Source organism: Novosphingobium aquae, assembly GCF_037572715.1.
Lineage (GTDB): Bacteria > Pseudomonadota > Alphaproteobacteria > Sphingomonadales > Sphingomonadaceae > Novosphingobium > Novosphingobium aquae.
In genome coordinates this window covers 227,894-341,922 of the sequence record NZ_JBBHJY010000003.1, presented here as the reverse complement: position 1 = coordinate 341,922, position 114,029 = coordinate 227,894, and the positions used below count along the sequence as shown (strand labels likewise).

The 114,029-nt window shown below is 62.9% G+C and carries 109 protein-coding genes (2 of these 109 running past the window's edge); 53 read left to right on the top strand and 56 right to left on the bottom strand.

The window, feature by feature from the left end:
• The 5 genes in view from WG900_RS09015 to WG900_RS08995 are tightly spaced (at most 47 nt apart) and all read left to right on the top strand, a layout consistent with a single transcriptional unit that may run on beyond the window.
• Window positions 1-412, top strand: the final stretch of a protein-coding gene (locus WG900_RS09015) for an aromatic ring-hydroxylating oxygenase subunit alpha (protein WP_339966482.1). The gene continues 998 nt to the left of window position 1, outside the view; 412 of the gene's 1,410 nt are visible here — the last part of the coding sequence; the start codon falls outside the window, past its left edge; the stop codon is at window positions 410-412.
• 13 nt (window positions 413-425) lie between these two features.
• A complete protein-coding gene (locus tag WG900_RS09010; protein ID WP_339966480.1) occupies window positions 426-1,178 on the top strand; it encodes an SDR family NAD(P)-dependent oxidoreductase in 753 nt (250 codons plus the stop codon).
• Complete coding sequence (locus WG900_RS09005; protein WP_339966478.1) at window positions 1,175-2,314, top strand: CaiB/BaiF CoA transferase family protein; 1,140 nt, start codon at window positions 1,175-1,177, stop codon at window positions 2,312-2,314. The genes WG900_RS09010 and WG900_RS09005 overlap by 4 nt, the downstream gene beginning before the upstream one ends.
• Entirely contained in the window at window positions 2,314-3,513 is a 1,200-nt protein-coding gene (locus WG900_RS09000) for a CaiB/BaiF CoA transferase family protein (RefSeq protein ID WP_339966476.1), read from the top strand. Before WG900_RS09005 ends, WG900_RS09000 begins: the two co-directional genes overlap by 1 nt.
• A 47-nt stretch (window positions 3,514-3,560) precedes the next feature.
• Window positions 3,561-4,481, top strand: coding sequence for a TIGR03619 family F420-dependent LLM class oxidoreductase (locus WG900_RS08995; protein ID WP_339966474.1), 921 nt, complete (start codon window positions 3,561-3,563; stop codon window positions 4,479-4,481).
• Window positions 4,482-4,615: 134 nt separating this feature from the next.
• Here WG900_RS08995 and WG900_RS08990 read toward each other — a convergent pair whose 3' ends face one another.
• On the bottom strand, window positions 4,616-5,533 hold the full coding sequence (locus WG900_RS08990; RefSeq protein WP_339966472.1) for an acyl-CoA dehydrogenase family protein: 918 nt from the start codon (window positions 5,531-5,533) through the stop codon (window positions 4,616-4,618).
• The gene (locus WG900_RS08985) at window positions 5,533-6,678 is read right to left on the bottom strand and encodes an acyl-CoA dehydrogenase family protein (RefSeq protein ID WP_339966470.1); all 1,146 of its coding nucleotides are present in this window, start codon (window positions 6,676-6,678) and stop codon (window positions 5,533-5,535) included. Before WG900_RS08985 ends, WG900_RS08990 begins: the two co-directional genes overlap by 1 nt.
• Window positions 6,679-6,801: 123 nt before the next feature.
• Between WG900_RS08985 and WG900_RS08980 the strand changes: the two genes are divergently transcribed.
• A complete protein-coding gene (locus WG900_RS08980; RefSeq protein ID WP_339966468.1) occupies window positions 6,802-7,590 on the top strand; it encodes an enoyl-CoA hydratase/isomerase family protein in 789 nt (262 codons plus the stop codon).
• Here the strand turns inward: WG900_RS08980 and WG900_RS08975 are convergent.
• The 5 genes from WG900_RS08975 to WG900_RS08955 form a co-directional block, all read right to left on the bottom strand.
• Entirely contained in the window at window positions 7,587-9,158 is a 1,572-nt protein-coding gene (locus WG900_RS08975) for an acyl-CoA synthetase (RefSeq protein ID WP_339966466.1), read from the bottom strand. The two genes, WG900_RS08980 and WG900_RS08975, sit on opposite strands and share 4 nt — an antisense overlap.
• An 85-nt stretch (window positions 9,159-9,243) precedes the next feature.
• Window positions 9,244-10,026, bottom strand: a complete 783-nt coding sequence (locus WG900_RS08970; RefSeq protein WP_339966464.1) for an acid phosphatase — start codon at window positions 10,024-10,026, stop codon at window positions 9,244-9,246.
• A gap of 2 nt (window positions 10,027-10,028) precedes the next feature.
• Window positions 10,029-10,322 carry a DUF1330 domain-containing protein gene (locus WG900_RS08965; protein WP_339966462.1) on the bottom strand — a complete coding sequence of 98 codons (294 nt, stop codon included), beginning with the start codon at window positions 10,320-10,322 and terminating at the stop codon, window positions 10,029-10,031.
• A 9-nt stretch (window positions 10,323-10,331) separates the two neighbouring features.
• Window positions 10,332-11,747 carry an acyl-CoA reductase gene (locus tag WG900_RS08960; protein WP_339966460.1) on the bottom strand — a complete coding sequence of 472 codons (1,416 nt, stop codon included), beginning with the start codon at window positions 11,745-11,747 and terminating at the stop codon, window positions 10,332-10,334.
• Complete coding sequence (locus WG900_RS08955) at window positions 11,744-13,108, bottom strand: hypothetical protein (protein ID WP_339966524.1); 1,365 nt, start codon at window positions 13,106-13,108, stop codon at window positions 11,744-11,746. Before WG900_RS08955 ends, WG900_RS08960 begins: the two co-directional genes overlap by 4 nt.
• Before the next feature lie 104 nt (window positions 13,109-13,212).
• On the opposite strand from WG900_RS08955, the gene WG900_RS08950 reads away from it, so the two are divergent.
• Genes WG900_RS08950 through WG900_RS08940 form a run of 3 tightly spaced genes read left to right on the top strand, consistent with a single transcriptional unit; the run spans window position 13,213 to window position 16,002 of the window.
• A complete protein-coding gene (locus tag WG900_RS08950) occupies window positions 13,213-13,860 on the top strand; it encodes a TetR/AcrR family transcriptional regulator (RefSeq protein WP_339966458.1) in 648 nt (215 codons plus the stop codon).
• Window positions 13,861-13,906: 46 nt separating this feature from the next.
• Entirely contained in the window at window positions 13,907-15,145 is a 1,239-nt protein-coding gene (locus WG900_RS08945; protein ID WP_339966456.1) for an MFS transporter, read from the top strand.
• Window positions 15,142-16,002: an SDR family NAD(P)-dependent oxidoreductase gene (locus WG900_RS08940; protein WP_339966454.1), complete on the top strand. Its 861-nt coding sequence runs from the start codon at window positions 15,142-15,144 to the stop codon at window positions 16,000-16,002. Before WG900_RS08945 ends, WG900_RS08940 begins: the two co-directional genes overlap by 4 nt.
• Here WG900_RS08940 and WG900_RS08935 read toward each other — a convergent pair.
• Both WG900_RS08935 and WG900_RS08930 read right to left on the bottom strand, forming a co-directional pair.
• Entirely contained in the window at window positions 15,999-16,940 is a 942-nt protein-coding gene (locus WG900_RS08935) for an SDR family NAD(P)-dependent oxidoreductase (protein WP_339966452.1), read from the bottom strand. The two genes, WG900_RS08940 and WG900_RS08935, sit on opposite strands and share 4 nt — an antisense overlap.
• Window positions 16,937-18,163: a cytochrome P450 gene (locus tag WG900_RS08930; protein WP_339966450.1), complete on the bottom strand. Its 1,227-nt coding sequence runs from the start codon at window positions 18,161-18,163 to the stop codon at window positions 16,937-16,939. Before WG900_RS08930 ends, WG900_RS08935 begins: the two co-directional genes overlap by 4 nt.
• 162 nt (window positions 18,164-18,325) lie before the next feature.
• On the opposite strand from WG900_RS08930, the gene WG900_RS08925 reads away from it, so the two are divergent.
• Window positions 18,326-19,198: an HpcH/HpaI aldolase/citrate lyase family protein gene (locus tag WG900_RS08925; RefSeq protein WP_339966448.1), complete on the top strand. Its 873-nt coding sequence runs from the start codon at window positions 18,326-18,328 to the stop codon at window positions 19,196-19,198.
• On the opposite strand, the gene WG900_RS08920 is transcribed toward WG900_RS08925, so the two are convergent.
• From WG900_RS08920 to WG900_RS08910, 3 genes are all read right to left on the bottom strand, one after another.
• Entirely contained in the window at window positions 19,191-20,258 is a 1,068-nt protein-coding gene (locus tag WG900_RS08920) for an NAD(P)H-dependent amine dehydrogenase family protein (RefSeq protein WP_339966446.1), read from the bottom strand. The two genes, WG900_RS08925 and WG900_RS08920, sit on opposite strands and share 8 nt — an antisense overlap.
• 71 nt (window positions 20,259-20,329) lie before the next feature.
• On the bottom strand, window positions 20,330-22,561 hold the full coding sequence (locus WG900_RS08915) for a TonB-dependent receptor (RefSeq protein WP_339966444.1): 2,232 nt from the start codon (window positions 22,559-22,561) through the stop codon (window positions 20,330-20,332).
• A 109-nt stretch (window positions 22,562-22,670) separates the two neighbouring features.
• A complete protein-coding gene (locus WG900_RS08910; protein WP_339966442.1) occupies window positions 22,671-24,347 on the bottom strand; it encodes an MFS transporter in 1,677 nt (558 codons plus the stop codon).
• Between the two features lie 183 nt (window positions 24,348-24,530).
• Between WG900_RS08910 and WG900_RS08905 the strand changes: the two genes are divergently transcribed.
• Together WG900_RS08905 and WG900_RS08900 are read left to right on the top strand one after the other, a co-directional pair.
• The gene (locus WG900_RS08905) at window positions 24,531-25,787 is read left to right on the top strand and encodes an acetyl-CoA C-acetyltransferase (RefSeq protein ID WP_339966440.1); all 1,257 of its coding nucleotides are present in this window, start codon (window positions 24,531-24,533) and stop codon (window positions 25,785-25,787) included.
• Window positions 25,736-26,302, top strand: a complete 567-nt coding sequence (locus tag WG900_RS08900) for a MarR family winged helix-turn-helix transcriptional regulator (RefSeq protein ID WP_339966438.1) — start codon at window positions 25,736-25,738, stop codon at window positions 26,300-26,302. The genes WG900_RS08905 and WG900_RS08900 overlap by 52 nt, the downstream gene beginning before the upstream one ends.
• 79 nt (window positions 26,303-26,381) lie before the next feature.
• Here WG900_RS08900 and WG900_RS08895 read toward each other — a convergent pair whose 3' ends face one another.
• On the bottom strand, window positions 26,382-26,666 hold the full coding sequence (locus WG900_RS08895) for a hypothetical protein (protein WP_339966436.1): 285 nt from the start codon (window positions 26,664-26,666) through the stop codon (window positions 26,382-26,384).
• Between the two features lie 303 nt (window positions 26,667-26,969).
• On the opposite strand from WG900_RS08895, the gene WG900_RS08890 reads away from it, so the two are divergent.
• From WG900_RS08890 to WG900_RS08870, 5 genes are all read left to right on the top strand, one after another.
• Window positions 26,970-28,190: a CaiB/BaiF CoA transferase family protein gene (locus tag WG900_RS08890; protein ID WP_339966434.1), complete on the top strand. Its 1,221-nt coding sequence runs from the start codon at window positions 26,970-26,972 to the stop codon at window positions 28,188-28,190.
• A 149-nt stretch (window positions 28,191-28,339) separates the two neighbouring features.
• The gene (locus WG900_RS08885; RefSeq protein ID WP_339966432.1) at window positions 28,340-28,630 is read left to right on the top strand and encodes a hypothetical protein; all 291 of its coding nucleotides are present in this window, start codon (window positions 28,340-28,342) and stop codon (window positions 28,628-28,630) included.
• Between the two features lie 15 nt (window positions 28,631-28,645).
• Window positions 28,646-30,157 (top strand): class I adenylate-forming enzyme family protein, encoded by a 1,512-nt coding sequence (locus tag WG900_RS08880; RefSeq protein WP_339966430.1) that lies wholly within the window; start codon window positions 28,646-28,648, stop codon window positions 30,155-30,157.
• The gene (locus WG900_RS08875; RefSeq protein ID WP_339966428.1) at window positions 30,147-31,355 is read left to right on the top strand and encodes a CoA transferase; all 1,209 of its coding nucleotides are present in this window, start codon (window positions 30,147-30,149) and stop codon (window positions 31,353-31,355) included. Before WG900_RS08880 ends, WG900_RS08875 begins: the two co-directional genes overlap by 11 nt.
• On the top strand, window positions 31,349-32,737 hold the full coding sequence (locus WG900_RS08870) for an amidohydrolase family protein (protein WP_339966426.1): 1,389 nt from the start codon (window positions 31,349-31,351) through the stop codon (window positions 32,735-32,737). Before WG900_RS08875 ends, WG900_RS08870 begins: the two co-directional genes overlap by 7 nt.
• On the opposite strand, the gene WG900_RS08865 is transcribed toward WG900_RS08870, so the two are convergent.
• Window positions 32,648-33,478, bottom strand: coding sequence for an enoyl-CoA hydratase/isomerase family protein (locus WG900_RS08865; protein ID WP_339966424.1), 831 nt, complete (start codon window positions 33,476-33,478; stop codon window positions 32,648-32,650). The genes WG900_RS08870 and WG900_RS08865 overlap by 90 nt on opposite strands.
• A gap of 304 nt (window positions 33,479-33,782) precedes the next feature.
• On the opposite strand from WG900_RS08865, the gene WG900_RS08860 reads away from it, so the two are divergent.
• Window positions 33,783-34,592, top strand: coding sequence for a helix-turn-helix domain-containing protein (locus tag WG900_RS08860; RefSeq protein ID WP_310531986.1), 810 nt, complete (start codon window positions 33,783-33,785; stop codon window positions 34,590-34,592).
• A gap of 18 nt (window positions 34,593-34,610) precedes the next feature.
• Here WG900_RS08860 and WG900_RS08855 read toward each other — a convergent pair whose 3' ends face one another.
• Window positions 34,611-35,312, bottom strand: a complete 702-nt coding sequence (locus WG900_RS08855) for a hypothetical protein (RefSeq protein ID WP_339966421.1) — start codon at window positions 35,310-35,312, stop codon at window positions 34,611-34,613.
• 130 nt (window positions 35,313-35,442) lie between these two features.
• Between WG900_RS08855 and WG900_RS08850 the strand changes: the two genes are divergently transcribed.
• Together WG900_RS08850 and WG900_RS08845 are read left to right on the top strand one after the other, a co-directional pair.
• A complete protein-coding gene (locus WG900_RS08850) occupies window positions 35,443-36,273 on the top strand; it encodes a coniferyl-alcohol dehydrogenase (RefSeq protein ID WP_339966419.1) in 831 nt (276 codons plus the stop codon).
• Window positions 36,274-36,550: 277 nt separating this feature from the next.
• Window positions 36,551-39,244, top strand: a complete 2,694-nt coding sequence (locus tag WG900_RS08845) for a TonB-dependent receptor (protein ID WP_339966417.1) — start codon at window positions 36,551-36,553, stop codon at window positions 39,242-39,244.
• 255 nt (window positions 39,245-39,499) lie between these two features.
• On the opposite strand, the gene WG900_RS08840 is transcribed toward WG900_RS08845, so the two are convergent.
• The 4 genes from WG900_RS08840 to WG900_RS08825 form a co-directional block, all read right to left on the bottom strand.
• Window positions 39,500-40,228: a TetR/AcrR family transcriptional regulator gene (locus WG900_RS08840; RefSeq protein ID WP_339966414.1), complete on the bottom strand. Its 729-nt coding sequence runs from the start codon at window positions 40,226-40,228 to the stop codon at window positions 39,500-39,502.
• A gap of 21 nt (window positions 40,229-40,249) precedes the next feature.
• Window positions 40,250-41,725 carry an aldehyde dehydrogenase family protein gene (locus WG900_RS08835; protein WP_339966412.1) on the bottom strand — a complete coding sequence of 492 codons (1,476 nt, stop codon included), beginning with the start codon at window positions 41,723-41,725 and terminating at the stop codon, window positions 40,250-40,252.
• Between the two features lie 27 nt (window positions 41,726-41,752).
• The gene (locus WG900_RS08830) at window positions 41,753-42,493 is read right to left on the bottom strand and encodes an SDR family oxidoreductase (protein ID WP_339966410.1); all 741 of its coding nucleotides are present in this window, start codon (window positions 42,491-42,493) and stop codon (window positions 41,753-41,755) included.
• Between the two features lie 137 nt (window positions 42,494-42,630).
• Window positions 42,631-43,089, bottom strand: a complete 459-nt coding sequence (locus WG900_RS08825) for a MarR family winged helix-turn-helix transcriptional regulator (protein ID WP_339966408.1) — start codon at window positions 43,087-43,089, stop codon at window positions 42,631-42,633.
• Between the two features lie 74 nt (window positions 43,090-43,163).
• Here WG900_RS08825 and WG900_RS08820 point away from each other — a divergent pair, with 74 nt between their 5' ends.
• Entirely contained in the window at window positions 43,164-43,700 is a 537-nt protein-coding gene (locus tag WG900_RS08820; protein WP_339966406.1) for a cupin domain-containing protein, read from the top strand.
• Here WG900_RS08820 and WG900_RS08815 read toward each other — a convergent pair.
• The 10 genes from WG900_RS08815 to cysD all read right to left on the bottom strand — a co-directional run bounded on the left by WG900_RS08815 (window position 43,697) and on the right by cysD (window position 58,242).
• Window positions 43,697-44,551 carry an alpha/beta fold hydrolase gene (locus WG900_RS08815; RefSeq protein WP_339966404.1) on the bottom strand — a complete coding sequence of 285 codons (855 nt, stop codon included), beginning with the start codon at window positions 44,549-44,551 and terminating at the stop codon, window positions 43,697-43,699. The genes WG900_RS08820 and WG900_RS08815 overlap by 4 nt on opposite strands.
• Before the next feature lie 20 nt (window positions 44,552-44,571).
• Entirely contained in the window at window positions 44,572-46,281 is a 1,710-nt protein-coding gene (locus WG900_RS08810) for a class I adenylate-forming enzyme family protein (RefSeq protein WP_339966402.1), read from the bottom strand.
• A 17-nt stretch (window positions 46,282-46,298) separates the two neighbouring features.
• On the bottom strand, window positions 46,299-47,285 hold the full coding sequence (gene acuI, locus WG900_RS08805) for an acrylyl-CoA reductase (NADPH) (protein ID WP_339966399.1): 987 nt from the start codon (window positions 47,283-47,285) through the stop codon (window positions 46,299-46,301).
• A gap of 105 nt (window positions 47,286-47,390) precedes the next feature.
• The gene (locus WG900_RS08800; RefSeq protein WP_339966398.1) at window positions 47,391-48,053 is read right to left on the bottom strand and encodes a TetR/AcrR family transcriptional regulator; all 663 of its coding nucleotides are present in this window, start codon (window positions 48,051-48,053) and stop codon (window positions 47,391-47,393) included.
• 181 nt (window positions 48,054-48,234) lie between these two features.
• The gene (locus WG900_RS08795; RefSeq protein ID WP_339966396.1) at window positions 48,235-50,979 is read right to left on the bottom strand and encodes a TonB-dependent receptor domain-containing protein; all 2,745 of its coding nucleotides are present in this window, start codon (window positions 50,977-50,979) and stop codon (window positions 48,235-48,237) included.
• Window positions 50,980-51,269: 290 nt separating this feature from the next.
• Window positions 51,270-53,684, bottom strand: coding sequence for a TonB-dependent receptor (locus WG900_RS08790; protein WP_339966394.1), 2,415 nt, complete (start codon window positions 53,682-53,684; stop codon window positions 51,270-51,272).
• 286 nt (window positions 53,685-53,970) lie between these two features.
• Entirely contained in the window at window positions 53,971-54,651 is a 681-nt protein-coding gene (locus WG900_RS08785) for an SDR family NAD(P)-dependent oxidoreductase (protein WP_339966392.1), read from the bottom strand.
• A gap of 12 nt (window positions 54,652-54,663) precedes the next feature.
• Window positions 54,664-55,404 carry a 3'(2'),5'-bisphosphate nucleotidase CysQ gene (locus WG900_RS08780; protein ID WP_339966390.1) on the bottom strand — a complete coding sequence of 247 codons (741 nt, stop codon included), beginning with the start codon at window positions 55,402-55,404 and terminating at the stop codon, window positions 54,664-54,666.
• A gap of 10 nt (window positions 55,405-55,414) precedes the next feature.
• Complete coding sequence (gene cysN, locus WG900_RS08775; protein WP_339966388.1) at window positions 55,415-57,334, bottom strand: sulfate adenylyltransferase subunit CysN; 1,920 nt, start codon at window positions 57,332-57,334, stop codon at window positions 55,415-55,417.
• Complete coding sequence (gene cysD, locus WG900_RS08770; protein WP_409035521.1) at window positions 57,334-58,242, bottom strand: sulfate adenylyltransferase subunit CysD; 909 nt, start codon at window positions 58,240-58,242, stop codon at window positions 57,334-57,336. Before cysD ends, cysN begins: the two co-directional genes overlap by 1 nt.
• Window positions 58,243-58,332: 90 nt before the next feature.
• On the opposite strand from cysD, the gene WG900_RS08765 reads away from it, so the two are divergent.
• Window positions 58,333-59,343 carry a helix-turn-helix transcriptional regulator gene (locus WG900_RS08765; RefSeq protein WP_339966386.1) on the top strand — a complete coding sequence of 337 codons (1,011 nt, stop codon included), beginning with the start codon at window positions 58,333-58,335 and terminating at the stop codon, window positions 59,341-59,343.
• On the opposite strand, the gene WG900_RS08760 is transcribed toward WG900_RS08765, so the two are convergent.
• Genes WG900_RS08760 through WG900_RS08750 form a run of 3 tightly spaced genes read right to left on the bottom strand, consistent with a single transcriptional unit; the run spans window position 59,335 to window position 62,381 of the window.
• Complete coding sequence (locus WG900_RS08760) at window positions 59,335-60,570, bottom strand: MBL fold metallo-hydrolase (RefSeq protein ID WP_339966384.1); 1,236 nt, start codon at window positions 60,568-60,570, stop codon at window positions 59,335-59,337. The genes WG900_RS08765 and WG900_RS08760 overlap by 9 nt on opposite strands.
• Window positions 60,567-61,562: a zinc-dependent alcohol dehydrogenase gene (locus tag WG900_RS08755; protein ID WP_339966382.1), complete on the bottom strand. Its 996-nt coding sequence runs from the start codon at window positions 61,560-61,562 to the stop codon at window positions 60,567-60,569. The genes WG900_RS08760 and WG900_RS08755 overlap by 4 nt, the downstream gene beginning before the upstream one ends.
• Window positions 61,563-61,586: 24 nt before the next feature.
• Entirely contained in the window at window positions 61,587-62,381 is a 795-nt protein-coding gene (locus WG900_RS08750) for an SDR family NAD(P)-dependent oxidoreductase (protein WP_339966380.1), read from the bottom strand.
• 144 nt (window positions 62,382-62,525) lie between these two features.
• On the opposite strand from WG900_RS08750, the gene WG900_RS08745 reads away from it, so the two are divergent.
• The 4 genes from WG900_RS08745 to WG900_RS08730 all read left to right on the top strand — a co-directional run bounded on the left by WG900_RS08745 (window position 62,526) and on the right by WG900_RS08730 (window position 66,430).
• Window positions 62,526-63,416, top strand: coding sequence for a helix-turn-helix transcriptional regulator (locus tag WG900_RS08745; RefSeq protein ID WP_339966378.1), 891 nt, complete (start codon window positions 62,526-62,528; stop codon window positions 63,414-63,416).
• Window positions 63,417-63,538: 122 nt separating this feature from the next.
• Window positions 63,539-64,699, top strand: coding sequence for a sulfotransferase family protein (locus tag WG900_RS08740; protein WP_339966376.1), 1,161 nt, complete (start codon window positions 63,539-63,541; stop codon window positions 64,697-64,699).
• A gap of 12 nt (window positions 64,700-64,711) precedes the next feature.
• Window positions 64,712-65,179 (top strand): VOC family protein, encoded by a 468-nt coding sequence (locus WG900_RS08735; protein WP_339966374.1) that lies wholly within the window; start codon window positions 64,712-64,714, stop codon window positions 65,177-65,179.
• A gap of 96 nt (window positions 65,180-65,275) precedes the next feature.
• A complete protein-coding gene (locus WG900_RS08730; RefSeq protein ID WP_339966372.1) occupies window positions 65,276-66,430 on the top strand; it encodes an NAD(P)-binding domain-containing protein in 1,155 nt (384 codons plus the stop codon).
• Between the two features lie 6 nt (window positions 66,431-66,436).
• Here WG900_RS08730 and cofH read toward each other — a convergent pair whose 3' ends face one another.
• Genes cofH through cofE form a run of 3 tightly spaced genes read right to left on the bottom strand, consistent with a single transcriptional unit; the run spans window position 66,437 to window position 70,441 of the window.
• A complete protein-coding gene (gene cofH, locus WG900_RS08725; RefSeq protein WP_339966370.1) occupies window positions 66,437-68,755 on the bottom strand; it encodes a 5-amino-6-(D-ribitylamino)uracil--L-tyrosine 4-hydroxyphenyl transferase CofH in 2,319 nt (772 codons plus the stop codon).
• A 1-nt stretch (window position 68,756) separates the two neighbouring features.
• Window positions 68,757-69,704 (bottom strand): 2-phospho-L-lactate transferase, encoded by a 948-nt coding sequence (cofD, locus tag WG900_RS08720; RefSeq protein ID WP_339966368.1) that lies wholly within the window; start codon window positions 69,702-69,704, stop codon window positions 68,757-68,759.
• Window positions 69,701-70,441, bottom strand: a complete 741-nt coding sequence (gene cofE / locus WG900_RS08715) for a coenzyme F420-0:L-glutamate ligase (RefSeq protein WP_339966366.1) — start codon at window positions 70,439-70,441, stop codon at window positions 69,701-69,703. The genes cofD and cofE overlap by 4 nt, the downstream gene beginning before the upstream one ends.
• A 125-nt stretch (window positions 70,442-70,566) precedes the next feature.
• On the opposite strand from cofE, the gene npdG reads away from it, so the two are divergent.
• The 19 genes from npdG (at window position 70,567) to WG900_RS08620 (ending at window position 87,348) form a co-directional block, all read left to right on the top strand.
• A complete protein-coding gene (gene npdG / locus WG900_RS08710) occupies window positions 70,567-71,217 on the top strand; it encodes an NADPH-dependent F420 reductase (RefSeq protein WP_339966364.1) in 651 nt (216 codons plus the stop codon).
• Window positions 71,214-71,810 carry a 2-phospho-L-lactate guanylyltransferase gene (gene cofC / locus WG900_RS08705; protein WP_339966362.1) on the top strand — a complete coding sequence of 199 codons (597 nt, stop codon included), beginning with the start codon at window positions 71,214-71,216 and terminating at the stop codon, window positions 71,808-71,810. The genes npdG and cofC overlap by 4 nt, the downstream gene beginning before the upstream one ends.
• Window positions 71,811-71,815: 5 nt before the next feature.
• Window positions 71,816-72,676, top strand: a complete 861-nt coding sequence (locus tag WG900_RS08700; protein WP_339966360.1) for an SDR family NAD(P)-dependent oxidoreductase — start codon at window positions 71,816-71,818, stop codon at window positions 72,674-72,676.
• A 24-nt stretch (window positions 72,677-72,700) separates the two neighbouring features.
• Window positions 72,701-73,618, top strand: coding sequence for a TIGR03619 family F420-dependent LLM class oxidoreductase (locus tag WG900_RS08695; protein ID WP_339966358.1), 918 nt, complete (start codon window positions 72,701-72,703; stop codon window positions 73,616-73,618).
• A 21-nt stretch (window positions 73,619-73,639) separates the two neighbouring features.
• Window positions 73,640-74,869 carry an MFS transporter gene (locus WG900_RS08690; protein ID WP_339966356.1) on the top strand — a complete coding sequence of 410 codons (1,230 nt, stop codon included), beginning with the start codon at window positions 73,640-73,642 and terminating at the stop codon, window positions 74,867-74,869.
• 56 nt (window positions 74,870-74,925) lie between these two features.
• The gene (locus tag WG900_RS08685) at window positions 74,926-75,834 is read left to right on the top strand and encodes a COG4315 family predicted lipoprotein (protein ID WP_339966354.1); all 909 of its coding nucleotides are present in this window, start codon (window positions 74,926-74,928) and stop codon (window positions 75,832-75,834) included.
• On the top strand, window positions 75,831-77,012 hold the full coding sequence (locus WG900_RS08680; RefSeq protein ID WP_339966352.1) for a hypothetical protein: 1,182 nt from the start codon (window positions 75,831-75,833) through the stop codon (window positions 77,010-77,012). Before WG900_RS08685 ends, WG900_RS08680 begins: the two co-directional genes overlap by 4 nt.
• A complete protein-coding gene (locus WG900_RS08675; RefSeq protein ID WP_339966350.1) occupies window positions 77,009-78,700 on the top strand; it encodes a DUF1588 domain-containing protein in 1,692 nt (563 codons plus the stop codon). The genes WG900_RS08680 and WG900_RS08675 overlap by 4 nt, the downstream gene beginning before the upstream one ends.
• Window positions 78,701-78,722: 22 nt before the next feature.
• Entirely contained in the window at window positions 78,723-80,063 is a 1,341-nt protein-coding gene (locus WG900_RS08670) for a DUF1552 domain-containing protein (protein WP_339966347.1), read from the top strand.
• The gene (locus WG900_RS08665; RefSeq protein ID WP_339966345.1) at window positions 80,060-80,548 is read left to right on the top strand and encodes a VOC family protein; all 489 of its coding nucleotides are present in this window, start codon (window positions 80,060-80,062) and stop codon (window positions 80,546-80,548) included. The genes WG900_RS08670 and WG900_RS08665 overlap by 4 nt, the downstream gene beginning before the upstream one ends.
• Window positions 80,548-80,847, top strand: coding sequence for a high-potential iron-sulfur protein (locus tag WG900_RS08660; protein ID WP_339966343.1), 300 nt, complete (start codon window positions 80,548-80,550; stop codon window positions 80,845-80,847). Before WG900_RS08665 ends, WG900_RS08660 begins: the two co-directional genes overlap by 1 nt.
• A 12-nt stretch (window positions 80,848-80,859) precedes the next feature.
• Window positions 80,860-81,378, top strand: a complete 519-nt coding sequence (locus WG900_RS08655) for a MarR family winged helix-turn-helix transcriptional regulator (RefSeq protein ID WP_339966340.1) — start codon at window positions 80,860-80,862, stop codon at window positions 81,376-81,378.
• Between the two features lie 4 nt (window positions 81,379-81,382).
• On the top strand, window positions 81,383-82,201 hold the full coding sequence (locus WG900_RS08650) for a sugar phosphate isomerase/epimerase family protein (protein ID WP_339966338.1): 819 nt from the start codon (window positions 81,383-81,385) through the stop codon (window positions 82,199-82,201).
• A 55-nt stretch (window positions 82,202-82,256) separates the two neighbouring features.
• Entirely contained in the window at window positions 82,257-83,447 is a 1,191-nt protein-coding gene (locus tag WG900_RS08645; RefSeq protein WP_339966336.1) for an aromatic ring-hydroxylating oxygenase subunit alpha, read from the top strand.
• Window positions 83,448-83,464: 17 nt separating this feature from the next.
• A complete protein-coding gene (locus WG900_RS08640; RefSeq protein WP_339966334.1) occupies window positions 83,465-84,280 on the top strand; it encodes an SDR family NAD(P)-dependent oxidoreductase in 816 nt (271 codons plus the stop codon).
• Complete coding sequence (locus WG900_RS08635; RefSeq protein WP_339966333.1) at window positions 84,277-85,452, top strand: sulfotransferase family protein; 1,176 nt, start codon at window positions 84,277-84,279, stop codon at window positions 85,450-85,452. Before WG900_RS08640 ends, WG900_RS08635 begins: the two co-directional genes overlap by 4 nt.
• Window positions 85,449-85,982 (top strand): nuclear transport factor 2 family protein, encoded by a 534-nt coding sequence (locus tag WG900_RS08630; protein WP_339966331.1) that lies wholly within the window; start codon window positions 85,449-85,451, stop codon window positions 85,980-85,982. Before WG900_RS08635 ends, WG900_RS08630 begins: the two co-directional genes overlap by 4 nt.
• A gap of 73 nt (window positions 85,983-86,055) precedes the next feature.
• On the top strand, window positions 86,056-86,604 hold the full coding sequence (locus WG900_RS08625; protein ID WP_339966329.1) for a superoxide dismutase family protein: 549 nt from the start codon (window positions 86,056-86,058) through the stop codon (window positions 86,602-86,604).
• A gap of 24 nt (window positions 86,605-86,628) precedes the next feature.
• A complete protein-coding gene (locus WG900_RS08620; RefSeq protein ID WP_339966327.1) occupies window positions 86,629-87,348 on the top strand; it encodes a dienelactone hydrolase family protein in 720 nt (239 codons plus the stop codon).
• Here WG900_RS08620 and WG900_RS08615 read toward each other — a convergent pair.
• From WG900_RS08615 to WG900_RS08605, 3 genes are read right to left on the bottom strand one after another with little or no spacing between them, the layout of a single operon-like run.
• The gene (locus WG900_RS08615) at window positions 87,345-87,881 is read right to left on the bottom strand and encodes a nuclear transport factor 2 family protein (RefSeq protein WP_339966325.1); all 537 of its coding nucleotides are present in this window, start codon (window positions 87,879-87,881) and stop codon (window positions 87,345-87,347) included. The two genes, WG900_RS08620 and WG900_RS08615, sit on opposite strands and share 4 nt — an antisense overlap.
• Before the next feature lie 5 nt (window positions 87,882-87,886).
• Entirely contained in the window at window positions 87,887-88,753 is an 867-nt protein-coding gene (locus tag WG900_RS08610; RefSeq protein WP_339966323.1) for an alpha/beta fold hydrolase, read from the bottom strand.
• Window positions 88,753-89,718 (bottom strand): TauD/TfdA dioxygenase family protein, encoded by a 966-nt coding sequence (locus tag WG900_RS08605; protein WP_339966321.1) that lies wholly within the window; start codon window positions 89,716-89,718, stop codon window positions 88,753-88,755. The genes WG900_RS08610 and WG900_RS08605 overlap by 1 nt, the downstream gene beginning before the upstream one ends.
• Before the next feature lie 209 nt (window positions 89,719-89,927).
• Here WG900_RS08605 and WG900_RS08600 point away from each other — a divergent pair, with 209 nt between their 5' ends.
• Together WG900_RS08600 and WG900_RS08595 are read left to right on the top strand one after the other, a co-directional pair.
• Window positions 89,928-91,196, top strand: coding sequence for an amidohydrolase family protein (locus WG900_RS08600; RefSeq protein WP_339966319.1), 1,269 nt, complete (start codon window positions 89,928-89,930; stop codon window positions 91,194-91,196).
• A gap of 68 nt (window positions 91,197-91,264) precedes the next feature.
• Window positions 91,265-91,456 (top strand): hypothetical protein, encoded by a 192-nt coding sequence (locus WG900_RS08595; RefSeq protein WP_339966317.1) that lies wholly within the window; start codon window positions 91,265-91,267, stop codon window positions 91,454-91,456.
• Here the strand turns inward: WG900_RS08595 and WG900_RS08590 are convergent.
• Genes WG900_RS08590 through WG900_RS08580 form a run of 3 tightly spaced genes read right to left on the bottom strand, consistent with a single transcriptional unit; the run spans window position 91,437 to window position 92,905 of the window.
• Window positions 91,437-91,706, bottom strand: a complete 270-nt coding sequence (locus WG900_RS08590) for a KTSC domain-containing protein (protein WP_339966315.1) — start codon at window positions 91,704-91,706, stop codon at window positions 91,437-91,439. The genes WG900_RS08595 and WG900_RS08590 overlap by 20 nt on opposite strands.
• 22 nt (window positions 91,707-91,728) lie before the next feature.
• Window positions 91,729-92,025: a hypothetical protein gene (locus tag WG900_RS08585; RefSeq protein WP_339966313.1), complete on the bottom strand. Its 297-nt coding sequence runs from the start codon at window positions 92,023-92,025 to the stop codon at window positions 91,729-91,731.
• A 40-nt stretch (window positions 92,026-92,065) separates the two neighbouring features.
• On the bottom strand, window positions 92,066-92,905 hold the full coding sequence (locus WG900_RS08580) for a TauD/TfdA dioxygenase family protein (RefSeq protein ID WP_339966311.1): 840 nt from the start codon (window positions 92,903-92,905) through the stop codon (window positions 92,066-92,068).
• Window positions 92,906-92,996: 91 nt separating this feature from the next.
• Here WG900_RS08580 and WG900_RS08575 point away from each other — a divergent pair, with 91 nt between their 5' ends.
• Window positions 92,997-93,650 carry a TetR/AcrR family transcriptional regulator gene (locus WG900_RS08575; RefSeq protein WP_339966309.1) on the top strand — a complete coding sequence of 218 codons (654 nt, stop codon included), beginning with the start codon at window positions 92,997-92,999 and terminating at the stop codon, window positions 93,648-93,650.
• A 73-nt stretch (window positions 93,651-93,723) separates the two neighbouring features.
• Here WG900_RS08575 and WG900_RS08570 read toward each other — a convergent pair whose 3' ends face one another.
• Window positions 93,724-93,882, bottom strand: coding sequence for a hypothetical protein (locus tag WG900_RS08570; protein WP_339966308.1), 159 nt, complete (start codon window positions 93,880-93,882; stop codon window positions 93,724-93,726).
• 32 nt (window positions 93,883-93,914) lie between these two features.
• Window positions 93,915-95,510, bottom strand: coding sequence for an isocitrate lyase (locus tag WG900_RS08565; RefSeq protein ID WP_339966306.1), 1,596 nt, complete (start codon window positions 95,508-95,510; stop codon window positions 93,915-93,917).
• Window positions 95,511-95,653: 143 nt separating this feature from the next.
• Here WG900_RS08565 and WG900_RS08560 point away from each other — a divergent pair, with 143 nt between their 5' ends.
• Window positions 95,654-97,051, top strand: a complete 1,398-nt coding sequence (locus tag WG900_RS08560; RefSeq protein ID WP_339966304.1) for a helix-turn-helix domain-containing protein — start codon at window positions 95,654-95,656, stop codon at window positions 97,049-97,051.
• Here the strand turns inward: WG900_RS08560 and WG900_RS08555 are convergent.
• From WG900_RS08555 to WG900_RS08545, 3 genes are all read right to left on the bottom strand, one after another.
• On the bottom strand, window positions 97,048-97,833 hold the full coding sequence (locus WG900_RS08555) for an SDR family NAD(P)-dependent oxidoreductase (RefSeq protein WP_339966302.1): 786 nt from the start codon (window positions 97,831-97,833) through the stop codon (window positions 97,048-97,050). The two genes, WG900_RS08560 and WG900_RS08555, sit on opposite strands and share 4 nt — an antisense overlap.
• 76 nt (window positions 97,834-97,909) lie before the next feature.
• Complete coding sequence (locus tag WG900_RS08550; protein WP_339966300.1) at window positions 97,910-99,115, bottom strand: type III PLP-dependent enzyme; 1,206 nt, start codon at window positions 99,113-99,115, stop codon at window positions 97,910-97,912.
• Between the two features lie 252 nt (window positions 99,116-99,367).
• The gene (locus tag WG900_RS08545; protein WP_339966298.1) at window positions 99,368-99,922 is read right to left on the bottom strand and encodes a LemA family protein; all 555 of its coding nucleotides are present in this window, start codon (window positions 99,920-99,922) and stop codon (window positions 99,368-99,370) included.
• A 71-nt stretch (window positions 99,923-99,993) separates the two neighbouring features.
• On the opposite strand from WG900_RS08545, the gene WG900_RS08540 reads away from it, so the two are divergent.
• Window positions 99,994-100,938 (top strand): DUF3137 domain-containing protein, encoded by a 945-nt coding sequence (locus WG900_RS08540; protein WP_339966297.1) that lies wholly within the window; start codon window positions 99,994-99,996, stop codon window positions 100,936-100,938.
• Between the two features lie 315 nt (window positions 100,939-101,253).
• Here WG900_RS08540 and WG900_RS08535 read toward each other — a convergent pair whose 3' ends face one another.
• The 3 genes from WG900_RS08535 to WG900_RS08525 are packed head-to-tail and all read right to left on the bottom strand — an operon-like array spanning window position 101,254 to window position 104,013.
• Complete coding sequence (locus WG900_RS08535) at window positions 101,254-102,456, bottom strand: carboxynorspermidine decarboxylase (protein ID WP_339966296.1); 1,203 nt, start codon at window positions 102,454-102,456, stop codon at window positions 101,254-101,256.
• 1 nt (window position 102,457) lies between these two features.
• Complete coding sequence (locus tag WG900_RS08530) at window positions 102,458-102,802, bottom strand: DMT family protein (RefSeq protein ID WP_339966295.1); 345 nt, start codon at window positions 102,800-102,802, stop codon at window positions 102,458-102,460.
• Window positions 102,802-104,013 carry a saccharopine dehydrogenase family protein gene (locus WG900_RS08525; protein ID WP_339966294.1) on the bottom strand — a complete coding sequence of 404 codons (1,212 nt, stop codon included), beginning with the start codon at window positions 104,011-104,013 and terminating at the stop codon, window positions 102,802-102,804. Before WG900_RS08525 ends, WG900_RS08530 begins: the two co-directional genes overlap by 1 nt.
• Before the next feature lie 50 nt (window positions 104,014-104,063).
• Here WG900_RS08525 and WG900_RS08520 point away from each other — a divergent pair, with 50 nt between their 5' ends.
• The 3 genes from WG900_RS08520 (at window position 104,064) to WG900_RS08510 (ending at window position 105,991) form a co-directional block, all read left to right on the top strand.
• Window positions 104,064-105,041: a threonine ammonia-lyase gene (locus tag WG900_RS08520; protein WP_339966293.1), complete on the top strand. Its 978-nt coding sequence runs from the start codon at window positions 104,064-104,066 to the stop codon at window positions 105,039-105,041.
• A gap of 61 nt (window positions 105,042-105,102) precedes the next feature.
• Window positions 105,103-105,537 carry an MAPEG family protein gene (locus WG900_RS08515; protein WP_339966292.1) on the top strand — a complete coding sequence of 145 codons (435 nt, stop codon included), beginning with the start codon at window positions 105,103-105,105 and terminating at the stop codon, window positions 105,535-105,537.
• A gap of 13 nt (window positions 105,538-105,550) precedes the next feature.
• A complete protein-coding gene (locus WG900_RS08510; protein ID WP_339966291.1) occupies window positions 105,551-105,991 on the top strand; it encodes an MAPEG family protein in 441 nt (146 codons plus the stop codon).
• Here WG900_RS08510 and WG900_RS08505 read toward each other — a convergent pair.
• From WG900_RS08505 to WG900_RS08475, 7 genes are all read right to left on the bottom strand, one after another.
• A complete protein-coding gene (locus WG900_RS08505) occupies window positions 105,985-107,277 on the bottom strand; it encodes a class I SAM-dependent RNA methyltransferase (protein ID WP_417597304.1) in 1,293 nt (430 codons plus the stop codon). The genes WG900_RS08510 and WG900_RS08505 overlap by 7 nt on opposite strands.
• A complete protein-coding gene (locus tag WG900_RS08500) occupies window positions 107,274-108,674 on the bottom strand; it encodes an NAD(P)H-hydrate epimerase (protein ID WP_339966290.1) in 1,401 nt (466 codons plus the stop codon). Before WG900_RS08500 ends, WG900_RS08505 begins: the two co-directional genes overlap by 4 nt.
• Window positions 108,658-109,071: a hypothetical protein gene (locus tag WG900_RS08495; protein WP_339966289.1), complete on the bottom strand. Its 414-nt coding sequence runs from the start codon at window positions 109,069-109,071 to the stop codon at window positions 108,658-108,660. The genes WG900_RS08500 and WG900_RS08495 overlap by 17 nt, the downstream gene beginning before the upstream one ends.
• 11 nt (window positions 109,072-109,082) lie before the next feature.
• A complete protein-coding gene (ilvD, locus tag WG900_RS08490; protein ID WP_339966288.1) occupies window positions 109,083-110,939 on the bottom strand; it encodes a dihydroxy-acid dehydratase in 1,857 nt (618 codons plus the stop codon).
• Between the two features lie 107 nt (window positions 110,940-111,046).
• The gene (locus WG900_RS08485) at window positions 111,047-111,778 is read right to left on the bottom strand and encodes an N-formylglutamate amidohydrolase (RefSeq protein ID WP_339966287.1); all 732 of its coding nucleotides are present in this window, start codon (window positions 111,776-111,778) and stop codon (window positions 111,047-111,049) included.
• Window positions 111,775-112,581 (bottom strand): 4-(cytidine 5'-diphospho)-2-C-methyl-D-erythritol kinase, encoded by an 807-nt coding sequence (locus WG900_RS08480; protein ID WP_339966286.1) that lies wholly within the window; start codon window positions 112,579-112,581, stop codon window positions 111,775-111,777. Before WG900_RS08480 ends, WG900_RS08485 begins: the two co-directional genes overlap by 4 nt.
• Before the next feature lie 9 nt (window positions 112,582-112,590).
• Window positions 112,591-114,029, bottom strand: the 3' portion of a protein-coding gene (locus WG900_RS08475; protein WP_339966285.1) for an electron transfer flavoprotein-ubiquinone oxidoreductase. Its footprint extends 211 nt past the window's final position; 1,439 of the gene's 1,650 nt are visible here — the last part of the coding sequence; its start codon lies off the right edge, out of view — the gene reads right to left on this strand; it ends in the stop codon at window positions 112,591-112,593.

Genomic DNA, 114,029 nt, shown 5'->3' with positions numbered 1-114,029 from the left:
TTCGGAACTGCTCGATTGCTTCAGCTATACGATTTTCCCGAATACCTACCTGTTCCCGGGCATTTCGCTGCCGATGGTCTATCGCTTCCGCCCCGACCCGAAGGATCACCGCCGCTGCATCTATGAAGTGATGTTCCTGCGCCCGGTGCCCAAGGATGGCCCGCGCCCCGATCCTGCCGAGCCTATCATCCTGCGCGATGACCAATCGTTCACTGAGGCCGAGGGGATGGACCCCGGTTTTGGCAAGATTCTCGATCAGGATACCGATAACCTCTACGCACAGCAGGAGGGGCTTGAAGCTTCGGCCAAGTCCGGCATCACGCTGGGCAACTATCAGGAAATCCGCATCCGTCACTTCGAGCGCGCGATCGACAAGTATGTCGCCATGCCGCCCAAGGTGCCAAGCCGCTGAGACAGGCCCTGGCATGACTGACCTTGCCGGTCGCACTTTCCTGATCGCCGGGGCCTCCGCCGGCCTCGGCGCCGGGTTCGCGCGGGCCGTTGCAGCTGCGGGAGGCAAGATCGTGCTAGGCGCGCGGCGACTCGAGCGCGTGGAGGAACTGGCTCTCGAAATTGGCGAATTGGCTATGGCCGTGCCGCTCGACGTTACTGACGAGAACAGCGTAATCGCCGCTTTTGACGCGGCGGACGCGCAGCTTGGCGCAGTCGACGGCGTCGTATGCAATGCCGGTGTCGGGACCGGTGGGCGGTCCACAGATGTGGATGCGGCAGGGCTACGGCAAGTGCTCGATACCAACCTGCTCGGCTCCTACCTCGTTGCACGTGAAGGCGCGCGGCGGATGATCGCTGCGGGCAGCCCCGAAAGCGGACGCGGGCGGATCGTCATGATCGGATCGATCACAGCGGAACAGAACGGCACGGGCGACGCGATGTACGCCGCGACCAAGGCCGGCGTCGCCCACCTCACCCGCCAGTTCGCTCGCGAATGGGTGCGGCAGGGGATCAACGTCAATTGCCTGCAACCGGGCTGGATCCCGAGCGAAATCAACGCCGAATGGTTCGCCAGCGAGCGCGGCCAGCAGGACATTGCCGCGCTGCACCGGGGGCGGCTGCTCGATAGCGACGCGCTTGACGACATGCTGGTCTACCTGTTGTCTGACCGTAGCCGGCAAGTGACTGGAGCGACCTTCACCATCGATGACGGACAAAGCCTGTGAGCGCGCTGAAAGGACTGGTCATCATCGAACTCGCCGAGCGTGTGTGCGGTGAATATTGCGGCAAGCTGATCGCGGATTTCGGCGCCGAAGTGATCAAGGTCGAACGCCCCGGCGGATCGCCTACGCGCCGCATGGGGCCGTTCAAGGATGGCCAGCCGGGGCCGGAGCGTTCGGCGCTGTTCGCCTATCTCAACACCAACAAGAAGTCGGTCGTGCTCGATCCGGCAGACTCCGGCGACCGTGCAAAGCTGGAAGCCCTGCTGGCCCGCGCCGATGCGCTGGTAGACGATCATGCCAACCCGCTGTTTTCGCCGGAGGACCTGTCCACTCGCTTCCCTCGCCTCGTTCACTGCCTGATCACGCCATTTGGCCAGGGCGCGCCGGCGGATTACCAGCAGGCGCGCTCGCTCAACGTGATCAACGCCGGCGGCTGGGCCTATCATTCGCCGAGCGAAACGCCGGCGGACAAGCCGCCGCTGAAAGGCGCGGGACGGTTCCTTGCCGATTACGAAGCGGGCATCGATGCAGCGCTCTGTGTGCTCTCGTCCTTGCTACGCCAACGCCGCAGCGGATCAGGCCAGTTCATCGACATTTCCGAAGTCGAAGTGCAGGTGAACCGCGTCGATACCGTGCTCGACCGGATGCTCGCGGGTGAGCAGGAACCGAGCAAGGCCCGTACCGCTTATGACATGGGCGGGCCGGCCACCAGCTTCGCCTGCGCCGATGGCTACCTCTACATTTTCATGACTACCAAGGCGCACTGGAAGGGGCTTATCGCGCTGATGGGCGCGCCGGAATGGGTACAGGACTTTCCCGAGGACTGGCTCGAATTCCACTGCACAGCCGACAGGGTCGCGCTGTTCCGCCAGCATTTCGCGCTCTGGGCAAAAGACCAGCACAAGCATGTCGTCTCCGTCGAGGGGCAGAAACTCGGCGTCACCATCGTGCCCGTGAACAGCGCGGCGGACCTGCCGGGCAACGAACAGTTCCAGCACCGCGGCTTCTTCCAGTCGCTCACCCATCCCGTGCTTGGCGAGGCGTTGTATCCGACCGCCGGCTACAAGCTGTCTGCAACGCCGGTGCAACTGCACTCCGCCGCGCCTGCACTCGGTCAGCACAACGGGGAGGCAGTCTGATGCCCCTTCCCCCACGCGGCGGACCACTCGCTGGCATACGCGTGCTCGCCTTCACCAAGGTCTGGGCCGGGCCCTATGCGGGCAAATACCTCGCCCATCTGGGTGCCGAAGTGATCAAGGTCGAGTCGATGACCAACCTTGACGAGATGCGCGCCTATGGCGGGGTGGACATCAACGCCGCGCCCTATTTCCTGTCGATCAACCAGGAAGTGCTTTCGGTTCAGGTCAACATGAAGACGCCCGAGGGGCTGGAACTGGTCAAGAAGATGGTCGCGACAAGCGACGTCGTGATCGACAATATCCGCCAGGGCGCGATGGAGCGTTCCGGGCTGGACTATGACAGCCTCAAGGCGATCAAGCCTGACATCATCCAGCTCTCGCTGAAGATGTGGGGCACCGAAGGGCCGCTGGCTTATCAGACCGGATACGCCCCTTGCTTCGCGGCGCTGGCGGGGCTCAATTACCTCGTCGGCCACGAAGGCGAAGTGCCGCGCGGCATGAACATCCGCTACGGCGATTCCACCGCCGGGGCCTATGCCGCGCTGGCTATTGTCGCCGCGCTCCACCACCGGGAGAGCACCGGCGAAGGCCAGTTCATCGACCTGTCTGCGGTCGAGGCCATGACCAGCCTGATTGGCGACAGCCTGCTGGCCTGGAGCGTCACCGGCGAAGTCCCGCAGGCAGACGGCAATTACCACGCCGAGATGTGCCCGCACGGCGCTTACCCTTGCGCCGATGGCGAGTGGCTTTCGATTGCGGTCGACCTCGAGGACGAGTGGGCCGTGCTGTGCGGGGAACTTGGCCTCGAAACCGCCCCCGGCCATGCCACGCTCGCCGGACGGCAGGCGGACCGGCACGCCATCGATGCCGCGATCGCGGCGCGCACTGCCACCCGCGATGCCTCGCAGCTTGGCGAGGCCCTGCGCGCCGCCTCGGTGCCGGCGTTCCGCTCGCAAAGCTCAATCGACCTGTGCAGCGACGACCTGATGTGGTCGCGCGGCGGCTACCGCATGGTGACCGACCACCGCACCGGAAGCCGCCCGATCATCGGCCCGCCCTGGCGCATGACGCCGGACGAAGCGCAGATCGAACGCGGCGCGCCGCTGCTCGGCGAGCATAACGATTATGTCTATGGCGAGCTGCTCGGCCTTCCCCCCGGCGATATTGCCGACCTGAAGACACGAAAGGTCATCGACTAGGCCGCGCTTCCCGGCCAGCCTTGCGGGACTGCCAGGAGGACACTGACATGGAACTCGCATTTTCGATGCCGCACCTGCTTGAGCTCAAGGCATCGATGCAGCCGTGGGAACTGGGCGTCACTGGAGCCGACCAGACGCGGCTGGCGAAATGGGCGGAAAAGCTGGGCTTCGCGATGATCTGCGTGCCCGAACACCACATTATCCCGCGCCACCACATCGACCTGTCCGGACCGTTCTATTTCCACGCCTTTGCCGGCATGTCCTACCTTGCGGGCGCAACCGAATCGATCCGCGTGAACTCCTGCATCTCGATCCTGCCGCTGCAGAATCCGATTGTCTCGGCCAAGGCGCTGGCGACGCTCGACTGGATGTCGAGCGGGCGCGCGATGATCACCTTTGCCGCCGGCTGGCTGGAGGAGGAATTCCAGATCCTTGACGTGCCGTTCCACGAACGCGGCGCGATCTGCGAGGAATACCTCGCCGCCATCATCGAGCTGTGGACCAGCGATAACCCGGAATTCGAAGGCAAATACGTCAGCTTCAAGGATGTCGCTTTCGAACCCAAGCCGGTTCAAAAGCCACACCTGCCGCTATGGCTGGGCGGCGATGCCGATCCGGTCCTGCGCCGCTGCGGGCGGTATTGTTCGGGCTGGTGGCCGTTCCTGACCAAGCCCGAAACGATCCCCGACAAGATCGACTACATCAAGTCACAGGCTGATTACGCGGGCAAGCTGGAGGACGTGTTCTACGGCCTATCGACCAGCCGGGTCGGCGAAGGCCATGTCGTGATTGACGATCCAAAAGCCCGCGCCGGTCAGACCAAGCAGGAGATCATCGACCGGCTGAACTGGTTCCGGGGACTCGGTGTGACGATGAGCGGCATTCCCATCCCGGCGGTCAGCGGGGTGGAGGAATATATGGACTACACCCAGTGGGTGGCAGAGGAGATCATGCCGGCGGTGCGGTGACCTTCACTCTCGCCGTAACTCAAAACTTCCGTCATCGCTGCGAAGGCGGGGATCCATCTCACCTCTATTTCATAGATCACGCCTCAGATGGATTCCCGCCTTCGCGGGAATGACGGATGAGAGAATGTGACCGATTAACCCCAGATCGCTTCCGCCGCCGCCGCCGCATTGGCACCGCGGCCGCCCAGTTCTCCGATGAGGAACTTCAGGCGATAGGTCCACAGGTGCAGCGGGTGCTCCAGCGTCATGCCCATCGCGCCCATGAACTGGTGGAAGTCGTATCCCACCCGCTTCGCCGTGTCCTGCACATGGCTGACCGCCAGCGCAGCATCGCCGTCATCACCACTGCCGGCAGCGCGCAGGGCGAGCCAGTAGGCGGCGTTCGTCAACACCTGCGTTTCCGCCATTCGGTGACGCAGCGCCTGGAAGGTGGCGATTGGCCGGCCGAACTGCTTGCGCTCGGATGTGTAGGTCTTGACGCTTTCCAGCGCAGCCGCGAGCAGGCCTGCCGCTTCCGCAGCCACGCCGACGCGCCACAGGCGAAGTGCCTCGGCCGGGGCCATATCATGCAGCCGCGCATCGGCGGGCACTTCGGTGAGATAGGCGAGCGGGTAAGCGTAGAGCGGCTCGTCAGTGACCGCGCGCACCTGCGCTGCGCTGGCGGTGAAGGTCTTCACCCCGCCCTCACCCACGACAACCACGGTCGCCCCCGGCTTCAGGTAGCGCACCGGACGGCTTAGCCGGCCTTCCTCGATCAGACACAGAGGTCGGGGTAGGTCCGGATCGAGCACAATCCGCAGCAGCGCCGAAGCGCCGGCTTCCACCGCAAAAGGCAGCCGTGCGAGCCGTTCAACCACCAGCACCGCCGTTACCGGTCCCAGTTCTTCCATTGCCATGACATCGAGGAACCCGCCCTCGGCCAGTTCGGCATCAAGCTCATCGCTGACCAGAGCCAGCGAACAATCGTGCATCGGCACGGCGGCATAGGGACGCGTCAAGCCATCGAGGAAATCGACAATCTGGCGTTGATCTTCGTTCAGCGCGAGGTCCATCAGCGCGGCTCCCTCGGCAATTCGAGCACGTCGCCCGCAATGATGTTGAGCTGGATTTCTGCCGCACCGGACGCGATGCCGGCAACGATCCCGCGCTGGTGGTGCATCTTGAGATAGGGCGAGGCATCAGCCAGCGCCTCGGGCACGAATTCCACCACGAATTCGCACACCGCGCGTTCGGCCATGATCGTGGCGAATCGCGCCGAGCTAGCCTCTGGCCCAACGCCGAGACCTTCGCTGCGCTTTTGCACAATGGCATAATTCGCCGTCCGCGCGCCCTCGCATAGCGCGGCGCAGCGGCCAGCCTCAGCCTTGACGATTTCGCCGCGCCAGTCGCCGCGATCTTTCAGCATCGCAACCGCCCGGTCGAGTGCGGTGCGCGCCAGATGGTAACGCGGGATGCCGAGCCGTTCGTTTGTCAGCGAATAGCCGATGATTTCCCAGGCCTGCCCTTCTTCGCCGAAACGCTGGCCGATCGGCACGATGACATCGTCGAAGAACACTTCATGGATGTCGCCCTCGCCGATCAGGCTGGGGATCTGACGCACGGTGATGCCCGGCGTATCCATCGGCACGAGCAGGATGGTGATGCCGCGCTTGCGGTCGTCGCTGGTGCGGGTGAGTAGGAAGCAGGTGTCAGCGAGCCCGGCATAGCTCGTCCAGATCTTCTGGCCGTTGATGCGGTAATGGCCGCCCTCGAGCACGGCGCGGGTGCGCAAGGACGCAAGGTCGGAGCCGCTATCGGGCTCGGAAAAGCCCTGGCACCACAGCATTTCGCCGCGTGCGATCTGCGGCAGGTAATGAGCCTGCTGCGCCGGGGTCCCGTACCGCATCAGAGTCGGGCCGATCCAGTTGACGTTCATGTACTGCCCGCCGCGCGGCTCGCCATATTCCCACATGACTTCGGCCAGAATCTGCTGGTGCCAGGGATCGAGCCCCTGCCCGCCATGCTCCACCGGCCAGTGCGGGAACAGCATGCCGTTATCGGCCAGCTTGCGGCAGAACTCGGCAGCGAATTTGGTTAGCGCCGGGCTCGCCGGACCGTGCTGTGAGAACGCCTCCCAGTCAGCCGGCAATTCCGCATCGAGGAAGGCGCGCAGCTTGTCGCGAAATGCCTGCTGTTCTTCGTTCCAGGTGAATTCCATGGCAACGGGTTAGACGAGCGGCGAACAAGGTTCCAGACCCGGCGGCAACGCTGGGGTGATAGTGCCCTTGCGCCGTTGCACCGCCTCGCGCCATGCAACACAGATGCGGCAAAGGAGTTTGTCATGGATCTGAATGTCGGCGCCGAGTGCCTGAAGCTGGAACGCGAAGGCCCCATCCTGTGGTGCACGATCGACCGCCCCCATGCGCGCAACGCCTTTACCCCGGCGATGTACTTCGGGCTCAAGCGTGCGGTGAGGCTGGTCAATGACAAGAACAACGATCTGCGCGCCTTGATCATCACCGGCACGAACGACGTATTCGCTCCCGGCGGAGACCTTGGCGGACGCTATGAACCCAGCGATGAAAAGGTGCCCGAAGGCCTGACCTATGAAAGCCTGCCTTTCGTTGCGATCCGGGAATCGGTCGCTCCGGTGGTCAGCGCGGTCAACGGCATCTGTCAGGCGGGCGGCTTGCTGGTCGCCATGATGAGCGATGTTGCGGTGGTGTCCGAGCGCGCGACCTTCCGCGTGCCCGAACTGCTGCGCGGGATTGTCGATGCGACTTACGCTGCCGTCCTCCCGGCGCATGTGGGCATGGCGCAGGCGCGCGACTTGCTGCTCACCGCGCGGCCGATCGACGCGGCAGAGGCCCACCGCATCGGTCTGGTCAGCCGGATTGTGCCGCACGAAAACCTGCGGGCCGAGGCGCTGAAGGCGACCGTCGAACTTCTGAAAGCCGCGCCCGAGGCCCGCGCCCATGTGAAGCGGATGCTCAACCAGCAATATGCCCCGATCGACTTCGAGACGATGTTCGCCTCCCTCGCCTATGGCACCGAAGTGCGCGAGGGGATGAAGAGCTTCATGGAGAAGCGTCAGCCGAACTGGATTCCGGACGACCTGCCGGAGGTTTAAACCACCGCCACCGGATTGCCGTACACCTTGCGCAGCTCATGCTTGGCAAGCTTGCCCGACGGGATGCGTGGCAGTTCCTCGACGAAATCGTAGCTGCGCGGACACGTGACCGCCGAAATTCGCGCCGCGCACCATTCGCGCAGCTCGGCCTCAAGCTCAGGTCCGGCATCTGCCCAGACTTTCGGTTGGACCACGGCCTTCACCCGCTCGCCATATTCGGGATCGGGCACACCGATGACAGCCGCGTCCATCACCTTGGGGTGGACGATCAGGCAATCCTCGATCGCTTGCGGGTAGATGTTCACCCCGCCCGAAATGATCATGAAGTCCTTGCGATCGGTGAGGAACAGGTAGCCGTCCTCGTCGAGCCGGCCAATGTCGCCGACAGTGAACCAGTTGGCGTGATCGGGATGGGTTGATCGGCGCGCCTTTTCGGGATCGTTGAGATAATTGATCGTCCGGCCTTCGGGCGCTTCGAACCAGATCACGCCGGGTTCGCCGGGCGGGAGTTCGCGACCATCATCGTCGCAGATGTGGATCGGGCCCATGCTTGACCGGCCGACCGAGCCGGGCTTCTTCAGCCATTCCTCTGCCGTGATGGCCGTCGCGCCGACGCCTTCGGTGCTCGAATAGTATTCGAAGATGCAGTTGCCCCACCAGTCGATCATGCGGCGCTTGATCTCCACCGGACACGGTGCGGCAGCGTGGATCGCCAGTTTGAGCGAGGAGTGATCGTACTTCGCGCGCACCTCGTCCGGCAGCGCCAGCATCCGCACGAACATGGTCGGCACGAACTGGGCGTGGTTGACCTTCCACTGGTCGATGGCCTTCAGCGTCGCCTCGGCATCGAACTTGCGCAGGGTAACGAAGGTGCCGCCAAGACGCTGGGTGATGACCATGCCGGACAGCGGCGCGGCGTGATACAGCGGGCCGGCATTCCACGCGACGAGCGGGTCGAACGGGCGGTACATGTCGGCCCGGCCTTCGGACGGATTGAACTCGTCGATGGGGCCTGGAGTGAATGGCACGGCAATGCCCTTGGGACGGCCGGTGGTGCCGCTCGAATAGAGCATATGGAAACCGGAAATCTCGTCTGGCACCGGAATGGAAGGCTGGTCCGCCATCGCCTCGGCAAGCGAGGTCGCGCCCGGAATGGGCTCATTGTCATCGGCAAACAGGATCGCCTCGACGCCGGGTATCGTATCCCGCGCCTCGCCCGCCAGAGCACGCGGGGTGACCCCGAGCGAGGCCGAGAGGACCAGCAGCTTCGAGGCGGAGTCGCCGAGAATATAGGCGGCCTCCTCGGGCTTGAGATGCGTAGACAGCATCGTCACGAATACCCCACACCGGGTCGCCCCCCAATAGACCACCGGCATCAGCAACGAATTGCGCATCATAACGCCGATGCGGTCACCCGGTTGCAAGCCGTGGGCGCGCAGCACGTGGGCGAAGCGGTTCGATTGCTCGTCGAGCTCGCGATAGGTCAGCACCTCGCCCGTATCGGCGAGGACCAGCGCCGGAAGATCGGGTTTGCTGCGGGCAAATGACGAGGGATGGTGACCAGGCATGACCGCTCCTGTTAATGGAAGCGGTCAGCCTATCGTGTCACCGGGGGCATGCAATCGCCACACCTTCGTCCCGGCGATCAAGTGCCTACTTCATTGCGAGCGCCGCCGCTTCGGCATCGCAACCGGCAGGGGTATGCTTGCCTGCCAAGGCCTTCGCCTCTTCACGGGCGGCGGCAAGATCAGCCTGGAAAGCCGGTTCGGACTGCAACCGCGCGAAGACGGCGGATGCGCCGATCTGTCCCTGCTCGGTATCGCTCAGCCAATGCACATTGCAGACACGGCGGCTGTCAGCAAAGGCCCGTCCACGCGCCACCAGATCGGCGGTGCGGTCGGGGTACACCTGCGCCAGCACCAGCCCCAGACCCCAGCCGATGCCGGCGTGGCCCGAAGTGTAGGAGCCGTTGCCGCGCAGCAGGCTATCCTGCGCCGGTGTGCAGGTCGGCTTGCCGTTGATCACGAAAGGCCGCTTGCGCATGTATTTGAGCTTGGTCGGAGCCGAGACCATACCGAACGATCCCATCGTGCGCCGCATCAGCTTGTCGATATTGGGCGTGGTCGCGGCACTGATCGTGATGCCGGCAGCACAGGAAAATGCCCCCGTCGCTTGCGGCGACGTCAGATCGGAATCGCGCGCGGCGAGCGCGAAACGCGGCGTTCCCTGCAGCTTGAGCGCGGCCTTCTGCGCCGCGACGTCACGCTTTTCATCGGCAGATCCCGGCGCGGGCGGCGGCGGATCGAGCTTCAGACTGTTGGGCACCGCTTCCTTGGACAAGTAGGGCTGCGCGAAATAGCTCGTCTGGCCAGACACAGCCGTAGTCAGACCGATCGTTGCGGCAAGCGCCGTGGCCACAAGGTATCCGCTGCGCATCACTAAAGCCCCTCAACCATCAGGCACCGATAAGGTGCCGCTTTTTGCCGCAGCTTGACCTTTTCCTGATATTCCGGACTGAAATACCACGCCTTAGCCGCATCGCGATCCGGGAACTGGAGCACGACGACGCCATCTGCCGCATCGCCTTCCAGCGTTTCAAGCTCGCCATAAACGACCAGCGGTTTCATCGCACTGGCGGCGGCTTTGGCCCCGCGATTGCCGGATTGATACGCTGCCATCGCCTCGTGATCGACGATGGCACCTTCGCGAATGAAGATCATGTAAGTTGCCATGACCAAGGGCTAACCCAGACCGTTCTCGTTGACCATCCAGTTCACGAACCGGTGCAGCGGATACATTCCGTCCCACGGCGTGCCGACGGTCGAAGGACCGGCCTCGCCCAACGGGCACACGCGCTGCGCCCCTCCCGCGCCCAGCCGGTCACGATAATCCGCCATGCGTTCGGATGGGTAAAAACCGATGGTCTGGGTGGCGACGTTGACCCATTTCACCGCGTCATCGAGGCTATCGACGCGCACGACGTTGCCGATCTTGTTGATCGGGTGGAAACCGACCGGCTCTTCCGAACGGATCACCAGCCCCTTGCCATCGGCGCGCCCCCAGGTGCCGTATTCATCGTCCATCATCATCAGCGCCTCGACCTCGTCGCGCAGGCCGACCGATAGCGGGCGGACATCGCCGGAAGCGGCGGCGCGTTCGGCGATGTTGCGCTGGAACTTCGCACACCACTGGTCGACCTTGTCCTGCGGCCCTTCAACGAACTGGAAGCGGCTGGCGGCGCAGGCTTCCTGATTGAGCATCATCAGATCCGCCGCGCATTTGGCCGCAGTTTCCTCCATGATCTCCTCGCTGGCGAGCGCTTCCTTGCCGAGCATTGAAATCGAAGTCTTCGGATCGAACGAGACCAGCTGGAAGCCGGGGCCGAGGTACTTGACGACATTGTTGATCGCATCGCCGCCGCCCCAGGCGACAATCTTGTCGAAGTATTGCGGGCGGTAGAGCACGTTCTCTACCGCCGCGTCGCCGCCGCGCCAGTAGACCGCGCTCATCGATTTGACGATCGGATGATCGGGATCAATCTCGGCCATCGTGCGCAGGATCGCGACGGTATAGAACGGATCGGCGCTGCTCATCTTGAACAGGTTGACCGCCTTGACCAGCGCGCCCTGCGCGATCGATTTCACCGCAACGCCCGGCGAATTTCCCGGCAGGACATGGATCAGGCGTGGTGCATAGGCGCGGACCATGGCCTTGCGGCCGTTGAAATCCTCCTTGGGCACCCAGCCATCGAGCGCACCGGGATCGCGAAAGTTCTGCTCGACCTCGGCTTGCAGGATGCGCTTGTCGAGATAGGCGACCGCGTGCTTGCCGACCGCTTCGAACACCGAGCGCGGCAGAATGTGCGTCGATGCCATGCGATCAAAGCATTCGTGGATGTATTGATTGTTTGGCGAAACAAGCCGCTGGCCGGTCTCGACGAGGAAATCGATGATCTCGCTCACCGGTGTGTTGAGCAGCGGCGGCACTTCGGTGCGCTTGGGGATCGCCTTGTCGAATGGGATGTTCGGCGTCGCGAAAGTCACGCCAAGATCACGCGATTTCTGGATGACATCGGTCCCTTCAACCAGCTCGCCGCGCAGGAAGAACGGTGCGGAGACGATAGGTTCGGCAGTCTCGGTTTCGGTCTGTGCGTTCATGCCACACCCCTTACATAGGCATCGATGGTGCCGGCGCAGCCGATCTTGTCGTCACCTTCAAGGTCGGCATAACGGGCGATATTGTCGCGGATCGATGGCCCCTTGTTACCGCAAGCACAGGGTGAATAGTCGAGGCTGATCTTGTCGCCCGAGATCACCCCGCCCCAGCGCCCGTCGAGCGACAGGTCATAGAACGCCGCGCGGCCTTCGATCTCTCCGTCGTTCACGTCATACGGCTCAAGCGCATCGCCGTCCTTGTTCAGGACCATCGGCACGATCCATGGCGGCACGTGATAGCGATTGCCTTCGCGGCACTTGGGCATGCCGGAATTGAGCTCCTGCATCGAATAGTTCTGGAAATCCTGTTCTGGCCGGATGTTGAAGGTTTCGTGGACGAATTCCTTGTAGTCCGCCGGCAATTGCGCCCGCTTCAGCCCGCCGCCAACATAGATGCAGTTGTCGGGATTGAAGTCCTTGGCCGAATAGCCCTTGTCGCGCACGGCCTTGGCCACGGCATAAAGTCCGCTCCACAGGCCGGAGACCATCAGCAGCTTGTCGCGGTTTTCAATGATGTTCTGGGCGGTGAGTTCGATCGCATCGTCAAGCACCTGCTGGCGCCCGGCCGAGGTTGCCTCAAAATCGGCGATCTCTTGCGGACTGGCCGTGCCATCGGCCATCTTCTTGCGCATGACGACCATCTTGGTCAGCGATCCGACGGTGATCGGCGGCACGGGATAGCTCCAACGGCCCAGCGCCGGATCGGAAAAGGCCTTGGTCTGGGCCTCGCCGATCGTCTGGTTCTTCGGCACGGTCGCCACCGGCGCGCAGCCGACCATGTAGCGGTTGGCCTCCGGCTTCACGCCCGACCCCCACGAAAACACCTGCACCGTGTCGAGCTTCGACCAGTCCATGTCTTTCTGGCTGGCGATCAGCATCGCCGACTTTCCGGTCGTCCCTGACGAACACGAGATGAAATAGCCCTTAGCCGCCAACCGGGCGATCCAGTCGTCGATATCGGTGATGCCTTCAAGGTCCACGCCCTCGATCGGATAGGGCGATACCGTGCCGAGCCACTTGGTCAGCCGGTCCCAGCGTTCCTCCATCAGGAAGCTATCTGGATAGGACTTGTAGGCGGTGTGCGGGAACAGCAGCGGGACCATGTCCTCTACGCTCGTGATCTCATCGATCCCGGCTTCCTCGGCGCGGTGGCGCAGCAGCTTGATCTTGTCCTTGCGGTCCTGGAATCGCTCATTGAGCGCCTCGATCTGAAGACCGCGCAGTTCGGCGGCGGTCATATCGAAACGGTCCGGATCAGCGACATGGCTGAGCAATTTCTCGACGGCAGAGGTCACTTCGCGCATCCTTTTCCCACAGCCCATGTCGAGACTCGACAAATGGCAACTCATGCGTATCATTATTTGGTGATTCGGAGAGCGGTGCAAGTGAAAAATACGAAGGCCCTGATTTGAACGAGATCTTGCCCCTTACCCGGCGGGGCGCTGGTCGCCCTACGAAAGAGCAGGCAGAGGCGCGGTTCGAGGAACTGCTCGACACGGCGCTCGACATGTTTCTTGAGCATGGCTTCGAGCTGACGACGATCGAGATGATCGCCGTGCAGATGAATATGACCAAGCGCACGGTCTATGCGAAATTCCCCGACAAGGCGGCGCTGTTCCTCGCATCGGTCCAGCGCGCCATCGAGCGGCAGATCGTGCCGGACGAAGAGCTTCGCGCGCTCGACGACGGTGACCTTCGCGAAACCCTGCGCGCCATCGGACGCCAGCGCATCGGGCTGGTCCGGACGCGCAACGGCCTGCGCCTGCAACGGATCATCAACACCGAAAGCTTCCGGTTCCCGCAGCTGCTGATGCTCAACTACAACCAGAGCGCGAAGCCGGTGACGGACTTCATCGTCGAACTTCTTGAGCGCGAGGCAGCGCAGGGGCGCGTGCGTGCCGCCGATGCCAAACTGGCGGCCAGCGTGTTCCTTTCGATGGTGGTGAGCGGCCCGGTGCGCCAGATCGTTGCCGGCGAACCACCCGCTGCGGACCACATCGACGCGCTGGTCGACTTTGCCGTCGACCTGTTCCTTGACGGGATGCGGCCACGTTAGAACACCACCAATCTCAAGAAGAACAAGCCAAAAGGCGGGGAGAGCCATGACAGGATATGCCAAGGAATTCGGACTGAACTGGCACACGCTGCTCGCCTGCGCGATTGGTATGTCGCTGGGTTCTGCCGTCAGCCACTACACGATGAACCTGCTGGGGCCGGCCATGCTCAAGGAATTCGGCTGGTCGCGCGCGGACTTTGCGCTGATCGGGTCGATCACCCTGCTGACCATGCCGCTGATCCCGCTGGCGGGGCGATTTACGGACCGATTTGGCGCGCGGGTGGCGGCTATGGTCGGGTTCACGGTCGTCCCGCTGGGCTTCATCGCCTATACCTTCATGACCGGATCGATTGTCCAGTTTTTCGCGATCTACCTCGTCCAGCACATATTCGGCGTGCTGACGACAACCTTGGTTTTCGCCCGCGTGATCGTCGAGCGTTTCGACGCGGCGCGCGGCATGGCTCTGTCCTTGCTGATGACCGGCCCGCCGCTGGTCGCCGCGGTTGCCGTGCCTCTGCTCGGCCGGCTGATCCGCGAACATGGCTGGCGTTCGGGCTGGCTGACCTTGGCGGCACTGTCTGCTGTGGCCGGCATCATCGCGATCACCGTGATGGGGCGGTCTGCCAACAAAGCGCGGCCTGCCCGCCACGAGGTGCACCTTGGCATGGAGGAATTCCTCGCCCTGCTGCGCCATCCGGCGTTCCTGTTGCTGGTCGCCGGCATGATCCTCGTCAACCTGCCGCAGGTCTTCGTCTCGTCGCAGATGGTTCTGGTCGTGCAGGAGAGCGGGGTGAGTGAAATGCTCGCCGCGTGGATGATCTCGTTCTATTCGATCGGCGTGATCGTCGGCCGCTTCGGCACCGGGCTGGCGCTCGACCGGGTGTCAGTGAAGCTGGTAGCGCTGGCCACTCTGGCCATACCGGCGATCGGCTACCTCGTGCTCTATTCCTCGCTGACGGCAACCTGGGTGCTGGTCGGCGCGGTGCTGATCATCGGCCTGGCGCAGGGGGCGGAGGGCGACATCGGTTCGTTCCTCGTCAGCCGCAAGTTCCGCATGAAGAACTTCAGCCTGCTGCAAAGCTTCGTCACCGCTTCGATCGGACTTGGCGCGGCATCGGGTTCACTGTTCATGAGCTTCACGCTGCGGCGGACCGAAAGCTACGATTCCTTCCTCATGCTGGCAGCAGTGACCACGGTCATCGGCGCCGTGCTGATCTATCTCGCCGCCCGCGCGCCCACGGTGAGCGACGGCCCGATAGAGCCTGAACAAGGAGTGTTCGAATGACCCGTCCCGTCGCCGTCATCACCGGCGCGAGCGCCGGAATCGGCAAATCTGCCGCGCGGATGCTGGTTGCCAAAGGCTGGCAAGTCATCGGCACCGGCCGCGACCCATCGCGCAGCGCGGCAGCCATTGCCGAGATCGAGGCCGCCGCGCAGGTCGGCGGCAGCTTCACCATGCTGCGCGGCGATTTTGACTCCATGGCCGACGTGAAGCGCGTGGCGGACGAGGTGAAGGCGCTCACGCCCCGGCTCGACGTGCTGGTCAACAATGCCGGCGGCGTGCGCAACCGCACCATCGAAACGGCGGACGGCACCGAGGCGACCTTTGCCGCCAACCACGTCGCCCCGTTCCTGCTGACGCGCGAGCTCCTGCCGCTGCTGAAAGCAACTGCGGCGAGCCAACCCGCCGGATCAGTGCGGGTGATCGCAGTCGGATCGAGCGCACACCGCCGGCCGGAGGGACTCGACTGGGACGACCTGCAGAGCTTCGGTTCGGACTACAACATGGCTTATTGCCGCGCGAAGCTGGCCAACAACCTGTTCACCCGCGAACTCGCGCGCCGGGTGGCCGGCGACGGCATCGTCGCGCAGGCCATGCACCCCGGTGTGGTGGCGAGCAATTTCGCCAGACACGGCGATGCCAACATGCAAAAGCACATGGCCGCCGCGCCCACTGTCTCGCCCGATGAACCAGCCGAGACCATCGTCTGGCTGGCCACCGATCCCGAAGGCGGGCGCGAGCCGGGGCGCTATTTCTATCAGAAGGCCGAGGAAGCACCCTCCCCCGCCGCGCTCGACGATGCCGCCGCCGCGCGTCTGTGGCGGGAGAGCGAAGCGATCCTCGCCCGGATCGGGGTCTAGGCGCTCAGGCCCCGCAGTTCGGCGACGATACGGAACTCATCCGCATTGTTGGCTGGAACGCCAAAACCGGCGGCGGTATCGTTGATTGCGTCCCAGTGCGCCGCGACCGTCTCGGCATCCATCGGCGCGTCCTGCGCATAGCCATCGCACACGCCGATGAAAGTCCGGCCCAGCCGTCCGCCGAGCATCGAATAGATGCCGTGGTTCGTCGTGCAGGCATTGCTGGCAAGGTAGGACACCAGCCCGGTCGTGTAGCCCGGATCGAAATAGGGCCACATTGACCGCGACCACGGATTATTGCCCATCTTGGCGGCATCCATTTCCATGGTCATGCGGCTCATCGCATTGGGCATGATGGCATTGCACAGGATGCCGTGCGGTGCGCCCGCGAGCGCAAGGTTGAGCGTCAGCCCCATCACCCCGCCCTTCGCCGCACCATAGGCCGCGAGCGCCGCATTGCCGAGCATGCCGCCGGAACTGGTCGTGAAGACCAGCCGGCCATAGCCTTGCGCTTTCATATGCGGCCACGCCGCCTGCGCCACGTTCCACGATCCGCCGACATGCACCGCCAGCAGGGCGTTGAGATCGCCTAGCGTCAGGTCCTCGAACGGGCCGTAACGCATGGTCCCGGCATTTGCGATCACGCAGTCGATACGGCCATAGTGATCGAGCGCAGACTGAATGATCGCCTTGCCGCCCGCCTCGCCGGCCACGTTGTCATAATTGGCGACTGCGATGCCGCCAGCCGCGCGGATTTCATCGACCACGGCATCGGCATAGCTTTTCTGCTCGTTGCCTTCAGACCCGTCGGTTGCCCCGCCCAGATCATTGACCACGACCATGCCGCCGCGCCGAGCGATGTCGATGGCATAGGTCCGGCCAAGCCCCCCGCCCGCGCCGGTCACGACGACGACCTGCCCTTCATAGCTGATCGTCATGCCGCAGACTCCGCATCCCAGACCAGCGGCAGGTATTCGACGCCAAAGGTGCGCCCGGTGTGATAGCGATAGTCCTCACCCTCACGGATGCGGATGTTCCGGAACCGTTCGAGAAACAATTCAACCACGATCCGCAGCTCGCGCTTGGCGAGGTGAATGCCAAGGCAATTGTGCGTGCCGGTGCCGAAGGCGATGTGCCGGGCCTTGCGGTCGATATCGATCACGTGCGGATCGGCAAAGACCTCGGGATCGCGGTCAGCGAGCATGAGCGGCAAGTGAATTTCGTCGCCCGCCTTCATCTCGACGCCGTGGAACACGTGATCGCGCGCCAGATTGCGGTGCGTGACAACAACCGAATAGGCGCGAGCGAATTCCTCGACCGCCGGGCCGATCAGTTCCGGATCGGCGCGCAGCCGGTCTTGCAGAGCGTGATCCGTGGCAAGGTGGCGCAGGATCCAGCCGAGCGTTGAATAGACCGTGTCCAGACCGCCGACATAAAGCACGTAGAACATGCCCATCGATTCCAGATAGGTAAGCTCCCGGCCATCGACCTCACCGTGAACCATGGCATCGAGCAGCGGATTGCCGGGGGTCTCCAACTGCTTTTCGCGGTGCGCCTTGAGATATGCATAGACAGACCGCGCCGCCTTCACCCGGTCCATCATGTCGGGCGCGCGCATGATGCCGTCCTCCCAGTCGATGAACTGGTCCAGCATGGATCGCGGCATATCGAGCAGATCAAGGAAGACGTAAGACGGATAGGGAATCGCGAAGTCGGAGACGAATTCGCAGCCGCCCTGCGCCGCGAACCGGTCAATCAGTTCGCTGGCCGACTTGCGCACCGCCGCTTCCAGGTCGCGCAGCGCCTTGGGGGTGAAATGCGGATTGAGGATGCGGCGATAGCCGTGGTGCGCCGGCGGATCGATCTCGATCGGATTGAGTCGCACATTTTCGCCCACCAGGTCGGCAATCATGCCGTGGCGTTCAGCGGTGAAGTTCTCGTAATCGATCATCGCTTCGCTGATCAGTTCGTAGCGAGTTACCACCCAGCCCGAACGGCCATAGGCGACATTGGTGCACCAGCGCACCGGCGGGCCGTCATGCAGGCGGCAGATCGCCGCCCAGGGATCGTTGCCTTCCGACGTGAACGCATCGAAATTGGCCTCCCAGACAAGGTCTGGACGGACGTGCGGCGGAACCGGAATTGCGGGGGCAGTTGCCATGGTCTCTCTCCCGGTCCAGCCCTGTGACATCGCAGCGGCTGGACTCTTGTTCGACAGGTCTGTGGCAAATCATGGATGTCGTCAAGACGATCCGCAGCGACGGGATTGACGCAGGCCGCTCCAGCGCGAATGGGCAATTGCACATGCTTCTGGAGCCAAGCCATGATCGCCCCTGACCGCCCCCGCCGTTCCGCACTCTACATGCCAGCCTCGAACGCCCGAGCGATTGAGAAAGCGCGGACGCTCCCGGCTGACGTGATCATCCTCGACCTCGAAGATGCGGTAGCACCCGAGGCAAAGGCAGATGCCCGCGCGGCAGCGGTTGCTGCGGTCAAGGCAGGCGGTTTCGGCACTCGCGAAGTGGCGATCCGCGCCAATGGCCTGGACACCGAATGGGGCGCGGATGACCTTGCCGCCATCGCCGCCAGCGGGGCCGACGCCGTGCTGGTGCCCAAGGTATCGTCACCGGCCGACATCGAAGCCTGTGAAGGCGCGCTGCGATCAGCGCCTGCCTCCATGCAGCTGTGGGCGATGATCGAAACCTGCAGCGTGGTTGGCCAACTCGGTGCCGTCGCGGCCACGGCGCGCAACACGCGGCTGTCGCTGTGGATCATGGGGGTCAACGATCTCGCCAAGGAAATGCGCGCGAAGCTGACGGCGGAGCGCACGCCGTTCCTGCCCGCCCTCACCCTCGCCGTCTGCGCGGCGCGGGCACACGGCATCGCCGTGCTTGACGGCGTGTGCAACGAATTCCGCGACCTCGATGTATTCCGCAAAGAAGCCGAGCAGGGTCTGCTTTACGGCTTCGACGGCAAGAGCCTGATCCATCCCGACCAGATCGCGCCGTGCAACGAAGTGTTCTCACCCAGCGAGGCGGAACTGGCGCAGGCATGCGCGATCATCGCCGCCTTTGCCCTGCCCGAAAACGCCGGCAAAGGCGCGATCCGGGTCGATGGCAAGATGGCCGAACTGCTCCACCTTGATCAGGCGAAGCGGCTCGTGGCTATATCGGAGCAGATCGCCGGGTTTAGCTGAAGCGGGCGAGCACGTGCTCCATGTCCGCAGTGGTACGGATGCCGGGGGCAGCGGCGCAGACGGCCGGAATGGCATTGACGGCACGGTGCGCGGTAAAGCCCGGGGTGACGCTCGGGTAAGTCGCCTCGTCCACCGGGAAAGTGATGTTCACTTCCATCGGTGTGCCGCCTTCGACCACAACCTTCCATCCGCTTTCCCGCAGGTTCCAGTCATCGTGCTCGATGTCGGTGGTGCAGTACCAGTTGGCGCGGAAGCGCAGGCGCGGCTTGCCGTCTTTCACGCCTTCGATGGTAATGCGCTGGGCGCCGACAGTTCCAGCCTCGATCGTGCCGGCAGCGATCTGCACTGTGCTGTTCGCGCCTGAAAGCTCACCAAAGGCGCGCCATTCGTCGATTTCGAGCCCGATCGCCTTCGCCACCTGCGCAAGGCTCGCGGCGAAATCGTGCTTCACGTAATCGACCCTGCGCTGATCGAACTGGCCGACCGAAACGCCGTAGCCCATGATGTTGAAGATCAGGTCCGGCGAATTGCGGCTGGTCATGTCGGCATATTCATCGATGGTCACGCAATCAAGCTGGCGTGACATCGACACGATCGGCAGCAGCATGGCCTCTGTGATGAAGCCCGGGCTGGAGCCGGTCGAATAGATCGAGCTGTTGCCGGCGGCGCAGGCCTCTTCGATCCGCTCGCGCGTTTCGGGGTCCATGCTAGCGGGATCGTGGAAATCGCCGCGCGTGGTGACGACGTTCTTGCCCGAGGCGAGCAGCTGACACAGCTCGTCAATGTCAGTGCCCTGCCGCATGTATAGCACGCAATCGGCTGAGGTTGCGACCATGTCTGCCGTTGACTGACTCGCGATCACGCCGGTATCGGGGCAAGTGCCTTCATAGCCGACATCGCGTTCGACCAGCCGCGCGGCATCGAGCCCGGCCTTGTCGGGATTGCTGACCCACAGGCCCGCAAGTTCCATGTCGGGATGTTCGACCACGGCCCGCATGGCGCGGGTGCCGACATTGCCGGTGGCCCACTGGATAACCCGGTATTTGCCTTCGCCGGCCATGTTCATTCTCCTGTTATGGTTATGGGACGCGGGCGGACTTGGTTTCCGCCCGCGCCAGTCAGTTCAACTTGTCAGAATTTGACGCCGACCTCGACGCCGTAGCTCGCCGGCTTCGACCAGTTCGCACCGATGCCGAAGTTCGAATACTGCACCTGGGTCAGGTAGCGCTTGTTCGTGACGTTCTCACCAAAGACCGCGAAGGTCAGGTGATCGCTGGGATCGGTCCACGCTGCCCGCAGCGCCAGTGTGGCATAGCCATCTTGCGGGAACTGGATGCCCGACGGTCCGAAGAAGAACTTCGACGAATAGTAGAGGTTACCGCTCAGATCGAGCTTTCCGTCAGCCACCAGCGTCGAATAGCGCGCACCCACAGCCGCCGTGAATTCCGGCGTGCGCTGCATGGTGACGTTCTTCAGGGTCGTCGGGATCACAAGGAAAGTGATGCCGTTGTTCAATACCGCCGCATCAAGGCAGTTCGCCCCGCTGCCCGCCGGGAAGACGCTGCAGGGGGTATAGACCGGTGCATTGTTGAACTGCTTGTAACGCGCATGGGTCCATGCCGCGCCGGCATTGAGCGAGAAGCTATCGCTGACCCGGAAGCTGACCTGGCCATCAAGTCCGTAAATCTCGGAATTGGCGGCGTTGAGGATATTGGCCCGCCCGGCAAGATAGGCCGATACCTGCAGGTTCTTGTAGTCGTAATAGAACGCGGAGAGATCGACGGTGACGCCGCGATCCGAATACTTATAGCCCAGTTCGAAGGCGTTGATCTTTTCCGGGGCGACATCGTTGCACTTGTAGGCGGGGGCGTTCTGGCACGAACCGCCGGCATCGATGATCGCCGATTTGTAGCCCTGCGTGAACGAGGCATAGATGCTCGACGTGCTGTTCGGCTTGTAGCGCAGCACCACGCGCGGGGTGAAGTGATCGCTCGAAATGTCACCCAGCGGCTGCTTGAAGGTCGGATCGAAGGGCGGGAGCGCGAAGGTGTTGAAATAGGCCCCCGTCACGCTGTCGTGCGAGAAACGTCCGCCGGCAGTCAGGTACAGCTGCGGGCTAATCTCGTAGGTCATGTCGACGAAGGCTGCGAGCGTCTTGGTGTTGGTGCCCGATCCGCCGATGCGGAAACGCGTAGGCTGGGCATTGTCCGAAAGGACCTGCCACGTATCCTTGTTGCCGAAAGCAAAGACACCTGCCGTCCACTGCAAGGCGCCGCCCGGCTTTGACGTCAGAATGACTTCCTGACTCCAGGTCTTGTTCTCGATCGGCAGGCCGATCTCGAAAATGCCCGTGCCGTTATAGCTGAGCGTCAGGCTCATATCGGACTTTTCGGTGCGGTACTGCGAGTAGGACGCAAAGTCTGCAAAGCCGAGATCGGCCTTGAGAGTCGCCTGGAAGATATCGGTGTTGCTGCGAATATGCTGTTTATGCCGTGAGGCAATCTGGTCGGGATCGAACGTCACGTCAGACGGCGCGGCGAACCACGGCGCGCCGCTGCCGAACACGGGATCACGGTAGGTTGCAGTGAGCGCCGGTGTCGGATCATTGGTTTCGGCGTGCTGATAACGCAGGAGCAGTGAGGCGCTGTCAGAGAAATCGATCTTCAGACCAGTGCGGACCGACCAGTTCTCGTAATAGCCCTGCGGAATTCCGGTGACCACGTTGGTCAGCCAGCCATCGCCGCGCGAGTACATGCCTTCCAGATCGAAGGCGACAGAGTCCGTCAGGCCGGTGGTGAAATAGGCCTGGCTCTTGAATTCGTCGAAGCGGCCATAGGACGCCTTGATCTGGCCGCCGGTTTCCGTGCTGGGATCAGCCGTGCGGACAAGGATCGCGCCGCCGGTGGTATTATGGCCAAACAGGGTGCCCTGCGGCCCTTTGAGCACTTCGACGCCCTGCACCTTCATCAGCTGGAAATTCGCAGCGAGCGGGTTGGGCGAATAGAAGTTGTCGACATAGATGCCGACATTGGCCCCACCGCCGGACGTGGCAACCGGCGTACCGACGCCGCGGATCGTCGGCTGGAACCAGCCGCCGGCATTGTCGAAACGCAGCGCCGGGGTCAGCTTGCTGATGTCGGCGAGGTTCTGGACGTTCGCCGTCTCAAGCTGCGAGGCGTTGATCGCGGTAATGGTGATCGGCACGTCGACCGACTTTTCCGAACGGCGCTGCGCGGTGACGACGATTTCGCCATCATTTACGCCATCGTCCTCGTCCGCCGTCTGCGCGAATGCAGGCGCTGCCGCCGCCGCAATGCTGAGCGAAATAACCGAAGCAACCAGCTTGAATCGAAACGCTTTCACGAACACCTCCTCCATTCACCTGCGGTCACTTGCCGCAGTTTGAACAGATGATCAGCCAAGGCAGCGATTGGTTCAAGCCTTTTGCAGGCAATTCACTTCGCCGGCGCGATCAAGGGCCCATGTAGTTGATCGTTCCCACCTTCGGGTCGGGAGAATCCGCCTGCCATCGCACCGAACCATAAGGCCGTTCCAGCCAGCGCCGCACCCGGGTGCCATGGCCGGATCGGTTGAAAGCATCCGCTTCGGCCTGGGTATCGCTGTCCGCCATGGTATAACGATCACGCATCCGCAGATAATCGCCCCAGGTCGGGCAGTGGTAGCGTTCAAGCCAGATGTTCGACGCGCCGATATCGCGCGAAATGGTCCAGTTGAACCCGCCGTTGCGCATCCGCACCTTCTGCACACGCCGCATGACATCATAGAAGTTGCGCGCGTGCTCCGGATCGACATCGTACTCGATCTCCACACAGACCGGCCCCGAGCGCATCGACAGGTCAAGCGAAACCGCCACCTCGTTGTCGAGCCCGATGGTGTCCTGCCCTTCCCCGTCGCTGTGCGGCAACGGCGAGATGAAGCCAACGATGACGGTCAGTATCACAGCAATACCCGACACTGCAAAAACCAGCGGCAAGCCGTAAGGCGCGACAGCCGCGCCCCAAACGGCGGATCCGATCGCGATGCCGCCGGTCAGCGCCGAGGAGAACAGGGACAGAGCGCGCGCCGTCACCCAGCGCGGCGCGGTAAGCTGCACGCCGACGTTGAGCATCGAATAGGACATGATCGAACAGGCGCCGGTGACGAACATCGCCGTCAGCACCACCGCTTCCGACCTGGTGAAGGCAATGACGACCATGAATGCTCCGGTCCCCAGCGCCATCAGCCGCACCGCGCGTTCGGTTCCGATAGCTTTGCGCAAGCGCGCGATCTGGAGCGCACCGAACACCGCGCCAACCCCGGCGGCACCCAGCATCAGGCCATAGGTCCCGGCATTGCCCTGCAACTGGTCCTTGGCGATCAGCGGCGCCAGCGCGCTGAGCGGGGCGCTGGCAAAGCCGAACAGGAAAGCGCGGGCCAATACCGAGCGGATCTGCGGCGCGTGGAGGGCATAGCGTGCGCCAGTAACGATTGCGCGGTCGAGCCGCTCAGGCGGCAGGCGCGATGGCACGTGCCGCCGCGTCCAGAACAGGAAGGCAATCCACAGCGGGACATAGGCCGCCGCATTGATAGCAAAGGCCGCCTGCGCGCCCCATGCCAGCACCACCAGGCCGCCCAGAGCCGGTCCGAAACTGCGCGCCAGATTATAACTGATCGTACCGAGCGCGATGGCGGCGGGCAGATGCTCGTTCGAGACCTGCTCGCCGATCGATGCCTGCCATGACGGCGAATAGAGCGACACGCCCGCGCCAATCAGCACGCAGAAGGCCAGCAGCAACCAAGGCGTCGTAAGTCCGGCAAAGGCCAGCGCCGAAAGTGCTGCCCCGGACACGGCGGCAAAGGCCAGCCCGGTCAGCGCGATCTTGCGGCGATCGAACATGTCGGCCAGCGCACCGGCGGGAACCGCAACCAGCATCAGTGGCAGCATCAGCGCGGTCTGCACCAGCGCGACCATGCTGGGGTCGTTGCTCAGCTTGGTCATTTCCCAGGCCGCGCCAACGCCGAGGATGAGCTGGCCAAAATTGGAAAACAGGCTGGACGTCCAGATGCGCCGGAAGGTCTTCTCGCGCAGAGGCGCAAAAGTCCCGCCGCTTGCCGCGCTGGCCGCCTGTCCGCTGTCTGACACCTGCATTCACCCCTTTCCGGCACCTTCGCGCCGCGTCACTCAAGGCTGCCCCAGCCCCATCCGCAAGACAATAGCATTGCTGCCAATCGCCGCGACGATGCAACGGGCCCTGCCCTATCCCGCTGCATTGCAAAACGAAGGAATGGCGCACATGTGCCAAGCAACACTTTCAAGCATCCGGAGCCCGACATGGCCGAAGCCTATATCATTGATGCCGTCCGCACCCCCCGCTCGATCGGGAAGATGGGCAAAGGCGCACTTTCCACAATGCACCCGGAACACCTTTCCGCAACCGTGCTCGCCGCCCTCAAGGAGCGCAACAACCTGAACACGGCCGACGTCGATGATGTCATCTGGGGCGTTTCGGCGGGGATCGGCCTTCAGGCCGGTGACATCGGACGCAACGCCGCCCTCGATGCTGGCTACGACGTCCGCGCTGGCGGCGTCACGCTTAATCGCTTCTGCGGCTCCTCGATCACCTCGACCAACTTCGCCGCCGCCATGATCATGGCTGGCGCGCATGACCTTGTCGTCGCCGGCGGCATGGAAATGATGAGCTACGTCAACATGTACGGCATGAAGATGCGCGAAGCGGGGCTCAGCGGCGGCGGCATGGGCGCGGGCAATCCCCGGCTCCAGGCCAAGCACCCGCAATCGAACCAGGGCGTCTGCGCCGATGCCATCGCCGCGATGGAAGGCATCACGCGCGAAGAACTCGAAAAACTGGGGTACGAAAGCCAGCAGCGCGCCGCCAAGGCTCTGGCCGAAGGCCGCTTCGACAAGTCGACCATCGTGGTGAAGGACGATGAAGGAAACGTCATCCTCGACCATGAGGAATACCCCCGCCCCGAAACCACGCTTGAAGGACTCGCCCAGCTGAAGCCAGCGTTCGAGATGTTCCTCGACATGCCTTCGGTTAAGGACGGCAAGACCTTCCGCCAGCTGATCAACCAGGTCTATCCCGACATCGACATCAAGCCGATCCACCACGTCGGCATTTCGTCCGGCGTGGTCGATGGCGCGTCGGCGATCCTGCTCGCTTCGAAGGAATATGCCGAGGCAAATGGCCTGAAGCCGCGCGCGCGCATCGTCGCCATGGCAGAGACCGGCGATTGCCCGACGCTGATGCTCAACGCGCCTGTGCCGGCAGCGAAGAAGGTCCTCGCCAAGGCCGGCCTGACCAAGGACGATATCGACGTCTGGGAAGTCAACGAGGCCTTCGCCGTCGTGGTCGAAAAGCTGATCCGCGACCTCGATCTCGATCGCGCCAAGGTCAACCCGAACGGCGGATCGATCGCGCTTGGCCACCCGATTGGCGGCACCGGCACGATCCTGATCGGCACCGCGCTTGACGAACTGGAGCGCACCGGCGGACGGTACGGCCTGATCACGATGTGCGCGGCGGGGGGCATGGCCCCGGCGATCATCATCGAACGGCTGGACTAATTGCGACACCGCGGGGACTCGCCAAGGGTCCCCGCGGTGCTATGGTGTGGTCAGGGCTTCATGCTTGGGAGGATGATGCCATCGACGGACAAGCTAACCCGCGGCGCGAAATTGGCCGGCTGATCATTCTGATCGGCCGAATGTTGCGTCAGGATTTCGATCGCAGTGTGACCGATTTCGGTGTCACGCGCTCGCAATGGGCGCTGATCGCGGTCGTCTCGCGTATGCCGGGAACGACACAACGCAAGATCGCCGAGCTGCTTGAAATGTCTGAAGCATCGGCCGGCCGCCTGATCGACCGGCTTTGCGCCGATGGCTACCTGCGCCGGACCGAGGCCGATAATGACCGCCGTGCCCGCGCCGTCCACCTGACTGACAAGGCCACGCCGATGCTCGAAAAGCTCGGCGAATATGCCCGCCAAAACGAGATCCGCGTGTTCCGCGATTTCTCCGACGAAGAACTCGCGGAATTTGACCGCCTGCTGGAAAAACTGCGTCAAAATCTGGCGTACTGACCTCTCACTCGGAACCGGCGCAAAGGAAAGGGCGGCACCTTGCGGCACCGCCCTCAAAACTTCAGCAATGGTTGCCGGCTTAGCGGCTCTTGAGCAGCTCGGCCTTGGTCAGCGTAGTGACAACCTTGCCATTGTCCTGCGACAGCGTGTCGGTCGGGACAGTGATCAGCTTGCCTTCAAGAATGACCTGCACGGCACCGGCCTGCGTTACGCGATAGATCGCGGCGATGCGGTTGCCCTTGATGCTGTAGAGGGCCTTGCCGGCAGTGATCGTCTGGGTAGCTTCTTCAGCGTGAACGGCAACCGGCAGGGCCGAGAAGCTGGCAAGCGTTGCTGCGAGGGCGAGCGGAAGGAACTTGTTCATGAAACTGGGGACTCCGGGGAAGGCTGAGGCAGAATCGCCGAACCTATTAACTAACCCTGGTTAGTAATTATCCCCGCGCGCGCAAACGCAAAAACCGCATGAGCAGTTGATAAAAACACAATTGGACGAGCGAAGGGCGCTGATCAGCTATCGGCGCAGCGATCAGACTATAAGGTTCTCGAGCAGATGCCGCGTTGATCGTCGCAGCGATGGGGTGCCAGTTGCGCCTTGCGGGTTGTGCGAGCAGGAACGCTGCAAGCGGGGAGCCCGCAGGGATCAAGAGTGGATAGGGTTGATCAGGCAATGACCAAGGTAATGGACGGTATCCGGGTTCTGGAAGTGGCGCAATTCACTTTCGTGCCGGCAGCAGGCGCAATCCTCGCGGATTGGGGCGCTGATGTCATCAAGGTCGAACACCCGGTCCGCGGCGATACCCAGCGCGGTTTCATCAACATGGGCGGCGTCGTGGTCGAGCGGGACCGCAATCCTCTGATCGAGCACCCCAACCGCGGCAAGCGCAGCGTGGGCATCGATATCTCGACGCCCGAAGGTCAGGCACTTCTGTATGAACTCGCCAAGCAATGTGACGTGTTCCTCACCAACTATCTTCCCAAGGTACGCCGCAAGAACAAGATCGATGTCGAACACATCCGCGCCGCTAATCCCAACATCATCTACGTTCGCGGCAGCGCTTTTGGCGACAAGGGGCCTGAGCGCGAATCCGGCGGCTATGATGGCACGGCATTCTGGACCCGCAGCGGCGTCGGCTACACGATGACTCCGCCCGAACTTGGCGGGATGCTTGGTCAGGGCATGCCGGCTTTCGGCGATTCTATCGGCGGCATGAACATTGCTGGCGGCATCAGCGCCGCCCTGCTACACCGCGAACGCACCGGTGAGGCGCTTGAAATCGATGTTTCACTGCTCGCCAGCGCTTGGTGGGCCTGCGGTGCGAACATTACGCAAGGCATGGAAACCGGCGTGGTATCGCGCAATTCAATGCCTGGAACTGGCAGCCGGGTAAACCCGCTCAGCGGCAATTACCTGACCAGCGATGGCGGCACAATCAACCTGTGCATGCCCAGCCCCACCGGCTACATCCGCGATACCTTCGAACATCTCGGCCTGGGTGAGCTGGCTGACGATCCACGCTTTGCCGAACCCAAGGATCTGATTGCCAACGCAGCCGAGGGCAGCAAGCTATTCGCGGAAGCTTTCGCCAAGCAGACCTTCGCCTATTGGAAGACTCACCTCAAGACGATGAAGGGCCAGTGGGCCCCCTTCCAGAGCTTGCTGGAACTGGCCGAGGATGAGCAGGCCCTCGCCAATGACATGGTCATCGAATACGAAGGTGCCGACGGCAAGCCCTATAAGGTTGTCCGCAATCCGATCCAGTTCAACGGCGAACCCACCGAAACCACGCGCGCTCCGCAGGCCAGCGAGCATACCGAGATCGTGCTCATGGAAATGGGCGTGGAATGGGACCGCATTGAGGAGCTCAAGGCCAAGGGCGCCATTGCATAACGTCCTTTTGCACGGCGAAATGCGCGATTGCATAACGCTGCCACGAAGACTGCACCGAGGGTAAAGCCCCCGCCTTGCGCTTGGCCGCGCTCACGGCGTAAGAGCCCTGTGTACGCGCTGCATGGCGCACAGGATCGAGGATGTAAGGCATGAAACCCGGTACCCGTCTGAAAAGCGCTGCCTGCGACACCGAAGTGATGGTGATCCGCTGCGGCGAAGGCACGATCGAATGCGGCGGCGCGCCCATGGGCGAAGCCAAGCCGGCCGAGCCTGCGGAGCTGAGCGCCGACCATGCGGGCGGCACCCTGATGGGCAAGCGTTACGTCGATGCCGACGGCAAGTTCGAACTGCTCTGCGTCAAGCCCGGCAAGGGTTCGCTTTCGGTCGACGGCGTGGCGCTTTCGACCAAGGACGCTAAACCGCTTCCGGCCTCGGACTGACAAGCCCAAAATCCCATGAACATTTCGCTGCTCCTCGAAATGGCCGCAGAGGCCGCGCCGGACCGCATTGCCCTCGTCTGCGATGGCAAGCGCTGGACCTATGGCGACCTGCTCGCCGCCGCGCGCGGGGCATTCGAACTGATCCAGGAATCGGGCGCCGAATATGTCGCGCTGCTCGATGAATCGAGCGAGGCCTCGGTCATCGCGCTGTTCGGTGCCGCGCTGGCTGGGGTGCCTTATTGCCCGCTGAATTACCGGTTGGCCGATGCTGATCTGGCCGCGCTGCTTGACCGTATCAGCCCTGCCCTCGTCGTCGGCGATGAAGAGCGCGTGACGCGTCTTCAGGCCGGGTTCGAGCGAGACTGGGGCCACACGATCTACAGCCGCGAGGAGTTCAGCCTCAAGGCGCAGGAAACTGTGCCAGCCGACGATTCCCGCGAATACGATATGGGCGAAGGCGTTGCCGTGCAGCTGTTCACCAGCGGCACGACGGCAGCCCCCAAGGCGGCGATCCTGCGCCATTCCAACCTGCTCGGCTATATCCTTGGCACGGTGGAATTCGCTTCGGCCGACGAAAGCGACGCCGCGCTGGTCGTGGTGCCGCCGTATCACATTGCCGGTATTTCCGCGCTGATGAGCTCGATCTACGCCAATCGCACGATCGTCATGCTCCCGGCATTTTCGCCCGAGGGCTGGCTGGCGCTGGTCGAAAGCGAGAAGGTCACCAATGCTTTCGTCGTGCCGACCATGCTCGGCCGCATCATCGAGGCGTTTGAGAAGGCGCCCGAAACTGACGTCTCATCGCTCCGCGCGATTGCCTATGGCGGCGGCAAGATGCCGGTTGAGGTGATTACCAAGGCGCTCGAGCGCTTCCCCTCGGCGGGCTTCACCAATGCCTACGGCTTGACCGAAACCAGCTCGACCATTGCCCTGCTCGGCCCCGACGAACACCGCGCTGCCATCGCTTCAGACGATCCGAAGATCCGCGCGCGCCTGTCCTCTCTCGGGCAGCCGCTGCCGACCGTGGAAATCGAGATCCGCGACGAAGATGGCCGCGCCCTTGGCGCGAACGAACCCGGCGAAATCTATGTGCGCGGCGATCAGGTCTCCGGAGAATACAAGGGCAAGAGCGCGCTGGTCGAAGGCGGTTGGTTCCCCACCCGCGACGCCGGTTACATTGACGAGGACGGCTACCTGTTCCTCTCGGGCCGCGCCGACGATGTGATCGTGCGCGGGGGTGAAAACATGAGCCCCGGTGAGATCGAGGACGTTCTGCTCACTCACCCCGCAATCGCCGATGCCTGCGCCTGCGCGGTGCCTTCGGTCGAATGGGGCGAAGCAGTCGGCGTCGCGCTGGTGCTGCGTGAAGGCGCACAGCAGCCCGCCGAAACCGAACTCAAGGAACTGGTCCGCGCGCGCCTGCGGTCAAGCCGCGTGCCGGAAAAGATCATCTTCGTGCCGGAACTGCCCTACAACGAAATGGGCAAGCTGCTGCGCCGCGAAATCCGGGCGATCCTTGCCAACTGATCCGTCCCAAGCCGGATCGCCTCGCTCTCCGGCCATTCCGCTTTCCCGCTGGGCCAGTCGCCAGCTTGCCGACCTGGCCGAGATCACCGGTTCGGCGGCGATAGCGCAGCTCGATGGCCCGACCCTGCTTGGCGAGCGGGCGTCGAACGGCGGCTATCTCGTCCCCGGCCTGCGTTCGGCAGGATTAGGCAGCAGCGGCTTGATGCCAACGCGTGATGGCGGCTGGTTTGCGCTGACCCTGCTGCGCGATGACGACCGGGCGCTGGTTCCCGCCATGCTCGGCATAGATCAATCCGGACAGATAAGTGACGAGTATCTCGCCGCCGAAGTGCTTCACTGGGATTGCCGCGAACTGCTGGCACGCGCCCGCGACCTCGGCTTACCTGCGGCCACGGCAGATGAAACGCCCATCAGCCCACCGCTTGATCGCACAGCGACCGGACTCCACCGGGAGCCTCCCAACGACCGCGCGCCTCTCGTCGTCGATCTATCGGCGATCTGGGCCGGACCACTCGCGGGGCATTTGCTGTGGCTTGCTGGCGCCAAGGTCGTGAAGGTCGAAAGCCCCTCCCGCCCCGACCTGATCCGCCGCGACGATCCGGCGACGTTCGATCTGATCAACCAGGGCAAGGCCAGCGTGCTAGCCGAACTGACCGACATCGCGCAGCGCGATGCGGTAATCGCGCTGATCCGGCGGGCGGACATCGTCATCGAATCCTCGCGGCTGCGCGCACTGGCCCACCTCGGTCTCGATGCCAACCAGATCGTGCGCGAGACGCCGGGTCTTGTCTGGCTCAGCGTCACCGGCCACGGCGCGCGCGGCGATGCAGCGCATTGGGCCGGCGTTGGCAATGATTGCTCGGTTGCTGCCGGCCTCAGCCGCGCGATGGTCGATGTCGGTGGGGACATGGGCTATGTCGGCGATGCGCTCACCGATCCGCTTACCGGGATTGTCGCGGCTAAGCTGGGCTGGCAGGCATGGTTGGACGGAACGGCCTGCCGCACGGTGCTGTCGATGAGCGCCATCGGAGCAATGGCTTTGGCAGAAGAACGCGTCTTTGACCTCGCGGCCATCGACCGCGAACTGCTCACGTGGAGCGAAAGTCGCGGTCGCCCATTCCCCGCTGTTCCGCGCCGCACGATGAGCGAGCCGGTCCGTCCGCTTGGCAGCGATACAGAGCAGTGGCTGGCATGCTGATCCAGAACGCCGAAGTCTGGCAGACTGGACTTGCCGACCTTCGCGCCGATAACAGCGGCATCGTGGCCATCGGTCTGCTCTCGCCGCAAGCCGGCGAAGAGGTGATCGACGCCGGCGGAGCAGCGCTGTTACCGGGGCTGCACGATCACCACATCCACCTAGCAGCAACGGCTGTTCGCCGCCAATCGATCGTATGCGGACCGCCCGAAGTGCGAGCTGCCGCCGACCTCGCCGGGAGGCTGCAATCAGCGCCCGGAAATGGCTGGCTGCGCGGCATCCTCTACCACGAAAGCGTGGCAGGCCTGCCAGACGCCCGTGAACTCGACGCGCTTTGTTCGCACCGGCCTCTGCGAATTCAGCACCGCTCCGGACGAATGTGGCTGTTCAACTCCGCCGGCCTCGAACTGATTCTGACACAGGACATGCCACCGCCGGGACTGGATATGGAACACGGCAAACCGACCGGCCGCCTGTTCGATGAAGACACATGGCTGCGCACCAAGCTCGGCAATTCACCGCCGGATTTTACCGCAGTTTCTGGTGAACTCGCGGCATTCGGGGTAACCGGGTTGACCGACATGTCGCCGTCGAACGGCCCCGTAATGGATGTGCACTTTGCCAAGGAGCAGGCGGCAGGGCGGCTGCTGCAGACTGTCCGACTGGCCGGAACGCTGGCCCTCGGGTCTGGCCCGGCCAAGCTGCACCTGCATGAAAACGCGCTGCCTGATTTCGATGAAACCGTCGCCTTCGTCCGCGCCGCGCACGCTGCCCGGCGTCCGGTTGCCTCGCATTGCACTACCGAGACGGAGCTGGTCTTCGCCCTCGCTGCCATTGCCGAAGCGGGTACCCTGCGCGGGGACCGTATCGAACACGCCGGCATCGCGCGGGACAGCCACATTGCCCAGATGGCCGAGCTTGGTCTCGCCGTCTGCGGCCAACCGCATTTCATAGCCGAGCGGGGTGACCAGTACCTGACCGATGTCGAACCAGACCTTATCCCGCTGCTCTATCGGCAGGCATCTTTCCTCAAGGCCGGCCTTCCGCTATCAGCGGGAAGCGATGCGCCGTTCGGCTCGCTTGATCCGTGGCTGGCGATGCAATCGGCCATGACGCGCCAGACAGCGGAAGGCCGTTCGATCGGCGCGCAAGAGACGCTGACGCCTGAGCAAGCCGTGGCGCTCTATCTCGCCGATCCCGATGATTTGTCCCGCCAGAGGACCTTGGAAATCGGCGCCCCAGCCGACCTGTGCCTGCTCAACCAGCCATGGCAGACAGCGCGCAAGTCGCTGAAATCACACCTCGTTCGCGCCACCTTCATCGGCGGCAAGCTCGTCCACCAGTCCCCAGGAGAGGGCTTCGCGGGCGTTCAGGCGCCGACCTGACAGGATCAGCTCTGCTGTCCGGTGCTGGCCAATCCGGCGGGTCAGGGAAACGCAGCCGCCAGCTCCCGGCAGCAAGCCCATCGCCAGTTCCGGCATTTGGAACCATGCCCGCGGGCCGGCGAGGATCCGCCCCGCAAAGGCCGCCAATTCAAGCCCCGACCCGACGCAGGCTCCCTGAACGTGGACCTCCATCCGATCGCCGCAGCGCGCCGCCCAGTGGGCCGGCAAGGTCTGCTGCCGGATGGCGTGAGCCTTTGCCGGATCACGCGTCATGCCGAATTCGGCAAGGTCCGCGCCCAGCGAAAACGAGCGTCCCGCCCCCGTCAGGACGATGCGGCGGATGGTCGTGTCGATAGCTGCGAGTTGCAGCATCTCGCTCAGCCCATCGCGCATGGAGACGTCAATTGCATTGTCGGCCTCAGGACGATCGAGCTCCAGCTGGAGCGTCTCGTCCACGCGAACGGAGCGCACGTTGCCGGGGGCGCTTCCCTTCATTGGCCCGCGCTTGTCGAGCCAAGCCTGGAACTCGCCTCCGGCCTGAAGGACCCCATAGGCCAGCGATTCCATTTCGAGTCCATCTGCCAATGACATCTTTGGCAAGGCGCGCAGTAGGCCCACGATGACGCGCGCGGCATGGGGATTGGCGCTCACATTGTCTGCGATGCGCTCCGCACTTTGCCGGTTCGGGACGACCACGTCGGCCCAGTCCAGTGCAGCAGAAATCGATTCGCCGATGGCCACGATTGGGCACGCCGGAAGCCGATCGACCGAGTCGAACCCCGAGTCGAAGCAGTTTTCGACAATCAGACAGGTGCTGTCGGGCAAGAAAATACCTCTGATACGTAGCGATGGCGTAATGAAACCCGGATAGGCTTTAATCCCGTTATCCTAGCAGATTCCCTAGGGTTTTCGCCCCGGCGATGCGGTCATCGCCATGGCGCGAGATTATAACGGGTGTTCAAAAAAACGAAGCATTCTCATTTTTCGTTGACAGCGGTCCTCCGAGATTCAATCATACGATTAAATAAACATGGGAGAGCAGAAGATGGCATCGACTTCGAACGCGTCCAACAAAGCCAAGATCGCCAAGCGCGTGATCGAGGTGCTCGATTATTTCGACGATGAAAACCGCGAGGCGACAGTGATGGACATTGTCCGCCGGTATAACCGCCCCCAGTCGAGCACGTCGGAACTGCTGTCGAGCCTCGTTGACCTCGGCCTGCTCTACAAGGACCCCTATTCGCGCTCCTACAGTCTTAGCCCGCGCGCTGCGCTGCTGGGTACCAACGGACAGTCGGGCATGGCCCGCGATGGCCGCATAGTCCGCCTGATCGACCGTCTTTCGGCCCAGACTGGCCTCGCGGTCGCGCTTTACGGCATGGTCGGGCTGAACGCGCAGATCGTTTCGTGGCGTTCGGGCACCCGTCAGGGCAACAGCAAGCAGCGCGCGATCCATGGCGGCGTGCAGGAATCGCTGCTGGAATCTGCGATCGGCTGGCTCATGCTCTCCACCATCCCCCAGCCCCGCCGCGACGGCGCAGTGCGCCGCCTGATTGCCGAGGCAAGCGATGACCGCAAGGTGCCCTTCGCCGAAATGGCCGGCCGCATCCAGCGCTGCATCGATACTGGCGCGGGCGTTGGCGCTGCCGGCTTCGGCACTTCGGCAGACACCGTGGCCGTGCTCCTGCCCGACCAGCCGGGTGAACACCCGATGGCGATCGGCCTGGTCTTCGCACCTGACAGCCAGATCAACCCCGAAGCGCTGGTGACCTGCATCCGCGAAGCCATCTCCAGCTGCCTGCTAGGTGAAGAGTCGGCCCCGGCTGTCCTCGAAGCGGTTGCCAACGCCGCCTGATCGCGGCGCTCAGGCTCTCTAATCTGCCAGTGGAAGGCGCGCGCCCGGCTTGCTGAAGTCGATGCGCTCGCCGATCCGCTGGCATTTTTCGTGGCGGCCTGGCTGGCTGGCGAAGCAACTGGCTGGCAAAGCGCGCAGGCCTTTTTGTATTTCCCACGGAATTTGCCGGCCGTGCGCCACCAGACTGGCCCACTGCAGCATCCGCGCCTCGTGCCGCTCATCACCCGCCAAGGTAGCGATCCACGGCCTGAGGCCGATCAGGGGAAGGCCCTGCGCAAGATGAGGCGCCAGCATCCGGTCATCCTGCAAGTGCCAGTGCAGCCGTTCCTGCCCATCACGCCGCAAAACCGCTGTCACGCGCCCGTCCTCAGGATCGGAAACCTGCATCTCATAAAGCGTCTGAGCCGCATCGCCGGCGTGCCGCAAGGCCAGTTCAGCAAGGTCGAACAGGTGCGTGCAGTTGGCCTTCTTGTCGACACTGCCCGCGGACGGAGCCAGCGGACGCCCGGCGAAATCGGCCTCCACCTTGGCCACAGCGCCCGGGCACAGGTCCCACGGATGCCGCGCCATCTCCGCCTCGACCCGCGTGACGCTTTCGCCGTCATGATGCAGCGTCACCGCCATGCGGTGGATGTCATCCTCCAACGCCGCCGTCACCGCTCTCGATGACGGCGTAATCAGGAAGCGGCGGCGAAATCCGGGCAGGTTGGCGTCAGGCATGGCCCCAGCCCTACCATTCATTTGCCTGACGCTGCCATCGCGCCCGCGATTTGGCCGCAGGCCTGTTGCCAGCCCCGCCGCCATGCCATTTAGCTTCGCCAACGAAATCGACTTCATGAGGAACCTGAAAATGACCGACGTTCTGGGTTATGCCGGCAAGCGCGTAATTGTCACCGGCTGCTTCTCTGGCATGGGCGAGGCGACCGCCAAGCTCCTCATCGATCTCGGTGCCGAAGTGCACGGCTTTGACTACAAGGCCTGCGACCTGCCGCTGGCCAGCTTCACCCAGGTCGATCTGCGCGATCCCGCCTCGATCGAAGCGGGCGTCGCCGGCCTCGGCGGCGGACGCATCGATGCGCTGTTCAACTGCGCCGGCCTGCCCAATGGCTCGTTCGATCCAATGGACGTCATGAAGGTCAACTTCATCGGCCTGCGCCACCTGACCGAGCTGGTCCTGCCGCTGATGGGCGAAGGCAGCGCCATCGCCAACATCGCCTCAACCGGTGGCCTCGGCTGGAGCCGCAACATCCCCACCAACATGGAATTCGTCACCACCAAGGGCTGGCAGGCCGCCGTCGACTGGTGCACGGCCCATGCGGAAGACGCGGTCAAGGAAGGTTACGCCTTCTCCAAGGAGAACGTGATCGTCTGGACCCAGTTCATGGGCGCCCACCTGATCAAGAAGGGCATCCGCATCAACTGCACCCTGCCCTCGCCCACGCAGACGCCGATGATGGCGGACTTCCACAAGAATTCGGGCAAGGACGTAGTCGATGCCGCCGCCGAGCCGCTGGGCCGCTATTCAACGCCCTATGAACAGGCCGCACCGCTGGTCTGGCTCAACAGCCCGTTTGCCACGATCGTCAACGGCGTGGTCCTGCCTGTCGACGGCGGCTTCATGGGCGGAATTCCCACCGGCCAGATCGACCTGTCGAAGATGATGCGCCGCGCTGCATCCTGAGGGACAAGCACCCGGCACGGAAATGCCCCCTGCCGGGTGCCAATAACTAAGCAAGCTTAGGGTTTCTGCGGTTTCCATCGCCCCCGCGAACTTGACTGACAAGCACCATCCAATAGTCTGAACATGTGATCAGTTGGATGCGTGCTTGCTTGCCCACCGGGTTGCGGCATCTTCCCCTGACTACGATTGCGACCCTGCCCTCTCTGCCCAAACAGAGCTGACAGGGGAACAAATGCCACGGGCAACCGTCCGGGCAAACCGATGGGAGGGGTTTGAAATGCGTACCAGTCATGGCCTGAAATCTATCTTGCTCGCAGCAACGGCGCTCAGCTTTGCCGGCCCTGCTTTCGCGCAGGACGCCGATACCGCGGAAGAGGCATCGGGCAACGATATCGTCGTTGTCGCTCAGCGCGTCGAAGAACGCCTTCAGGACGTCCCGGTCTCGGTGACCGTGCTCAATGAAAAGCTGCTGTCGAACAACAACATCACCTCGGCCAAAGACATTGCGACCTTCACGCCAAGCCTTGTCACCAACAACCGTTACGGCAACGATAACACCACCTGGACCATCCGCGGCTTCACGCAGGAACAGCGCACCACATCGACCGTCGGCACCTATTTCGCCGATGTCGTCGCACCCCGCGGTTCGGGCGCAACCCAGGGCGGCGATGGTGCCGGCCCGGGCTATCTGTTTGATCTGGCCAGCGTCCAGGTGCTGAACGGCCCGCAAGGCACCCTGTTCGGCCGCAACTCCACCGGCGGCGCCGTGCTGCTGGTGCCCAAGCGCCCGACATCTGAATTCGAAGGCTATGTCGAAGGCTCGATCGGCGACTACAACCTCCGCCGCGTGCAGGCCGTGGTCAACATTCCGGTCATGGACTCGCTGCGCATCCGCCTCGGCGTGGATCGCAACAAGCGTGACGGCCATCTCGTCAACGCTGGCAAGATCGGCTTCGGACCGTACGGTGACGCCGGCGGAAGCACCGATTACATCGCATTGCGCTTCTCGGCAGTTGCCGACCTTTCACCAGACGTCGAAAACTACACAATCGTCAACTATTCTAAGAGCAAAAGCACCGGCAACCCGCCGAAAATCCTCGATTGCTACAACCTCGTTGCTTGCCAGCAGCAAGCCTATGGCAATCAGACTGGCTGGTGGACGGTCTTCAACGTCCTGCCGGATGCCGGCTCAAAGTCGACCACCTGGCAGATCATCAACCAGACCAAGTGGCAGGTGAATGACAACCTGACGCTGAAGAACATCTTCTCCTACGGCGAATACATCGGCGATCTGAACATCGACCTGTTCGGCCAGTACGGTCTTGTGCCCTCTACGCTGGCTTACGGAACCGAAACGAACGCCAGCCAGGTGAAGCCGTTCAACGTCACCCACATGCTGCCCGGCCAGCACACCAACGCGCAGAGCTCGCTGGTTGAGGAAATCCAGCTTCAGGGCCAGTCGAACGACGGCGTGTTGACCTATCAGGCCGGGCTCTACCTTGAAACGAACCGACCCATCGGCCTTTCGGGAATCCAGTCGACGACGTTCACGCCATGCGTGGACATCAACACGATGAACTGTACGCCGTTCAGCGGCGGCGGTGCCAACTCGCTCGGTCGCCTTTCGTACTCGACCACGATGAACTACTTCGATGGCCGCGCCGTCTATGCCCAGGCCAGCTACAATGCCACCGACCAGCTCAAGTTCACCGGCGGCTTCCGCTACACCTGGGACACGATGCGTTCACAGTTCCAGGTGATCGATATTCGACTCGGCAACCCGATCGTCGCATCGGTCGCTGCGCCGAAGATCTACAACGGCACAACGCTGACTTCGACGACGATCGCCGACTTTGCGGTCTGCACCAACTTCGTCACGTTCGGCGCACAGGGTTCAGCAGCCAACCCCTACCTCCCAATCACCAACCGCTTCGGCATGTGCCAGCAGGACATCACCGCAAAGAGCTCGAAGCCCACCTGGCTGGTGGGCGTTGACTTCAAGCCGATGGAAGACGTGCTGGTCTATGCCAAGTGGTCGCGCGGCTATCGTCAGGCGGGTGTTGCCTCCTTCGCCGCCGACAAGCTGCAGAGCTACAACGCAGAAAAGGTTGATACCTATGAAGCGGGCCTCAAGGCCAGCTGGCGCGGCATGATCCCGGGTTTCTTCAATATCTCGGGATTCTACAACGACTTCCGCGACCAGCAGGTCCAGTTGGGCGTTCAGTGCGTGCCAACCTCGGCTTGCTCGCAGACCACGATCATTCAGAACGTCGGCAAGTCGAAGCTGACCGGTTTCGAAGCTGAACTGGGCATCAAGCCGTTCACCGGCCTGCAACTGGGCGTTGCCTGGGCGCACCTGCGCACGAAGATCATTGAAGTGAACGGAACCAAGGATCCGGTTCTCGCCACGACGTCGATCAGCTCGGCAATTTCGGGTCTCGGCTTGCCGTTCAACGACATTCGCCCGCCGCTTCCGGGTCAGGAATTGCCGAATTCGATCCCCGACAAGATCGTCGCCAACGGCAGCTATACCTTCCCGCTCCCTGCATCAGTTGGCAAGCTGACGGTTTCAGCAACCTGGGTCTGGCAGTCGAGCTACAAGGCCGTGGCTGACAACGCGGTTGGCTGCGTCTCGACGAATTACTACAACAGCACCACGTCCTCGACGACACTGGGCAGCTGCACCTATACGCCGCTGCCAACCGCCAGCGTTCCGAACCCGACTGCGATCACCATTGCAAACGGTGTCTCCACCGTCGGCGGCGGTCGCATTCCGAAGCAGAACTTCGGCAACATCAACGTGACCTGGGAAAACATCGGCGGTCTGCCGGTCGATCTCAGCGCCTACGTTACCAACGTCACCAACCAGAAGATCGTCCTGCACCTCAACACGCAGGAAACGCAGGGCCTGCGTTCGGGCTTCATCGGCGAACCGCGCATGTACGGCTTCCGTGCCAAGGTGCGGTTCTGATCTGACGTTTGCCGTTACGGCGCAATGATGGGGCGGGCCAGCGAAAGCGGCCCGCCCTTTTCTTTGGGTGCAGTGGTGTGGAATTATTGACCTACCGTCAGCTTCTTCTCGACAGGCTCAGGAGTAGAATACGTTAAGTACGGTGCAGTCCAGCACGCGCCCGCTCAGCCTGAACCTGTCGAAGGCGGCGCACTCCCCTCACCCGATTTCTAGATCGCGCAGAAATGCCCGATCCTCAGGCATGAAGCACAAGCGTCAGCCAGCCTGTTGGCGGCAGTCGCGCACGGCCAGCACGAACAGGCGGGTCAGCGGCTCAACCACGTTGGTATTGCGCGGGCCGAACGCGCGTTCGATCATGGCCGGGGTAATCGTATCCGTTGCCACGGTTACCGCGCGTTCAAGCCCGGTCATCAGGACCGAGGCCATGTTCCCTGCCTCGGCACTGGGCTGGCCGCCGGGAAGCGCCATCTGTTTGCGAAGCAGGGCAATAGTCGGTTGGGCAGTGCGGACGCGGGCCATCATCATTCGCTCGTCGTATTGGTCAGCCATGTTGTTACGCAGGTGGAGCACCCGGCTGTGCTTGGTCCAGAAATCGAAATAGGCCTGAACGAACGAACGGCAGCGTTCTTCCAGTTCTTCGTCGGGCCAGTATTCGCTCAGTTCACGGAAATAGCCGTCTGTCGCGTCCTCCATCACCGGACGCAACACAGCGAGGAGAAGCTCGGTTAGGTCAGTGAAATAGAGATAAAGCGAAGTCATCCCCAGGTTCGCCTTGCGCGCCACGGCGCTCAGCGAAATCGGCACTTCGCTTCCTTCGGCTATGACTTCGGCAGCGGCGCTCAGGATGCGTTCCCGGGTAGCCTGCCCTTTGCGGCCAAGCTTTTGTCCGTTGAGGTTATGACTGACGTCCACGTCGCCGAGGGCGTCGGCCAGATGGCCAGAATGTCCGGCCTCTGGCTCAATCGACTTCAGTGCTGCCCCCATGCGTCACGTTTCCCGTCCAGATCAGCCAAAGCTGCCGATGGCGACCAGTTTCGGCTCGAGATATTCCTCGATCCCTTCCACGCCCCATTCACGGCCGACGCCGCTAGCCTTGACGCCGCCGAAAGGCAAGTCGCCGGCGATGCACATGCCGTTGTTGATTGAGAAGGTTCCCGCATGAATCCGCCGGGCAATCTTCAAGCCGCGCTCGACGTCGCCGGTGCAGACGCCGCCCGAAAGGCCATAGGCGCTGTCATTGGCGATGCGGATCGCGTCTTCATCGTCATCGAAGGGAATGACGACCACGACCGGGCCGAAGATCTCTTCCTGGGCGATGCGCATGTCATTGGTGACATCAACGAAGCAGGTCGGTTCGATCAGGTAGCCGGGCCCCTTGTCAGGCCGCGCTTTGCCGCCGGCGAGCAGCGTTGCTTCCGACTTGCCGACCTCGATCAGGCCAAGCACGCGCTCGTACTGCTTGCGGTTGACCACGGGGCCCATGGTGTGGGCGGGGTTTTCCTGCTCGCCCCAGTTGTCGCCGAAATTCTCGTAAGTTGCCTTAAGGATTGCTTTGGCTTCCTCATACCGACTGCGGTGCACCAGCAGGCGCGATTGTACGGCGCAGCCTTGGCCGGCGTGGTTCGTGAGCATGCCCATGGCAACATCGCGTTCGAACAGGGGGTCATCCTCAAGCACAATGCGCGCCGACTTGCCGCCGAGTTCGAGGAACACGCGTTTCAGGCTCTCCGCACCCTGCTGCATGATCCGTTTGCCGACTGCGGTCGATCCGGTGAAGCTGATCAGGTCAACGCGCTTGTCGGTCACCAACATTTCACCTGCGAGAGCAGGGTCGGCACCGAAGACGACGTTCATGACGCCCTTGGGAATGCCGGCTTCGTTGGCCAGCTCGCCGAAGATTGCGCCCATGCTCGGGGTATCCGGCGCTGGCTTGAGAATTACGGTGCAGCCGGCGAGCAGAGCTGCGACGACCTTGCCGACGTTGACATAAAGCGGCGCGTTCCATGGGGTGATCGCACCGACAACGCCAATCGGTTCGTGATAGGACTTACGGACATTCTTCATGCCCCAGGCCTCCCGCGTGCCGTAGTCTCGCTCCCATTCAACGCGCGGGAACACGTCAAGATAGTCCTGCCATCCGGCAAGCGCCATTGCCACCTGCTCGCGGTTCACCGATCCGCGCGCGCATCCGCCTTCGTTGATCGCGATCTCGGCAAGGCGGTCGAAGTTCGCCTTGAACAGGTCGAGGTACTTCGTGCAAATTTCGAGGCGCTTCTGGCGGTTGGAATCGTGCGACCAGTCGGTGCAATCGAATGCGCGCCGCGCTGCGACGATGGCGGCTTCGACGTCTTCAGCCGAAGCGTCAGCCGCCGTGTTGATCGGCGCATCGGTCCACGGGCTGATGACATCAAAGGTCTTGCCGCCAGCGGCGTCGCGCAATTCACCATCAATGAACAAGCGGGCGGGAGTAAGAGTCGTCATGAAATCAGGTTCCTGTCTGTCGGAATGTCAGTTGCGCGGGCGGCCGGAGGTCCAGACCATCGGCATGTGAAGGTCGGGCGGAAGATCCACGATCGTGCGGAATTGATCGGCAACCGAATTGTAATGCGAGATGCCGCGATCGCGCAGGTTGATGCCGACCTTGGCATTCTCCATCGCAAAGCGCATCGAAACGTCGGGGTCCCAGTTCGAACCGGTCTTCGTCTCGTCCATCATCTGCCCGCAGCGGGCGATGGTGACGCGGACGCCCTCTGCCTCAAGCTCGCGGATCCACATTTCGGAGATCAGCTCGAGCGCCGCCTTGGTGCCGGCATAGAGCCAAAGCATCGGCATTTTCAGCGGCGCGGATTCGCTTGTCACGTTGATGACATGGCCACCGCCACGCAGCAGCGGTATGGCGAAATGGGTTACATAGAGAGGCCCGGAAAGGTTGGTTTCGACCTGCGCCTGAATCTGGTCCGGGCGCACCTCGGCAACTGTAAACGGTTCATAGATCGCGGCGTTGTTGATCAGTACGTCGATCTTGTCGACGTGCTTAGCAATCTCGGCAAAGGCGGCTTCGACCGAGGCGGCATCGCGGACGTTGCACTCAATCGACAGGTGCCCCTCGCCCAGTTCCGCTGCCACGGCATCGATCTTGGACTTGGTGCGGCCCAGCAGGATGATGCGGTCACCGTCCTTGGCAAAGCGGCGGGCGATGGCGCGGCCAAGGCCGTCCCCGGCACCGGTAATGGCGATAGTTTTGCCCACGTTCAGTTCGATCCTCTCAGCTAAGGCAGTGGCTTCGCAATAAGCCCCATTGCAGACAAGGGCCTTGCGTATCGCGCGCGCGATTGTTCCGGCGCCGGCAAATCAAATCACGTGAATTCAGCAACTTGTGTTTACGACTATGCTTTACGGGACAAGTTTGACCGCATGACCTGCATCGCCGTTATCAGCCCGTCACGCTCAGCCTGCGACAATCCTTCCTGCGCCGCATCGATTGTGTCCAGCGCCAGCGGGCGCAACTGGACGAGCAGTTCCTGCGCCTTGTCGGTAAGGAACAGGCGCCAGGCCCGCCGGTCGGCCGGGTCGGGCCGGCGCTCGACCAGCGCGGCGTCCTGCAGGCGGTCAACCATGCGGCCAAGCGTGATCGGTTCGACTTCGAGCAACTCGGCGAGTCCGCCCTGATTGATACCTTCGTTGACAGACAGGATCGAGACGACCTGCCATTGCGGCCGTGTCATGCCCAGCAACCGCGCCTTTTCATCAAAGGTGCGGCGCATCAACCGCGAGACCTGCGCCATCAGCATGGCTATGTTCTCGTCTTTGCCGGGGTTTTCGGTTTTTCCGGGGTTTTCATCCATGGCTGGTCAATAATAGCAATGCTCATTATATTCCAGAACAATTCCGATACGCTGACAAAGGCAGGAACCCTGCGATGACTGACACCGCTACGAAGCCCCCGCCGCCCTTCGAGGTTTACCGCGCCCGTGATGCCGGCAATTTTGAGGAAGCCGGCATGATGCACGGCGATGGCAAAATCTCCGACACGGTTGGCGAAGCGAGCATGGCGCTGGTGAACGAGGGCATGCTGGAGGGGAGCAAGCTGCGCGTCCTCTATCGCCGTCCGGGAGGATTCAGCCTGTCCTACGCCTGGTTCAAGAGCGGCTTTCCCTTGCCGCTGCACAGCCATTCGACGCCTTGTCTCTACTATGTCGTCGCCGGATCGCTGCGCATCGGCACTCAGGAGCTCGGCCCAGGCGATGGCTTCTATCTCGATGCCAACACGCCCTATATCTACACACCCGGCCCTGACGGTGTGGAAGTGCTAGAGTTCCGCGACACCGACCGGTTCGATATAAAGATCCGCAGCCGCAACGTGAAATGGTGGCACAAGGCGCTGGATAAGCTGAAGATATCGAAGCTGTCGTGGCCGGGACAGACGAAGCCGCCATCCGGGCTCGATATTCCCTAGGCGTCAAGCATCGTCAGGATTGAAGGCACCAGTTTCGAAAAACTTTCGAACAGCCCGCCGCGACCAGCCATACTGGCGTCGAGCCGCTCCAGCCATTCTCGGTCGCCCCACGGTGGTTCACAGAGTACTGCGCCCGGGATCAGCGCCGCCACGGCTTCGCTGGTTTCGCGCGGATGGTGGAGGTCAGATGCGCCACCGCGCAGCACCGTGACCGGGAGGTTCAAAGCCTGCATCTGGGCGCGTGTAACGCAGGGGATCGGCGCGTCGGTCGGAAAATAGGCATCGGCCCAGCGGCGCATGGTTGCAACGAATGCATGGCGGTCCTGAGCGAGGATACGATCACGGTTGGCCGGCCAGCGGGTCAGCGGTTCCTGCCAGCCGGGAAGCGCCAGCACGGCTTCCATCCCGTGTGTCGCCGCTGCCAAGGCCGCATCGGCGCAATAGAAGATCGGCAGCGTGGCAATGCCGATTGCGCCGCCGGAGAGCCATTGGACATGCAGGCCGCTCACGACATCGGGATGATGGATCGCCGCAACAATCGCTTCGCGCGCACCGCCCGACGCCGCGACGATCAGCGCCGGGGCCAGCCCGGTCGCCCATAGCAATTCAGCGAGCGCATCGGCGTTCTGGCGCGTCTCGCTCTCACCGGTGAACAGCACCTCGCTCTCGCCGCAGTTGGGGCGGTCATAGATCAGGACGCGGCAATCATGCGCGGCCAACGCTTCAGCGAGTTGCCGCACGCCCGGCGTCTCGCGAGAAAAGCGCCCGCCCGGCGTGATGGCAACGGAGCGCGCGCCATCGCCGATCACTTCATAGGCCAGCGAGGCGCCGTTGATGTCCAACCTTGGCATTCGTCACGCGCCTTTTCGTGTCAGACCTCCGAAGCCAGCCTTTCGGTCGCGAGCTTGCGGAGTTCGGCGATCTTGATCTTGGAACTGCCCGTGGTTTCTAGTTCGTCCTCGGCAAAGAACAACACACGGCGCGGCACCTTGTAGCTGGCCAGTTTGGTCTTGGCATAGGCCTGCACTTCGCGCTCGCTCACGCTGGCCCCGTCGTGCGCCACGATACAGGTGACGACCAGTTCACCGAGCAGGTCATCCGGCACACCGACGGTCTTGGCGACTTTCACGCCCGGGCAATCGCGCAAGTGGTCGTCGATCTCGATCGGGGAGACGTTGGCTCCGCCAGTCTTGATGATGTCGTTGAGCCGGCCTTCCCACCACAGACGGCCCTCGCGGTCGATGTAGCCGCCATCGCCGCAGCGCAGGAAGCCTTCGTCGTCGAGCGAGTCTGCGAGCGGCACGCCGATATAGCCGAGCATGAGCGTCGGCCCTTTGACGGCAATCTCACCGCGCTCACCCAGAGGCATCACCTCGCCGGTCATCGGGTCGACGATCTTTATTGTCGCACCGGCGGTTGGCACGCCGTGACTGCCCAAGGCGACCTCCTCGGGCGTGTTCGCCGGATAGGTCGAGATCAGCGTGAACGTCTCGGTGTTGCCATAAGCGTGGAAGGGTTCCTTCCACACGCTGTTGACCGTCGGATGCTGCGCCAATGGCGTGTCGCGATCAATATAGGACAGGCTGGAGAGATCGACAGTGGCGTAGTTCGGCGCCTCGATCAACTGCTGCCACTGGTGCGGCCAGGCAAGGACCATGGTCCCCTTCTCCGCCTCCATCAGCGCCAAAGCTTCACCTGCATCGAACCAGCGTTGCAGCAGGAGCGAGCCGCCTGAAGACAGCGTTCCGCCGAGCGCCATGGCGAAATTGCCCGACCAGAAGAACCCGTTGGCCGACCATGTGCGCGGCGATGTCGTCAGGTCATACCACTGCGCCCAGCGCCAGAGCTGCAGGCAGACGCCGCGGTGGGCCGAGAGAATGCCCTTGACCTTGCCGGTCGAGCCTGACGAGAAGAACAGCACGCCGGGATCGCTGGCGACCACGGCATCGGCACGGGCCAGAACGACCGACGGATCGACTGACTTTCCGGTGCCGAGGAAGGTCGACCAGCCCTCGATCCCGCCCAGCCCCGTATCGCTATCGATAACCGCGGCATGGGTGAGGAAGGGCAACTTTTCCGAGGCGAGATCGCCCGGCGTTGCTTTTGCGATCAACGGTTCGATGTCGATCAGCATCTGCGCAAAGTCCTTCTTCAGGACATGGCGTTCAAGCAGCAGGACCGAACACCCGCTTTCCTTGAGCACGACTTCCAGTTCGGCAGCGGTGAAGAAGGTCGAGATCGTGGTGGCAACCCCGCCCGCGAGCGCGGTTCCGAAGGCACAGGAGAGGAACTCGAGCCGATTGGTGGCAAGAATGCCTACCCGCGTGCCGCGCCCTACCCCGCAGGCGAGGAGCGAACGCGCGACTTCCATCGAGCGTTCGAGCAGCTCGTCATAGGTCCAGCGATATGCCTTGCCATTCAGATGGATGACCGCTGCTTCGCTGGGGCCGTAGCGGCGGGCAATCTCGCGAACATATCCGCCAAGGGTAAGCGGGCCGATGCCTTCCTCCGCGCCCAGAGGGATGCCCTGAGAGATGGAAAGCCCGGCTTCCAGATCGATGATTGCCCGCGGTGTCGCCACGTTGCCTGCCTCTCCGCTCAGCGGTTCACGTCAACCACGATGCGGCCGCGGACCTTGCCGTCGATCAGGTCGTCGGCGGCCTGGATCGCTTCGGCGAGGCCGATGGTCTTGCTGCCGATGAGCGCCAGCAGGTCCTTGTCGAGATCACGGGCGAGACGTTCCCATGCCGCCATGCGCGGGGCGATCGGGCAGTTGACCGAATCCACGCCGAGCAGCGCAACGCCGCGCAGGATGAACGGCATCACGGTGGTCGCTAGGTCCGATCCCTGCGCCAGTCCGCAAGCCGCAACCGCGCCGCGATACTTGATTGCGGCGATGGCATTGGCCAGCGTGTGGCTGCCGACCGAATCGACCACGCCGGCCCAGCGTTCGCGCTGGAAAGGCTTGCCCGGAGCGGAGAGGTCTGCACGATCGATGATCGAGGTCGCACCCAGCTTGGTCAGGTATTCCGCTTCGGAAGCCTTGCCCGACGATGCGACAACGGTGAAGCCCGCCTTGGCCAGCAGCGCCACGGCAACCGAGCCAACGCCGCCGGTCGCGCCGGTGACGAGGACTTCGCCCTGATCCGGCTTGACGCCATGATTGACCAGCGCATCGACGCAGAGGGCAGCCGTATAGCCCGCCGTGCCGACCGCCATGGCCTGTTCCCCGGTGAAACCGGCGGGCAGCTTGATCAGCCAGTCTCCCTTGAGCCGCGCCTTCTGCGAGAGGCCGCCCCAGTGGCCTTCACCCACGCCCCAGCCATTCAGGACAACAACGTCGCCCACGGCAAAGCCCGGATTGCTGCTTTCGCTAACGGTGCCGACGAGGTCGATGCCGGGAACCATCGGGAACTTGCGCACGACCGGGCCACGGCCGGTGATGGCAAGGCCATCCTTGTAGTTCAGCGTCGAGTGCGACACATCGATGGTGACATCGCCTTCAGGCAGTGCCGCTTCATCTAGCTGCTGCACGGAAACGGTCTGGCCTTCATCGTTCTTGTCGATCACGATCGCGGAAAACATGGGTTCTGTCCTTGTGGTTCGCAGGCGCGGCGTCGCACCCGTTTGAAATGGATTGCCCGACTTCCAAGCTGCAATGCTAGGCCCGGCGCAATGCGGTGCAAGGCACTATCGCGGCGGCGATACGGGCTTTGCGGCCAGACGTTCGGCAATGGCGGGAAAGCGGGCGTGCTGCATCGATCCGTACATCGACAGGCGCATGCACTCACGGGCGAAACGCCGGGCGAGTTCGCCGCGCTCCTCGCTGTCCTGTGCATGGGCACCGGCCCAGACCGGCCACATGAACGCACCTGACAGGACGATCACTGAAAGCACCTCGGCATCGACACCGGGCTCGGCAAGGTCCGTCGCCGCAAACCGACCGATGGAACCAACATATTCGCGCCAGAAGGGGTCGGCAGCGGGATCCGGAGAGGCGAGGACCTGAAGCAGCCAGACCCGGCACAGCTCCGGGTTCGACATGGCAAAGTCGGCGAGCCGCTCCGTGAGGTCGGCCGGATCGACATTCTCCACCTGGCGCTCACCGATGGTGGCAGGATCACCGAAGACGGCGCGGAACATCTTGTCGGACGCCCATTCAACCGTCGCAGCGATAAGGTTCTCGCGCGTCTCGAAGTGCTGGTAAGCGGTGCCGCGATTGACCCCGGCGGCCTGGGCGACTTCGGACAGGCTCACCCCTTCCGGCCCCGCGCGGGCGAGCAGGGCAGATGCGGCTTCAAGAATAGCCTCGCGCGTCGCCACCGGGTCACGCGGCCTTCGCGTCAATTTCACAACCTGCCCCGGCATTCATCGTCCCCATCGCTGATCAACAGCACTGTTGACTAATCACTGCCTCAAGCCGCGCGATGATGCAAATCAAACGAAAAGGGCTGGTCAAACGAATGAGCTGGTCAAACGAAAGCGGCCGGAGGTTTCCCCCCGGCCGCAATTTCGTTCAGGTCGTGTGTAGCGATCAGAACTTCTTGCTAGCTCCAATCTTGAACACGCGGCCGATCGTCCAGTTGGTGTACGGGATGAAGCTTGCCGAACCACGCCGGGTGGTCTGCGGCTTTTCTTCGAACAGGTTGTCGATGCCAAGGCGCAGCGACGTACCTTCGAGAGCACCGGTGCCCTCGCCAAACTCGTAACCCATCGCCAGATTGATGACGGTGAAGGGGTTCACGCGCAGGCCACTCGTGCCGGCGTTGTTCGGGTTGGGATCAGTGAACTTGCCGGTATAGTTGACGGTTACGCGGGTCGAGAACCCACCAACCTTGACGCCGGTGTAAAACGCGGCGGTGATTGCAGGCTGGAACGGCAGTTCATTGACCGCGACGCCGAAATTGGTGAGCGCCTTGGTCTGCTTGTTGCCGCTGATGCCAGCCGACACCTGACCGAAGTCGTAATCGTGACGCCAGTCGATGTGGAAGTCGACGCCCTCGATCTTGGCCGTACCGATGTTCGAAGTACGACGGTCGACGACAAATGCCACAGCATCTGACGTAATCGAGATCTGCGAAGCATTGGTCAGCTGCGCGAGAAGCGCTGCGTAGGTTGCTGGGAACGTGGTCGGCCCGGTATTGTAATAATAGAGTTCCGGGTTCGTCGTGTAGGTCGTCAGGTTCTGCGGGTTCACGGCTGCAAGAATATCCTTGAAGTCGATCGAGTAGAACTGCGCACCGATGTTCAGCCCGCTGTTCGGGGTAACCTCGAAGCCGACCGCCCAGCTTTCCGAAGTCTGCGGACGGGTGCCCTTCTTGGTTCCATCGAGGATCATGGCGTGAGTGCCAAAGCCAAGGTCATTCGCCGGGGCCGGATCGCTCGGGCGGCGGGTCGGATCAGAGCTGCCCGCAACGTACTGGTTGAGCGCAAAACGACCGGTAGCGATACCCAGTCCGTCAACTGCCGTTGGCGCGTTGAACGACTTGCTCCAGTGACCATAGATCTTCAGCCATTCGGTCGGCTTGAAGGCCGCGCCAAGGCTGGGGTTCGTAGTCGATCCAAAATCGCTGTAATCGTCGTAACGCAGTGATGCCGACAGGTCGAGGAATGGCATGACCGGCAGCGACACTTCGCCGAAGGCTGACTTGCTGTTGCGGCTGTACGATTGATAGGCCGCATTGTTGATCGCACCGAAACGACCAGCGTTGAGGCGGCTCTGCGCCTTGTTCGACTGGTATTCGAGACCAACCGCGACCTTTGCATCACCGCCCGGAAGCGGGAAGATCGGACCGTCAGCAACCACGCGGGCAACGAACATGGACTGCTTTGTCTGCTGTGCGCTGGTGAAGTCAGTGATGTCGGTGATGACCGCCGCGCTTGCCGCAGCAACGTTGAGCGGGTTGAGCTGACCGGCGGCAATTGCCGGGGTAGTACCCGAAGCCGCGCAACCGGTGATGTAGCACTGGGCCAAGACAGTATTGGTGCTCGGGAACGACTGATAGTTGTCCGAACGACCATAGTGCGCCGTGGTCTTGACCTGCCAGTCGCTGCCCATCTTGACGGTCAGTTCCGGAGTCACGCCCCAGGTTTCAAAACCAACAGTGTTCGGCGTGTTCACATAAGCGGCATTGGGCGTAAAGCGGAAGCCAACGCCTTCGTTCACCTGGAAGGTGGTACCCGGTGTGGTCGCAGCTGCGGCCGGGAACATCGTGACAAGAGTGCCACCGGTAACCCCGCTGCCAGCCGAGGTGAAGCCGCGCGGCACGATCGGCAGGATGGTGTCACGCTTTGCCCAATAACCGGTAACGCGCAGATCGATATTCTCGCCGAATTCCTGCGTGACCGCGGCATAGACGTTATAGCGCTTCACTTCCGGTGAATAGGTTGCCTCACCAAGGGCGTCGCAGCCCGTACCGAGCGAGAAGGTGCCAGCGCCCGGTGCGGCCGGGTTATTGGTGAATTGGCTAGAACCGGCACCAAAGCGGAACCAGCGGCTCACTGTCTGCTGCGGCGTATCGCACTGGGTTCCCGTGAATGTGCCAACGCCAGCGGCGTTGTAGATCTTGGAATCGTACCAGGTCGTTTCGTTGTTAAGGACCGATTCGCGCTTCGCATAGGAAGCCGAGATATAGGCATTGCCGGTCGCCCAGCTCTTGCCGACGGTCAGTGCGCCATCCCAATAGGAATAGCCCTTGATCGTGTCGCCCTTGCCATAGTTGAGGTCGACCTTGATGCCTTCGAACTTGCGCAGGGTGCGGAAGTTGATCACGCCCGAAACCGCATCCGCGCCGTAAAGCGATGAGCCGCCATCGGTGACGATGTCGAGGCCTGCGATTACCGCAGAGGGGATCACGTCGACGTCGATTGACGACTGATTGACGCCCATCGGGGCCATGCGGAAACCGTCAACGAGCACAAGTGCCGTGCCGCCCGAGGCCGAGTTGGCACCCGGCAGGTTACGCAGGTTAGGACGGTTGATCGAAAGGCCGGTACCAACGCCGCGCGGATCGACTTCGAACCGGCCGTTGAAGGCGTTAGAAATCTGCGGGACCAGGCCAAGCAGTTCGTTGGTGGAAACAGCGCCCTTTTCGGCGATTTCAGCAGCATCGACAGAAAGCGTCTGGGAACCGGTAACTTCGGTACCGCGGATCAGGGTGCCAACAACGACAATGCCTGCTTCATCCTTTTCGGTCTCATCAGCATCCTGCGCGAAAGCGGGTGCGGAAAGCGACAAAAGGCTAACACTCGCAAACGCGAGACCTCGAATAGACAACATGAATTCCCTCCCAATGGTACGGACCGGTGACTGCTCCGAAGGCAGTTTTGACGCCTGTCCGGTGTCATTTCATATTGACAGAGAACCGGTATGACCAGTGGCCGCCCATCGCACGGGCGTTTGTTCACTGGTGAACTAAGAGGGAAGCGACGCAATTTTGCCGCTTGTTGCGCCCATGCAACATCAGGCCGGACGCACTGCAATAGTTCAATGGCGGAAGGTCATGTCCGGCGGCCCCAAGCGAAACGGCCGGAGGATCGCTCGCCCGGCCGCTTTGTGCTTCGCTAAGATCAGCGCGAACCGAACGCCAGGCGCAGGTTGATGCCGAACTCGCGCGGCTCGGTCACGCCGATGCCGTAGTAGTTGCTGGTCGAAAGCGGACCCGACGAGGTCACCGGACCACCCAGCGGGATGCCGCCGCGCAGAGTGGTAACCGCAGGACCATTGCTACGGTTCAGCACGCGGAAGGTGTTGGTGATGTTCTTGCCATAGAGCGAGACTTCCCACTGGCCGTCCGGCGCACGCACGCCGGCATACATGTTGAGCAAGCCATAAGACTTCACATCATCGAAGGCGTTGACGGGATCGTTGACCGAATTGCCCTTCCACGTGAACAGGCCGCGCAGGTAGCCATTCATGCTGTCGCTCAGCGGCACGTTGTATTCACCCTGAACCGTACCGCTCCAGCTTGGGGCGAGGTTCGAATTGAAGGCCACCGTGCACTGATCGATGTTGTTGGCACCGACATCGGCTTCAAGCTGGGCCAGCGTCGGCGGGGCGCTGACGATGTCAGGCGCGCCGTCGTTGTTCAGGTCAAGGCAGGGAATGGTCCCATCCTTGATCCGGCCCTTCGAGTAGGCAAGGATCGTGCTGAGCGAGATGTTGTCATTCGGACGGAACGCCAGTTCAGCCTCGAAGCCCTTCACATCCACCGGAACGCCCGAAACGTAGTTGAACGGGGTCACCGTGCCGCCGGCCGAATTGGTGCGGTCGATGGCGTAGATGCCCGAGGAAGCGCGGTAGGGGTAGTTCTGGAACTTCTGGTAATAGCCAGTCAGGTTGAACGTGACCCTGCGATCAAGCAGCGAAGTCTTGATGCCCGCTTCATACGATTCCGAGGTTTCCGGACCCGTTGCGAGGAAGCTCGCCTGCCGCGCTGAAACGCCGCCGGTCGGGCCGCCGATCGCGACCGTGCTCGGACGCCAGGACGTGCCGGTGCTGGCATAGACCATCACATCGTCAGTGACGTTGTACTTCACCGCCGCCTGATACACCGTCTTCTTTTCGGTGAAGTTGCGGTTGAACAGCGGGTTGACCACACCGCTGACGGCAAGACCCGAATTGTCCTTGTAAGTGATCGAGCGGATGCCGCCCGACAGTTCGAGCCGGTCACCCAGATGCGCGGTCAAGTTGGCGAAGTAGGACTGCTCGCTGTTTTCACCAAATCGGGCGATCGGGGTCAACACGACATTGACGAGGCGCGCAGGCGTTGAGAACGGCGGCGCAATGGCGATGCCGGTGACGCTCTTGAACAGCGTGTCGCTGTCACCCTTGGCCCATAGCGCGCCAACCACGTAGTCGAAGATGCCGCCGATGCGGTCCACGTTCTGGAGGCGGACTTCGTGGCTCGAGTTGTGCGATACGGTATCGGTCGGCTGGCCGAATTCGACCCCGCCCGAGCTATCCACCGCGAAGACCGAGCCCGTGTCCGACGGTGCGAACGACGCGAGGTGCTGGCGCGAGTAGCCACCGACATAGGTCAGCGACTGGCCCGCAAGATTGAGCTTGGCCTGCCAGTCATAGGTCTGGAACAGCTGGTTGTTCGTCTGCGGGGTGCCGATCGCGCTTTGACGGTTCTTGGCGAAAATCGTCACCGGGCTGGCCGCAGCAGAGGTGACCACCTGGTTGACCGATTCCTGCTGGCCGAACTGGATCGTGTCGCGCTTCACCACCTGATAGGCGAAGTCGAGCATCAGCATGTCATCAAGCGGATTGGCGCGGATGCTGGCGCGCAGACCCTTGGTCTTGTCGCTTGGCATCTGCGGGTTGACGATGTCACGCACGTCATTGCCGCGGCCTTCCGCCACAACACCGGCGATGCGTACGCCCAGCTTGTCGGCGATGACCGGAATGTTCAGCGCGGCCTTGGTGTTGAAGCCGTGGAGGTCATTGACGGTGATGTCGGCATTACCGCCCACTTCCGAAAGGTTCGGCCGGCGCGTGTAGACGGTGATCGAGCCCGACGGCGCGGAGCGGCCCTTCAGGGTGCCTTGCGGCCCGCGCAGGACTTCGATCTGGCCGACGTCGAACAGGGCGTTGAACAGCAGGCCGGCGGCGACCGGAACGTCATTCTGGTAGAACTGGATCGTGCCGTTGTTGCCCGAGACGTTCACGTCATAGTTCACGCCGCGCACGGTTGCGGTCACGCCGATGCCGTTGGCGTTGGCGCCCATCGACAGGCCGGGAACGACCGAGGTGACATCCTCGAACTTGCGCAGGTTCAGCTTGGCAATGTCTTCCGAAGTCACGGCCTGGACGACCACCGGAACGTCCTGCGCGCTTTCGTCCTTGCGGCGAGCCTGAACGACGATTTCGTTGGCCGATACCGTTTCGTCCTCGCCCGGCGCTTCCTGCGCGAAAGCGGGCACGGAAAGGGACAGCAAGCTAACCCCGATAAACGAGGCAGCGCGAATTGCGGATTTCATGTCAGGCTTCTCCCAAAGCGTTGGAAACCCGTAGTTAGGGGGTTCTGAGAGAGCGTAAAAGACGCACACCATCGCCCGCGCGATCGCCCCTCTCCCCATACGAAGAGCACAGAAAATAGTTCAACGATTTTCGTTATTTATAGATTAGACGCCGCTAACCGTCGTTAGCGATTTTGCCGCGTTTTCAGACAGGTGTGGCATAAAAATGACACCTGTTCAGTTTTGATTTGCCATGTTTCGCACAAGGCAAGGGAAAAGATTGTGCAGCTGTGCACAAATTCCCAATTCACCCGCCGCGTGAAACCGGAATCAAGGCACCGGTAACCGCCCTCGCCTGATCGGAAGCAAGGAACAGGATGACATCGGCGATCGCTGCCGGTTGAACCCATGTCGAGGTATCGGCGTCCGGCATATCCGAGCGGTTGGTTGGCGTATCAATGATACTCGGCAGGATGGCGTTGACGGTGATTCCCTGCCCCGTCACTTCCTCGGCCAAAGCTTCGGTCAGGCGGTGCACGCCGGACTTGGACGCGGCATAGGCGCCCATGCCCATGCCGGCCTTGATCGCCGCTCCAGCGCCTATATTGACCACGCGTCCCGAACCAGACGCGGCCAGATGGGCTAGCGCGAGCTTGGTGATCGTGGCATTGCTGATCAGGTTCATGGATTGCATGCGCGCCCAGGCATCTATCGAACCGCCTTCCAGCGTTTCCCAAGTGAACCCGCCGGCCACATTGACGAGAACGTCGATGCCGCCGTGGGCAGCCACGACCTTGTCGATTGCCGCAGAAGTCGCAGCGGCGTCCGTCAGATCGACCCCGCCGATGTCCAATGCTCCGGAGACCGGACTATGCGGCGATGGCGCAAAATCGATGCGCGCCACCTTGTCACCTGCAGCCGCAAAGGCCTCTGCGACTGCCTGGCCAAGAACCCCGAAACCTCCCGTGACAATAACCGAACGCGCCATATTCAAACTCCCTCAAACAGAGAGCGCGGCGACCTCGGCCAGCACGCGCTCGGCATGCTCCTTCCGGCAAATCAGCAGGTCGGGCATGTACACGTCCGACTGATTATAGACGAGGGGGCTGCCGTCAATGCGCGAGCAGTGCAAACCATGAGCCAGCGCCACGGCGGCAGGCGCACAGGAATCCCATTCGTACTGGCCGCCCGAGTGCAGATAGATGTCGGCATCGCCCAACACGATGGACATCGCCTTGGCGCCGGCCGAGCCCATCGGCACCAATTCCGCACTCAGCTTCTCGGCCACTTCGGTCGCCTCGCGCGCAGGACGCGTGCGGCTGACAACCATGCGCAGCTTTTCAGGCGCAGGCGGCACCGCGACCGGCGCGTCCGTGCGCAGCACCTTGCCCATGCCGGGCAGGCCGACCGCGCCGATGGACGCAACGCCGTCGATGGCAAGGCCGACGTGGACGGCCCAGTCGGTGCGCTCTTCGCCATATTCGCGGGTGCCGTCGACCGGGTCGATGATCCACACACGCGAATGGGCGAGCCGTTCGAAGTTGTCCTTTTCCTCCTCGGACAGCAACCCGTCATCGGGGCGCTGTTCGCGGATCGCGTGGACGAGGAACTGGTTGGCGGTCTGGTCCCCCGCCTTGCCCAGCGCCTTGGGCGAGAACACTCCCGCCGCGCGCACTTCGATCAGCAGCCGGCCTGCCACCTCGGCAAGGTGAACGGCCAGTTCGGCGTCGGTCATGCTCATCGCCCTGCCCTTACTTCAGCGGCATCAATTGGCGGATAATGTGCGCTGCAGCTTCCTGCGGCGTCATTTCCACCGTGTTGACGCGGATTTCCGGGTTGACCGGTGCTTCATAGGGGCTGTCGATCCCGGTGAAGTTCTTGAGGTTACCAGCGCGGGCCTTCTTGTAGAGGCCCTTGACGTCACGCGCCTCGGCCACTTCCAGCGGCGTGTCGACGAAGATTTCGATGAACTCGCCTTCTGGTAGCAGGCTTCGCACCATTTCGCGTTCCGCCCGGAACGGCGAGATGAAGGCAGTGAGCACGATCAGTCCGGCATCGACCATCAGTTTGGCCACTTCGCCAACGCGGCGGATATTCTCGATCCGGTCCGCTTCGGTGAAGCCCAGGTCCTTGTTCAGCCCGTGGCGCACGTTGTCACCATCAAGCAGGAAGGTGTGGCGGTTCATCAGGTTGAGCGACTTCTCGACCTCGTTGGCGATGGTCGACTTGCCCGAGCCCGAAAGACCGGTGAACCACAGCACCTTGGGCGTCTGGTTCTTCAGCCGCGCATGTTCATTGCGGTCGATATCGGTCGCTTGCCAGTGCACGTTCTGCGCGCGGCGCAGGCTGAACTGCAGCATGCCGGCGGCCACCGTTGCATTGGTGATCTTGTCGATCAGGATGAATCCGCCCAGCGTCCGGTTATCGGCGTAAGGCTCGAACACGACCTGCTTGTCGGTCGAGATCTGGGCGACGCCGATGGCGTTGAGCTCCAGCGTCTTTACCGCGACATGCTCCATCGTGTTGACGTTCACGGCATATTTCGGCTGCTGAACCGTGGCCGAAACCATCTGTGTGCCCAGCTTGAGCCAATAGGCGCGGCCGACATGCAGCGGCTCGTCATTGAGCCAGACGATGGTGCTTTCGAACTGGTCGGCAGCCTGCGGCGGCGTATCGGCGACCGAGATCACGTCACCGCGCGAACAGTCAATTTCGTCGGCGAAGCAAACGGTGACCGACTGGCCGGCAACCGCTTCATCGAGATCGCCATCAAGCGTGACGACGCGGGTGACGGTGCTGGTCTTGCCCGAGGGCAGCACGCGGATGGCATCGCCCGGCTTGACCGAACCCGTGGCGATCAGGCCCGAGAAACCCCGGAAATCGAGGTTCGGACGGTTGACCCACTGCACCGGCATGCGGAACGGCTTGGCCTGGTCTTCCGAAGACAGGACTTCAACCGTCTCGAGATGCTCGATCAGGTTGGGCCCCTTGTACCAAGGCGTATTTTCCGAAGGGCCAATGATATTGTCGCCCTTGAAGCCGGAAATCGGCATCGCGGTGAAGCTCTGAATGCCGATCGACTTGGCGAATTCGGCGTAGTCCTTGACGATGCCATCGAACACGGCCTGATCGTAATCGACCAGATCCATCTTGTTTACTGCCAGCACCAGGTTCTTGATGCCGATCAGGTGGCACAGGTACGAGTGACGGCGCGTCTGGACGAGCACGCCCTTGCGCGCATCGATCAGGATCACGGCGAGATCGGCGGTCGAAGCGCCGGTGATCATGTTTCGCGTATACTGCTCGTGGCCCGGGCAATCAGCAACGATGAACTTGCGCTTCTCGGTGTTGAAGAAGCGGTAGGCGACGTCTATGGTAATGCCTTGCTCGCGTTCGGCGGCGAGGCCGTCGACCAGCAGCGCGAAATCGATGTCCTGTCCCTGCGTGCCGACCTTCTTGGAATCGGCGGTCAGCGCGTCGAGCTGGTCTTCGAAGATCATCTTCGAATCGTAGAGCAGGCGGCCAATCAGGGTCGATTTGCCGTCATCCACCGACCCGCAGGTGATGAAGCGCAGCATGGTCTTGTGCTGGTGCTGGTCGAGATAGGCGTCGATGTCCTCGGCAATCAGGGCCTCGGTGACGTAAACCGGATCGTTGGTGGTATCGGTCATCAGAAATACCCCTGCTGCTTCTTGACTTCCATGCCAGCGCCGCCGGCATCCTTGTCGATGGCGCGGCCCTGCCGCTCGGAGGTTGTGGTGAGGAGCGTTTCCTGAATCACGTCAGGAAGCGTCTTGGCCGTGCTCTCGACCGCGCCGGTCAGCGGGTAGCAGCCAAGCGTGCGGAAGCGGACCGACTTCATCATCGGCACTTCGCCTTCGCGCAGCGGGAAGCGGTCATCATCGACCATCACCAGCATGCCGTCGCGCTCAACCACGGGCCGTTCGTCGGCGAAGTAAAGCGGCACGATGGGAATGTCGTTGAGGTGGATGTACTGCCACACGTCGAGCTCGGTCCAGTTCGAGATCGGGAAGACGCGGATCGATTCGCCCTTGTTCTTGCGGGCGTTGTAGAGGTTCCACAGTTCCGGACGCTGGTTCTTCGGGTCCCAGCCATGGCTGGCCGTGCGGAACGAGAAGATGCGTTCCTTCGCGCGGCTCTTTTCCTCGTCGCGGCGGGCACCGCCAAACGCGGCATCGAAGCCCCACTTGTCGAGCCCCTGCTTAAGCCCTTCGGTCTTCCACATATCGGTGTGCAGCGCGCCGTGATCGAACGGATTGATCCCGCGCTCGGCCGCTTCGGGATTGTGATAGACGAGCAGTTCCATGCCCGAAATCTCGGCCATCTTGTCACGCAGCTTGTACATTTCCTGGAACTTCCAGGTGGTGTCCACGTGCAGCAGCGGGAAGGGCGGCGGCGAGGGATAGAACGCCTTGCGCGCGAGATGCAGCATCACGGCGCTGTCCTTGCCCACCGAATAGAGCATGACCGGCTTTTCAGCCTCGGCAACGACTTCGCGGATGATGTGGATCGCCTCGGCTTCAAGCCGCTGCAGATGAGTCAGGGACTGGCGTGACAGGTCGCTCACAGGGTGCCTCTCCATAGCTTCGTGACGCGGTCAATGGCGGTTATGTCTTGACCATAATACTCCCATATGGGAGCAAAGATCATGACCATCACTCCGACCGACGAAAGCAACCTGCTGCTGCCCTTGTTCGAGGGGATATTCGAGCAGCCGCTTTGGGAAACTTTCCTGCGCCGGCTTGCCCAGCGCACAGGCGCTCAGCGCGTGCGGCTGACGGTGATCAACTCCGCCGCGCCCGAACAGATGCCGCTGCGCCGCCGCGTGCTGGCGGACCGCCTCGCCCAGCGCGACGACCCGGGCGAGCCCGATCCGATCGACGCGAGGGTCTATGCGGCGCTCCGACCAAACCGCGTTTATGCCATCGATGAACTGCGCGAACTCGATCCAAACGCTACAGAAGTAGGCGATGCGCGCTTGATCCGCGTAGCGGGGCGCGGTGACCTCAATGCGTGGATAGTGTTGCTGCACGAGCGCGAGGTTTTTTCGGCGGCGGATTCGGCGCTGCTCACCGCCCTCGCCCCGGCCGTCGCTACCGCGCTGTCGATCTTCGCAAAACTTGGCGGGATGCGGCTGCGACTTGAGGCGGCGGAAGGAACGCTGGCGCTGCTGGGGGTCGAGCAGGAAATCCTTGATCGATCAGGCAAAGCGCTAGGCGAAGAAGCGCGAGCGGGGAATTTCATACCGAGCCAGTCTCCGACACTTGCCGAGGCATGCCTCGCACTGGCAGATGCTGAAACTGGCGAGCGACGGTTGGTCTATGCCGATGGCCGCGACCTATTGCTAAGGCCCACAGGCAGGAGCCGGGCCGACCTGCCCCACCCCGCCGCCGCAGTCGCGATGTCGCGGGCCAAGCGTCGCGAACCGGCGGAAAGCGGCGCGCAAGTGCTCGCCCGGCGATACGGCCTCTCGCCGCGGGAAGCCGCGCTGGCCGAGGCGATCAGTCGGGGCGTGCCCCTGATCGAGGCTGGCCAGGCATTGCGCCTGACGCCTGAGACGACGCGCAACTATTCGAAGCGTATCTACGCCAAGACCGCCACCAGCGGGCAGGCCGATCTGGTGCGACTTGTGCTGGAAGGACTGGCTCCCTTAGCCTAACGCCTTCTCCGCATCGGCAATCTCGGCCTTGAGCCACATTGTTTCGGAAAGATTCTGCCCGCCCCCGCGCGCCAGCAACAACTGGCAGGCGTGCTTCTTGACAGCCAAGGCAGTCGGTTCGGCGGCGTCCACGCCAAGCGCAACATCGACCAGATGCAGTGCTTCGAGCGGCTTGTCGGCATCGAGCAGTGCCTTGGCCCGCGCAGCCACCTTGTCTGCCCCGCCCGCAAGCTCGGCAATATCCCTATAAACCGTCGAAACCGGCGAGCCGAACAGCGCGGTGGTGCCGTCCTCGTACTTGACCCAGTTGCCGTTCTCTTCCCACACGGCGCGGACAGTCCACTTGGTCTGGCCGTGAAATTCGCCGATCTTCATTTCGGCTGGCAGGTGGATCTGCTGCATGGCCTGATAGACCGTGCCGCCGGCGTTCATCACCTTGATGGTCTCGGTCTCGATCCACTGAACGGCATCATGCATCGCCTGAATGTCGGCGCGGATTTTGTCTACACCGAAGATAGGCTCGCCATGCCCCGTAATGAGCAATTCCGCCCCCAGATCGCTTACAATCTCGCAGGACTTGAGATAGGGACCGACAAGGCGAGGCTTGTCGCCGCGTACGGTCGTCAGGTTGGGCATCGAGCGCCAGACCGGGCCGAACAGGTTGCCGGTGAACACGGTCTTTTCGTCCGGCAGCCAGACAATCACCGAGCACAGCGTTTCGCCGCCGGGAACCTTGATCACTTCGAAACGCTTGCCGCCAAGATTGAACGACAGCTGGCCTGCAACTTCTACATCCGGGACGATGCGCGGCGGCACCGGCGGCGGACCGTCACGCCGCGTCATCGAGGCCCACAGCTTACCCGAGCGGCGACCGAGGAACATTTTGAGATCGTCAAAATACTGGTCCGTCTCGGTGAAGCCTTTGCCGGCGATCACCTCGGTGTCCGCTTCCTTGAGTTCGGGCACGCCGCCGAAGTGATCGGCATGGGCCTGCGTCAGGACGATGGCGTTGAGTGGCCCCTGCCGGTGCGGCGCGAACAGCGCCTTGGTCTTCTCGCCATTGTTCAGAAAGCCGGTGTTGACTAGCACGTCCCCTTCGCTGGTGGTGACGAGGTAGGCGTTGGAAATGTCCTTTACCATGAAGATCGAAGGCGTGATTTCCACGGCCTCGGTCTGGCCTTCGCCGGCGGTAACCAGCGCGCCCAGAGGTGTCTGCTTGTCGCTCATGCCTCGAACTCGATCATGACCTTCGCCGATTGCGGCGAGGCGGCGACCTTTAGTCCGTCGAGCACGTCATCGAACGGCAGGCGGTGGCTGATGAGCGACGCCAGCTTGTCTTTGAGCCGCGGCATGGCCTCCAGCACCTCGGGCATTTCGGTGGGATAACCGACCGCCGTGGTGATCGTCATCTCGCTGGTGAGCATGCGCCCGGCGGGGAATTCGATGGGCTTCATATAGGCGGCGGTGATGACCATGCGGCACTGGAACTTGGCCATCATGATCACATCGGTGAGGATCGAGGGCGCCCCCGCCGCATCGATCCAGGCATCGGTGCCAACGCCGACGCGGCCATAGGACGGCACTTCGCCGTGCAGCTTCACCAGCTCGGCCCGGACATCGCAGTTTGCCGGATCAAGCGCGGCGCGCGCACCCAGTGCCAGCGCGCGTTCGCGGCGTTCAGGGGCAAGATCGAGCGCGACAACGTCAGTCACACCGCGATCGACCAGCCACAGGACCATGCCGAGCCCGATCGGGCCGCAGCCGAACACAACGACCTTGTCGCCCGCCTTCACCTCTGCACGGTTGACGCCGTGCATGGCGACGGCGAGCGGCTCGCACAGCGCAGCGATATCGTAAGGCACGCCCTCGGGGATCGGCAGAAGCTTTTCCATCGCCTCGGCATCCTTGAGCAACAGCTCGGGCGTAAATGCGCCTTCCATGCCGCCGGAGCCGACAAACATGCCGTTGATCACTACCCGGTCACCCAGCTTGTGACCGGTGACATCGCTGCCGAGTTCGATCACTTCGGCCGAAGCTTCGTGCCCCAGCGCGGTCTTGGTACCGGGCATCGGGATCCCGCCCATCTTGATGTAGGACAGGTCGCTGCCACAGATGCCGCAGGCCTTCATCCTGACGACCACGTCTTTGGGGCCGGGTGCGCCGCGCTCGACCTCGTCAAGGCGCACGTCGTTCACATCGTGGATGGTCAGCAGCTTCATGGTTTCTCTCCCGCAAGGGCGCAATCAGGGACGGATCTGGTAGCCGCCATCGATGTAGATGGTCTGCCCGCTGAGGAACGAGCTGGCGTCGGAGCAGAGATAAGCGCCCACGCCTTCGAAGTCCTCAGGCGCGCCCAGACGGCGCATCGGGGTCTGCGGAGCATATTGCTTGGTCAGATACTGCGCCGCCGGGCCATCCGAAGGGCCCATCATCGGTGTCAGGATCAGGCCCGGCGCCACGACATTGGCGCGCACACCGAATTCGCCCATTTCGCTGGCCAGGCACCGGATTACGCCGGCAACCGCGCACTTCGATGCGGCATATTCCTGCTTGCCCGGAAGTCCCTGATACAGCGAGCCCGATCCGCAGGCGACAAGGCTTCCGCCCGGCTCACCAGCCTCGGCCCGCGCCTTCATGTGGCGGGCGCCCTCGCGCAGGGTGAAGAACGCGCCATGCAGCGCGGTGTTCTGGAATTCGAACCAGTGCTCGGTCGGCATGTCGAAGATCGAATTGTAGCGCGGCGAGGCCCCCGAATTGGCAAAAACGCAATCGATGCGGCCAAAATCCTGCACCAGCTGTTCGTAGCCGGCAAGGATTGCCGCTTCACTCGAAACATCGACGATGTAGGTTTCCACCCGGCCTGCCCCGGCTGCAATCAGCTCAGCCTTGGCCGCTGCGTTCTTCTCCGCATTGCGCGCCCAGATGGCGATATCGCCGCCCTGCTTGGCGACGCCCATGGCAAAGCCAAGGCCGATGCCGCCGTTGCCGCCGGTTACCAGGGTCACCTTGCCAGTGCAGTCGAACAGGCCTTTAGCCATGGGTATATCCTCTCCGGTTTCGCGCTGCCGGACGGGCCGGCGCAGTCATGTTTGTTGTGGGCGAGAGTTTCCGCTCCGCAGTGCTTGCAGGCAACGCCGCACAGTGTAGATATCGGGCCGCATGATGCAATTAGAGACACAATCATGACCGCGCCGGGTCAAGCCGCCTCCGCGCCAGGTCGGCCCCGCGAAATCGTCGACGCGGAACTGACCGGCCGCGCGCTGGAGGCGCGGATCGTGCGTTATGACATACCGGCGCCGACCGGCGGCATGCTGCATGACGCGCATCGTTACCGCATCAACATGTGCCTCACCCCGCGCCCCTTGCAGGCCCGCGCCGGATACCCCGAACGCTGGGGCAAGCACCGGCTTGACCGGCTGGGGGACATCTTCCTGATCCCGCCCGGCGAAACGCTGCAGGTTCGGGGCGAGAGCGGCAAGCAATCCTCGCTGCTATGCGCGATTGACCGCAGCGCGATCGACGCCGTGGTGGGCCGAAGCCTTGACTGGACCGATGCCCTGCTTGGCGCGACGCTCGACATCACCAATGCCCGCATCCGCAACCTGCTGTTCCGCCTGACCGAGGAGGTCAGCCACCCCGGATTTGCCAGCGATTCCATGGTGGAGGCTCTGACCGGCGAGTTGGCCGTAGAAATCACGCGCTTCTGCCTAGAGGCGGAAGAGGCCGTGCTGACCGGCGGACTCGCATCGTGGCGACTGCGTCTTATCGATGAGCGGATCGCCGACAATCCGGTCGCCCCTTCGCTCGTTGAGCTGGCGAGGATCTGCAACCTTTCGGTCCGCCAATTGACGCGCGGCTTCCGCACCAGCCGGGCCTGCTCCATTGGTGACTATGTCGAGCGCAGGCGCATGGAAACGGCCAAGCGAATGCTCGCTTCAGGGGAAAGCGTGAAGGCCATCGCCTTTGCCATGGGGTACGCGAGCCCTTCGAGCTTCACCTTCGCCTTCCGCCGCGCGGTTGGCACCAGCCCCAGCCAGTTCCGCCAGCGGCAGCTGCGCGCGCTTGACGGGTAATGGCCAGATTTCGATTGTTTGACCCGTTATAGCGCAGCAGCGCCATTGCCCCCGCCCGCCCCAGCCTCCCTAATTGCGCGTCGAGACGCCCCGGCGGCGCAGCGACACTTGGGAGAGATACCATGGCCGACCTGCTTCACGCAGACGCCCTGATCGACGAGGCCCGCGCGGCCACCGGCATTCAGGACTTTGACAGCGACACCTACCGCGAAGGACTCGACGTCCTGATCGCGGACGTCAACGTCCATGCAGACAATTACAGCGAGGGTGGTTTTGCGCGGGTGCGCAACGATATCGGCCACTACCTGCGCGGACGCCTGAAGGTTTCGGACTACCTCCGCCAGAACCCCGAACTGCTCGATCGGCCGATAGAACGCCCGGTCTTCGTCATGGGCGTACCGCGCACCGGCACCACGTTGATGAGCAACCTTCTGGCTGCCGATCCGGCGCGCCGTTCGCCTCTGACCTGGGAAATCGATGATCCGGTGCCGCCCGTCTCTTCATCGGCCATGCTGAGGCAGGACCCGCGCGCCTTGGCTCGTCTGGAAGCGGAAAAGGCGGCGCTCGCTGCCAATCCGGCGATGGGCAAGTATTACCGCGGATCGGCGGTCTATCCCAACGAATGCGTGTTCTTCATGGCGCACGACTTCAAGACGCTGATGATCGAGAGCAAAGGCGTGCTGCCGGCCTACAAGGAGTTCATCTTCTCCTGCGACATGACCAGCGCCTATGAATACCACAAGAAGTTCCTGCAGGTGCTGCAGCACCATGCCGGCGGCGTCTGGAACGTGAAAAAGCCCAGCCATGCGCTGTGGCTGGAAACGATCTTCAAGATCTATCCCGATGCCCGCGTGATCTGGACGCACCGCGATCCGTTCACCGCAACGGGTTCGCTAATGAGCGTCATTTCGCTCAGTCACATGGGCCATCTCGGCAAGATCGATGCCGAATGGCTTGGCAAGGACTATCCCTGGCAGGCCGCCGAGCACGCCAACCGGATCATGGATTTCCGCGACAAGTTCGGCGAGGACAAGATCATCGACGTCCACTACGCCGACATGGTCTCGGACCCGGTGGGCACAACCAAGAAAGTCTATGCCGCGCTGGGCGATGAATGGACCAGCGCTGCCGAGGCAGGCGTCCAGCAATGGGTGAACGACAACCCGCAGGACAAGTTCGGCCGCCACGAATACAAGCTGGCGCAGTACGGCGTGACCAAGGAGAGCCTCGAACCACTCTTCGAACGGTATCTGTCGCGCTACGACGTGGCCCGTGAAGGCTAAGGGAGAATTCAGATGCTGATCGGCACCCATTACCAGAACGGCTACGTCTGCGACGACATCGAAGCCGCCATCGCCGAGTTCAAGGCCCGCGGATTGACCAAGGACCCCATGATCATTCCGGTCGACCAGATGGTGGACACGCCCGAGGGTCCGAAGCGCCAGAAGAGCCGGATCTCGATGTTCATGCACGGCGGCGTCCAGTACGAACTGATCGAGGTCGAGATCGACGAGACCGGTGCCTATGCCAATGCCAAGGACAATGGCGGCAAGATGCGCTTCCATCACATCTGCCTGCGCGTTCCCGACTACGATGCGTTCCGCAAGGCGGTCGACGAACAGGACCTGCCGCTGGTGTTCGAGCGCAATTCCGGACCGGGCGCACTCAGCTTTGCCTACCTCGACGGGCGCAAGGCCTTTGGGCACTACCTTGAATACACTTGCATGCCCGATGCAGTGTGGGAGCAAATCAGCAGGATGTGATCCGCCTGCCGCACCGGCGATGGCTTTGGCGGGCGACTGTCCTTGCCAGGCCGGATCGGCAATTCCTCTGCCAATGACAGGCGAGGATTCGGGAAAATGAAGGCAGGGTTCATCGGACTGGGCAGCATGGGCGCGCCGATTGCACGGCGTTTGGCGCGCTGCGGCTTTGAAGTCACCGGCTGCGACGTCTCGCCTGAAATGCTCGATGCCTTTGACGAGCCCGGCACCACGCGCTGCGCCGACCCGCTGGAAACCGCGCGTTCCAGCGAGTTTCTGGGCATCTGCGTGCGCACCGACGCGCAGCTTGAGGCGCTTGCCGATGGCGGAAAGCTCTACGAGGCGCTGGGTAAAGGCGGGGTGGTCATCCTTCATTCGACCGTGGCACCAGACCTCGCCGTGCGGCAGGCGGAACTTGCTGCACGCCGCGGCGTCGGCTTTGTCGATGTTGGCGTTTCGGGCGGCGGGCCAGCAGCACTCGAGGGCCAGCTTTCGCTGTTCATCGGCGCGAGCGATGCGGATTTTACCAAGGCCCGGCCTTGGCTTGAGGCGATCAGCAAGGCGATGGCGCATCTCGGCCCGGTCGGGCGGGGGCAGCAGGCCAAGCTGCTCAACAACCTGATTTCCATTGCGAATTACGGCATGTCAGCGGCGATAATCGACATCGGTGTCGATATGGGCTTCGACCGTCAGCAGCTGATCGACGCCTTCATGGCCGGATCGGCGCAGAGCTTTGCCCTGCGGGTCGCTCCCGGTTTCATCGCCCCGGGCCGCGATCACATGGACCTGCACGACCTGCTCCGAAAAGACGTCGACCACGCCCGCGCCCTGCCCACCGGCGAGGTCGCTGCGCGTGACGGGCTGGTTGCCGCGAGCGAAGTCTTGCTCACGCGCCTTCGCCGGGCTGCGGGAAAGACCGTGCGCAGCGGGCGCGAGACGGTCGAGGCCTATGTCGCCGCCGTTCGCGCGCGCGATCTGGATGGCTTCGTGTCGCTGTTTGCCGAGGGGGCGACCTATACCGTCCCGAACGGCAAAATGATGTCAGGACCAGCGGAAATCCGGGAATTTCAGGCGATGGTGTTCAGCGCCGGTCAGCCCTCGCCCACGCCGCTCGAATGGTTCGTCGCGCCTGACGGTGTGGCGGTGGAGATTGAGGCAAAACTTCCTGACGGTTCGGTGCGGCTCACGACGAACCACTACCGCGTCGACGGCGAAGGAAAGATCTCCAGCCTACGAGTTTTTGCGCGGCAATAAGCGCATTCAGACGGGTTCCTTCACCCGGCCATAAAGCGTCGTGCGCTGGCGCAGAGTACGGCCCGCAGCCTTGGCGATTGCTTCCAGGCTATCGACCGTCAGTTCCTGTCCGTGGCTCGCCCCAGCAGCGCGGCTGATGCTTTCGTTCATCAATACACCGCCCAGATCGTTGCATCCCGCAGACAGCATCGCCGCCGCGCCGTCGGCACCCAGCTTCACCCACGAGCACTGAATCGAGGATATCCGCGTGTGCAGCACGATGCGCGACACTGCATGGATCATCACCGCCTCGCGCCATGTCGGCCCCTTGCGGCTCTGCCCGCGCCGGTACATCGGCGATTCCATGTGGACCAACGGCAGCGGCACGAACTCCGTAAAACCGCCCGTCTCGCCCTGAAGCCGCCGGATCGCGAGCAAGTGCCGCGCCCAGTGGTTTGGTGTTTCGATATGGCCGAACATGATCGTCGAAGTGGTCGGCAGGCCGATCCTGTGCGCCGCGCCGACGATATCGAGCCACAGCTGCGTCGTCAGCTTGTCCGGACAGATCACCTGCCGCACTTCGTCGTCGAGGATTTCCGCCGCCGTCCCCGGCAGCGAGCCAAGGCCTGCATCCTTGAGCATTGACAGGAAATCGCTGACGCTCATGCCCAGCGTCGTCGCGCCCTGATGCACTTCCAGCGGCGAGAAGGCGTGAACATGCAAGTCCGGACAGGCCTGCTTCACTGCCCGCAATATGCCGGCATAGGTCTCGCCCGTGTAACGCGGGTGGATCCCGCCTTGGAGGCAAACCTCGGTCGCGCCCTTCGCAACGGCCTCGCGAGCGCGTTCGGCCACTTCAGAGGGGTCGAGATCATAAGGCTTATCACGGAAGCCCGCCTTGGAACTGGTCTTGGAAAAGGCGCAGAACGAGCAAGTGTAGGTGCAGATGTTGGTATAGTTGATGTTCCGATTGACCACATAGGTCACCTCGTCGCCGCGCGTCTCGGCCCGCAAGGCGTCCGCCGCCTCGACCACCGCCTGCGCCTGCGCGCCGCGAGCGGAAAACAGGGTGACGATTTCGGCTTCGGAGAGTTCGTGCCCGTCGGCGGCGCGGTCCAGCAAGGCATGGAGCTGCATCGATACCGGACCCGGCATGATCCGGCCGAGCGGCGAATCCGGGCCTGACGGCGCGGCCTCCGCCATCCCCGGGCTCCAGGCAGAATCCCGGCCCAGCCACTCACTGTCCGCCAGCCTGAGCATGGCGGGACGGATCGCATCGTCGAGCCAGCCGGGTTCAGCGATGTATCGGGGATAGACCGTCAGCCGTTCGACCAGTGGCCGGCCTGCCGAGGCGCAAATCTGCTCCAGCCTGGCGATCTCCGGCCACGGGGCCTCAGGGTTCACATGATCGCGCGTGACCGGCGAGATGCCGCCCCAATCGTCGATGCCGGCTTCGATCAGACGACCCAATCGCGCATCGTTCAGGTTTGGCGGAGCCTGCACAGAAACGCTATCGTCCATGATGATCCGCGCCAATGCCAGCGCGCGAAGGAATTCCTCGTCCGAAACGCCCGGCATCCCGGCCATCTTCGTGCCATCCTTGGCACAGAAGTTCTGGACGATGACTTCCTGCAAGTGGCCGTAGCGGCGGTGGAGATCATTCAGCGCAGTCAGCGCCTCGATGCGTTCTTCCTCGGTCTCGCCAATGCCGACAAGGATGCCGCTGGTGGTGGGCATTTGCGCGCGCCCTGCTGCCTCGAGCGAGGCAAGGCGCACGGCGGGCACCTTGTCAGGCGAACCGAAGTGCGGGCCGCCCTTGTCGCCCAGTCGGTCGGCCGTGGTTTCGAGCATCAGCCCGCAGCTCGCCGCAAACGGGCGGAGCATTTCGTAATCTGCCTGATCCAGCACGCCGGCATTTACATGCGGCAGCAATCCCGTCTCGCTCAGCACCCGTTCGGTGCAGTGCCGCACATAGTCGATCGTACGGGCAAATCCGCGTTCCGCGAGCCATTCACGCGCGGCGGCATAGCGCCGTTCGGGGGCATCGCCGAGGGTGAACAAGGCTTCCTTGCAACCCGACGCCGCCCCTTCCCGCGCGATCTCGAGCACTTCCTCGACGCTCAAGTAAGGCGCAGGAAGCTGTGAGGGCGTGGTCGCAAAGGTGCAGTAATGGCAGACGTCAGCGCAGAGCCGGGTCAACGGGATGAAGACCTTGCGGCTGTAGGTCATCCGCGCCGGACCGCGATCATCGCGGCGCGCGCGCGCCTCTTGCAGCAGCGCCTCGGTCGGCATGTCGGCTAGCCGCGCCTTCAGACTGGCGCCCATCGTTCCTTGGCGAACGTCCACTTCAAAACTCCACTCCGACCGCGGCCAGGACGTCACGGGCAAGCCGCTCCTGATCCGCCGCCGATCTCATCAGCGTTTCCGCTAAGGTGACTGCGTGACCGGCTTCGCGCAAGGCGGGAGCGTCATCACCGTCACCGCGATCTATGACGATGTGGTCAACCAGCGCGCCATAGTGCGCCGCTATGTCCAGATTACCCCGCTGAAGATCGCGTTCTGACAACAGTTTTGACAGGGGACCTTTGAGCGCGCGCCCGCCAATCAGCGGTGAAACGGCAATGCAGGGAACGGTGCGCTGCATCAGCGTGTCGCGCACACCATCGACGGCGAGAACGGGATCGACGCTGAGGAAGGGGTTCGACGGGCACAGGACAATCGCGGCAAGGTCTTCCCGCGCCAATGCCTGCGAAAAACCCGACGACATCGCTGCGCCGGGGGTCCCGGAAAAGCGGATATCCGAGACTGTAGGCCCGCACTGCTCGCCCACGAACCAGCGCTGGAAGTCCGTCCAGCCATTGTCAGTGAGGACCTGTGTCCGCACTGGATCGTCGCTCATCGGCACGATTTGCTGGGCAATGCCGAGCGAGCGAGCAAGGTGCGCGGTGACTTCGGAAAGTGTGCCCCCCGCGCGCAGCCGCCATGTCCGGGCAATATGTGTGGCAAGGTCGCGGTCACCGAGGTTGAACCAGTCTTCTTCGCCCAGCGCGCGGAGTTGCTCCATCATGTGCCAGGATTCATTCGTCATGCCCCACCCGCGCTGGCGGTCGTTCAGGCCAGCCATCGTGTAGAGTACGGAATCGATATCCGGGCAGATCGTCAGGCCAAGGTGTTCGAAATCGTCCCCGGTGTTGACCGCGACGGTCAGCCGCCCCGGTTCGAGTACGTCAGCAAGGCCGGCAGCGAGCTTGGCCCCGCCCACCCCACCGGAAAGAGCAAGAACGTGGCCGCTCACGGAAACAGATCGCCTGCTGTGGGACGCATGATTGCGGCGGCACCTTCGCCATCGTCGCGGGTGATCCATCGTCCGGCACCGCGCAGAACGGCTACTGGCGTGCCTTCTGCCCCTTCGCCCATAGCCAGCACGGCAAAAGCGGCCAGCGCATCGGCAATCGCCACGACGGTCGCCTGTAACGTGCGCCCGAACATGTCCGTTTGACCTCTCCGGTCATCTGTGTGGACCAGACCAGCACAGCCGATGGCCGTACCAAGTGTTCCCTGCCGCCATGCCCGCCCAAGGCTGTCAGCGATAATCACCGCAGGCTTGCCGGGAAGCGCGGCGCGGATAGCGCGAGCCGAAGCATCCGGGTTTCGCGGCCAGAGTAGAACCTGCCCGCCATCGACATTCGAAGCATCGATTCCGGAATTGGCCGTAACATGCCCGGTTCGGTGCCGGGTGATTATTGCCTGCGGGGTCGCGCGCATGACTGACTGCGCTTCGTCGAGGACAAGCTGGGCGAGTGCCGGTTCCCGCCCGGTCAGGGCCGCAAGTTCAAGAGCTTGCGGATCGGCATGGACCGAACCCAGATCGACTGCACGCCCTTCGGCCTTCGAAACGATCTTTTGCGCGACAACAACCACGTCATCCGCACCAATTGTCACCCCCGCGCGCGCTGCACATGCGACAATCGCCCCGGCGACATCGTCACCAGCGGCGAATTGCGGCATTGCCGGGAGCAATTCCACGGACATAGTGGGCAGTGATAAAGTCACAATCAGAGGCTTTCAGCTTGCGTTGCTCACCCCGGCGCATAACGAGATGACCGCTATGCCCATTGGCTCAATTCAGCCAGAGTGGGAAGGGAAAGGATATTTGCATGTCAAGGATCGGCCTAATCGGCGGCACAGGCGCTTTGGGCAAGGCTATCGCCAGGCGTCTCGCCAAGGCTGGCCATGAAGTGACGATCGGCAGCCGTGCGGCGGAAAGCGCGCAAGCGGCGGCGGCAGAGATTGGCGCAGCCGGCGGCGCGGCCAATGAAGACGCGGCGCAGGGTCAGGACGTTGTCATCGTCACGGTTCCCTATTCGGCCCACGCCAGCACTCTGGCACAGATCAAGGACAAGGTTGGCGGCGCCATCGTCGTCGACGCCACCGTCCCGCTCGTCCCGCCCAAGGTGATGCGAGTGCAATTGCCCGCAGCCGGCAGCGCCGCAGCGGAAGCGCAGGCGCACCTTGGCGAAGGCGTGCGACTGGTCAGTGCCTTCCATTCGGTCGCCGCGCACAAGCTGGATCACGATGGCAAGGTTGATTGCGACGTGCTGGTGTTCTCCGACGATGTCGAGGCGCGCAAGGTCGTCATTGGCCTGTGCGAGGACATGGAACTGCGCGGGCTGGCTGGCGGAGCGCTGGTCAATGCAGCAGCGGCCGAGGCGCTGACCTCGATCCTCATCTACATGAACAAGAATTATGGCGGCGATGGTGCGGGGATCCGTTTTACCGGCCTGACAACAGCGCCGGCGCTGCCTTGACCACCTGGGTCGTCATCCCGGCCAAGACGACTAGCACGGCCAAAGGCCGGCTGGCTGGTGCCTTGTCCGCTTATGACCGCAACCGGCTAGCGGCGCGGATGCTGCGCACAGCGATTGATGCAGCGAGTGAAGCCGTCGGGGCTGGCAGGGTGGCAATTGTCGGGTGGGCTCCGGCCGATATCGACGCGGACATCCTCGTCATCGCGGAACCGTCCGGTGGGCTGAACGCGGCGCTAGATCACGCGCGGCAGGTGTTGGCCGCGGAAGGTGCCACGCGGATCGTGTCTCTTGCTGCCGACCTACCGCAGGTCATAGCCGCAGACGTACTCGCGCTTACCGAATTGCCGCCTTCCTGTGCAGGAATAGCGCCCGACCGGCATGGCACTGGGACCAATGCCCTGTCGCTGCCCCTGCCCGCCGCGATGAACTTTGCCTACCATTACGGCCCCGGCAGCTGCGAGCGGCACCTTGCCGAAGCGGCCCGCATCGGCCTTGCCATGCGGCGGATCGAACGCGGCGCTTTGGCACGCGATATCGATGAACCTGCCGATCTTGACGATGCGCGCGGCCTGTTCCTGCGACAGCACGGGTGACCCAAATGGAAAAGCCTCAGATCGATCTTAGCGGCAAGGCTGCCTTCGTCACTGGCGGCGGCGGCGGCATTGGCCGGGCATCAGCGCTAGCGCTGGCGGCGGCGGGCGCCAATGTGGCGGTGATCGACATCGTGCCCGAACGCTGCGACGAAGTTGTCGGGCAAGTTCAAGCAATGGGTCGAAAAGCGGTCGGAATCACCGGCAATGTCATGGATATGCAGGTTGTCACCGATGCCGTGGCGGCAGTGGCAACGGAGTTCGGGCGGCTCGACATCCTCGTCAACAATGCCGGCGGCGTGACATGGCGCGCCTTTTCCGATCTGGCGGAAAAGAACTGGCGGCGGCACATCGATCTCAATTTTGTATCCAACCTCGCGGCGACATCGGCAGCGATCCCGCACCTGATCGCGGCGGGCGGCGGCGCCATCGTCAACGTCACCTCGATCGAGGCAAGCCGCGCCGCGCCGGGCTATGCCGTCTATGCCGCGTGCAAGGCGGGTATCAACAACCTGACTCGGACGCTCGCGGTCGAATTATCGGAGCACGCCATCCGTGTGAACGCCATCGCGCCGGACTTCACCGTCACGCCGGGAACCATGGGCAATTTCACCGGCCCAGTCGATGAAGCCTCCTGGCCCGACATGGGCGGAGCGCGCGGAGAGATCCTCCGCCGACGCATCCCGGCAGGACGCGCCGGAATCGATCACGAATGCGGCAACCTTGTCGCATTCCTGGCCTCACCGCTGGCTTCCTACATCACTGGGACGATCATTCCGGTCGATGGCGGGACATGGGCTAGCGGCGGCTGGATTCGCAACGATAGTGGGAAGTGGGTGCTGCCCCCTGAAATGCCGAGACAAGGCTAGTTCAGCACCGGGAGAGATAGCTTCATGACATTCCCCGTCAGCATCAGCCTGCCCTTTGATCACATCCAATATCCTGACGAGTTCATCTCGATGGAGGCGGTCACCCAGATCTGCCAGACGGCGGAAGCTGCGGGATTTTCAGCCGGCTGCGTCACCGATCATCCGGTCCCGGGAACGCGCTGGCTCGACAATGGCGGGCACTATGCTCAAGATCCGTTCGTCATGCTGTCGCTGATTGCAGCAGTGACGACGAAGCTGAAGCTGCAGACCAACATTCTTGTCCTGCCTTATCGCAATCCCTTCATCACCGCGCGGGCCGTGGCCAGCCTTGACGTCTTCTCGAACGGTCGGGTCATTCTGGGCATGGGCGCGGGCTATCTGAAGGCAGAATACAAGGCGCTGGGGGTCGATTTCGACGCCCGCAACGACATCATGGACGAATATATCAAGGCCATGAAACTGGCCTGGACCGGTGAGGACTTCGAATTTGAAGGCACCGGCTACTCCGCACCGGGCAACCGCATGCGCCCTGTGCCGGTCCAGTCCCCGCACCCGCCATTGCTCGTCGGTGGCAACAGTCGCCGGGCGATCCGCCGCGCGGTTGAGCTTGGCGATGCCTGGCATCCCTTCTTCGCCTCGGCATCGGTAACCGCCACGGCGCGTACAGTCTCACTTGCCGAGGAAGAGGATATCGACGCGGCGCTCGCTTATCTGCACGCGCATTGCGAGAAAATCGGCCGCGCAACACCGCCCGAAATCATCCTGTCGAGCGTTTTCACCATCAAGCCTGGCTACGACCCGCAGGAAGCCATCGACATCATCAGCGGCTACCGGGACAAGGGCACGCACGGCGCAGGGGCCAGCGTGTTTGTCGATAGCCGCCCGCAGTGGTGCGATCTGGCCGCAGACTTTGGCGAACGGGTGCTTGCGAAGCTGGACTGAACGTCAATCGGGGGATCATTAATGGACGGACAGCCGGCGACCGCGAAAGAAGAATGGGGCCGGTACTGGCCGCTGGTGATCTCGGCGTTCCTGGGGATGAGCTTCTATTCGCTCTTCGCCTATTCGAACCAGATGTTCGTCCAGCCGCTCGAAAAGGAGTTTGGCTGGCCCCGCCGCGACATCGCCTTTGGCTACTCAATCTTCGCGATCATCGCTTTCCTGTTGGGGCCAATGGTCGGCGCGATGATCGACCGTTTTGGCGCACGCCGGATTGCCGTGCCAGGCCTGGCTCTGTCCGCGCTCGCCTTTGCCGCGCTGAGCCTGACGACGGGAAACGTGCGCACCTGGTTCGGCCTGTGGCTGATGCTCGGGCTGGTCGCAGTCGCAGTGAAATCGACAGTGTGGACGGTCGCGATCTCGAACGCCTTTACGAAGAACCGGGCGCTTGCCCTGTCGGTAATGCTGTCAGGGTCCGCCCTCGCCCAGCTTGGCGCGCCGATCCTCGGGCGCTGGCTGATACCGGAATACGGCTGGCGGCATACCTATCTCATCTTCGGACTTGGCTGGGGCGGCGCGGCGCTGCTGCTGACGTTTTTCCTGTTTCATGACGCCAAACGACCGGTTGCGACGGCGAGCCAGCCCTTGGTCGAGCTTCCTGGATTCGGCTTCTGGCAAGCGGTGAAAAGCCGTCCAATGCTGCTGATATTTACCGCAAACCTGCTCAACGCGCTGATGGGTTCGGGGATCACGTTCCAGCTCAAGCCGATCCTCTCCGACACATCCTTGGGAGAGAGCGGCGCGGCGCTGGTGGCAGCAACTGCGGGAATTACCGGCATCATCGGCAAGATCGGCTCAGGCTGGCTGCTGGACCGCAGCGAGAGCAAGTTGATCCCGGCGCTTACGTTCGGCATCGGCGCTGTGGCGTTCTTCCTGATGCTCGACCTGTTCCAGTCGAATGCCGCGGTCATTGGCGGAGTTCTGATTTACGGACTCTATTCCGGTGCAGGATTGTCGGTAACCGCGTTGCTGGTTTCGCGTTATGTCGGCCTGAAGTCATTCGGCGCGGTTTACGGCCTGCTCGGGTCGATGCTGATGCTGGGAACCGCGCTTGGTCCGCCGATCGGTGCGGCCGTCTATGATGCGTTCCATACTTATCATCCGCTGCTCTGGGCGGTGATTCCCATCTGCCTGTTCGACGGTATGCTGATGCTGTTCCTTGGCAAGTACCCCGAGTTTTCAACGACCAAGTGACCGTGCGACAGAGTTGATACAAAGTTCGGATTGATCTGTTCAACTCTTGAACTATCATGCTGGTCATCAAGCCGGGAAACTCCGGTACACCGTGGGAGACGGATGTGAATGGCACGCGTTTAGCGGTCGGATTGGCCATCCTTGGCTTTGCGCAGGCAGTGTCGGCGCAGCCGGCAGACTTGCCCATTGCGCCTGCCAGGACTGACCAGTTTCCAAACGGTTTCAAGGTGATCCGCGCCAAGGATGGTCAGGTCTATGCGACCAAGGACGGCCACACGCTTTACGGCATGGACATGCGCACGCTGATTGCCTTTGGGCCTGATCCGGCGCTCTATTGCAGGGACGAATGCACCAAGGTGTGGGAACCGATGCTTGCCCCGCCGGGGAGCAAACCCAACATCGCCTTTCCGCGCGGATTCGGCTCCCCGCCCCCGCCAGCCGGACAAGCGCCGCGCCCCGCCGCGGCCCCTGCTGCCAGCAATTCGGACCTAAATCCGGACGGTCTCTACAACACCCAGCGCGCACCCGACTGGACCTTGATCCAGGGTGCAAGCGGCCCGCAATGGGTCTACAAGAGCTGGCATCTCGTCTTCACGCGCAAGGGCGACAAGCCGGGATCGACCGCGCATGACGGGGCGGACAACCTGACCTGGAATACGCTCAAGTTCGTGCCGCCGGTCCCGAAACTGACTGCCCCCCAATCCGTCGCCGCTGCCTATCGCGATGGCGCTTATATCCTCACGCACAAGGACGGGCGCGCGCTGTTTACCGGCATTTGCCGCAAGGACTGCACCGACTGGTCGCCATTGACGGCCCCCGCTGCCGGTCGCGGTCTTGGCGAATGGACCGTGTCGCGTTCTGGCGACACACCACAATGGCTCTATCGCGGAAAGCCCGTTTACGTCGGTGCCGCGCTTGATACCCCTGCCCCCATTCCCGCCAATGGAAAGGTCCTGCGCCCATGATTTCGCAGAGGATGCCCAAGCTGCTCGCTGCCGGAGCGATCGCGCTCGGTGCGGGATCGATGGGGGCGGCGCCGCAGCCGTTTACCCCGCAGGCGATCGGCGATGCTCCGGCGCGCTCGCTCCCCGCCCCGCCGGCTGACGGCGTAATGGGCTTTGTAGTGAGCGATTTTGTCCAGCCCATCGTCGAGGGCAAGGATGCCTGCCCCGATGGTCCGGTTCCCAAGCTGCGTGAGGCCTATATCGCCAGCCTGCCTGCGGCTGAGCGCGAACGCCTGACGCGCAAGGAAAACGAAGCGGAGCTCCTTCGCGCCTGGCAGATGACCGCATTCGGCAAGAATGGCACCAACATCTGCTCGCAGCCCGAAATGTTCGACCGCCCCACCTTCCGCACGGTGCAGAGCAAGGTCGCCTGGGGGCTGGACCTTGATGAGGGCAATGCCACCGATACCTGCGCGCATGACACCTTCACCACGCCCAACGGGCAGACGGGGATCGACAATCAGGAGTACCGCGCGCTCGGCTGCAAGCTGGAATGGCGCACCAAGGACGGCGTCGGCGGTGACAACCAGATCGGCATGAAGCAGTTCCACAATTCGGGCGAATGGACGCAGGTCATCCTGCTGCGCGGCGTCGATAGCCTTGAGAACGACCCCAGTGTCGAGGTGGTCTATGCCAACACCCCTGACCGCCCGATGATCGATGCCAAGGGCAATTACCTGCCCGGCATCACCTATTCGATCAGCACCAAGCCACCGCGCGAGCGCAACGTGCTCAAGGGGCGGATCGTGGGTGGCGTGCTGATGACCGACCCGGGCGACATCAAGCTGACCCAGACCTGGGGTCAGGGCGGCGCCCGCGACATCCGAGGCAACCGGGCGCGGTGGGACTATCGCAAGGCCCGCCTGCGGCTCGAATTCCAGCCCGACGGCTCGCTCAAGGGGATGATGGCCGGCTATCGCCCGGTCGCTGATCCGATCATCAGCCCTGCGCTGGGCGGCGCCGGCTCCGCGCTCGTCGCCGGGATCGACTGTGCGGGCGAGCTTGCCACGCTGCGAAAGTATGCGGACGGCCTGAAGGACCCGAAGACCGGTAAGTGCAACGGCATTTCCGCCACCCAGCGGATCAGCGCCGTGCCCGCCTACATCAATGATATCAATCAGAGGAGGGCTTCGCGATGAGACGCCCCAAGACCCTGCTCGCCCTCAGCCTCGCCGCTTCCGCCTTTGCCTTCGGCGTATGGACAGTGTCCGCCGATGCGGGCGCGCCGCAAAAGCCGACCCCGCTGGCAACTGCGCCGTTGACGGCGGCAAACGGCCAGATCGTCGCCATGCGCCGCTTGTCAGAATCGCAGTATCGCAGCGCGATTACCGACATTTTCGGCCCGGACATCACCGTGGCTGGCCGGTTCGAGCCGGTGGTCCGTCCGGTCGGCGAACTGATCGCCAGCGGATCGAGCGATGCGGCAATCTCACCCGCGGGGCTTGAACAGTTTGACGCCATGGCGCGCGTGATCGCCGCGCAGACTTTCAACGAAGCGCACCGATCTCAGTTCAGCGATTGCACGCCGGCCGATGCATCTGCCGCCGATGTCGCCTGCGCCAGCCGCATCCTCGCGCCGCTGGGCCGCTATCTGTTCCGTCGCCCGCTGACGACCGAGGAGCAGGCGTTCTATGTCAAGCTGGCGGGAAGCGGAGCCGGTCCTACCAAGTCGTTCTACAAGGGTATCGAACTGGCGCTCGCCGCGATGCTCACTTCGCCCAATTTCCTCTACATCATCGAGACGGCAGAGCCCGATCCGGCAAATCCCGGTGAACTGCGGCTCGATAATTACAGCCGCGCCACCCGCCTCGCGATGACGCTGTGGAACACCACGCCCAACGATATGCTGCTCGATGCCGCAGCCGCCGGTTCGCTCACCGACCAGGCAAAGCTCGAATCCATCGCCAATCGCATGACGCAGTCGCCGCGCATGGAAGCCGGTGTGCGCGCGTTCTTCGCCGACATGCTCAAGTTCGAGAAGTTCGACGAGATGGCGAAGGATCCGGTGATCTATCCCTATTTCAATCAGGACGTCCTCAAGGCCCTGCCCGAACAGATGCTGCGCACGATTTCCGATCACTTGCTCACTCGCAACGGCGATTACCGCGACCTGTTCACCACCCGCCGCACATTCATGACCCGCGCGCTGGGCGGGATCTATCAGGTGCGCGTGCCAGTGTCGGACGGCTGGGTTCCCTATGAATTCAGCCCGGCCGATGACCGTGCGGGCCTGCTGGGGCAGGCCGGATTTCTTGCGCTCTATTCGCACTCGGGCCGCTCCTCCCCCACGCTGCGTGGCCGCGCAATCCGCGAACTGATGATGTGCCAGCCGGTCCCCAACCCACCCGGCAACGTCAACTTCACTGCGGTGCAGGATACCGAGAACAAGGCCATGCCCACCGCGCGTATCCGCCTTTCGGCGCACAATTCCGACCCGGTCTGCGCGGCCTGTCACAAGATCACCGACCCGCCGGGCCTCAGCCTCGAAAAGTTCGATGGCATCGGCAAGTACCGCGCGGCAGAGAATGGCGCGCAGATCGACATCAACGGCGCACTTGGCTCGGCGAAGTTCAGCGGCGGCGCAGGGCTCGGACAGGCAATGAACGCCAGCGGGGCGACCACCCAGTGCGTCGCTTCCCGTGCGCTGGAATATACCACCGGCCGCGTGGTTTCCGACGAGGCGCTGGTGCAATCGACCGAAAAGGCCTTCGCGGCCAAAGGCTACGGCATTCGCAGCCTGTTTTTCCAAGTTATGACCAGCCCGCAGAACTGGCGCGTGCCAAAATCCGCGCCGGTGGGTGCCACCCGCGTCAGCCTTAACCGCTAGAACACAGCCAGGGAGAAAACCGATGGCCTATGATCTCAATCGCCGCACCGCCCTTCGGGGAATGCTTGGCGGTGCCGCCGTAACGGTTGGTGTGCCACTGCTCGACTGTTTTCTCGACGTCAACGGCAAGGCTATGGCAGCGACGGGGAACGCGATGCCGATCCGCTTCGGCACATGGTTCTGGGGGCTCGGCGTCAATCCCACCCGCTGGTTCCCGACCAAGCCCGGCCGCAATTACGACCTGCCTCCCGAGCTCGCCCCGATTGCGCCGTTGCAGAACAAGATCTCGGTCTTCGGCAACTTTAACGTGCCGCTCGACGGCGCACCCAACCTGCCGCATGTCAGCGGAGGCGCGGCGGTCCGCACGGGCCGGGCGCTGACCGCAGAGCGCGGACTTCCGGGCGAGAGTTTCGACGTAACCATCGGCGACCGCATCGGCAGCCGCTCGCGCTTTGCCTCGCTCGACCTCTCGGCCACCGGGGACCCGCGCAATTCGCTGTCAGGACGCGGCGGCGGCAACCTCAATCCGTCGGAAATCTCTGCCGCAAATCTCTATTCGCGTATCTTCGGCACCGGGTTCAAGGACCCCAACAGCGCCAGCTTCACGCCCGATCCGCAAGTCATTGCGCGGCGCTCCGTACTGTCGGGCGTAACCGAACAGCGCCAGTCGCTGGAACGCGCGGTCGGCGCGGGGGACAAGGCCAAGCTCGACCAGTACTTCACTTCGCTTCGCCAGTTGGAAAACCAACTCGATGCCGAGCTGACCAAGCCCGAACCGCTGCAGGCCTGCATGGTCCCGCGCAAGGTGCCTGGCCTGCCGGTCAATGCCGAGATCGAGAACGTGATGATGAGCCACGAGCTCATGACGGACCTTCTCGTCATGGCGCTCGCCTGCGATCAGACGCGCGTGTTCAACATGATGTTCAACAACGGCGCCAGCTCGCTCACCCGTATCGGCTCGACCATCACGCACCACCAACTCACGCACGAGGAAGTGCTCGATCCCAAGCTGGGCTACCAGCCTGAGGCTACCTATTTCCTGACCAAGATCATGGAAGCCTGGCTCTACTTCGTCACCGCGCTCGACAAGGTGAAGGAAGGCGATGGCACGCTGCTGGATAACACGCTGGTCTTCGCCCACTCCGAGACGGCCTTCGCCAAGTTCCATACGATCGACTGCATGCCGATGATGATGGCGGGCACGGCCGGGGGCAAGATCAAGTCCGGGCTTTACGTTGACGGCGCGGGATCGCCAGTCAGCCGCGTCGGCTTGACGATGATGCAGGCGATGGGCGTGCCGATGGACCGCTGGGGCGCCAAGTCGATGGAGACGAACAAGACCATCGGCGAGATCATGGCGTGATCGGCCCACGAGCATTCCTGCTGGCAGCGGCGTTGATTTCCGCCTCGGCGCTTGCAGGCGACACGCCCGCCTCCGAGGCAGGCGCGGTGGCCGTCATGGGCCCCGTTATCAACGTCGGCAGTCGTGACCGCTCGGTCGCGTTCTACACCAAGGGCCTTGGCATGGTCGTCCAGATGGACATGGGCTCTGACAAGCGGCACGAAACCATGCTGGGTTTCGCGGCAGACCGCACGCGTCCGGGGATCATCCTGGTGTCAGACCTAACGGCCAAGGCAACGCCCACTTTTACACATGGGAATGCGTTTGAACGCATAGTGTTGCGAGTCAGCAATATTGACGGGGTGGTGGCCAGGCTAAGGTCGCTGGGTCATAAGGCAAGCGACGTTCGCAATGTCACGATGGGTTATAAGATGGCCATGGCGACTGACCCCGACGGCTACAAGCTCGAGCTGGTCGAAAGCCCGCCGCGCAAGGAGATGAAGTGATGGACAAGGCCCGCCGCCAGTTTTTGCAGATCGCCGCGATTGCTCCGATCGCCGCCGTCGCGCTGGGCCGGCTGGCCCCCGCACGGGCTGATACCTGCGCCGATCCCGCAAGCCTGCCTGCCGCGCAGAAGAGCCTGCGCAAGTCGCTGGAATTCGCCGAGGTTTCGAAGGATCCGGCGGCGCGCTGCGGCCTTTGCGCCTTCTATCAGGGCAAGGGTGAGTGCGGGACCTGCCAGATTCTCACCTCGCAAGTCAGCGCTGCATCGTTTTGCAGTTCCTTTGCGGCAAAGGCAGGCTAATCCTCGCCTCTAATGACGATCAAGCACCCGAACCCCGTCCGCGACGCCATTCTCAACCGGATTGGCGAGCAGGTTTCGCATGTCGAGCCGCCTGCTGGGGCGCCGCTGACGTGGGACGATATCGGCCTGCTGTGTCACGGCCTTGTCTTCGCGCAGCGGCCGATCCTCGCCGCCACCAAGGATGTCACCGAACGCAATTCGCTCGGCCCGCGCGGGGCCTGGCTGCTCAACCTGATCAGCGCCGGGGTGAATTTCCCGCACGAATTGTCCGAAGTGATGGGCATCGGCCGCAGCCTGATGTCGGCCGAACTGGCGCGGCTGACCGATGCGGGGCTGATCGTCAGCAAGCCGGGAGCGACTGACAAGCGCCGCACGGAACTGGCGCTGACCGACAAGGGCGAAGCCGAGCACAAGGTCATCCACGCGGAGATCGAACGGATATTGCGCGCTGGTCTGGCGAACTATTCGCCTGACGAAGTCCGGCTTGTCACGCGTATGCTGCGTGACATGCGGGAAAGCGCCGGGGCCTGAGCCGATGGCCCTCCCACTCGCCATCGAACTGATTACCGCGCTTGGGCAAGACCCGGTGGAGATGGTTCACCTCGCCGCCGACCTCGGTGTGCCGCGCATCGGACTGGCACTTGCTCCCGTCGCCATGGTTCCCGAGGACGCACAGCCGTGGAACCTGCGGAGCGACGCGGCTCTCTATCGCGCGGTCAGGGCGGCAATCGAGGAACGCTGCGTCGAGGTTGTGCTCGGCGAGGGATTTCTGATCCATCCGCAGATCGACCTTGGCCAGTGCGGAGCGGACCTCGACCTGCTCGCCGGACTTGGCACGCGTAAAGTCAATTGCGTCGGGCTGGAGCCGGACGTGGCCCGCTGTCACGATCAGTTCGCCACCTTCGCCCAGATGGCAGCAAAGCGGGGAATGTCTGCGACCATCGAATTCATGCCCTTCGTGACAATCGACTCGCTGGCCAAGGCGCTCGACTGCGCCGCCGCTGCAGACAACGGCAAAGGCAGCGTTCTCCTCGATTCGATGCACGTCTTCCGCACCGGGACCAGCCTTGCCAACATCGCTGCGCTCGATCCGGCGATGATCGGGCATGTGCAACTGTGCGACGCGCGATCGGATTGGTCGGACGCCGATTACATGACGAAGGCCAAGTTTGACCGGCTCGCCCCCGGGGAAGGCGACTTGCCCTTGCGCGACTTCCTCGGCGCCGTGCCGGACGGAATGGTGATCGGCCTTGAAGTTCCCCAGCGCAAGAAAGCGCGCGCCGGCACAGACCATCGCACCCGGATTGCCGACCTGTTGTCCGCCTCCCGATCTTTTACGACAGACCTGTTGTAAAAGTTGATGTGCTGCGATATATCCATCGAATAACGGTTTGATGGAGAGCGATGCGATGAACGTGGAAGCAGGCACCTTCGTCCAGGCGAAAGTCCCCGATCTCGGCAATGCGCCGATCCCGGCCAAGGCCTATTACGATCCCGAGTGGTTTGAGCTGGAACGGCAGGCCGTCTTCCTGCGCACCTGGTTTCCCATCGGCCATGTCTGCGAAGTACCTGAATCCGGCAATTTCATCCGCCGCGAAATCGAGTTCGCCCGCGCGTCATTGCTCATCGTGCGCGGCAAGAACGGCGTTGTCCGCGCCTTCCACAACGCTTGCACGCACCGCGGCACCCAGCTTACCGACGACACCTGCGGCAAGCAGGCCAAGTTTTCCTGCCGCTATCACATGTGGACCTTCGGCACCGACGGCGCGCTGCTTTCCGCGCCCGACTTCGAACGCTTCGGGCTCGACAAGAAGGATTGCGGGCTGCGGCAGGTGGCCTGCGACGTTCACGGCGGCCAGATCTTCATCAACTTCGAGAAGGAACCGCGCCAGGGCCTGCGCGAATGGCTCGGCCCGCTTTCCGAAGGCATGGAACAGGTGCCCTGTGCTTATGCCACGCACTTTTCCGAATATGTCTACGAGATCGATGCCAACTGGAAGCTGACTTACGACAACTTCCAGGAAAACTACCACCTGCGCTTCATCCACCCGAACACCGGCAAGGCGACGTTCAACCAAACGAATCCTTTCGGCTATCCGGTCGAGATGGAGCTCCACGATCCGCACCGCACGCAGACGATCTGGACCAATCCAGATTCGATCAACCTCGTCACTCCGACGCAGATGATCGGCTTCAAGGCCGGTGCAAAGTCTGTGGCGCGAGGCGATGTGCCGGATAATCCCGCCAACCGCTCGTACTTCGCCGTGTTCCCCAGCTTCTTCATGCTGGGATCGAGCGGCAACAATTTCAGCCACACCGTCTATCCCATCGGCCCGGAGAAGTCGCGCGGCGTAATCCGCCTCTACTGGATCAACGATGACAAGACCCCCGGCACGCGTTTTGCCCGCGAATTCGGCATGGGACTGACCCGCGACATTCATTCCGAGGACGTCTCGGTTATCGAGGCTGGGCAACGTGGACTTTCCAGCGGCGCGCTGGAACATGTCTATTTCCAAGAGCAGGAAGTACTCTGCCGGCACCTGTTCATGATGGTTGACAAGGCGGTGCGCGAATACAAGGCCGAACAGGGAATGACCTGATCGGGAGAGCGCGCGCGATGGACCTTGGACTGGCCGGCAAGGTGGCAATCGTAACCGGCGGCACGGCCAACATCGGCCGTGCCATCGTGCTGGCGCTGGCGGCCGAAGGAGCCCGCGTGATGTTCACTGGCCGGGATGCCAAGGCGGGCGCAAAAGTCGTTGATCTTACGAAAGAAAATGGCGCAGACGAGGCCCGTTTCCTCGCCGTCGACATGCTAGCAGAAGGTGCGGCCCAGCGCATTCTGGAGGCAGCTGAAGAGCTTGGCCCAATCGAAGTACTGGTCAACAACGTCGGCGGCAATTCCACCAAGGGAATGTTCGTCGATAGCGATCCGTCATTGTGGTTGGGCGACTATGACATCAACATGCGTACCGTGCTGGCGATGTCGCACGCAGTGCTGCCGGGGATGATCGAGCGCAAGTCTGGCGCGATCGTCAACATTGGTTCGACCGCCGGGATTGTCGGCGATTACCAGCTGGCGGTCTATTCGGCGATGAAGGGCGCGGTCCATGCCTTCACGCAGGTGCTGGCAAAGGAAGTTGGGCAGCACGGCATTCGCGTGAACTGCGTCGCCCCATACGGCACAATGTCCGCCGATCCTGCGGCTTACAGTACCGGAAGCCGGTTCAATCCGGCGAGCAATTTCTTCGCCGAAGCCTTTGGTAATTCGAGCGAGCACGACAAGTCGATGCGCGCGCGGCAGCCCTTGCTCGGCCGCCCGGTTGGCAAGCCAGAGGAAGTTGCCTCGCTAGTGGCATGGCTGGCATCGGCGCAGGCAAGCTGGGTGACCGGGCAGATCTATCAGGTCGATGGCGGGGCTCTGCTGCGATGAGCCTCGACGCATCAGCCATTCTTGCCGAAGCGCAGGACAAGGCAGGATTTGCTGACAGCGAGCCGGTGATTGCTAGCAATCTTGAGGTTCTCTGCGCCTCGCTGAACAGCGTTGGGAATCTGAGCACGGACGGCGAAGCCGCAGCATGGCGCGCGCTTGTCACCCGGCAGGCTGACCGAATCGGCGGCCTGAAATGGTGCGCCGAGCATCCGGAAATCCTCGTTGAACCGATCGACGCCCTATTCCTTTGCGGCCTGCCGCGATCGGGCACGACCTATTTCCAGTACCTGTTCGACCGCGACCGCAGGTTCCAGCTGGTGCGGACCTGGCAGAGCCTAGTCCCGCTGCCTCCGCCCGCTGCCGACGCGCAATCGGTTGCGGAACGCAAGGCCTTCGCCCACGAAATCCGCGCACGAACCCGCCCGGCCGAGCCGGAAAACTTCGCCGCACTGCATCTCTATGATGAGGACGGTTCGGACGAGTGTCACGCCTTTCTTGAGCAGGGCGTCACGGCGGCGGGGTTCCACAACGTTTACGATGTGCCGACCTATTTCGACTGGCTGATCAGCCATTGCGATCCCGTCCCTGCTTACGAGGTCCACAAGCGCCAGCTACAGTTGCTGCAATGGCGCGGGATGCACAAACCGTGGGCCCTGAAATACCCGAACCACGTGCTGTTCATGGACGCGATCTGCGCGGTGCACCCCGCCGCGCGCTTTGCCATCACGCACCGCGATCCGCTGCAAGTACTTGCATCGATTGCCAAAATGACGCTGACCTTGCGCAAGACGCGGTACGACACCGTCGATCCGGCGCGCGTTGGCGAGCAGATGCTGCACTTCATCGAGGCGCACATCGCCCGGATCATGGCGTTCGCTGACGGACCCGAGGCGCACCGCGTGGTCCATGTTGATTACTATGCGCTCGTCGCCAATCCCGCCGAGGAAATGGTCCGCATCCACACGGCGCTGGGCATCGAATCTCCGCCCGACGTGATCGCCGAAATCGCCGGCTGGCGGCGCGAAAATCCCAAGAATGCGCGAGGGGCGAACGATTATGCCCTAGCCCAGTTCGGCCTCAGTGCCGACGCAGTGGAAGAGCGTTTTGCCACCTACCGCCAGCGGTTCGCGATCCCGCGCGAAGCCGATGCCATCAAGGAGTTGTCCGAATGAACAGCGAAACCGCCCTCGCCCGCCTCGTCGCCAAGGACGAAATCCGCGACCTCGTCTTGCTCTATTCGCGCGCGATCGACCGCAAGGATATCGATTTGCTGCGAGACCTCTACACCGAGGATGCAACCGACTCGCATGGCGACAGCTTCGATGGTTCGCAGAAGGACTACTGCGATTTCATCGAGCGCTCATTCCCCTATATGAATTACAGCGGCCATCACGCCTGCAATCACCTGATCCAAGTCGACGCGGAGGCCGGTACAGCTTGCGGCGAGGTCTACGCGCTAGCCTATCATTTGATCCCCGATGGACAGGGTGGGCAACTCGAAGACCTGATGGCGGTCCGCTACATCGACAACTATCGTCGCTGTAACGATGGCCGGTGGCGGTTTGCCAAGCGGGTGGTGACCTACGACATGAAGATCCGCCGCCCGCTGGCCGGACCGGCCGTCGAATGGAGCGAACCGAACCTCGATCCGAGTTACGGCGAACTGGCGATGCAGCTTTTCCAGCGCGGTGTTCGCAGCTAGAACTGGAACAAATCAGCCGACCCGTAGTTTACGCGGGGGAGCGTAGACCTTGCCCGCGCCGATGGAGAACCGCATGAAAACTTACGGAAAACTGGCCGGAAAACTGGCCGCGTTCGGCCTGGTCCTTGCCGCCGGATCGCCCATCGCCGCCAAGCCGCCGGTGCCGCTCACCCATTCAGTCGCCTCTGCGCCAGTCTTTACCGACAGCGGCCGTGATGCCGGTTATGCGGTGGTCATTGTAAAACGCGATAAAGCGATGCTGCGCTTGTCTTTCACCGGCATCACACCGGGCGAGCATGGCCTGCATTTCCACACCACGGGCAGTTGCAAGGGCCCGAAGTTCACGAGTGCAGGCGGCCACCTCAATCCGGGCGGCCATCAGCACGGCACGAAAAATCCGGCCGGGACCCATCTGGGCGACCTGCCCAACGTGATCGCCGATGCGAATGGCGTTGCCTTTGCCGACATCGTCTTAACCGGTTCGGCTAAGGCGCTGGTCAGCGCCATGATGGACAAGGACGGCACGGCCATCGTCCTCCATGCAGGGCCGGATGACTACATGACCGACCCCGCCGGCAACAGTGGTGATCGGATTGCCTGCGGTGTTTTCAAACGTAACTGACTTTAGGTTTCGGGGGGCGAATAGGTGCAGCAATTAACTGCGGTTGAGCTTGAACACCGCGGCGTGGCCTTGACCGGACAAGCCGCGTTTCCCGAAGGAGACGGGCCACATCCGGCGGTGCTTGTCATGCACAATGCGCTGGGCATCGGCGATCATGTACGCGGCGTTGCCCGCAAACTGGCGGACCTGGGCTATGTCGCGGTTGCCACTGACATGTATGGCGGCGGTGCGCCGTCAGGCGATCCCGTGGTCAATGGTGCGGCGTTCGAGCAGGTCATGAAAGATCCGACGCTGCTCCGCGAGCGCGTGGTGGCGTGGTTTGACCGTGTTTCCTCCATGGCCGAAGTCGATGCCGTACGCGTCGCAGCCATCGGTTTCTGCTTTGGCGGAACCTGCGTGCTCGAACTGGCGCGCAGCGGCGCGGCTGCGCGGGCGGTGGTCAGCTATCACGGCATCCTGACGAGCCAACAGCCGATGCAACCGGGGGCGTTCTCGGGCGAAGTCGCGGCCTTCTGCGGGGCGCAGGATCCCTATGCTCCGCTGGCCCATATCGAGGGCCTGCGCGCCGAGATGGAAGCCGCCGGCGCGCGCTACACAATAACCACATTCGGCGAGGCCCAGCATGGCTTCACCGACCCCGCCGCCGATGGCATGGGGCGCGAAGGCATAGCCTACAACGCGATGGCTGATCGGCTCAGCTGGGCAGCGACAGTCGAACTGCTTGAGGCTGTGCTGAAGAGCTAGCGCGGTTGCCGGACCAGCAGCGGCCGCTGATAACTGACGTCGCTCTTGTCCCGCGCCACCGGCTTTTCGCCTGGAGGATAGGCCTCGCCCTGCCCTGCACCCAGCGCGGAAGGCATCAGATCATACTGCCCATCAACGACGCAAACGCGGTTCAAAATCCGCCATTCGCCGCCTCGGCGCTGGAAGTGGTCGACGTAGCGCCCGGTCGCCATGAAGTGCGGAGGCTGAGCAGCGTGCGCGGTGAAGGTGTAATAGGTCTCGGCAAAGGCTTCATCACCGGCCAGTTCGCAGGTGTGGGTCGCAAGGTTGTGTTGGCAGCTTTCGAACGAGAGCGAGACGGCGTGGGCATAGGCGAGGAAAGCCTGCGGCGTGCCGATGAAGTGATTGTGATCGTCGATCGCCTCGGGCCAGTAACAGGTCAGCCCCATATCGGTATCGCAGCGGTCGAGTGAGCGAGCGTTGCGCTGCACCACCTGCCAGATGGCATCGCGGTCGAGCAGGTCGCGAAGGCGGGCTTCCAGAGTGCTGTCCATCGCCGTCAGTCCCTCAGAAAATCGAGCACCATGGGCGCGATCAGCGGCCAGCGCTCAAACCGTCCGCGCCGGTTGGCGCTGTCGATCGGGAAGGTCGAGACGTAGTTCCACTCGTCGTCGCCCCATGGCGGTTCGAACATCTGCGAATTGGGCAGCAGCTCGTGAACCCATTCGCTGGTTCGGCGGGTATGCGCCATGTCGCTGCGGCCAGAACGGAAGACCTGGATTGGCATGGTCAACCGCGCGAAGTCTTCAGGCGCCATTCCCGGCACCGGGCTCTCATCCGAATAGCCGAAGGCCTTGCCCCAGCGCTGCATGGTATCGATGTAGTCCCACGGATCCTGCGCCAGCAGCGTATCGCGCACGCCGGGATTGCGGGCGATCTGGTCAGCCCAACTGGGCAGCTGAACAACCGCTTCCATCCCGCCTTTCGAAGCCGCCGCGATCTGGTCGCCGCAATAGAACCAGGCCAGCCCCGCCAGCCCGACCGGACCGCCACTGATCCACCAAATGCTGATTTTACGCACATTCTCCGGCATCCGCGCCGCCGCCATCAGCGAAATGCGCGAGCCTGCCGAACCGCCGACCAGCGTGATGTTCCGCAGCCCCAAGACACCCACCAGCGCGACCAACGCCTCGCAGTTCATCACCGACTCGCTGGGCGCGGTGAAGGCTATGTCGGATGCACCGCAGCCGGGACGGTCCCAGAGCAGCACCCGGTAGCCATGCTCGGCAAAGATCTGGCCGAGTTCGGGTACGCCGGCTGTATCGCGCGGATAGCGCCCGCCCGGCGTCAGCACGAGCGGGGGACCATTTCCCGGGCCGATCAGTTCGTAGTCGAGCTCAAGCCCGCCCGCCGCGATGCGCGCCATCAGACCGTCGTTTCGGAAAGAATGGCCCCGCCGGCCGCGTTGTTTTCGAACCGGCCGAGGCCGTAGTCGCCCTTGATCGTCGTGCGCTGCATGGTGCGGTCAAGCGCCGGGTCATGCCCGGTAACGGCGTGAAGGACGCGGGTGTTATCCCATACGACCATGTCGCTCGGGCTCCACTGGTGCCAATAGCTGAGTTCGCGCGACAGGCGATTAACCGTCTGGCAGACCTCTTCCAGCAGCGCGTCACCCTCGGCATTTTCCATGCCGACAATGCCTTCGCACATCCACGGGCTGACATGCAGCACCTTCTCGCCGGTATCGCGGGTCCAGACGGCAGGATGGAGTGCCCGCGGCATCCTGCGCGCCTCTTCCTCGAAGCCCGGCGGTACGGGCTTGGATGACAGCACGGCGAAGTCCTCGGGTTTGCCGAAGCGCATCGTCTCGTACTGCACGTTGAGCGTGTAGATGATGGTCTTGTCCTCGATCCGAGCGAGCAGGTCCTTCGGGAAGCCATTGTACAACGCCACGCCGTCGCAGAAACCCGTCAGCCCGCCCTCGGGCACGATCTGCGTCGCGCGCAGGACGCCGGCATAGTTCAGCTCGTCGTTATAGGCATGGTCGAAATGCCACGGCAGCCAGTGCGAAAGCTGAGTGGATCCGATCGAGACCAGCCCGCCTGAACCGCCCGGACTGTGGATCTTCACCACCCCGGGATAGGCATCGGCATCGACTCTGCTCAGGTTCTTGACCGGGTGCTCTTTCAGCGGGCCGAAGACATTGCTGACGGCGACCTGCAGGGCATCGCAGGCTTCCATGCCTTCGAACACGATCACGCCGTGGGCCACGAACAGTTCCTTCAATTGCGCACGAATGTCGGCGTCCGCGGTCGCTGCAAGGGTCACTCCGCCAACGCGCCGGCCGAAGGGCAGGCCTTCCTTGAGCGGAGAAATGGTTATTTCGGCCATCGTCATCATCTCCAGCGGCCATCCCGGGCCGTCATTGTTGCGGCGATTGTGTCCCTTTGTGAAAGAAACGGTCAAGTGGCATTGCTTGCCCGGACGCGCATAGTGCCCCGCTCTGGCGATGGAGTGGAGGGCCCGGCGGCTGCGGCATTGCTTCACCGGGGTCGCGGTGCGAAAAAGGACCGGTATTCGTATTGGAAGGAATCCGAACCATGGCTGACGCCGATCCCACCGAGCTGGCGACCGCTGCCAAGAAGTACTGGTCTGCCGAAGGCTACACCGAAGGCGGCGTAATCCGCGAAGTCGATTACGCTACCCAGTCGGGCGGCCTTGATCCGATGTTTGCCGGCATCAAGATCGTCGATTGCGACACGCACATCACCGAAGCGCCCGACCTGTTCACCAGCCGCGCCCCTGCCGCGCTGAAGGACAAGGTCCCTTACGTAAAGCTCGACGCTGATGGCGTGGAACGCTGGTACGTTGGCGACCGCAATTTCGGCTCAATGGGCGGCAACGTGATCCGCAAGGACAATAACAAACTGCTGGGCCGCCTCGCCTTCCCCAAGCTGGAACAGGCCCATCCGGGTGGCCACATCGTCAAGGACCGTCTGGCGGCGATGGACGACATGGGCGTCTATGCCCAGATCGCCTTCCAGAACTCAGGCGTGACCCAGGCAGGTTCGCTGATGACGCTGGGCGATCCGGCGCTCGCTCTGGCCATTGTTCAGATCTACAACGATGCCACGCATGACATCCAGGAAGCCAGCGGCCAGCGCATCTTCAACATGATCCACCTGCCCTTCTGGGACAAGGCGGAGATGGAGAAGGAACTCAAGCGCTGCCTCGACATGGGCCTCAAGGGCGTTGTCCTGCCCGATACGCCCGAGCGTGTCGGCGTGCCCAGCTTCCTTGACGATTACTGGACCCCGGTGCTCGAGATGTGCGAAGCCACTGGCACCTCGCTCAACTTCCACCTCAACTCCTCGGTCGACCCCAATACCCTGACCTGGGACGGTTTCCAGTTCGAACAGACGCTGTCTGTCGTGGCGACGATGTTCTCTATCGGTAACGCCGCGACCATGGGCAACTGGATGGTTTCGGGCCGGCTTGATCGTCACCCCAAGCTGAAGATCGGCCTGATCGAAAGCGGCATGGGCTGGGTTCCCTTCGCCATTGAGGCGCTGGAGCACCAGTTCAATGAAATGCTGCCGCGTTTCTCGAAGCAGCTGACCCGCCGCCCGTGGCAGTACTTCCGCGATCACTTCATGTGCTCGTTCTGGTTCGAAACCGTCGGCCCCAAGTTGCTGCTGGAAACCATCGGTTACGACAACGTTATGTTCGAAACCGATTTCCCGCACCCGACTTCACTCTATCCGGGCGTGCAGGCGCATCTGAAGGATGTCTTTGCCGATCACGGCTATGACATCGCCAAGAAGGTGCTGCAGGACAATCCGTCGCGGTTCTACAACCTCGGGCTGTAAGCCTTCAGGCGCTTGCGATAAGAATGGGCGGCGGGAGCGATCCTGCCGCCTTTTTCTTTGGAGAAAATATGCGAACCCGCCTCAGCATCTGCCGCAAGAAGGCGCGTTTCGCCTCCGAGGCCGAGGCGCTGGAAGTGGTGTTCGCTGCCGATTACCCGCTGCGGCCCTATCGCTGCGACCGCTGCGATAAGTTCCACCTCACCAGCCGCACCAAGGGCAAGCGGGTGCCGCGAGATCTGGTCAGTACTTCGCCCGCTTAGCCGGCTTCTTGTTCGCTGGCTTTACCGGCGCTGGCGGCGGCGGCGGGGGTTGCGGAACCTGCGTGAACTGGCCCATGATTTTCAGCTTGAAGAAACCGCCCTTGGACCGCGAGGATTGGAGCCCGTCCCAGATCTTCTGGGGCACGTCCTCGAATATCTCGGTGTGCCGATCCGGGAACCACAAGGTCAGCCGCTGAGTCTCGGCATCGTATTCACCGCGCTTGATAGCTTCGGATTTGAACTTGGGCATGGTCCGGCTCTCCGGTTACAGATCAGACGCTGGCAACGACGGTGCCCTTGAATTCGGCGCCATAGGGCTGGAACTTGCGGATCGGCGTATAGGCCTGCTCATCAACCGCTGGCTTCTTGAGGCCCGTGAGCTTGAACACGCCCATCTTGACCTGCTTGGCCGGCGCCCCATTGCGGCTCAGCACCACGCCATCGATGAAATAGGCATCGTGGTGGGTATAGAGTACGTGCGGCGCGATGATCAGCAGATCGCCGTTGTAGGAAGCGCGCAGGCACTTGCGTTCTGCGATGGCTTGGGCGGCGATGTCTTGCGGATTCATACGCCGCCTTAGAGGAAAGGCGCGAAAAGTCCACCGCGCTTCAGGCGACCGCGCGGACTGGCTCCTCGCCATTCAGCGTGAAGCGGTGGAGTTGCCGGCCACTGTCCGCCGGAAACGGCAGGACACGGTGCATCGTGCCGGTATTGTCCCAGATCAGCAGGTCACCCATATGCCAGGTGTGGCGATAGACATATTTGTCCTGCGTCGCGTGGCGCATCAGGCCAGCCAGCAGGTCATGGCTCTTCGCCGGGTGCATGCCGACGATATGACTGCCCGAGGTCGACAGGACGAGGCTCTTGCGGCCAGACTTGTGGTGCCAGACCAGCGGGTGTTCGCGGTTGGGGTAGGAATGCCACAGCGCGAATTCCTCGACTGTGCAGTCAGGCTTTCCGGGGAACAGCGCGGCCTGCATCGTGTGAACGACCTTCAGGGCGTCGAGCTTTGCCTTCTGGTCTTCGGGCAGGTCCTCATAAGCGGCGTAATTGTTGGTGAATTCGGTCTGCCCGCCGGTTTCCGACAGCACCCGCGGGGTCAGCAGGGTGGCGAATGGCGGCACCTCCTCATAAGTCCCGTCCATGTGCCAGAGCTGGCTGCCAAAGAAGAACTTGGCGTATTCGGGGTTCACCTTCTCATCGAAAGTGACCTTCATCAGCCCCTCTTCGCCCTCCTGCTTGACCGTGCCGAGGCGCAAGTCGCCGAGCGAGCGCGCCAGTGCCCGCTGGTCATCATCCGACAGGTTGGCCCCGCGCACGATGATCACGCCGCGCTGCACCAGCAGTTCGCGTATGTCGGCGGCGTAGCTGCCGCTCAGCAGGTCCTCGCGGCTCAGAAACATCTCCGAGCCGGTGCGCGGGGTAAGCGGTGCAGACCTGATCGTCATGACATCCTCGCCAATCGTTGTTTTCTCGACTAGGCTGTATTGTCACCCAGTGCGTTTCAATAATCAAGTGCAGATGTAATCAAGAAGACTTATGGATAATCCAAAGCCCGCCTCTTTCACCCGCCACCGCAGCCCCGGCCGCCCCACGCGCAAACAGGCGGAGGCGCGCAACAACCAGTTGCTCGACACGGCGCTCGACCTGTTCCTGCAGCAGGGATTCGAGCGAACGACGATCGAGGCGATCACCGCCGCTGTCGGCATGGCGAAGCGCACGGTCTATGCCCGTTATGGTGACAAGGAGACCTTGTTCCGCACCGCGCTCCAGCGCGCGATCGACGAATGGATCGTCCCCATCGACCGCCTGCGCGAGGCGGAGAGCGACGATTTCGAGGCGAGTCTGCTGGCGATAGGCCGCATCCTCGTCGCCAATATCCTCAGCCGCGAAGGCATGCGGCTGATGCGGATCACCAATGCCGAATCGATCCGCATGCCCGAGATTGGCGAACACGCGCTGCGGCAAGGCACCGGCCCGACGGTCGCCTACCTGGCCGACATGTTCCAGCGGCGCTTGCCAGAAAGGTTCAGCAATCCTGTAGAAGCGGCGGACGTCGCCTATTCTTACTTGCAACTGGTTGCAGGCGGTCCGGCGAACATTGTCGCTTGGGGTGTCTCACTCACAGACGAACAAGTCGAACGCCAAACCCGCACCAACGTGCGGCTGTTCCTTCACGGCGTTCTGCACTGACGCCAGACACTAGCCGGCCCGCCGCGCATAGGGGTGCGCGACGGGCCGGAGTTCCTCCCCAGGAACCTGTTTGTTACCGTCCGGCAGCGCTGCCGAGCCGGTGGTAGAGATTCGAGAACTTCACCGATTCCGGCTTGTCCTCGATCGCCTTGAGATAGTGCAGCACGGCTTCACGGATCAGCTTGAAGTCCTCGCTTGAAAGGACTGCGCGGGCACGAGCAGGTTCGGCCATGGTAAGGTCTCCTTCGTTAGACTTGCTTGAAATCAAGCGGCAAACTGGTTCATCGTGTTGTGGGCTCCGCCGGCCTTAAGCGCGGCTTCCCCGGCGAAGTATTCCTTGTGGTCGTCACCGATGTCGCTACCCGACATGTTCTGGTGCTTCACGCAGGCGATACCCTGGCGGATTTCGGCGCGCTGGACGTTCTTGACGTAGCCCAGCATGCCCTGCTCGCCGAAGTATTCGCGGGCCAGGTTATCGGTGCTGAGCGCGGCCGTGTGGTAGGTCGGCAGCGTGATCAGGTGGTGGAAAATGCCGGCCCGCGCCGCAGCATCACGCTGGAAGGTGCGAATCTTTTCGTCAGCTTCGTCCGCCAGTTCGGTACCGTCATAGTCCACGCTCATCAGGCGGGCGCGGTCAAAGGCGGAAACATCGCGGCCCTCGCCCACCCACTTATCGTAGACCTGCTGGCGGAAATTGAGCGTCCAGTTGAAGCTGGGCGAATTGTTGTAGACCAGCTTGGCGTTTGGAATGACCTCACGGATGCGGTCGACCATGCCCGCGATCTGTTCGATATGCGGCTTCTCGGTCTCGATCCACAGCAGGTCGGCGCCGTGCTGGAGCGAGGTGATGCAATCGAGCACGCAGCGGTCCTCCCCGGTTCCGCTGCGGAACTGGAAGAGGTTCGAAGGCAGGCGCTTGGGGCGCATCAGCTTGCCGTCGCGGCTGATAAGCACCTCGCCGTGGCTCAGCGCGGCCGGATCGACCTCATCGCAATCAAGGAACGAATTGTACTGGTCGGCAATGTCGCCGGCTTCGCGGGTAAAGGCAATCTGCTTGGTTAGCCCCGCGCCGAGCGAGTCGGTGCGCGCAACGATCACGCCGTCATCGACGCCCAGTTCCATGAAGGCGTAACGGACAGCACGGATTTTCGCGAGGAAGTCCTCGTGCGGGACAGTGACCTTGCCATCCTGGTGGCCGCACTGCTTTTCGTCCGAGACCTGGTTTTCGATCTGGATGCAGCAGGCACCGGCTTCGATGAACTTTTTGGCGAGCAGGTACGTCGCCTCGGCATTGCCGAAACCGGCGTCGATATCGGCGATGATCGGCACGACGTGCGTTTCGTAGTTGTCGATGGCATGGCTGATGCGCTGTGCCTCAACCTCGTTGCCTTCGCTGCGCGCCTTGTCGAACTCACGGAACATCATGCCGAGTTCGCGGGCGTCGGCCTGCTTGAGGAAGGTGTAAAGCTCGGCAATCAGGTCCGACACGCTGGTCTTTTCGTGCATCGACTGGTCGGGCAGCGGGCCAAAGTCGCTGCGCAGCGCCGCAACCATCCAGCCCGACAGGTAAAGGTAACGGCCCTTGGTCGTGCCGAAGTGCTTCTTGATCGAAATGAGCTTCTGCTGCCCAATGAATCCGTGCCAGCAGCCCAGCGACTGCGTGTAGGCCGCAGGATCGGCATCATAAGCGTCCATGTCGCGGCGCATGATCTTCGCCGTGTAGCGCGCGATGTCGAGCCCGGTGTGGAAGCGATTCTGCAGACGCATGCGGGCAACCGATTCCGGCTCGATCCCGTCCCAGGTCTGGCGGAAAGGCTCAATGGCCCCGGCGGCTTCGACGATGCTTTGCTGGTAGGTCACGGCGGTAGTCCCTCGCAGATTGGGTGTGTCTTCGAGGCCGTTGCTAAGCAGGATTTGTGCAGTGCGGAATGTTGTTCAGAGTCGGATTGTCAATCTTGACAACATATCCTTGTAAAGTTGTGCAGATATGACAAACTGCACAGATGAACGTGTCACGCCCCCTCTACCTCGGACCGCGTCTGCGCCGCTTGCGCCGCGAACTTGGCCTAACGCAGCAGGTCATGGCCGATGATCTTGGCGTCTCGCCAAGCTATGTCGCACTGCTGGAACGCAACCAGCGGCCATTGACCGCCGAACTGCTGTTGCGGCTGGCGAAGACCTACCGTCTCGAAGTGTCCGACCTCGCCGGGGAAGATGCCGAGGACTATGCCCAGCGGCTGACCGCCATCCTGCGCGATCCGCTGTTTGCGGATATCGACCTTCCAGCCCTTGAAGTTGCCGACCTTGCGACCAGTTCGCCGGGCGTGACCGAAGCGCTGCTGAGGCTGCACGGCGCCTATGCCCGCGAACAATTGGCCCTCGCCGCGCTGCGCGAAAACGGCGGCGATGACGAGGCCAGCGACCCCGTGGGCGAAGTGCGCCGCTACATCGCCGCGAACCGCAATTTCTTCCCAACCCTCGATGCCCGGGCCGAGGAACTGGCCGCAGAGATTGCTGAATCGGGCGGCGCGCAGGACTGGCTCAAGGCGAAGGGCGTGCGCCTGCGCTTTGTTCCGCCGCACGTACTGGTCGATGCGGTACGGCGGTTTGACCGGCACAACCAGCAGGTGCTGATTGCCGACAACCTGCCCGGCCCGAGCCGCAAGTTTCAGGTGGCGCAGCACATCGCCTATACATCCATGCGCGAGGAAATCTCGGCGTTGCTCCGCCGCGAACAGTTCGCCAGCAAGACGGCGGAAGTGCTCACCCGGCGCGCGCTTGCGGGTTACGCGGCGGCGGCGCTGCGCATGCCCTATGATCGCTTTGCCCGCGCCGCGAGGGAGCGAGCCTATGACGTCGATGCCCTGTCCGGCCTGTTCGGCGCGAGTTTTGAACAGGTGGCGCACCGGCTGACCACGCTTCACCGCCCCGGCGCGGAAGGCGTGCCGTTCTTCTTCATCCGCGTCGATCCCGCTGGCAATGTGTCCAAGCGAATGGACGGCGCAGGCTTCCCCTTTGCCGCGCATGGCGGGGGCTGCCCCTTGTGGAACCTGCATTCGGCGTTCCGCCTGCCCGGCCAGATCCTTACCCAGTGGCTCGACCTGCCCGACGGCCAGCGCTTTTTCACGATTGCCCGCGCAGTCAGCACGGGTGGCACCCGCTGGGGCGAGCCGCTCGTCCAGCACGCGGTCGCACTCGCCTGCGCTGCCGAGCACGCGCCGGCGCTGGTCTATGCGCAAGGGATTGAACCGGCGAAGGTCGAGGCGACGCCCATCGGGGTCACCTGCCGCCTTTGCCCACGCGCCCAGTGCACCGCCCGCGCCGCGCCGCCGATCGGGCGGGAAATCATGGTGGATGACCAGCGCCGCGCACCGGCGCCTTACGTTTTCGCCGACGACTAATCCTTGGGGCGCATCCCCTGCGCCATGGCCAGCAACGCCAGCTGGCGCGGCATCGCGGTCATCCGCTCGAACAGCGCGCGGTAATGGGGGTTCGGGCAGAAGGTCGGCCCGTTGGCGAGGTTGTCGAGCGCTAGTGCCGCACATTCCCGCGCCGGCTGGACGTTCGTCATCTTCGCCGGATCGAACCCCTGCTTGGCCGCTGCCTCACTCTCGGTAGCGCCGGGGGTGAGAGTCAGCACATCGACGCCGGTACCTTGCAGTTCGCCCCACAGCCCCTCTCCCAGCGCCACGACCAGCGCCTTGGTCGCGGCATAAGCGGCGGAGAACGGTCCGCCCATCAATCCCTCAACCGAGGAGACCATCAGCAATCCGCCCCTTCCCCGCGCCTTGAGCCTCGGCAAAAAGCCATGCGCGATCTGCATCTGGGCGTGGCAATTGACGGTCAGCATTTCAGCGACCAGCGCCGCGTCGATCTGTTCGAACCAGCCCTTCGCGCCGAAACCGGCATTGCTGACGACGAGGCCGATGTCATACTTGGCACAGGCCTCGGCCAATCGCGCCGGTGCGTTCAGATCGGCAAGGTCGCATTCCATGACCTGCACCGAAACGTCATGCTCCGCCTCGAGCCTTACCTTCAGGTCTTCCAGTCGGTCGACCCGCCGCGCGGCGAGCACTAGGTCCATGCCGCGTGCTGCCAGTTCCTCGGCAAAACCGGTGCCAATCCCCGAACTGGCACCTGTGACGAGCGAGACCGGCCCGTAGCGATCCTTGAAATTTTCCATCGCCCGAAAGCTAAAGAAAACGGGCGGCGCTGGCTATTGAACCAGCGCCGCCCGAGCGATCAGATTTCAGGCCTGCTTAGCGCAGCGAAACAACATTGTCCGACACGCGCGGATCGCGGCGGTCGCCGAGATACTGGCTGAACATCGGCTCGTCAGTGGTTTCAACAACCTCGCCCTGCCCGAAGCCGTTGAACTTCGTGCGCATGGCAGCGCCGTAAGCACCGAGCATGCCGATCTCGATCCAGTCACCCGCCTGGACATCCGACGGAAGCGCGAAGGGCCCTTCCATGTAGTCCATGTCGTCGCAGGTCGGGCCGAAGAAGGCGAAGTCGTCCGAAGGCTCTTCCGCGCTGTCGCGCAGCAGCTTCACCGGGAAACGCCAGCCGATATGCGCTGCATCGAACAGCGCGCCATAGGCGCCTTCGTTGATGTACAGCTCGTCACCGCGGCGCTTTTCCACCTTGACGATCAACGAGTTGTACTCGGCACAGAGCGCACGGCCCGGCTCGCACCACAGTTCCGACGAGTACGAAACCGGCAGCGATTCAAACGCGCGATGGATCGAGGCGAAGTAGTCCTCGAGCGGCGGCGGTTCCATGCCCGGGTAGATCGACGGGAAGCCGCCGCCGACATCGATGATGTCGACCGTGACCGCCGCATCGACGATGGCAACGCGAACACGCTCCATCGCCTGGACATAGGCAAACGGCGTCATCGCCTGGCTGCCGACGTGGAAGCAGACGCCCAGCCAGTCAGCCACCTGACGCACGGCCTGCAGCAGCGAGGCGGCATCGACCAGATCGACCCCGAACTTCGCCGCAAGGCTCAACTTGGCGTGCTCGGATGAGACGCGCAGACGCACGCAGAGACGCAGGTCGGCGGCAACAGTGCCGTCTTCGCGGGTCGTGGCGGCGACGATCTTTTCGAGCTCTTCGTGGGAGTCGAGGCTGAAGGTCTTCACGCCGTGGTCGAAATAGGCCTCGCGGATAGCCGACGAGGTCTTGACCGGGTGCATGAAGCACAGCTCTGCCTCGGGCAGCGCGGTACGGGCCATGCGGACTTCAGCGATGGAGGCGACGTCGTAATGCGTCACGCCCGAATCCCACAGCACCTGAAGCAGTTCAGGCGAAGGGTTGGCCTTTACCGCATAGAGCGACTTGCCCGGAAACTTCTCGACAAAGAAGCGGGCGGCGCGCGCTGCAGCGTGCGGTCGATTGATGATGACGGGTTCGTCGGGCGAAAGGGCGCGAACTACAGCCGATGCGTCGTGGAAATGGTGCAACTCAAGGGACCCCCAATAGGCCTTTCGGCCGGATAACACAGAGACGACGCTGCCTTCCCGGTTATTGGAAGTCCCCTTGGGGCAGCGGGGGGTCGATATACGGGTGTGATTGTGAACTGCAAGTGAAAATGGCACCGTCATTTTCACAAAAATGTAACACACCAAAATCGTTGCAGATTTTTCCGCAAGCCATTGTCATATCACTGTAAAATCTCTGTTGCCGGCTGCGCTCCCCAGCACGACTTACGGGGGCTAGAACTCCACCTTCGGAGCCTGCGCGATCTGCTTTTCGGACTCGCCGATTCGCGGCATTTCCGCAGGCTGGAATCCCAGCGCCGATGCGAACATGACGGCCGGAAAAGTCTCTCTCCCCGCGTTGTACCGCGCCACTGCCGCATTGAGCGCCCGGCGCGCCGCTGCCAGCTTGTCCTCCACATCGGCAAGCTCGCCCTGCAGCGCCTGAAAGTTGCCACTCGCCTTGAGATCGGGATAGGCTTCGGCCAGCGCGAACAGCTTGCCCAGCGCCGCACCCAGTCCTGCTTCCGCCCCGGCATCAACACCGCCGCCAGCCTCGGCCCGGTTGCGCGCCTCGATCACCGCGTCGAAGGTCTCCTTCTCGTGCGTGGCATAGCCCTTTACGGTGGAAACGAGGTTCGGGATCAGGTCGTGCCGCTGACGCAATTGCGCATCGATATCCGCCAATCCCTGGTTCACCGTCTGGCGCATCCCGACAAGCCGGTTATAGATGCTGACGACAAACAGCATGAGCACGACGATAACAGCGATGATAATCAATCCTGTAGTCACGGCAATTTCCCCTTCACCACTGCGCAAGGGCTATCACAGCCGCGCCGCGGTGCAAGCCGGATGATCGCCCGATGATCGTCCGCCCTGATCCCGATGCCCTAATGGCGAGCGAGCTGGGGCAATGGCTTTCGGGCAAGCAGGGCGACCGGGTGGCGGCGAAAGCGCGCGCGTCGAAGATCCAGAAATGGGGCATCATCGCGGCCTGCGCCGTGGCCGCATTGATCGTCCTGTTCAGCGGCGACATCGGCGCGGCGGCGCAGTTCGGTTTCTTCGTCGGCGCCGGCGGCTTCGGGATCGCCGAATGGTCGAAGCGCGGCGTTACCCGCACGATCAAGGGCGGGATCAACGGCGCCATCGCCCGCGCGCTCAACATGACCTTTACGGTCGAGGTGACACCCGGCGCTGAATATACCCTCGCCCGCGAATTCGACATGCTGCCCTCGTTCGACCGGGAAAGCTTCGAGGACTTGTGGTGCGGCAAGCTCGGCACCCAGCAATTCCAGCTCTATCAGGCGAAGCTTGAGGAAAAGCGCAGCTCGGGCAAATCCACCCACTACGTCACCGTGTTCAACGGCTCGCTGATCACCGTCGATTTCGCACGGCGCTTCCACGGCGTTACCCTGATCGAGCGCGCTGGCCGCCGCCGCAGCTTTTTCGGCCTGCTGGGCGACAAGGACGAGATCACGCTGGGCGGCATGGCCCTGTCGCGAATCGATCTGGTCGACCCGCGTTTTCAGGACCTGTTCGCGGTCTGGTCGAACGATCAGGTGGAGGCGCGTTACCTCGTCCATCCCGAATACGTCGAACGCCTGCTGGCGATCGAGGCGGCGTTTGCCGGCGAAAAGATCCGCGCGTTGTTCCACGGCGGGCAGATGCTGATCATCGTCGAAACCGGCGACCTGTTCGAAAGCGGCGGGCTCGAATCGGACAAGGACCGGATGCTGCTGGAACAGACCATCGACCAGTTCGGCACATTGGCAGAGCTCGCCGTGCAGTTGAACGAGCGCCCGCGCTGATCGCGCTGGAGCGGCGAAAATCCTTATGGACTGGACACACTGGACACAGTCCTGAGGGCAAGTGTCACTTTGCGTGCTGGACGTGTCACCTTGGCCGGAATTGCGCTGTTCTAGGCAGGTTTGACGGGCGTGGGACATGTCCGAATCTTGCCCGTTTCACCCCGTGTAGGACAGGCCTACCTACCTTTGTCATTGCGAGGCCGTATACCGCAGCAATCCAGAGTCGTTGCACGCAGGGCTCTGGATTGCCGCGTCGGCTTCGCCTCCTCGCAATGACGAAGGTTTTGCATTCAACTGTGGAACCAACTGTGGAACTCAGCTCAACCGGTCACGGAAGGCATCCCATTCGAACCGCTTCACGCATTCCAGCAGGTCACTGTCGCTGTCCCACAGCCAGATCGACGGCAACGGAACGCCGTTGAAGGTCGTGGTCTTGACCATCGAATAGTGCGCCTGATCGAGGAAAGCGAAGCGTGCGCCCGGCTCGCAAGGCACCGGCAGGCGGTAATCTCCGATCACGTCGCCGGCGAGGCATGATGGACCGCCAAGTCGAACCGCCCCGCCCTGACCTTCATCGATGATCACGTCGTCTTCCACCGGCGATTCACCCAGCATCGCCGGCCGATAAGGCGCCTCGATCACGTCCGGCATGTGGCAGGTGGCGGAGATGTCGGTGATGGCCACCAGCATGCCGTTGAACTGCACGTCGAGCACTTCGCCCACCAGAATTCCGGCATCGAGCGCCACGGCCTCGCCCGGCTCAATATAGACCTGCGCGCCGGTATCTTCGGCCATATCAATGAGGAACTGGACCAGTTCATCGCGCTGGTAATCGGCGCGGGTGATGTGGTGGCCGCCGCCAATGTTGATCCACGAAAACTCGCCGAAGTGCGGTTCCAAGAAATCAAACACCTTGTCCCAGGTGCGCGCCAGCGGCTCGAAATCCTGCTCGCACAGCGTATGCATGTGCAGGCCGTTGACCATGGCAATGTGTTCCTCGGTCAACTGGTCGATTGGGAAGCCCAGCCGCGAGTGCGGCGCGCAAGGATCATAGCGCGGCACTTCGCCTTCGGCATGCAGCGGGTTGATCCGCAGGCCGATATCGAAATGCTGCCCCTGCGCGCGGGCCACCTCGATCAGCGGCTGGAAACGCTCGATCTGGGCGGGCGAATTGAAGATGACGTGGTCGGACAGGCGTAGGATTTCCGGCAGGTCCTCCGCCTTGTAGGCCGCGCAATAGGTGGTGATTTCGCCGTCATAGAATTCGGAGGCCAGCCGTGCTTCCCACAGGCCGGACGTGCAAACGCCGTCAAGGTATTCGCCAACGATCGGCGCGGTCGACCACATCGAAAACGCCTTGAGCGCCGCCAGCACCTTCGCGCCGGAGCGTTCCCCGACGTCGGCGAGAATCCGCAGGTTCTCTCGCAGCTTCGCGGCATCGACGACGAAAGCGGGGCTATCGACGCGATTCAAATCGAAGCGGGTAAAGGCGCCCGGATCGCCGGCTCTGGTTTCCATTTCAATTACCCCTGAAGACCAAGGCTGCACCGGCAATGATCAATGCGAAGCCGGCGAGCTGAGACAGGCCCGGCTTCTGTCCAAACATCACCCATGCCACCACCACGAAGCCAAGCAGCGAGAACACTTCCTGCATCGTTTTCAACTGTGCCAGCGAATAGGCCTGTGCGCCCATCCGATTGGCAGGAACCGCGAGGCAATATTCGAACAGCGCAATGCACCAGCATATGGCGATGGCTGCCCAAAGCGCCCGTGAGGGTGCCTTGAGGTGGCCGTACCATGCGACATTCATGAACAGGTTCGAACCTGCCAGCAACAGCGGCGGCAGGAGGAACGCAGGGTTCATCAAAAATCGACCGGCGCCGGCAATTCCTTCACCTGCCACGGCAGGCCATGCTTGTTCAGCATGTCCATGAACGGATCAGGGTCCATCTGCTCCATGTTGAACACGCCCTCACCAGCCCAAGCGCCGGTCAGCATCATGGCCGCGCCGATCATGGCGGGTACGCCGGTGGTGTAGGAAATCGCCTGATTGCCGGTTTCGGCATAGGCGTCCTCATGGTCGCAGATCTGATAGATGTAGAACGTCTTCTCACCGGCCCCGTCGAGTGCCTCGCCGGTGGCGATGTCACCGATATTGGTCTTGCCCTTGGTCGTGGCTCCAAGCGTTTCCGGCTTGGGCAGCACAGCGGCGAGGAACTGCAAGGGCACGATCTGCTGGCCCTGATATTCAATCGGCTCGATACCGATCATGCCGACATTCTTCAGCACGGTCAGGTGGTTGATATAGGCATCGCCGAAGGTCATCCAGAAACGGCCGCGTTCCAGTTCGGGGATGAACCGGGCGAGGCTTTCGAGTTCCTCGTGGTACATCATGTACATGTTCTTCGGGCCGACGGCGTCGAAGTCGAAGGCAACTTTCTTCGACAGCGGCGGGGTTTCGACGAACTGACCGTTCTCCCAGTGACGCGCGTTGGCGGTCACTTCGCGGATGTTGATTTCCGGGTTGAAGTTGGTGGCAAAGGCCTGCCCGTGATCGCCGCCGTTGCAGTCGAGAATGTCGAGCTGGCGGATGGTCTTCAGCTTGTGCTTCTTGAGCCACATGGCGAACACACTGGTCACGCCGGGGTCGAAGCCCGAGCCGAGTAGCGCCATCAGCCCACGTTCCTTGAACCGGTCGTGCAGGTCCCACTGCCACTTGTATTCGAACTTTGCGACGTCCTTGGGCTCGTAGTTCGCCGTGTCGAGGTAATCGACGCCGGCGTTCAGGCAGGCCTCCATGATCGTCAGGTCCTGATAGGGCAACGCCAGATTGACGACGAGCTTCGGTCCGATCTGTTCGATCAGCGCGGTGAGCGCCGGCACGTCCTCAGCGTCGATCGCGTAGGTCGCGACGTCAACTCCGCAGCGCGCCTTGACCGATTCGGCGATGGCATCGCACTTGGCTTTGGTGCGGCTGGCGAGGTGAATCTCGCTGAAAATGCCGGGATTGAATGCCATCTTGTGCACGCAAACCGAGCTTACGCCGCCCGCACCAATCACCAGAACCTTGCTCAAGACCCATCTCCTCTTGGGGGAAGCGAAGGGGCGTCATATAGATCGCTTCCATGACTTCTCAAGAACAACGGAAGCCCACGGCACAGGGCGTGGCCCACGCGGCGGCCAAGGTGGCGGCAATCCTGCCCGAAACGCCGCTGCTCGAACTCACCATCCACGGCGTTACCGTATGGTGCAAGGCGGAGTGCCTGCAGCCCATCGGAGCGTTCAAGATCCGCGGCGCATGGCACCGGCTGAGCGACCTGACGGACGAGGAAATGGCGCGCGGCGTGGTCGGCGTGTCGAGCGGCAACCACGCGCAGGGGGTGGCCTGGGCGGCGCGGCGGCTGGGAATTACGGCGGCGATTGTAATGCCGGTCGATGCCCCGGCGGTGAAACTCGCCAACACCCGCGCGCTGGGCGCAGAAGTAGTGCTTTATGACCGCCCAGGCGGCGAGGACCGCGATGCCGTGGCCGAAAAGCTGTGCCGGGAGCGCGGCGCGACGCTGGTCCATGCGTTCGCCGATCCGTGGGTGATCGAGGGGCAAGGCTCGGCCGGGCTCGAACTGGCCGCCCAGATGCAGGCGCGCGGCATCGGCGCGCCAACGCGGATCGTCATGCCCTGCGGCGGCGGCGGTCTGGCGGCTGGCCTTGCCCTCGCCTGCCTTGACGCGGAAATCGTGCCGGTCGAGCCTGAAGGCTGGGACGATGTGCGGCTCAGCCTTGAGGCGGGAGAAATCCTGCCGGTGCCCGATCCCTCTTTCCCGACGGCCTGCGATGCCCTGCAAACGCCTAGCACCCGCCCGATCAACTTTGCCGTGCTCAAGGGGCGCGTGCCCTTCGGCCTTTCCGTGACCGCAGCCGAAGTCCGCGCGGCGCAGCGACTGGCGTTCAGCGAACTGCGGCTGGTCGTCGAGCCGGGCGGCGCGGCGGCGCTGGCGGCGGCTCTGGGGGGCAAGGTCAGCCTCGACGGGCGCACGGCGATCATTCTTTCGGGTGGCAACACCGATGCCGCCGCCTTTGCCGAGGTGCTGGCGAGCAGCAACTAGGTTGCAATTGACAATCGATTAGCCGCACCGCAGTCTCCGCCGCAAAAGGGGAGAAACGTCGATGCAAGCGCAATTGCTCGCGCCAGCCACCGTGCTGGTGCTCTGGACTTTCGTCATGCTGTTCTGGATGGCCGGCACCCGCCTTCCCGCCATGAAACAGATGGGCGGCGGGCTGGGCAAGGCCAAGCCGGGCGGACGCGGGCAGGACCTTGAAGGCAAGATCCCAGACAGCATCAACTGGAAGTCGCACAACCACACCCACCTGATGGAGCAGCCGACGCTGTTCTACGCGACGGTCGCGATCATCGCGATCCTGGGGCCAGTGGAGCACGACGTTTGGTTCGCCTGGGCCTATGTGGTGCTCAGGATCACCCATTCGATCTGGCAGGCGACCGTGAACCGCGTACCGATCCGCTTCGCGCTGTTCCTGCTGTCATCGATCTGCCTGCTGGTGCTGGCACTTCATGCGGCGAAATTGGCCTTCACGGGCGCTTAGGGGGAGAAGCATAATGGATCTGATAAACATGGAAATCCTGAAGCCAGTCGTCGTTCTGGCGGGCTGGACGATGGTCATGTGGCTATGGATGTACGCCACCCGCCTGCCCGCAATGACCGCGGCGAAGGTCAACCCTGACGACCTCGTAAAGGGATCGCCGAAGAAGACGCTCGATGATGTGCTGCCCAGTAGTGTCCAGTGGAAAGCGCACAATTACAACCACCTGCACGAAGCGCCGACCGTGTTCTACGCGGTCGCGCTGGTGCTGGCGATCATCGGACAAGGCTCCGGTCTCAACGCGACAATCGCTTGGGCCTATGTCGGCCTGCGGGTGATCCATTCTTTGGTGCAGGCAACGATCAACAAGGTCGTGCTGCGCTTCAGCCTCTTCGCGCTATCCAGCCTGTGCCTGATAGCGCTCGTGCTGCACGCAGCGATCGCCGTTTTTCACTGATCCCGGATGAAGTAACTGGCCAGTTCCACGTGGGTTGACCACCGGAACTGGCCGACCGGGCGCACTTCGGCAAGCCGGTAGCCAGCCTCGACCAGCAAGGCCGCATCGCGCGACCAGCTTGACGGGTTGCAACTGATATAGACGATCCGACCAACCGTACCGGCGGCAACCAGTCGCTCCACCTGCTCACGCGCCCCAGCACGCGGCGGATCGAGCAGGATGGCATCGAACTTGGCCAGTTCGTCGGCGAGCAGCGGGTTGCGGAACAGGTCGCGGTGCATGGCGAACAGCGGCAATTGCGCCCGCTCGGCCGCCGACTTGCACGCCTGATGCAGATCGCGCGCGCCCTCCACGGCGAGCACCCGCGAACCCTGCTTGGCCAGGGCAAAGGCGAAAGTCCCCAATCCCGAAAACAGGTCCGCCACGTTCGCCGCGCCTGCCAGCCATTCGCAAGCCGCGCCAACCAGCGCTTCTTCGCCATCGATAGTGGCCTGCAGGAACGCGCCCGTCGGCAGGTTTACCTGCACGCCGCCAAGCATGACGGTGACCGGCTCAGGCTCCCAGATCGCTTCGGGGCCATAGCCTTGATCGAGCACGATGCGCGCAAGGCCGTTTTCCTTGGCGAAATCGAGAATCAGCTCGGTCGCGGCCAGCCCTTCCGCCTTCAAACCCTTGATGCCGAGATCGACGCCCTGCTCGGTCATGGCGAATTCAATGTCGGCAGCCATGCGGGCGTGCACATGCTTGCCCTGCTTGTCCCTGTTACCCTTGCGGCCCTTGCCGGATTCGCTTTGATGCTGGCCCAGCCGGATCAGCAGCTTGCGCAGCGGCACCAGCAGCGCGACGAATTCGGGCTGAATAACATGGCATTCGATGACTTCGACCAGCCGGTGCGACTTCGCCTCCCGGAACCCGATAACCACGCGCCCAGCCGAGCTTTCGGCGCGCAGCGAGGCGCGGCGGCGGCTGCCTGGCGGCGACAGATGCGGCGGGGCCAACACCTCCGCGCCCAGTTCCTGACTGGTCGAGGCATTGGCCACCCGCGTTTCGACAAAGTGGGCGAGTGATTCTTCGTCCAGCTGCTGCAACTGGCAGCCGCCGCACTGGCCGAAGTGGCGGCATGGCGGCGTAACGTGATGCGGTCCCGGTTCAATCGAGCCGTCCGCCAGCAGCATGTCACCGGGCGCAACGCCCCATGCGAAGCGGCCAGACGCGGTTATACCGTCGCCCTTGGCGGCGATGCGCAGGATCTCTTCAGCGGCGGGCGGGGTTTCGGTCAGGCTCACAGGCAGGCCGCGTAGGCTGCGCCCACGGATTCGGCAAGTTTTCCCGCCGTGAAGGCCGCTCCGGCCAGCCGCGCAGCTTCGCCGTGGAGCCAGACGCCTTCGCAGGCTGCGTCGAAGGGAGCCTCCCCAGTCGCGAGCCGACTGGCGATGGTTCCGGCAAGGACATCGCCAGTCCCGGCAGTCGACAGCCACGAAGACGCGCGGTGCGAAAATGCAACGCGGCCATCGGGCGCGGCGATCACGCTGTCCGGCCCCTTGGCGACGATGACCATGCCGCTCGCCTGAGCAAGGGCGAGCGCGCGGGCCGGCTTTGCGCCCTCCCCGCTGCATCCGAAAGCGCCCTCGAGTGCGGCAAGCTCGCCCTCATGCGGGGTCGCAATCAGTGGATAAGAGCGCCCGGAAACGAAACCCGGAAACAGCAGCATCAAAGCATCGGCATCGAGGACGGCGGGTACCGACTGGGCCAGCACCTCGACCAGGGCATCGCGCGCGGCAGCATGGCGGCCAAGGCCCTGACCGATCAGCAGCGCGGACCAGCGTTTGTCAGCTAGCGAAGCGGTGAGCGCGCGCGGATCAGCAACGATATCCATCGGCACGCCAGCGGGCACAGCGCCGAGCAACTTCACATAGCCTGCCCCCGCCCCTTGCGCCGCCCGCGCCGCCAGCAGCGCCGCACCGGGCATGGCTCCCGCGACCACACCGAGCAGCCCGCGCCGGTACTTGTGGGCATCGGCCGCCGGCGCCTTCAGGCGCGGTTGCGGGACAAGCATGGCCGCATAGTCCACGCGGCATACGCCGATCCCGACGAGCCGCAGATGGCCCATCAAGGCAGCGGCGGGCATCAGGAAATGCGCCGGCTTCCACGCGCCAAGCGATATGGTGAGATCGAATTGCGGCAATTCAGCATTGAGAATTGCCCCGGAATCGCTGTCCACGTCGGAGGGTACATCAATCGCGATGCGATAGGCGTGGCTCGCGGCCAGCCGCGCGACGACGGCCATCAAGTCGTCCGACATGGCCCGCGTCAGGCCGCTGCCGAACAGGCAATCGACGAATATCTCGCCCTTTGGCGCGGCATCCGGCCCCAGCACCTGCCCGCCGAACAGCGCGCGGGCATTGCGCGCCGCGTCGGTCTTGGGCTCGGTAGCGGCAATGACGGAGACGGCGCCCCCGCGCGTCCGAATCGCTTCAGCTATCACATAACCATCGCCGCCATTGTTGCCGGGACCGCAGAGCACGGTCACCGGGCGCCCGGCGGCAATCCGCCAGACCCATTCCGCAGCGCCGCGCCCGGCGATCTGCATGAGCGCATCCACGCTCGACCCGGCAGCAATCAGCGCCTCTTCCGCCGCGCGCATCTGGGCGACGGTCAGGATCTGATCAGGAACCGCTGGCATTGGTCTTTGGCGGGATTGTGGCTTCGGGCGCGGCAGGGAAGCGATAGCGATCACCTTCGACGCGCACTTCCAGTTCGCCGCCGATGCGCTCGGTGGCAACTTCCTTGTCGCCATCGGCGGTGGCGATGCGGGTGCCACCGTCGATCAGCACGAAGCGGCGGAACCCGCCATCGGGGTGGCGAACGATCCAGACCTCGCCAACGTCATCGCGCGACAATTCCCGCGTGCAGGTGCGGCCGAAGGTTTTCGCCCCGGCCAACGCGCAGGCGACAGAGGTGTCCTCGGGCTCAGCGGCGGCCTCAACCTTGGCGGCACTCGATGAACCAGCCTGTGCGTCCCCGCCACCAGAGCAGGCAGCGAGCAGGAACAGGGGCGAAAGGCAGGCAGCGCGCATCATGCGCGCACCAATCATGCCCCGCGCGCGCGCGTCAACTGCGAAACGTCGCGAATGGCTCCGCGGGCCGCGCTGGTGGTCATCGCGGCATAGGCCTGAAGCGCGACCGAGACCTTGCGTTTGCGCACTTCGACCGGCTGCCAGCCCTTGGCATCCTGCTCGGCGCGGCGCTGGGCCAGTTCCTCGCTGGAGACCAGCAGGTTGATCGAGCGGCCGGGAATGTCGATCTCGATCGTGTCGCCATTGCGGACGAGGCCGATGGCGCCGCCCTCTGCTGCTTCTGGCGAAGCATGGCCGATCGACAGGCCGGACGTGCCGCCGGAAAAGCGTCCGTCGGTCACCAGCGCGCAGGCTGCGCCCAGCCCCTTCGACTTGAGGTAGCTGGTCGGGTAGAGCATTTCCTGCATGCCGGGACCGCCCTTGGGACCTTCGTAGCGGATCACAACGACATCGCCGGCAACGACCTGCCCGGTAAGGATCGCGGCCACCGAGGCGTCTTGGCTTTCATAGACCTTCGCCGGTCCGGTGAACTTGAGGATCGAATCGTCGACCCCTGCCGTCTTCACGATGCAGCCGTCGCGGGCGATATTGCCCGACAGCACGGCCAGACCGCCATCCTGCGAAAACGCATGTTCGGCGGAACGGATAACCCCGTTCTCGCGGTCGGCATCGAGCGATTCCCAGCGGCGCGACTGGCTGAACGCGGTCTGCGTCGGCACCCCGCCCGGTGCGGCGAGGAAGAACTGCTGCACCGCCGGATCGTTGGTCCGCTTGATATCCCACTGGTTCAGCGCATCGCCCAGCGTGCGGCTGTGCACGGTCGGCAAGTCAGTGTGGAGCAGGCCCGCGCGGTCCAGCTCACCGAGGATCGCCATGATGCCGCCGGCGCGGTGGACGTCTTCCATGTGGACGTCGCTCTTCGCCGGAGCGACCTTCGACAGGCACGGCACGCGGCGCGATAGCCGGTCGATATCTGCCATGGTGAAATCGATCCCGCCTTCATAGGCGGCGGCGAGCAGGTGCAGCACCGTGTTGGTCGATCCGCCCATCGCGATGTCGAGGCTCATGGCATTCTCAAACGCCTTGAAGCTGGCGATATTGCGCGGCAGCGCGCTTTCGTCGTCCTGCTCATACCAGCGGCGGCAAAGCTCTACCGCGGTGCGGCCGGCTTGGAGGAACAGCTCCTTGCGGTCCGAATGGGTGGCGAGCTGCGAGCCGTTGCCGGGCAGCGACAGCCCTAGTGCCTCGGTCAGGCAGTTCATCGAATTGGCGGTGAACATACCCGAGCACGACCCGCAGGTCGGGCAGGCCGAGCGTTCGATCTTCGCTACGTCCTCGTCGCTGACGCTATCATCGGCGGCAGCGACCATGGCATCGACCAGGTCGAGCGCCTTGACCTTGCCGTCGAGGATAACCTTGCCCGCTTCCATCGGCCCGCCCGAGACGAAAACTACCGGAATATTGATCCGCAGCGCCGCCATCAGCATGCCCGGCGTGATCTTGTCGCAGTTGGAGATGCAGACCATGGCATCGGCGCAGTGGGCGTTGACCATGTATTCGACCGAATCGGCGATCAGGTCGCGGCTGGGCAGCGAATAGAGCATACCGTCATGCCCCATGGCGATGCCATCATCGACCGCGATGGTATTGAATTCCTTGGCAACTCCGCCCGCCGCCTCGATCTCGCGCGCGACCATCTGGCCAAGGTCCTTGAGGTGGACGTGGCCCGGGACGAACTGCGTAAAGCTGTTGACCACCGCGATGATCGGCTTGCCGAAGTCCGAATCCTTCATCCCCGTCGCGCGCCACAGGCCCCGTGCCCCAGCCATGTTGCGGCCGTGAGTGGATGTGCGGGAACGGTATACAGGCATGGGTGCGACCTCTGGATTCTTTACTGACAAGCTTGAAAGCGAGGCGGTGGCCTAGCGCAGAGCGGAGTGACAGTCGAAAGTAATATTTGAGACGATTTCGGCGGAAATCAGCCGCCTAGCTCGATCGCCACGCGGTTCGCTATCCACGATAGCCGTTCCGCCCAAATGGCCTGCCCCGCCGCATCGGCGATCTGATCCTGCCGCACTTCGATGCCCAGATAGGGCCGCCCGTCCGCCTCGGCATGGCGGTTCATCGTGTAGTTAAGCAGTTGGCCGGAATAGGGCTGCTGGTCGCCGACGATCAACCCTTCGGACTCAAGCAGCGGGATCGCCAGCCGGGAAGCGCGGTCGTCCTGATTGTACAGCACGCCGACCTGCCACGGCCGGACTTCTTCGGGATGGGATGAAAGATGCGGCGTAAAGCTATGTAATGACATAATAAGACCTTGCGGATAGTCATCGAGTAGCGCGCCGAGTGCGCGGTGATAGGGGTGGAAGAACCGCTCCAGCCGGTCGAGATGACCCGCATGGTCGATGGCATTGCCGGGTATCGCATGCCCGTCGCTGGCGATTGGCACGACTCCCGGCGCGTGTTCCTCGCGGTTGACGTCGCAGACGAGCCGGCTGACCGTCGCTTGAAACGCGGCAGTTCCGGGGCGCTGAGCCATAAGCTCACCCACTTCGCGCACGCCGATATCAACGGCGATATGCTGGTCCAGCAGGTTCGGCGCGATGCCGAGGTCGATGCCGTCCGGCACATGGTTCGAGGCATGGTCTGACACCACGAGGATACCGCCAAACCGCGGTGTGCCGGCGATGCGCCAAGGGGCGTCCTTCATCTCAGGTGTCCCGCGAGCTGCCACCAGTCCGGATGGCTCAGCGCAATGGATTCAGCGGCTTGCGTCATGGCGTCATCGCTATCGAACAGCGCGAAACAGGTCGCTCCCGAACCGGACATGCGGACAAGCCAAGCCGGAGTGGACCGCAGCACGGCGAGAACCTCGGTAATGTCCGGGCACAGCGCGATCGCCGGGGCTTCGAGGTCGTTGCGCCCATTCATCGCCACTTCGCGCAGTTCACCATCAGGCAAAGGCCCACGATCAACGCCGTCCCAGGCCTTGAACACTGGCCCCGTGGCAAGTGGAACGCGCGGATTGACCAGCAGCACCGGCGTACCTGCCAGATCGTTGGCGGCCGGTTCCAGCTCAATTCCGGTGCCGCGCCCGATGCAAGCCACCGAGGCGACGCAGGCCGGCACATCGGCACCAAGTTTCGCCGCGCGGGCGTGCCAGTCGTTCGGTAAGCCGTACTCGCGCCCGACCAGCCGGAATACCGCGCCGGCATCTGCCGAGCCTCCGCCCAGCCCGGCAGCGACTGGCAGGTTCTTTTCCAGCGTCACTGCCCAGCCATCAGAGCGCGGCAAGGCGTTCAGGGCTTGCATCACAATGTTACCAAATGGATCAGTCAGTTGTGAGGCAAACTCACCAACCATTCTGAATTCATCGCGCGATGAACGACTGACCGAAACGGTGTCACCTGCATCGACAAAGGCAAACACCGTTTCCAGCTCATGATAGCCATCCTCGCGCCGCTTGCGGACATGCAGCGCGAGGTTGATCTTGGCGTAGGCGGTTTCGATCACCGGAGCGGATTACATATTCGGATAGTTCGGACCGCCGCCGCCTTCGGGGGCGACCCAGGTGATGTTGCCGTTGGGATCCTTGATGTCGCAGGTCTTGCAGTGGACGCAGTTCTGCGCGTTGATCTGGTACTTCGGCTGGCCAGCCTCATCGACCAGCCATTCGTAGACTCCGGCCGGGCAATAACGGGTCGAAGGCCCGGCATAGACGCCCAGTTCGCTGGTTTTCTGCAATTCCAGATCGGCGACCTTGAGGTGGCAGGGCTGCTCTTCCTCATGGTTGGTGAACGAAAAGCTGACACTGGTCAGGCGGTCGAAGGTAATCACGCCGTCGGGCTTGGGGTATGCAATCGGCTTGTAGAGATCGGCGCGCTGCAGGGTCGAGGCATCGGTGTGATGCTTCATCGGCTTTATTAGCGGCATCTTGAGATAGCGCAGCCACATTTCGATGCCGGCGAGCACTGTGCCGAGCAGGTCACCGCCGAACTTGGCGAGGATCGGTTCGGAATTCTGGACCAGTTCCAGTTCCTTGGCGATCCAGCTGGAACGCACCGCAGCCTCATATTCGTCCAGCGCATCCTGTTCACGGCCAGCGCCCACGGCAGCTGCGATGGCTTCGGCGGCCAGCATCCCGCTCTTCATCGCGGTGTGGCTGCCCTTGATGCGTGGCACGTTGACGAAACCGGCAGAGCAACCCGCCAGCACACCGCCGGGGAAGGCAAGATGGGGCACGGCCTGCCAGCCGCCCTCGTTGATCGCGCGGGCGCCATAGGAAACGCGCTTGCCGCCTTCGAGAATCGCGCGGATTTCCGGGTGCTGCTTCCAGCGCTGGAACTCCTCGAACGGATAGACATAGGGGTTGGCGTAATCGAGCGTGACGACAAAGCCGAGCGCCACCTGGTTGTTCGCCTGGTGGTACAGGAAGCCCCCGCCGCCCGATCCGCTTTCCGAAAGTGGCCAGCCCTGCGTGTGCAAAACGCGGCCCGGGACGTGCTTGTCAGGGCTGATGTCCCACAGTTCCTTGATGCCGATGCCGTACTTCTGCGGCTGGCAATCATGTTCCAGATTATAGTTGTCTTTCAGACGCTTGGTCAGGTGACCTCGTGCGCCTTCGCAAAAGATGGTGTACTTGGCGAGCAGGTTCATCCCCGCCATGAAATCGCCCTTGGGGTTGCCTTCGCGGTCAACGCCCATGTCGCCAGTCTGGACGCCGATCACCGCGCCCTTGTCGTCGTAAAGGATCTCCGCCGCCGGGAAGCCGGGGAAGATTTCGACGCCCAGTTCCTCGGCCTTGCCCGCCAGCCAGCGGCACAGGTTGCCAAGGCTGCCGGTGTAATTGCCGTGGTTCGACATGTAGGGAGGCATGACGATGTGCGGGATCGGCATCTTGCCGGTCTTTGTCAGGGTCCAGTGCCAGTTATCGGTCACCGGAGTTTCCGCCATGGGGCAGC

Bases quoted from the DNA above. Each gene is read 5' to 3' on its own strand.
- WG900_RS09010 (WP_339966480.1), top strand. From the start codon at position 426: ATGACTGACCTTGCCGGTCGCACTTTCCTGATCGCCGGGGCCTCCGCC.
- WG900_RS09000 (WP_339966476.1), top strand. From the start codon at position 2,314: ATGCCCCTTCCCCCACGCGGCGGACCACTCGCTGGCATACGCGTGCTC.
- WG900_RS08995 (WP_339966474.1), top strand. From the start codon at position 3,561: ATGGAACTCGCATTTTCGATGCCGCACCTGCTTGAGCTCAAGGCATCG.
- WG900_RS08990 (WP_339966472.1), bottom strand. From the start codon at position 5,533: ATGGACCTCGCGCTGAACGAAGATCAACGCCAGATTGTCGATTTCCTC.
- WG900_RS08985 (WP_339966470.1), bottom strand. From the start codon at position 6,678: ATGGAATTCACCTGGAACGAAGAACAGCAGGCATTTCGCGACAAGCTG.
- WG900_RS08980 (WP_339966468.1), top strand. From the start codon at position 6,802: ATGGATCTGAATGTCGGCGCCGAGTGCCTGAAGCTGGAACGCGAAGGC.
- WG900_RS08975 (WP_339966466.1), bottom strand. From the start codon at position 9,158: ATGCCTGGTCACCATCCCTCGTCATTTGCCCGCAGCAAACCCGATCTT.
- WG900_RS08970 (WP_339966464.1), bottom strand. From the start codon at position 10,026: ATGCGCAGCGGATACCTTGTGGCCACGGCGCTTGCCGCAACGATCGGT.
- WG900_RS08965 (WP_339966462.1), bottom strand. From the start codon at position 10,322: ATGGCAACTTACATGATCTTCATTCGCGAAGGTGCCATCGTCGATCAC.
- WG900_RS08960 (WP_339966460.1), bottom strand. From the start codon at position 11,747: ATGAACGCACAGACCGAAACCGAGACTGCCGAACCTATCGTCTCCGCA.
- WG900_RS08955 (WP_339966524.1), bottom strand. From the start codon at position 13,108: ATGCGCGAAGTGACCTCTGCCGTCGAGAAATTGCTCAGCCATGTCGCT.
- WG900_RS08945 (WP_339966456.1), top strand. From the start codon at position 13,907: ATGACAGGATATGCCAAGGAATTCGGACTGAACTGGCACACGCTGCTC.
- WG900_RS08940 (WP_339966454.1), top strand. From the start codon at position 15,142: ATGACCCGTCCCGTCGCCGTCATCACCGGCGCGAGCGCCGGAATCGGC.
- WG900_RS08935 (WP_339966452.1), bottom strand. From the start codon at position 16,940: ATGACGATCAGCTATGAAGGGCAGGTCGTCGTCGTGACCGGCGCGGGC.
- WG900_RS08930 (WP_339966450.1), bottom strand. From the start codon at position 18,163: ATGGCAACTGCCCCCGCAATTCCGGTTCCGCCGCACGTCCGTCCAGAC.
- WG900_RS08925 (WP_339966448.1), top strand. From the start codon at position 18,326: ATGATCGCCCCTGACCGCCCCCGCCGTTCCGCACTCTACATGCCAGCC.
- WG900_RS08920 (WP_339966446.1), bottom strand. From the start codon at position 20,258: ATGGCCGGCGAAGGCAAATACCGGGTTATCCAGTGGGCCACCGGCAAT.
- WG900_RS08910 (WP_339966442.1), bottom strand. From the start codon at position 24,347: ATGCAGGTGTCAGACAGCGGACAGGCGGCCAGCGCGGCAAGCGGCGGG.
- WG900_RS08905 (WP_339966440.1), top strand. From the start codon at position 24,531: ATGGCCGAAGCCTATATCATTGATGCCGTCCGCACCCCCCGCTCGATC.
- WG900_RS08895 (WP_339966436.1), bottom strand. From the start codon at position 26,666: ATGAACAAGTTCCTTCCGCTCGCCCTCGCAGCAACGCTTGCCAGCTTC.
- WG900_RS08890 (WP_339966434.1), top strand. From the start codon at position 26,970: ATGACCAAGGTAATGGACGGTATCCGGGTTCTGGAAGTGGCGCAATTC.
- WG900_RS08885 (WP_339966432.1), top strand. From the start codon at position 28,340: ATGAAACCCGGTACCCGTCTGAAAAGCGCTGCCTGCGACACCGAAGTG.
- WG900_RS08880 (WP_339966430.1), top strand. From the start codon at position 28,646: ATGAACATTTCGCTGCTCCTCGAAATGGCCGCAGAGGCCGCGCCGGAC.
- WG900_RS08870 (WP_339966426.1), top strand. From the start codon at position 31,349: ATGCTGATCCAGAACGCCGAAGTCTGGCAGACTGGACTTGCCGACCTT.
- WG900_RS08860 (WP_310531986.1), top strand. From the start codon at position 33,783: ATGGCATCGACTTCGAACGCGTCCAACAAAGCCAAGATCGCCAAGCGC.
- WG900_RS08855 (WP_339966421.1), bottom strand. From the start codon at position 35,312: ATGCCTGACGCCAACCTGCCCGGATTTCGCCGCCGCTTCCTGATTACG.
- WG900_RS08850 (WP_339966419.1), top strand. From the start codon at position 35,443: ATGACCGACGTTCTGGGTTATGCCGGCAAGCGCGTAATTGTCACCGGC.
- WG900_RS08845 (WP_339966417.1), top strand. From the start codon at position 36,551: ATGCGTACCAGTCATGGCCTGAAATCTATCTTGCTCGCAGCAACGGCG.
- WG900_RS08840 (WP_339966414.1), bottom strand. From the start codon at position 40,228: ATGGGGGCAGCACTGAAGTCGATTGAGCCAGAGGCCGGACATTCTGGC.
- WG900_RS08835 (WP_339966412.1), bottom strand. From the start codon at position 41,725: ATGACGACTCTTACTCCCGCCCGCTTGTTCATTGATGGTGAATTGCGC.
- WG900_RS08825 (WP_339966408.1), bottom strand. From the start codon at position 43,089: ATGGATGAAAACCCCGGAAAAACCGAAAACCCCGGCAAAGACGAGAAC.
- WG900_RS08820 (WP_339966406.1), top strand. From the start codon at position 43,164: ATGACTGACACCGCTACGAAGCCCCCGCCGCCCTTCGAGGTTTACCGC.
- WG900_RS08815 (WP_339966404.1), bottom strand. From the start codon at position 44,551: ATGCCAAGGTTGGACATCAACGGCGCCTCGCTGGCCTATGAAGTGATC.
- acuI (WP_339966399.1), bottom strand. From the start codon at position 47,285: ATGTTTTCCGCGATCGTGATCGACAAGAACGATGAAGGCCAGACCGTT.
- WG900_RS08795 (WP_339966396.1), bottom strand. From the start codon at position 50,979: ATGTTGTCTATTCGAGGTCTCGCGTTTGCGAGTGTTAGCCTTTTGTCG.
- WG900_RS08790 (WP_339966394.1), bottom strand. From the start codon at position 53,684: ATGAAATCCGCAATTCGCGCTGCCTCGTTTATCGGGGTTAGCTTGCTG.
- WG900_RS08785 (WP_339966392.1), bottom strand. From the start codon at position 54,651: ATGGCGCGTTCGGTTATTGTCACGGGAGGTTTCGGGGTTCTTGGCCAG.
- WG900_RS08780 (WP_339966390.1), bottom strand. From the start codon at position 55,404: ATGAGCATGACCGACGCCGAACTGGCCGTTCACCTTGCCGAGGTGGCA.
- cysN (WP_339966388.1), bottom strand. From the start codon at position 57,334: ATGACCGATACCACCAACGATCCGGTTTACGTCACCGAGGCCCTGATT.
- WG900_RS08765 (WP_339966386.1), top strand. From the start codon at position 58,333: ATGACCATCACTCCGACCGACGAAAGCAACCTGCTGCTGCCCTTGTTC.
- WG900_RS08760 (WP_339966384.1), bottom strand. From the start codon at position 60,570: ATGAGCGACAAGCAGACACCTCTGGGCGCGCTGGTTACCGCCGGCGAA.
- WG900_RS08755 (WP_339966382.1), bottom strand. From the start codon at position 61,562: ATGAAGCTGCTGACCATCCACGATGTGAACGACGTGCGCCTTGACGAG.
- WG900_RS08750 (WP_339966380.1), bottom strand. From the start codon at position 62,381: ATGGCTAAAGGCCTGTTCGACTGCACTGGCAAGGTGACCCTGGTAACC.
- WG900_RS08745 (WP_339966378.1), top strand. From the start codon at position 62,526: ATGACCGCGCCGGGTCAAGCCGCCTCCGCGCCAGGTCGGCCCCGCGAA.
- WG900_RS08740 (WP_339966376.1), top strand. From the start codon at position 63,539: ATGGCCGACCTGCTTCACGCAGACGCCCTGATCGACGAGGCCCGCGCG.
- WG900_RS08735 (WP_339966374.1), top strand. From the start codon at position 64,712: ATGCTGATCGGCACCCATTACCAGAACGGCTACGTCTGCGACGACATC.
- WG900_RS08730 (WP_339966372.1), top strand. From the start codon at position 65,276: ATGAAGGCAGGGTTCATCGGACTGGGCAGCATGGGCGCGCCGATTGCA.
- cofE (WP_339966366.1), bottom strand. From the start codon at position 70,441: ATGTCCGTGGAATTGCTCCCGGCAATGCCGCAATTCGCCGCTGGTGAC.
- npdG (WP_339966364.1), top strand. From the start codon at position 70,567: ATGTCAAGGATCGGCCTAATCGGCGGCACAGGCGCTTTGGGCAAGGCT.
- WG900_RS08700 (WP_339966360.1), top strand. From the start codon at position 71,816: ATGGAAAAGCCTCAGATCGATCTTAGCGGCAAGGCTGCCTTCGTCACT.
- WG900_RS08695 (WP_339966358.1), top strand. From the start codon at position 72,701: ATGACATTCCCCGTCAGCATCAGCCTGCCCTTTGATCACATCCAATAT.
- WG900_RS08690 (WP_339966356.1), top strand. From the start codon at position 73,640: ATGGACGGACAGCCGGCGACCGCGAAAGAAGAATGGGGCCGGTACTGG.
- WG900_RS08685 (WP_339966354.1), top strand. From the start codon at position 74,926: ATGCTGGTCATCAAGCCGGGAAACTCCGGTACACCGTGGGAGACGGAT.
- WG900_RS08680 (WP_339966352.1), top strand. From the start codon at position 75,831: ATGATTTCGCAGAGGATGCCCAAGCTGCTCGCTGCCGGAGCGATCGCG.
- WG900_RS08675 (WP_339966350.1), top strand. From the start codon at position 77,009: ATGAGACGCCCCAAGACCCTGCTCGCCCTCAGCCTCGCCGCTTCCGCC.
- WG900_RS08670 (WP_339966347.1), top strand. From the start codon at position 78,723: ATGGCCTATGATCTCAATCGCCGCACCGCCCTTCGGGGAATGCTTGGC.
- WG900_RS08660 (WP_339966343.1), top strand. From the start codon at position 80,548: ATGGACAAGGCCCGCCGCCAGTTTTTGCAGATCGCCGCGATTGCTCCG.
- WG900_RS08655 (WP_339966340.1), top strand. From the start codon at position 80,860: ATGACGATCAAGCACCCGAACCCCGTCCGCGACGCCATTCTCAACCGG.
- WG900_RS08650 (WP_339966338.1), top strand. From the start codon at position 81,383: ATGGCCCTCCCACTCGCCATCGAACTGATTACCGCGCTTGGGCAAGAC.
- WG900_RS08645 (WP_339966336.1), top strand. From the start codon at position 82,257: ATGAACGTGGAAGCAGGCACCTTCGTCCAGGCGAAAGTCCCCGATCTC.
- WG900_RS08640 (WP_339966334.1), top strand. From the start codon at position 83,465: ATGGACCTTGGACTGGCCGGCAAGGTGGCAATCGTAACCGGCGGCACG.
- WG900_RS08635 (WP_339966333.1), top strand. From the start codon at position 84,277: ATGAGCCTCGACGCATCAGCCATTCTTGCCGAAGCGCAGGACAAGGCA.
- WG900_RS08630 (WP_339966331.1), top strand. From the start codon at position 85,449: ATGAACAGCGAAACCGCCCTCGCCCGCCTCGTCGCCAAGGACGAAATC.
- WG900_RS08625 (WP_339966329.1), top strand. From the start codon at position 86,056: ATGAAAACTTACGGAAAACTGGCCGGAAAACTGGCCGCGTTCGGCCTG.
- WG900_RS08615 (WP_339966325.1), bottom strand. From the start codon at position 87,881: ATGGACAGCACTCTGGAAGCCCGCCTTCGCGACCTGCTCGACCGCGAT.
- WG900_RS08610 (WP_339966323.1), bottom strand. From the start codon at position 88,753: ATGGCGCGCATCGCGGCGGGCGGGCTTGAGCTCGACTACGAACTGATC.
- WG900_RS08605 (WP_339966321.1), bottom strand. From the start codon at position 89,718: ATGGCCGAAATAACCATTTCTCCGCTCAAGGAAGGCCTGCCCTTCGGC.
- WG900_RS08600 (WP_339966319.1), top strand. From the start codon at position 89,928: ATGGCTGACGCCGATCCCACCGAGCTGGCGACCGCTGCCAAGAAGTAC.
- WG900_RS08595 (WP_339966317.1), top strand. From the start codon at position 91,265: ATGCGAACCCGCCTCAGCATCTGCCGCAAGAAGGCGCGTTTCGCCTCC.
- WG900_RS08590 (WP_339966315.1), bottom strand. From the start codon at position 91,706: ATGCCCAAGTTCAAATCCGAAGCTATCAAGCGCGGTGAATACGATGCC.
- WG900_RS08585 (WP_339966313.1), bottom strand. From the start codon at position 92,025: ATGAATCCGCAAGACATCGCCGCCCAAGCCATCGCAGAACGCAAGTGC.
- WG900_RS08580 (WP_339966311.1), bottom strand. From the start codon at position 92,905: ATGACGATCAGGTCTGCACCGCTTACCCCGCGCACCGGCTCGGAGATG.
- WG900_RS08575 (WP_339966309.1), top strand. From the start codon at position 92,997: ATGGATAATCCAAAGCCCGCCTCTTTCACCCGCCACCGCAGCCCCGGC.
- WG900_RS08570 (WP_339966308.1), bottom strand. From the start codon at position 93,882: ATGGCCGAACCTGCTCGTGCCCGCGCAGTCCTTTCAAGCGAGGACTTC.
- WG900_RS08560 (WP_339966304.1), top strand. From the start codon at position 95,654: ATGAACGTGTCACGCCCCCTCTACCTCGGACCGCGTCTGCGCCGCTTG.
- WG900_RS08555 (WP_339966302.1), bottom strand. From the start codon at position 97,833: ATGGAAAATTTCAAGGATCGCTACGGGCCGGTCTCGCTCGTCACAGGT.
- WG900_RS08540 (WP_339966297.1), top strand. From the start codon at position 99,994: ATGATCGTCCGCCCTGATCCCGATGCCCTAATGGCGAGCGAGCTGGGG.
- WG900_RS08535 (WP_339966296.1), bottom strand. From the start codon at position 102,456: ATGGAAACCAGAGCCGGCGATCCGGGCGCCTTTACCCGCTTCGATTTG.
- WG900_RS08530 (WP_339966295.1), bottom strand. From the start codon at position 102,802: ATGAACCCTGCGTTCCTCCTGCCGCCGCTGTTGCTGGCAGGTTCGAAC.
- WG900_RS08520 (WP_339966293.1), top strand. From the start codon at position 104,064: ATGACTTCTCAAGAACAACGGAAGCCCACGGCACAGGGCGTGGCCCAC.
- WG900_RS08515 (WP_339966292.1), top strand. From the start codon at position 105,103: ATGCAAGCGCAATTGCTCGCGCCAGCCACCGTGCTGGTGCTCTGGACT.
- WG900_RS08510 (WP_339966291.1), top strand. From the start codon at position 105,551: ATGGATCTGATAAACATGGAAATCCTGAAGCCAGTCGTCGTTCTGGCG.
- WG900_RS08500 (WP_339966290.1), bottom strand. From the start codon at position 108,674: ATGCCAGCGGTTCCTGATCAGATCCTGACCGTCGCCCAGATGCGCGCG.
- WG900_RS08495 (WP_339966289.1), bottom strand. From the start codon at position 109,071: ATGATGCGCGCTGCCTGCCTTTCGCCCCTGTTCCTGCTCGCTGCCTGC.
- ilvD (WP_339966288.1), bottom strand. From the start codon at position 110,939: ATGCCTGTATACCGTTCCCGCACATCCACTCACGGCCGCAACATGGCT.
- WG900_RS08485 (WP_339966287.1), bottom strand. From the start codon at position 111,778: ATGAAGGACGCCCCTTGGCGCATCGCCGGCACACCGCGGTTTGGCGGT.